Source organism: Saccharicrinis fermentans DSM 9555 = JCM 21142, from assembly GCF_000517085.1.
Lineage (GTDB): Bacteria > Bacteroidota > Bacteroidia > Bacteroidales > Marinilabiliaceae > Saccharicrinis > Saccharicrinis fermentans.
The window spans coordinates 2,531,322-2,646,664 of record NZ_KI912107.1 but is presented as its reverse complement, the minus strand read 5'-3'; the positions used below and the strand labels follow the sequence as shown (position 1 = coordinate 2,646,664).

Annotated in this window: 86 protein-coding genes and 1 pseudogene (1 of these 87 only partly in view); 52 read left to right on the top strand and 35 right to left on the bottom strand. The window is 38.1% G+C overall.

Annotation, left to right across the window (positions count from 1 at the left end; genetic code table 11):
• The 3 genes from CYTFE_RS26105 to CYTFE_RS28690 all read right to left on the bottom strand — a co-directional run.
• Positions 1 to 79, bottom strand: the start of a protein-coding gene (locus tag CYTFE_RS26105; protein ID WP_044214314.1) for an MATE family efflux transporter. 1,340 nt of this gene lie to the left of the window's left edge; only the first 79 of its 1,419 coding nucleotides appear in the window; it begins with the start codon at positions 77 to 79; the stop codon falls past the left edge of the window.
• Between the two features lie 139 nt (positions 80 to 218).
• Positions 219 to 947 carry a LytR/AlgR family response regulator transcription factor gene (locus CYTFE_RS0110515; protein ID WP_027471751.1) on the bottom strand — a complete coding sequence of 243 codons (729 nt, stop codon included), beginning with the start codon at positions 945 to 947 and terminating at the stop codon, positions 219 to 221.
• 271 nt (positions 948 to 1,218) lie between these two features.
• The gene (locus tag CYTFE_RS28690; protein ID WP_052343142.1) at positions 1,219 to 2,223 is read right to left on the bottom strand and encodes a sensor histidine kinase; all 1,005 of its coding nucleotides are present in this window, start codon (positions 2,221 to 2,223) and stop codon (positions 1,219 to 1,221) included.
• A gap of 503 nt (positions 2,224 to 2,726) precedes the next feature.
• Here CYTFE_RS28690 and CYTFE_RS0110505 point away from each other — a divergent pair.
• From CYTFE_RS0110505 to CYTFE_RS0110455, 9 genes are all read left to right on the top strand, one after another.
• The gene (locus CYTFE_RS0110505) at positions 2,727 to 3,833 is read left to right on the top strand and encodes an efflux RND transporter periplasmic adaptor subunit (protein WP_027471750.1); all 1,107 of its coding nucleotides are present in this window, start codon (positions 2,727 to 2,729) and stop codon (positions 3,831 to 3,833) included.
• Positions 3,834 to 3,925: 92 nt separating this feature from the next.
• Positions 3,926 to 5,902 carry an efflux RND transporter permease subunit gene (locus CYTFE_RS26095; RefSeq protein WP_052343141.1) on the top strand — a complete coding sequence of 659 codons (1,977 nt, stop codon included), beginning with the start codon at positions 3,926 to 3,928 and terminating at the stop codon, positions 5,900 to 5,902.
• 179 nt (positions 5,903 to 6,081) lie between these two features.
• Positions 6,082 to 7,389, top strand: a complete 1,308-nt coding sequence (locus CYTFE_RS0110495; RefSeq protein WP_027470370.1) for an IS701 family transposase — start codon at positions 6,082 to 6,084, stop codon at positions 7,387 to 7,389.
• Between the two features lie 24 nt (positions 7,390 to 7,413).
• On the top strand, positions 7,414 to 8,652 hold the full coding sequence (locus tag CYTFE_RS0110490) for an efflux RND transporter permease subunit (protein WP_081735966.1): 1,239 nt from the start codon (positions 7,414 to 7,416) through the stop codon (positions 8,650 to 8,652).
• A gap of 21 nt (positions 8,653 to 8,673) precedes the next feature.
• Positions 8,674 to 9,975: a TolC family protein gene (locus CYTFE_RS0110485; RefSeq protein ID WP_027471748.1), complete on the top strand. Its 1,302-nt coding sequence runs from the start codon at positions 8,674 to 8,676 to the stop codon at positions 9,973 to 9,975.
• A 4,148-nt stretch (positions 9,976 to 14,123) separates the two neighbouring features.
• Positions 14,124 to 15,602 (top strand): xylulokinase, encoded by a 1,479-nt coding sequence (locus CYTFE_RS0110470; RefSeq protein WP_027471747.1) that lies wholly within the window; start codon positions 14,124 to 14,126, stop codon positions 15,600 to 15,602.
• A 40-nt stretch (positions 15,603 to 15,642) separates the two neighbouring features.
• A complete protein-coding gene (gene xylA / locus CYTFE_RS0110465) occupies positions 15,643 to 16,968 on the top strand; it encodes a xylose isomerase (protein ID WP_027471746.1) in 1,326 nt (441 codons plus the stop codon).
• Between the two features lie 94 nt (positions 16,969 to 17,062).
• Positions 17,063 to 18,478, top strand: coding sequence for a D-xylose transporter XylE (gene xylE / locus CYTFE_RS0110460; RefSeq protein ID WP_027471745.1), 1,416 nt, complete (start codon positions 17,063 to 17,065; stop codon positions 18,476 to 18,478).
• A 109-nt stretch (positions 18,479 to 18,587) separates the two neighbouring features.
• A complete protein-coding gene (locus tag CYTFE_RS0110455; protein ID WP_027471744.1) occupies positions 18,588 to 19,400 on the top strand; it encodes an SDR family oxidoreductase in 813 nt (270 codons plus the stop codon).
• 94 nt (positions 19,401 to 19,494) lie between these two features.
• Here CYTFE_RS0110455 and CYTFE_RS0110450 read toward each other — a convergent pair whose 3' ends face one another.
• Positions 19,495 to 20,382 carry an alpha/beta hydrolase gene (locus tag CYTFE_RS0110450; protein WP_027471743.1) on the bottom strand — a complete coding sequence of 296 codons (888 nt, stop codon included), beginning with the start codon at positions 20,380 to 20,382 and terminating at the stop codon, positions 19,495 to 19,497.
• A 498-nt stretch (positions 20,383 to 20,880) separates the two neighbouring features.
• On the bottom strand, positions 20,881 to 21,930 hold the full coding sequence (locus tag CYTFE_RS0110445) for a DnaJ domain-containing protein (RefSeq protein WP_044213853.1): 1,050 nt from the start codon (positions 21,928 to 21,930) through the stop codon (positions 20,881 to 20,883).
• A gap of 369 nt (positions 21,931 to 22,299) precedes the next feature.
• Between CYTFE_RS0110445 and queC the strand changes: the two genes are divergently transcribed.
• From queC to CYTFE_RS0110410, 6 genes are all read left to right on the top strand, one after another.
• Positions 22,300 to 22,968 (top strand): 7-cyano-7-deazaguanine synthase QueC, encoded by a 669-nt coding sequence (queC, locus tag CYTFE_RS0110440; RefSeq protein ID WP_044213854.1) that lies wholly within the window; start codon positions 22,300 to 22,302, stop codon positions 22,966 to 22,968.
• A gap of 29 nt (positions 22,969 to 22,997) precedes the next feature.
• Positions 22,998 to 23,909 (top strand): 7-carboxy-7-deazaguanine synthase QueE, encoded by a 912-nt coding sequence (locus CYTFE_RS0110435; RefSeq protein WP_044262739.1) that lies wholly within the window; start codon positions 22,998 to 23,000, stop codon positions 23,907 to 23,909.
• A 153-nt stretch (positions 23,910 to 24,062) separates the two neighbouring features.
• On the top strand, positions 24,063 to 24,941 hold the full coding sequence (locus CYTFE_RS0110430; protein WP_027471739.1) for a 7-cyano-7-deazaguanine reductase: 879 nt from the start codon (positions 24,063 to 24,065) through the stop codon (positions 24,939 to 24,941).
• A 28-nt stretch (positions 24,942 to 24,969) separates the two neighbouring features.
• Positions 24,970 to 25,893, top strand: coding sequence for a 2-dehydropantoate 2-reductase (locus CYTFE_RS0110425; protein ID WP_027471738.1), 924 nt, complete (start codon positions 24,970 to 24,972; stop codon positions 25,891 to 25,893).
• A 287-nt stretch (positions 25,894 to 26,180) separates the two neighbouring features.
• Positions 26,181 to 27,437, top strand: a complete 1,257-nt coding sequence (locus CYTFE_RS0110415) for a DEAD/DEAH box helicase (RefSeq protein ID WP_027471737.1) — start codon at positions 26,181 to 26,183, stop codon at positions 27,435 to 27,437.
• Positions 27,438 to 27,513: 76 nt separating this feature from the next.
• The gene (locus tag CYTFE_RS0110410) at positions 27,514 to 28,095 is read left to right on the top strand and encodes a porin family protein (protein ID WP_044213855.1); all 582 of its coding nucleotides are present in this window, start codon (positions 27,514 to 27,516) and stop codon (positions 28,093 to 28,095) included.
• A gap of 123 nt (positions 28,096 to 28,218) precedes the next feature.
• Here the strand turns inward: CYTFE_RS0110410 and CYTFE_RS26090 are convergent, their stop codons facing one another.
• Positions 28,219 to 29,394 (bottom strand): phytase, encoded by a 1,176-nt coding sequence (locus CYTFE_RS26090; protein WP_052343140.1) that lies wholly within the window; start codon positions 29,392 to 29,394, stop codon positions 28,219 to 28,221.
• 119 nt (positions 29,395 to 29,513) lie between these two features.
• On the bottom strand, positions 29,514 to 32,261 hold the full coding sequence (locus CYTFE_RS0110400; RefSeq protein ID WP_027471735.1) for a TonB-dependent receptor: 2,748 nt from the start codon (positions 32,259 to 32,261) through the stop codon (positions 29,514 to 29,516).
• Positions 32,262 to 32,663: 402 nt separating this feature from the next.
• Between CYTFE_RS0110400 and CYTFE_RS0110395 the strand changes: the two genes are divergently transcribed.
• On the top strand, positions 32,664 to 33,299 hold the full coding sequence (locus tag CYTFE_RS0110395; protein ID WP_027471734.1) for a response regulator: 636 nt from the start codon (positions 32,664 to 32,666) through the stop codon (positions 33,297 to 33,299).
• 7 nt (positions 33,300 to 33,306) lie between these two features.
• On the opposite strand, the gene CYTFE_RS0110390 is transcribed toward CYTFE_RS0110395, so the two are convergent.
• Positions 33,307 to 34,263 (bottom strand): hypothetical protein, encoded by a 957-nt coding sequence (locus tag CYTFE_RS0110390; protein WP_027471733.1) that lies wholly within the window; start codon positions 34,261 to 34,263, stop codon positions 33,307 to 33,309.
• Between the two features lie 107 nt (positions 34,264 to 34,370).
• Here CYTFE_RS0110390 and CYTFE_RS0110385 point away from each other — a divergent pair, with 107 nt between their 5' ends.
• A complete protein-coding gene (locus CYTFE_RS0110385) occupies positions 34,371 to 35,039 on the top strand; it encodes an ERCC4 domain-containing protein (protein WP_027471732.1) in 669 nt (222 codons plus the stop codon).
• Between the two features lie 25 nt (positions 35,040 to 35,064).
• On the opposite strand, the gene CYTFE_RS0110380 is transcribed toward CYTFE_RS0110385, so the two are convergent.
• Both CYTFE_RS0110380 and CYTFE_RS0110375 read right to left on the bottom strand, forming a co-directional pair.
• A complete protein-coding gene (locus CYTFE_RS0110380; RefSeq protein WP_027471731.1) occupies positions 35,065 to 35,616 on the bottom strand; it encodes a WcaF family extracellular polysaccharide biosynthesis acetyltransferase in 552 nt (183 codons plus the stop codon).
• A 42-nt stretch (positions 35,617 to 35,658) separates the two neighbouring features.
• The gene (locus CYTFE_RS0110375) at positions 35,659 to 36,558 is read right to left on the bottom strand and encodes a DMT family transporter (protein ID WP_027471730.1); all 900 of its coding nucleotides are present in this window, start codon (positions 36,556 to 36,558) and stop codon (positions 35,659 to 35,661) included.
• A gap of 253 nt (positions 36,559 to 36,811) precedes the next feature.
• On the opposite strand from CYTFE_RS0110375, the gene CYTFE_RS0110370 reads away from it, so the two are divergent.
• Positions 36,812 to 38,158, top strand: a complete 1,347-nt coding sequence (locus CYTFE_RS0110370) for an amidohydrolase family protein (RefSeq protein WP_027471729.1) — start codon at positions 36,812 to 36,814, stop codon at positions 38,156 to 38,158.
• A 146-nt stretch (positions 38,159 to 38,304) separates the two neighbouring features.
• On the opposite strand, the gene CYTFE_RS0110365 is transcribed toward CYTFE_RS0110370, so the two are convergent.
• A complete protein-coding gene (locus tag CYTFE_RS0110365; RefSeq protein ID WP_200871398.1) occupies positions 38,305 to 39,009 on the bottom strand; it encodes a cell division ATP-binding protein FtsE in 705 nt (234 codons plus the stop codon).
• Positions 39,010 to 39,258: 249 nt separating this feature from the next.
• Here CYTFE_RS0110365 and CYTFE_RS26085 point away from each other — a divergent pair, with 249 nt between their 5' ends.
• The 3 genes from CYTFE_RS26085 (at position 39,259) to gyrB (ending at position 46,402) form a co-directional block, all read left to right on the top strand.
• The gene (locus CYTFE_RS26085) at positions 39,259 to 42,321 is read left to right on the top strand and encodes a tetratricopeptide repeat protein (protein WP_044262737.1); all 3,063 of its coding nucleotides are present in this window, start codon (positions 39,259 to 39,261) and stop codon (positions 42,319 to 42,321) included.
• 37 nt (positions 42,322 to 42,358) lie between these two features.
• Entirely contained in the window at positions 42,359 to 44,116 is a 1,758-nt protein-coding gene (locus CYTFE_RS0110355) for a TonB-dependent receptor (protein ID WP_027471727.1), read from the top strand.
• 315 nt (positions 44,117 to 44,431) lie between these two features.
• Positions 44,432 to 46,402, top strand: coding sequence for a DNA topoisomerase (ATP-hydrolyzing) subunit B (gene gyrB, locus CYTFE_RS0110350; RefSeq protein ID WP_027471726.1), 1,971 nt, complete (start codon positions 44,432 to 44,434; stop codon positions 46,400 to 46,402).
• 239 nt (positions 46,403 to 46,641) lie between these two features.
• On the opposite strand, the gene CYTFE_RS0110345 is transcribed toward gyrB, so the two are convergent.
• Together CYTFE_RS0110345 and CYTFE_RS0110340 are read right to left on the bottom strand one after the other, a co-directional pair.
• A complete protein-coding gene (locus tag CYTFE_RS0110345) occupies positions 46,642 to 47,349 on the bottom strand; it encodes a LytR/AlgR family response regulator transcription factor (protein WP_027471725.1) in 708 nt (235 codons plus the stop codon).
• Positions 47,350 to 47,385: 36 nt separating this feature from the next.
• On the bottom strand, positions 47,386 to 48,411 hold the full coding sequence (locus tag CYTFE_RS0110340; protein WP_027471724.1) for a sensor histidine kinase: 1,026 nt from the start codon (positions 48,409 to 48,411) through the stop codon (positions 47,386 to 47,388).
• A 290-nt stretch (positions 48,412 to 48,701) separates the two neighbouring features.
• Here CYTFE_RS0110340 and CYTFE_RS0110335 point away from each other — a divergent pair, with 290 nt between their 5' ends.
• Positions 48,702 to 51,071: an outer membrane beta-barrel family protein gene (locus tag CYTFE_RS0110335; protein WP_052343139.1), complete on the top strand. Its 2,370-nt coding sequence runs from the start codon at positions 48,702 to 48,704 to the stop codon at positions 51,069 to 51,071.
• A gap of 137 nt (positions 51,072 to 51,208) precedes the next feature.
• On the opposite strand, the pseudogene CYTFE_RS31130 reads toward CYTFE_RS0110335, so the two are convergent.
• The 3 genes and pseudogenes from CYTFE_RS31130 to CYTFE_RS0110325 all read right to left on the bottom strand — a co-directional run.
• Positions 51,209 to 51,325 (bottom strand): annotated as a pseudogene (locus CYTFE_RS31130) (hypothetical protein); the annotation flags it as partial.
• Positions 51,326 to 52,149: 824 nt separating this feature from the next.
• Positions 52,150 to 53,349 carry an FprA family A-type flavoprotein gene (locus tag CYTFE_RS0110330; protein WP_027471722.1) on the bottom strand — a complete coding sequence of 400 codons (1,200 nt, stop codon included), beginning with the start codon at positions 53,347 to 53,349 and terminating at the stop codon, positions 52,150 to 52,152.
• 100 nt (positions 53,350 to 53,449) lie between these two features.
• Positions 53,450 to 53,887 (bottom strand): SPOR domain-containing protein, encoded by a 438-nt coding sequence (locus CYTFE_RS0110325; RefSeq protein ID WP_027471721.1) that lies wholly within the window; start codon positions 53,885 to 53,887, stop codon positions 53,450 to 53,452.
• A gap of 160 nt (positions 53,888 to 54,047) precedes the next feature.
• On the opposite strand from CYTFE_RS0110325, the gene mltG reads away from it, so the two are divergent.
• Positions 54,048 to 55,121, top strand: coding sequence for an endolytic transglycosylase MltG (gene mltG / locus CYTFE_RS0110320; RefSeq protein ID WP_027471720.1), 1,074 nt, complete (start codon positions 54,048 to 54,050; stop codon positions 55,119 to 55,121).
• A gap of 66 nt (positions 55,122 to 55,187) precedes the next feature.
• Here the strand turns inward: mltG and dapF are convergent, their stop codons facing one another.
• Positions 55,188 to 55,979 (bottom strand): diaminopimelate epimerase, encoded by a 792-nt coding sequence (gene dapF, locus CYTFE_RS0110315; RefSeq protein ID WP_027471719.1) that lies wholly within the window; start codon positions 55,977 to 55,979, stop codon positions 55,188 to 55,190.
• 365 nt (positions 55,980 to 56,344) lie between these two features.
• Between dapF and CYTFE_RS0110310 the strand changes: the two genes are divergently transcribed.
• Together CYTFE_RS0110310 and CYTFE_RS0110305 are read left to right on the top strand one after the other, a co-directional pair.
• Positions 56,345 to 57,820, top strand: coding sequence for a Do family serine endopeptidase (locus CYTFE_RS0110310; RefSeq protein ID WP_027471718.1), 1,476 nt, complete (start codon positions 56,345 to 56,347; stop codon positions 57,818 to 57,820).
• A gap of 89 nt (positions 57,821 to 57,909) precedes the next feature.
• Positions 57,910 to 58,770, top strand: coding sequence for a sigma-70 family RNA polymerase sigma factor (locus tag CYTFE_RS0110305; protein ID WP_027471717.1), 861 nt, complete (start codon positions 57,910 to 57,912; stop codon positions 58,768 to 58,770).
• 380 nt (positions 58,771 to 59,150) lie between these two features.
• Here CYTFE_RS0110305 and CYTFE_RS0110300 read toward each other — a convergent pair whose 3' ends face one another.
• From CYTFE_RS0110300 to CYTFE_RS26080, 3 genes are all read right to left on the bottom strand, one after another.
• A complete protein-coding gene (locus CYTFE_RS0110300) occupies positions 59,151 to 59,552 on the bottom strand; it encodes a hypothetical protein (protein WP_044262735.1) in 402 nt (133 codons plus the stop codon).
• A gap of 515 nt (positions 59,553 to 60,067) precedes the next feature.
• Positions 60,068 to 62,539: a TonB-dependent receptor plug domain-containing protein gene (locus tag CYTFE_RS0110295; protein WP_044262734.1), complete on the bottom strand. Its 2,472-nt coding sequence runs from the start codon at positions 62,537 to 62,539 to the stop codon at positions 60,068 to 60,070.
• An 11-nt stretch (positions 62,540 to 62,550) separates the two neighbouring features.
• Positions 62,551 to 63,057 carry a YfiR family protein gene (locus tag CYTFE_RS26080; protein ID WP_052343138.1) on the bottom strand — a complete coding sequence of 169 codons (507 nt, stop codon included), beginning with the start codon at positions 63,055 to 63,057 and terminating at the stop codon, positions 62,551 to 62,553.
• Between the two features lie 802 nt (positions 63,058 to 63,859).
• On the opposite strand from CYTFE_RS26080, the gene CYTFE_RS26075 reads away from it, so the two are divergent.
• Both CYTFE_RS26075 and CYTFE_RS26070 read left to right on the top strand, forming a co-directional pair.
• Positions 63,860 to 65,275, top strand: a complete 1,416-nt coding sequence (locus CYTFE_RS26075) for a tryptophanase (protein WP_044213814.1) — start codon at positions 63,860 to 63,862, stop codon at positions 65,273 to 65,275.
• A gap of 370 nt (positions 65,276 to 65,645) precedes the next feature.
• Entirely contained in the window at positions 65,646 to 67,064 is a 1,419-nt protein-coding gene (locus tag CYTFE_RS26070) for a PQQ-dependent sugar dehydrogenase (protein ID WP_044213815.1), read from the top strand.
• A gap of 154 nt (positions 67,065 to 67,218) precedes the next feature.
• Here the strand turns inward: CYTFE_RS26070 and CYTFE_RS0110270 are convergent, their stop codons facing one another.
• Entirely contained in the window at positions 67,219 to 67,911 is a 693-nt protein-coding gene (locus CYTFE_RS0110270; protein WP_044213816.1) for a Crp/Fnr family transcriptional regulator, read from the bottom strand.
• Positions 67,912 to 68,307: 396 nt separating this feature from the next.
• Here CYTFE_RS0110270 and CYTFE_RS0110265 point away from each other — a divergent pair, with 396 nt between their 5' ends.
• The 7 genes from CYTFE_RS0110265 (at position 68,308) to CYTFE_RS0110230 (ending at position 81,711) form a co-directional block, all read left to right on the top strand.
• Positions 68,308 to 69,654 carry an FAD-dependent oxidoreductase gene (locus CYTFE_RS0110265; protein ID WP_027471713.1) on the top strand — a complete coding sequence of 449 codons (1,347 nt, stop codon included), beginning with the start codon at positions 68,308 to 68,310 and terminating at the stop codon, positions 69,652 to 69,654.
• An 11-nt stretch (positions 69,655 to 69,665) separates the two neighbouring features.
• Positions 69,666 to 70,139: a DUF1847 domain-containing protein gene (locus CYTFE_RS26065; protein ID WP_052343136.1), complete on the top strand. Its 474-nt coding sequence runs from the start codon at positions 69,666 to 69,668 to the stop codon at positions 70,137 to 70,139.
• A 225-nt stretch (positions 70,140 to 70,364) separates the two neighbouring features.
• On the top strand, positions 70,365 to 74,261 hold the full coding sequence (locus CYTFE_RS0110250) for a hybrid sensor histidine kinase/response regulator transcription factor (RefSeq protein WP_081735964.1): 3,897 nt from the start codon (positions 70,365 to 70,367) through the stop codon (positions 74,259 to 74,261).
• Between the two features lie 295 nt (positions 74,262 to 74,556).
• On the top strand, positions 74,557 to 77,607 hold the full coding sequence (locus CYTFE_RS0110245; RefSeq protein ID WP_027471711.1) for a SusC/RagA family TonB-linked outer membrane protein: 3,051 nt from the start codon (positions 74,557 to 74,559) through the stop codon (positions 77,605 to 77,607).
• Positions 77,608 to 77,643: 36 nt separating this feature from the next.
• Positions 77,644 to 79,197, top strand: a complete 1,554-nt coding sequence (locus tag CYTFE_RS0110240; RefSeq protein WP_027471710.1) for a RagB/SusD family nutrient uptake outer membrane protein — start codon at positions 77,644 to 77,646, stop codon at positions 79,195 to 79,197.
• A gap of 75 nt (positions 79,198 to 79,272) precedes the next feature.
• On the top strand, positions 79,273 to 80,052 hold the full coding sequence (locus CYTFE_RS26060) for a PI-PLC domain-containing protein (RefSeq protein WP_154665649.1): 780 nt from the start codon (positions 79,273 to 79,275) through the stop codon (positions 80,050 to 80,052).
• A gap of 123 nt (positions 80,053 to 80,175) precedes the next feature.
• Complete coding sequence (locus CYTFE_RS0110230) at positions 80,176 to 81,711, top strand: alkaline phosphatase (RefSeq protein ID WP_027471709.1); 1,536 nt, start codon at positions 80,176 to 80,178, stop codon at positions 81,709 to 81,711.
• A 377-nt stretch (positions 81,712 to 82,088) separates the two neighbouring features.
• On the opposite strand, the gene miaB is transcribed toward CYTFE_RS0110230, so the two are convergent.
• Both miaB and CYTFE_RS0110215 read right to left on the bottom strand, forming a co-directional pair.
• On the bottom strand, positions 82,089 to 83,429 hold the full coding sequence (gene miaB / locus CYTFE_RS0110220; protein ID WP_027471708.1) for a tRNA (N6-isopentenyl adenosine(37)-C2)-methylthiotransferase MiaB: 1,341 nt from the start codon (positions 83,427 to 83,429) through the stop codon (positions 82,089 to 82,091).
• Positions 83,430 to 83,514: 85 nt separating this feature from the next.
• Positions 83,515 to 84,180 carry a ferredoxin--NADP reductase gene (locus CYTFE_RS0110215; protein WP_027471707.1) on the bottom strand — a complete coding sequence of 222 codons (666 nt, stop codon included), beginning with the start codon at positions 84,178 to 84,180 and terminating at the stop codon, positions 83,515 to 83,517.
• A 193-nt stretch (positions 84,181 to 84,373) separates the two neighbouring features.
• On the opposite strand from CYTFE_RS0110215, the gene ppk1 reads away from it, so the two are divergent.
• Positions 84,374 to 86,416, top strand: a complete 2,043-nt coding sequence (ppk1, locus tag CYTFE_RS0110210) for a polyphosphate kinase 1 (RefSeq protein WP_027471706.1) — start codon at positions 84,374 to 84,376, stop codon at positions 86,414 to 86,416.
• Positions 86,417 to 86,566: 150 nt separating this feature from the next.
• Positions 86,567 to 87,601 carry an L-threonine 3-dehydrogenase gene (gene tdh / locus CYTFE_RS0110205; RefSeq protein WP_235208281.1) on the top strand — a complete coding sequence of 345 codons (1,035 nt, stop codon included), beginning with the start codon at positions 86,567 to 86,569 and terminating at the stop codon, positions 87,599 to 87,601.
• 172 nt (positions 87,602 to 87,773) lie between these two features.
• Here the strand turns inward: tdh and CYTFE_RS26055 are convergent, their stop codons facing one another.
• A complete protein-coding gene (locus tag CYTFE_RS26055) occupies positions 87,774 to 87,965 on the bottom strand; it encodes a DUF6132 family protein (RefSeq protein ID WP_044262731.1) in 192 nt (63 codons plus the stop codon).
• A gap of 97 nt (positions 87,966 to 88,062) precedes the next feature.
• On the opposite strand from CYTFE_RS26055, the gene CYTFE_RS0110200 reads away from it, so the two are divergent.
• The 5 genes from CYTFE_RS0110200 (at position 88,063) to CYTFE_RS26045 (ending at position 94,915) form a co-directional block, all read left to right on the top strand.
• Positions 88,063 to 89,310 (top strand): hypothetical protein, encoded by a 1,248-nt coding sequence (locus CYTFE_RS0110200; protein ID WP_027471704.1) that lies wholly within the window; start codon positions 88,063 to 88,065, stop codon positions 89,308 to 89,310.
• 86 nt (positions 89,311 to 89,396) lie between these two features.
• The gene (locus CYTFE_RS26050) at positions 89,397 to 91,346 is read left to right on the top strand and encodes a dipeptidyl-peptidase 3 family protein (RefSeq protein ID WP_200871397.1); all 1,950 of its coding nucleotides are present in this window, start codon (positions 89,397 to 89,399) and stop codon (positions 91,344 to 91,346) included.
• Positions 91,347 to 91,478: 132 nt separating this feature from the next.
• Positions 91,479 to 92,069, top strand: a complete 591-nt coding sequence (locus tag CYTFE_RS0110190; protein ID WP_027471703.1) for an FKBP-type peptidyl-prolyl cis-trans isomerase — start codon at positions 91,479 to 91,481, stop codon at positions 92,067 to 92,069.
• 324 nt (positions 92,070 to 92,393) lie between these two features.
• Complete coding sequence (aroC, locus tag CYTFE_RS0110185; protein WP_027471702.1) at positions 92,394 to 93,470, top strand: chorismate synthase; 1,077 nt, start codon at positions 92,394 to 92,396, stop codon at positions 93,468 to 93,470.
• A 56-nt stretch (positions 93,471 to 93,526) separates the two neighbouring features.
• The gene (locus CYTFE_RS26045) at positions 93,527 to 94,915 is read left to right on the top strand and encodes a dicarboxylate/amino acid:cation symporter (protein ID WP_044213820.1); all 1,389 of its coding nucleotides are present in this window, start codon (positions 93,527 to 93,529) and stop codon (positions 94,913 to 94,915) included.
• Positions 94,916 to 94,956: 41 nt separating this feature from the next.
• On the opposite strand, the gene CYTFE_RS0110175 is transcribed toward CYTFE_RS26045, so the two are convergent.
• The 4 genes from CYTFE_RS0110175 to CYTFE_RS0110160 all read right to left on the bottom strand — a co-directional run bounded on the left by CYTFE_RS0110175 (position 94,957) and on the right by CYTFE_RS0110160 (position 99,682).
• Positions 94,957 to 96,009: a T9SS type A sorting domain-containing protein gene (locus tag CYTFE_RS0110175; RefSeq protein ID WP_027471701.1), complete on the bottom strand. Its 1,053-nt coding sequence runs from the start codon at positions 96,007 to 96,009 to the stop codon at positions 94,957 to 94,959.
• 416 nt (positions 96,010 to 96,425) lie between these two features.
• On the bottom strand, positions 96,426 to 96,938 hold the full coding sequence (tpx, locus tag CYTFE_RS0110170) for a thiol peroxidase (protein ID WP_027471700.1): 513 nt from the start codon (positions 96,936 to 96,938) through the stop codon (positions 96,426 to 96,428).
• An 89-nt stretch (positions 96,939 to 97,027) separates the two neighbouring features.
• Entirely contained in the window at positions 97,028 to 98,617 is a 1,590-nt protein-coding gene (locus tag CYTFE_RS0110165; RefSeq protein ID WP_027471699.1) for a SulP family inorganic anion transporter, read from the bottom strand.
• Between the two features lie 291 nt (positions 98,618 to 98,908).
• The gene (locus tag CYTFE_RS0110160; RefSeq protein WP_027471698.1) at positions 98,909 to 99,682 is read right to left on the bottom strand and encodes an SDR family oxidoreductase; all 774 of its coding nucleotides are present in this window, start codon (positions 99,680 to 99,682) and stop codon (positions 98,909 to 98,911) included.
• A 149-nt stretch (positions 99,683 to 99,831) separates the two neighbouring features.
• Here CYTFE_RS0110160 and CYTFE_RS26040 point away from each other — a divergent pair, with 149 nt between their 5' ends.
• The gene (locus CYTFE_RS26040) at positions 99,832 to 100,158 is read left to right on the top strand and encodes a DUF134 domain-containing protein (protein ID WP_211238164.1); all 327 of its coding nucleotides are present in this window, start codon (positions 99,832 to 99,834) and stop codon (positions 100,156 to 100,158) included.
• A 39-nt stretch (positions 100,159 to 100,197) separates the two neighbouring features.
• Complete coding sequence (locus tag CYTFE_RS0110150; protein ID WP_027471697.1) at positions 100,198 to 100,590, top strand: NifB/NifX family molybdenum-iron cluster-binding protein; 393 nt, start codon at positions 100,198 to 100,200, stop codon at positions 100,588 to 100,590.
• A 105-nt stretch (positions 100,591 to 100,695) separates the two neighbouring features.
• On the opposite strand, the gene nadD is transcribed toward CYTFE_RS0110150, so the two are convergent.
• From nadD to CYTFE_RS0110135, 3 genes are all read right to left on the bottom strand, one after another.
• Complete coding sequence (gene nadD / locus CYTFE_RS0110145; RefSeq protein ID WP_027471696.1) at positions 100,696 to 101,274, bottom strand: nicotinate (nicotinamide) nucleotide adenylyltransferase; 579 nt, start codon at positions 101,272 to 101,274, stop codon at positions 100,696 to 100,698.
• Between the two features lies 1 nt (position 101,275).
• On the bottom strand, positions 101,276 to 101,845 hold the full coding sequence (gene gmk / locus CYTFE_RS0110140; RefSeq protein ID WP_044213827.1) for a guanylate kinase: 570 nt from the start codon (positions 101,843 to 101,845) through the stop codon (positions 101,276 to 101,278).
• Positions 101,846 to 101,918: 73 nt separating this feature from the next.
• On the bottom strand, positions 101,919 to 102,794 hold the full coding sequence (locus CYTFE_RS0110135; RefSeq protein WP_027471694.1) for a YicC/YloC family endoribonuclease: 876 nt from the start codon (positions 102,792 to 102,794) through the stop codon (positions 101,919 to 101,921).
• A gap of 254 nt (positions 102,795 to 103,048) precedes the next feature.
• Between CYTFE_RS0110135 and CYTFE_RS0110130 the strand changes: the two genes are divergently transcribed.
• From CYTFE_RS0110130 to CYTFE_RS31500, 5 genes are all read left to right on the top strand, one after another.
• Complete coding sequence (locus tag CYTFE_RS0110130; RefSeq protein ID WP_027471693.1) at positions 103,049 to 104,401, top strand: fasciclin domain-containing protein; 1,353 nt, start codon at positions 103,049 to 103,051, stop codon at positions 104,399 to 104,401.
• Positions 104,402 to 104,620: 219 nt separating this feature from the next.
• Positions 104,621 to 105,499, top strand: a complete 879-nt coding sequence (locus tag CYTFE_RS0110125) for a MerR family transcriptional regulator (protein WP_027471692.1) — start codon at positions 104,621 to 104,623, stop codon at positions 105,497 to 105,499.
• 419 nt (positions 105,500 to 105,918) lie between these two features.
• Positions 105,919 to 106,392, top strand: coding sequence for a hypothetical protein (locus tag CYTFE_RS0110120; protein ID WP_027471691.1), 474 nt, complete (start codon positions 105,919 to 105,921; stop codon positions 106,390 to 106,392).
• A 175-nt stretch (positions 106,393 to 106,567) separates the two neighbouring features.
• The gene (locus CYTFE_RS0110115; protein WP_027471690.1) at positions 106,568 to 106,966 is read left to right on the top strand and encodes an ISAon1 family transposase N-terminal region protein; all 399 of its coding nucleotides are present in this window, start codon (positions 106,568 to 106,570) and stop codon (positions 106,964 to 106,966) included.
• Complete coding sequence (locus CYTFE_RS31500; protein ID WP_081736110.1) at positions 106,963 to 107,169, top strand: transposase; 207 nt, start codon at positions 106,963 to 106,965, stop codon at positions 107,167 to 107,169. The genes CYTFE_RS0110115 and CYTFE_RS31500 overlap by 4 nt, the downstream gene beginning before the upstream one ends.
• A 197-nt stretch (positions 107,170 to 107,366) precedes the next feature.
• Here the strand turns inward: CYTFE_RS31500 and CYTFE_RS0110105 are convergent, their stop codons facing one another.
• A complete protein-coding gene (locus CYTFE_RS0110105; protein WP_027471688.1) occupies positions 107,367 to 107,816 on the bottom strand; it encodes a YhcH/YjgK/YiaL family protein in 450 nt (149 codons plus the stop codon).
• A 197-nt stretch (positions 107,817 to 108,013) separates the two neighbouring features.
• On the opposite strand from CYTFE_RS0110105, the gene CYTFE_RS0110100 reads away from it, so the two are divergent.
• A complete protein-coding gene (locus tag CYTFE_RS0110100) occupies positions 108,014 to 108,427 on the top strand; it encodes a hypothetical protein (RefSeq protein ID WP_027471687.1) in 414 nt (137 codons plus the stop codon).
• 143 nt (positions 108,428 to 108,570) lie between these two features.
• Here the strand turns inward: CYTFE_RS0110100 and CYTFE_RS0110095 are convergent, their stop codons facing one another.
• From CYTFE_RS0110095 to CYTFE_RS0110085, 3 genes are all read right to left on the bottom strand, one after another.
• The gene (locus CYTFE_RS0110095) at positions 108,571 to 110,685 is read right to left on the bottom strand and encodes an FUSC family membrane protein (protein ID WP_044212937.1); all 2,115 of its coding nucleotides are present in this window, start codon (positions 110,683 to 110,685) and stop codon (positions 108,571 to 108,573) included.
• 174 nt (positions 110,686 to 110,859) lie between these two features.
• Positions 110,860 to 112,143: an MFS transporter gene (locus CYTFE_RS0110090; RefSeq protein WP_027471685.1), complete on the bottom strand. Its 1,284-nt coding sequence runs from the start codon at positions 112,141 to 112,143 to the stop codon at positions 110,860 to 110,862.
• 139 nt (positions 112,144 to 112,282) lie between these two features.
• Positions 112,283 to 112,864, bottom strand: a complete 582-nt coding sequence (locus CYTFE_RS0110085; protein WP_044212939.1) for a fibronectin type III domain-containing protein — start codon at positions 112,862 to 112,864, stop codon at positions 112,283 to 112,285.
• Between the two features lie 166 nt (positions 112,865 to 113,030).
• Here CYTFE_RS0110085 and CYTFE_RS0110080 point away from each other — a divergent pair, with 166 nt between their 5' ends.
• The 3 genes from CYTFE_RS0110080 (at position 113,031) to CYTFE_RS0110070 (ending at position 115,251) form a co-directional block, all read left to right on the top strand.
• Positions 113,031 to 113,708: a rhomboid family intramembrane serine protease gene (locus tag CYTFE_RS0110080; protein WP_027471683.1), complete on the top strand. Its 678-nt coding sequence runs from the start codon at positions 113,031 to 113,033 to the stop codon at positions 113,706 to 113,708.
• A gap of 73 nt (positions 113,709 to 113,781) precedes the next feature.
• Positions 113,782 to 114,588 carry a M48 family metallopeptidase gene (locus CYTFE_RS0110075; RefSeq protein WP_235208150.1) on the top strand — a complete coding sequence of 269 codons (807 nt, stop codon included), beginning with the start codon at positions 113,782 to 113,784 and terminating at the stop codon, positions 114,586 to 114,588.
• 258 nt (positions 114,589 to 114,846) lie between these two features.
• Positions 114,847 to 115,251: a hypothetical protein gene (locus CYTFE_RS0110070; RefSeq protein WP_027471681.1), complete on the top strand. Its 405-nt coding sequence runs from the start codon at positions 114,847 to 114,849 to the stop codon at positions 115,249 to 115,251.
• The last annotated feature ends 92 nt before the right edge of the window (positions 115,252 to 115,343 follow it).

Below are 115,343 nucleotides of genomic sequence, written 5' to 3'. Positions count from 1 at the left end.
AGGTGCCGATGATGGGAAGTGCTAGTTTTAGTAACTGCTTAAATATGGGGCCTGTTGTTAAATCGATGGTCTTGTTCATTCGCTGCGAAAGTAATGAAAATATTCATGAAGACGACCTAATTTTGGTAGCAGGGGTATCAAGAGGATGGGCAGCTGTTTATGGCATTCGTAATTCGTATGTAATGGCTGGAGGTGCGGAGATATTGCCCCGTATGCCGTTATTCTACACCAAACACTTTTAGCACTGCTTCTTTGTATATTTTACCAACAGGTAGTTTTACCTCACCTACTTCCATCATATTTCCCTCCAAAGAAAGTATTTCGTGAATGGAAACAATGAAGGATTTATGTATGCGGATAAAATGATTGGAGGGCAAGGCTTCTTCTAATTCTTTTAATGAAGCCAGTGCTGTAATTCGTTTTTTATCGGTATGAAAAGTCACATAAGCTTTTTGTCCTTCGATGTATTTGATATCGCTGAAATTTATTTTGTATAATTTTCGGTCCGCACGTATGGTCAGATAGTCTTCGGCATAGGAAGTAAGTGATTGCTCAACTAAATGAGATTGTTCGTTTGTGTTTGACTGGTTTTCAAGTTTGTCAATGACTTTGTTGACCGCCTGAAAAAAACGATCGAAAGAAAAAGGTTTCAGTAAGTAATCGGTCACATTTAGATTAAATCCTTCCAATGCGTATTCCTGATAGGCTGTGGTGAAGATGATCTCTGGTTTGTTGGATAAACTACGTATAAAATCAATGCCAGTGATATCGGGCATTTGTATATCTATAAAAATCAAATCGACGTCACCTTTTTTAATTAGTTCCGTAGCTTTTAATGGTGAATTGAAATCGCCCAATAATTCCAATTCAGGAATTTTCCCGATGTAATTTTTTAAATATTCTCGCGCTAAGCGTTCATCATCTATTACCAGGCATTTTATTTTCATAAACTTTATTTTCTTTCAATGGTCATATGGAATTCGTCAATCGTGTTATCCTTGGGTTTGGGAATATTTGGCCTGTTTTGATTTATTGCATTGTCATTCAAAAGTACAAATATAATGATAGTTAGCTTTGGGTTTGTCTTTTCTTTGGTACAAAAGTGAGATACAATTCATCCGAAGGATTGCTTTATACTTTTTTTATTTGTACATATATTGCATGCTGTGCTGTCAATAGCAGTTTATCACCGATGGCTGAGCTGGACGGATTTATTGACTATACGTCCAGCTTTAAATCAACTTTGAATATGTTTTCACTCTCGTCAATAGACAGATCATACCTATTGGGATAAATGATATTCAGGCGATGTTTTACATTGTTAATTCCCATGCCACTGCCGGAGGTGGGTTTAATGTTAGATATATTGTTTGCAATGGAAAAGTGTAGTTTGTTTGCTTTGTTTTTGATGAAGATGTGGACGAATGCTTCTTCACTCTCTTCTATTCTGCTATACTTGAATGCATTTTCAATAAAAGGAATAAAAAGCATGGGCGCTATTTCAATATTGGAGTAATTGAGTGCAGTCTCCATTTTTATATGCTGTGTAAAGTCTGATTTCATCTGTTGAAATGCAGAAAAATTCTCAATGTATTGTATCTCTGCTGAGATAGGAACCCTGTCTTTGCTGCAATCATAAAAGACATAGCGTAACATATCTGATAGTTTTAAAACGCTTTCTGGTGCATTTTTAGACTGCATGTAGGTTAGTGAATAAATATTATTTAAGGCATTGAAAATGAAGTGGGGATTTATCTGAGCTTTTAAAAGTTTGAGCTCTGTTTCTAGTTTTTCTTTGGTAAGTATTTTGCCTGATTCTCTTAATTTATTGGTTTGCTCCATTAAACTTAAGGAAGTGGCTACAAAAAAAACAAAGCCAAGATTAAAGAAATAGCGCAAAAAATGAAATATTTCGGGAGGCCTATTGGTATTTGGTCTTTCAATATTCGGGATGGTGTAAATATCGATGAAGTAAAAAAGAAGGGACAAGGTTGCTACCGAAAATAGGGATATCCAAAAGAAAGCTCTCCCGCTTTTGTAATAGCGAGGAAAAAGATATAGGGCAGTAAAATAATAGGTAATGACGTTTACAATGGTTTCATAGGCAGCATTGATAGCCGCATATGCTGCACTCTGAAAGTAGTTGGCAATGTTAAAAGTAAATAGGAATAGAGACAGCCAGATGATAATAGGCAGCCACAATGTACGTTTTATTTTTATCATTTTAGTATCACCTTTAAGGGGTAAAAGAATGTGATGAAAAGGGTCATAAGTAAGTCTTTCTACATGCTCATGTTTGTGATTTGGATTGGTTATTGTGGTTTTGTGAACTTATAACATATGTGTAAATCATTTAATAGGATTGTTTACGATATAGTTTTCTGCAGCCAAAACTACGGTCTCTTTTTATTTACCGAGAAATATTATAAACGAAAGTGAGAATTTCATCTACCAACGTATATGATTTTCTATTGAACCCGGAAAATGCATTAATCAGGGTTGGGCGTATCTTAAATGAAAAACAACACCTTTCTAAAACTTTTTGTTCAAGAAATACGGACTTTGGTTTATAAAGTTTCCTGTTTGTTTTTATAAGGTACATTTTTGGCTTAGGATGATAGCATTCGTATGAAACGCACCTTGAGTCGGATATTCTTGAAAAAAAGAATGATAAGGATGGCGAGTTTCATAAGGCCTTTAAAATAAATATAAAACATACAATAAACATGAAGACAAAATTCTTTTACGGACTATTAAGTGTTCTGCTAATTGCCATTGCCATTGGGGTTTCTGGTTTTTTAATAAAAACGAAACCTGTGCCAAAAAAAGATGAAACAAAACACAATGAGATGTACGTTAAAACGGATCAGGTTAAATATGTAGATGTTAAAGCTGATATGACTTATAGAGGGCGTGTAACCGCTTATGATAATGTTTCCTTGGCAGCAGAGGTTAGCGGTAGAATTATGAAAGGTGATGTTCGTTTCAAAGCAGGTGAGCGCTTTAGAAAAGGTGATGTAATTGTACGCATCTATAGCGAGGATATTCAGGCCTCTTTAAAATCGGGTAAGAGTAGCTTTCTGCAAACACTTTCTACTATATTACCAGATTTGAAGGTTGATTACCCGCAGGAATTTGAAAAGTGGAACAATTTTTTTAAAGCAGTGGATCCAGCTAGGGGATTGCCCGATCTTCCGGAAGCAAATTCCGATAAAGAGAAGGTGTTTTTGGCTTCTACCGGTGTGCTGTCCGGTTATTACAGCTTGCAGCAGCAGGAAATACAACTGAAACGCTACACCATCAGAGCCCCTTTTAATGGTAGCTTTAAAACAGTAAGTAAGGAGATTGGGGCAGTTGCAAGTCCTGGTTCGGAGTTGGCAACAATTATTTGTTCCGACAAATTAGAGGTGGTAGTTCCTGTGTTTCCCAGCGATCTGAAATGGATGAAGAAGGGCGATGAAGTTAAAATAAGTAATATAGCAGGAATAGAAGAAAGTGCGATTATATCTCGCATTTCTGATTTTATTGTGGACCAATCAGTCAATGTATATCTTAGCTATGATGCTTCCGGTAAAAATAATATTATAGAAGGAGCCTATGTTGATGCGGTGTTTAGCGGAACAAAAGTGCCCGGCTTTGAAATACCTCGCGAAGCGATTGTGGATAAGTCTTTTGTGTATGAGTTGGTGGGTAATAAGTTACAGAAAACACCCATAGAGATTATTCGTCAATTGGAGGATATGACCATTATTTCCGGTGTTGAAGAATCAAAGCTGATTGTTACTGAATCACTGGCTTCTGTGAATCCTAATATGGAATATTTACCCAGATAAACGTTTTAATATCCCAGCGTCTGGTTCTCAGATAGATAAATAATTTAGTCTTCTTGTGAGACCCATATGCCCATTGAAAGAAAATAATACGCATGAAAAATATATTATCACAATTTGTAAAATATCCATTCTACGGAAAAATGGTGATTGTCATCTTTATACTCATTGGCGGTATATCGTTAATGAATATGCGCAAGGCGACATTTCCGTTGGTAGAATCAAAGACCATTACTGTTTCGGTTTCTTATCCTGGAGCTACTCCTAAAGAAATGGATGAGGGGGTGACCGCCTTGGTTGAAAATAGTATAAGGGGGATTTCTGGAATCAAAGAGTTTTCCTCAAAATCAAGGGAAGGTTCGGCTACGATTACGGTGACTGCTTTAACAGGTTACGACATGGATGAACTATTGTCGGATGTGAAAAATGCGGTGGATGGGATATCAAATTTCCCAGCTTCTGCAGAACGTCCTATCGTTTCAAAAGGGCGATCGAAGGATATGGCCATGTTCTTTTCTTTGACAGCAGAGTCAGGTAATGTACTCGACTTGAATGCTATGGCCAATAGGATTGAAGATGACTTGTTGGCCAGTGGAGAAATATCTCAGATCAGTATTTATGGAGTGCCCAGCAACTTAGAGCTAGCCATAGAACTGAATGAGACACAGATGCGCAGGTATAACCTTACTTTTACTGATATAAAAAACGCCATTGCTAATAATAATTTAGATTTGTCAGGTGGTACCATTCGTAACCCAAGAGAGCAGATCAAAGTGTTGAGTCGTCATCGTTCTGTTGATCCTGAAGAGATCAAACAGATTGTGCTGAAATCGAATACGGATGGTCAGCTGATTAAAATTGGTGATGTGGCTACGGTCAACTTACAGGTTCCTGAAGATCCCAGTAATGGTTATATCGACAAAAAGCCCAGTGTTACTTTTTTGATTCAGAAATTAATGACGGAAGACCTGGAGGCTATCTCCAATGTGTTACATGCCTATATCAAAAAATTTAATGCAGAAGACAATGGGTTTAAGTTAAGTGTGAAAATGGACTTTCTAACATTGATTGATGGTCAATTATCTATACTGATAGACAATGGTATTCTCGGGGTGATTCTGGTGATTCTTCTGCTGTCTTTATTATTGAATGTGCGGTTGTCGTTATGGGTGGCCTGGGGTATTCCTGCCTCGTTCTTGGGTATGTTTATCGTGGCCAACCTTATGGGGGTCACCATTAATCTTATCAGCTTATTTGGGATGATATTGATCATTGGTATTTTGGTGGATGATGGTGTGGTTATTGGTGAAAATATTTTTACGCATTTTGAGATGGGTAAATCGCCTCGGCGTGCTGCCATTGATGGTACCATGGAGGTATTACCTGCTGTATTTACATCTGTGGCGACAACCATTATTGCTTTTCTTCCTTTGTTTTTCATAGAAGGACAAATGGAAATGATGTTTGAGATGGCTTTTGTGGTGGTGGTTTGTTTAATTGTGTCTTTGCTCGAAGGTGTTTTTGTGTTGCCTGGACACTTGGCAAACCCTATGGTTCTTAAACCTCAAAACAATGAAACATTCTATGGTAAGGTTCGGGGCTTGGTTGATAAATATATATTCGGATTTAGGAATAAGGTCTATGCGCCTTTGTTAAATTGGGTACTTAAGCATAAAGGCTTGACAGTTGCTGGTGTATCATCCATGTTTATTCTCACTTTTGGATTAATTGGGGGCGGTATCATTTCCTTTACCTTTTTCCCACAAGGTCCTTCTGATATGTTTACCATTGATTTGGCTCTAAAGCCTGGAGTAAATGAAGAGATAACCAAAGAAAAGCTCTTTTATATTGAGGATAAGGTGTGGGAGGTGAATAAGGAATTGATGGAGGAGAATGGGGATACTATGTCCTATATCACATCGATGAGCACTAGTATGGGAAGTGCGTTCAGTGGAACGGAGTCTGGTACCAATGCTGGAATGATTCGTGTTTTCCTGAACTCGCTAGAAGGTACTCAGGTTTCGGATGAGTTACTTAAAAGAGAAATTTCTAATTCTACTTTAACAGATTAAAATGATCACTGAAAAAACGATAATTTAGTATTGTTTTTCTTTCGTAATAAACAGTAAATTAGTATATTGCAATTGAAACAAAGAACAAAACTCAAGTTTGCAATGGGTAACGGGCGAAAAACTTAAAAAAATATACGAATAATGGTAAAACACTGCTAGCGGTCAACAACCGACTTGAAGTGTATTTATCTGAATTTCAGCACCATTTTAAAAATAGAACAAAATCCAACTTCGACAAAGCTACTCAATACGTCGAAGGTCTAGCTTTAAGCGATTTGAAAAACATCGAACGCATCACTGAGACATTAAACGCAGACTACCATAAGATGCAGCATTTTATCACCGAATCCAATTGGGATGCAAGAGCTGTCATCGACCAAATAGCAAATCAGGTAGACCAATCACTCCCAAACCAAAAATTAAAAGGATTACTCATAGACGAAAGCGGATGGGTGAAAAAAGGTGACAAAAGCATTGGTGTTGATCACCAGTATTGCGGGAACGTTGGGAAGACTGCAAACTCGCAGGTTGCAGTTTTTGGTTGCTTGTGCACGGACAAATATGCAGCGTTGGTCGACACGAGACTGTACCTTCCAAGGTCATGGTGTACTAACAACGCCAGGTGTGAAACTGCTGGCATCCCCAAAGAGGACAGGGTTTTCAAGACAAAACCGGAGCTGGCTACAGATATTGTGAAGCACCAACTGGAAATGGGTATCGAGTTCGATTACGTTGGGGGGGATGGACTTTATGGCAATGACCTTGCGTTTACCCGTTCGGTTGAGGATATGGGTTTGGTGTACATGCTTGACATTCATAGCGATCAAAAAATCCACCTTGAAAAACCAGAACTACATATTCCAGAGCGAAAGAGCAATCGTGGGCGCCCACCCAAAAGGCCGAAGGCAAGCACCCCATCGGTAAACGCTAACGAATATATAGAAACGCTTACAAACAAGGACTGGAAAAAGCTTGACATTCGTGATTCTGCCAAGGGAAAGCTGAAGGGATTGTTCCATTTTAAGACAGTTTACATTTGGGATAAGGTTCAGAACATTGTTGAGAAACGGTTGCTGGTCATTTCGAAAAGAAAGACAAAGCAGGGAGTAGAAATAAAATATTCGTTCACTAACGCAGAACTTGCTCAATACACGCATCAGGCGCTGGCATACATGCAGGCACAACGCTTTTTCATTGAGCATAGCTTCAAAGAGCAAAAACAGATAGTAGGCTTGGATCAGTTCCAAACCCGCAAATGGCTGTCATGGCATCACCAAGTAGCCCTCAACTTAATGGTGGGCAGCTTTATGCTGAAAGAAAAACTATTGAATCAAGACGAAGTCCCATTGTTGTCGGCAAGAGACATTATGGATTTTATGGTATACAAATTTTATCGTGAAATGACCGATGAACGGATGCTGGAAAAACTGCAGCAGCGACATGAAAAGCGACAGCGTGACATAGACCTCTGTTATTCAAAGCAATAAATCTGTTAAAGTAGAACTAATAAGATAGGTAAGATTCCTGAAGCTTATAAGTTTGCGGTTGGGGCATCCAACCGTTTTGGAGCACCTGTATCTATTAGTTTATTGGGCTATGATCCGGATGAGCTGGAACAGGCTAAGGATGAGTTGGAAACAGAGCTTACGGAGATGCCTGCTTTGTTTAATATTACCAATAACAGCCAAATAGGGAGTCAGGAGTTGCGCTTGAAATTAAAACCGGAAGCTTATGCCTTAGGCTTAACCAATAAGTCATTGATGGCAGAGGTGCAACAAGGTTTCTACGGAGGTCTGGCACAGCGCATCCAAGAAGGAAAGGATGAAATATGGGTGTATGTGCGATATTCTCGTGATAACAGAGAAACTGTGGGGCAACTCGAGAATATGCTTATTCACACCAGCAAAGGTAATTATCCTTTAGGGCGTGTGGCCGAAATATCTTCTGCCCGTAGTTTGAGTACTATTAATCATTTTAATGGACGTCGTGAAATTAGGGTGGATGCTTATCAGAAGGATCAGAGCCAGTCTGTCCCTGATATATTGAGTTATATCGAAGAAAGTATTCTGCCTAAGATCATAGAAAAACACCCTGATGTAACTTATATGCACCAAGGACAACAAAAGGATACCAAAGAGCAGATGGGTAGCATGATGTTGTATTTTGGAGTGGCTTTTTTGGTGATTGTATTGGTCATTATGATTCATTTTAAATCTTTCCTTCAAGGGGTGTTGGTTATTGTTATGATTCCGCTCGGTTTTGTGGGCGCTATTTGGGGACATGGGTTTCATGATCAGCCCATCTCAATGATGAGTCTATGGGGGATGGTGGCGCTGTCTGGTGTTGTTATTAACGATGCCATTGTTTTTGTGTCTAAATATAACCAGAACTTGGAACATGGAATGAAGTTGATAGAAGCGATCAAGGACGCGGGTATGTCTCGCTTTAGAGCAATCTTTTTGACTACAGTGACTACAACAGCTGGTTTAATGCCTCTGATTTTGGAAAATAGTCCGGATGCAAGAATGTTGATTCCCATGGCCATCTCGCTGGCGTACGGAATTATGTTTGGGACTGTTTTTATTTTGATAGTATTACCGGTGTTGGTGGTGATTACAAATAAAGTTGTGTTGTTTATGTATAATGTTCGCTCCGAAGAGAAGTTGGCACCGGAGGATGTAGAAACAGCCGTTATTAACGCTAGGATTGAAGCAACTTTGCGCCGTAATATGGCCAAAGAATTTGATTAAAGTTTTATAAAAAATGAACATATGAGAATAATAAAGTATATCATTCTGTTACTTGTCTTATCAATTACTTGTGGCGGACAGGCACAAAAGAGTTTGTCGTTATCGGATGCGATAGCGTTGGGGCTTCAAAATAATTACGATCTTCAAATTACCAGGATGAGTGAAGAAGTGGCTTCCATTAATAATAGTTGGGGAAATACCGGAGCTTTGCCTTCTGTTAATTTTGATGTAACAGGACGTGAGAATTTTAATTATAACGATACGGAGGATTATCGCACACAAACGATTTCGCCGGATATGAGTTTGAATTGGCTTGTATTCAATGGTTTTTCGGCAAAAATAACCAAGCAAAAGTTAGAGGTGCTCGAGCAACAGTCGCAAGGAAATACCGCTGTTTTGGTAGAGAGTACTATTCAGAATATATTGGTAGCTTATAACAATTGCTTGTTGCAAAAGGAAATGGTGGGTGTTTATAAGCAGTTGAGTGATTTGTCAGAAGATCGCTATAAAAGGGCTGCCGATAGTAGAGATTTGGGTGCCAGCACAAGTTACGAAATGTTGCAGGCAAAAACTGCATGGCTCGAAGATCAGTCCAATTATTTGCAACAAAAGGTGAACTTTGAAAATGCGATACGTACGCTTAATTTCAATATGGCCGTGGAGGATGATGTAGTATGGGAGTTGACTTCGCCATTACAGATGGATATGCCGGATTATTTGATGGAGGATTTAAGCGCCAAATTATTGTCGAATAATAAGACCCTTAAGAATCAATATTTATACCAAAGCTTGCAGGCCAAGGAAATTGCTCTTGCTAAAAGCAATGTTTATCCTTCATTGAGTTTGAATACGGGTGTGGGTAAAACGTGGACGGATCATTATTATTCAGGAATTAGTCCTGATGTAAATCAAAACACAACTGATGCTTATGTGGGCTTAACGCTGTCCTTTAATATTTTTAATGGAGGTGTCACCCGTCGGAGTATTCAAATAGCAAAGATAAACGAGGAGGCGGCTCAGGTGGAAACCGGTCAGATGGAGCATAGCTTGAAGAATCAACTATTGCAGTTGTATAGTAATTATAATGTACAAAAAGCATTACTGAAGTTGGCCAATGAGAAAGAATCAACGGCCAAATTAAATCTTGATCTGTCAGAAGAGAAATTTAAAAATGGATCTATTAATTCGTTTAATTATCGGGATGTGCAAATTGTTTATATGAACGCTGCTATTGCTCGCTTTCAAGCAATATTTAACTTGATACAGTCTAACACAGAGTTGTTAAGATTAACGGGCGGTATTGTTGAGGAATTTGGTAATTGAAGCAATGTGAGTATCATCAACTCCCCCTCACAAAAAATAAAATACACTTCGGTGAGTTAGAGAGCCGCAGGCTTGAGACGAACTGAATGTTTTATTTCTACGTTTTTGCAACTTGTAAGGGCAATTTATCAGTTTGTGGTTGATAAGTTGCCCTTTTGTTTATGGTGTTCCATATGGTGTAACCCAAAACTGGATGGACGCCTCTACTTTTTTATCATCAATAAGGCATTAGAAAATCTATTACGAATTAAAATTGCTGCCAATCAAGTCGCCCGCTAACTTGTTTCAATTCACCATAGCTGGTGCTATGCCTCGTCTCAGAAAAGCCTTCTTTTATTGTCATTTCAACGCTCATAACATATATATAAATGTAGTTTTTGCACTAAGGAACCCCTTTTTAATTTAAACTTCTTCATTGTCTCTAGCCGACGGGCTTTTACTTTTAGTTCACGAAGGTTTATAATTTAAGGCGTTCATGATTTCCGCTTCGCTCCAATTTTTCTACATCAAAAAAAAGTAAACAAAAAATGCCGCCGCTGACCTGAAAAAGCTAAAAATGAGCGCACTCCGCTAAAAGGAACGCAAACTCGCTTCGCTCAGACAAGCATTCCTTTCTAAACGCTCCATTTGCCCATTTTTTTAACGCTTTTTCATGAAGGCGGAAGAACCTATTAAGTAAACGATTCCACGTTTTACATGTAGATATTAGTCACAAAAATCTTACTCAACATCTCTCATTCAATGAGCAATTCCCATTAAAAAAACATCTATCAGGGTAAAGACTGCAGGGTTGGCCAGAACAATAGCCCCGGGGCCGGCGCTGGCGAGAGGCTTGATGGTGGCGAGCTGGAAAAGATGTTAGCTTGTTAGGTCGTTAGGTTGGCGAGCTGGTAAAGTTGCGGAGTTGGTAAAGTCGTGGAGCAGTTGAAGTTGTTATAGTTGTATTTCTCATTTAATAAATATCTTCCATTAATGTACAAAGCTATCAATTAATGAACCGCAGGGCAGGCCAGAACAATTGCCGTGGCCGGAATTGGAGCTCGGTGCCGGGGAGGTAGTGATCTATTGTTCTAGACCTTTTTGGTCCTTTTTGTGGCAATGACAATAACGAAGTTATCATGAGGACCTTTAAAACAAACCTTCCCGAATAATTCGGCGAAGCCTGATCATGAGGGCCTTTAAAAATAAACCTCTCCGAATAAAAAGGACATATCGATAAGCAGCAAGAGCAAGGTATGCATTAAAAGAATTAATCTATCCTCTCCATACAGAAACAATATTTTCAATTTATGAACAATTTCAGGTAAAACATAGAAAGTTCTCAACTTATAAAAATCCATATTCAAGAACTCTCATCTAAAGAATATTTTCCATATAAATATCCAACTATCAGTTAATGAACCGCAGGGTTGGCCAGAACAATAGCCCCGGGGCCGGCGCTGGCGAGAGGCTTGATGGTGGCGAGCTGGAAAAGATGTTAGCTTGTTAGCTTATTAGCTTGTTAGCTTGTTAGGTTGGCGAGCTGGCAAAGTCGTGGAGTTGTTGAAGTTGTATTTCTCATTTAATAGATATCTTTCATTTGTATATGGAACTATCAGTAAAAGACCGCAGGGTTAGCCAGAACAATAGCCCCGGGGCCAGCGTTGGCGAGAAGTTTTCCTGGGCGCACTTGAGGTGGTAGTGCGGTTGGCCTAGCGCGAAAGAAGTGTGTGTCGGACGGAAAGGGAAGCTGATGCCGGGTCGGTAGTGATCTATTGTTCTAGACCTTTTTGGTTCTTTTTGTGGCAATGACAATAACGAAGTTATCATGAGGACCTTTAAAACAAACCTTCCCGAATAATTCGGCGAAGCCTGATCATGAGGGCCTTTGAAGATTAAACCTTCCCGAATAAAAAGAACATATCAATAAGCAGCTAGAGCAAGGTATGCATTAAAAGAATCAATCTATCCTCTCCATACAGAAACAATATTTTCAATTTATGAACAATTTCAGGTAAAACATAGAAAGTTCTCAATTATAAAAAAACATTTTCAATAAATGAGTAATCCCCATTTAAATACCCAACTACCAGCAAATCAACTGCAGGGTTGGCCAGAACAATAGCCCCGGGGCCGGCGCTGGAGAGAAGTTTTCCTGGGCGCACTTGAGGTGGTAGTGCGCCGGACGGAAAGGGAAGCTGATGCCGTGGAGGTAGTGATCTATTGTTCTAGACCTTTTTGGTCCTTTTTATGGCAATGACAATAACGAAGTTATCATGAGGACCTTTAAAACAAACCTTCCCGAATAATTCGGCGAAGCCTGATCATGAGGGCCTTTGAGGATTAAACCTTCCCGAGTAAAAAGAACGTATACATAAGCAGCAAGAGCAAGGTATGCATTAAAAGAATTAATCTATCCTCTCCATACAGAAACAATATTTTTCATTTTATGAACAATTTCAGGTAAAACATAGAAAGTTCTCAACTTATAAAAATCCATATTCAAGAACTCTGATCTAAAGGATATATTCCATTAATGTACAAAGCTATCAGTTAATGAACCGCAGGGCAGGCCAGAACAATAGCCCCGAGGTCGGCGTTGGCGAGAGGCTTGATGGTGGCGAGTTGTTAAGTTGTTGAAGTTGTTAAGTTGTTGAAGTTGGTGAGCTGGTAAAGTCGTGGAGTTGTTGAAGTTGTATTTCTCATTTAATAGATATCTTTCATTTGTATATGGAACTATCAGTAAAAGACCGCAGGGTTAGCCAGAACAATAGCCCCGGGGCCAGCGTTGGCGAGAAGTTATAACCCGGAAAATGCATTAGAAAATCTATTACGCCTTTAAATGGCTTCAAAAGAAGTCACTTCGTTACTTTTCTTCAACTCACCATAGCTGGTGCTATGCCTCATCTCAGAAAAGCCTTCTTTTATTGCCATTTCAACGCTCATGACGAAGTTCTAATACATCATCCGGGTTTCTGGGCGCACTTGAGGTGGTAGTGCGGTTGGCCTAGCGCGAAAGAAGTGTGTGCCGGACGGAAAGGGAAGCTGATGCTGGGTAGGTAGTGATCTATTGTTCTAGACCTTTTGGGTTCTTTTTATAGTAATGATAATGACACAGTTATCATGAGGGCCTTTGAAAAATATACCTTCCCGAGTAATGACGCAGTTATCATGAGGACCTTTAAAACAAACCTTCCCGAATAATTCGGCGAAGCCTGATCATGAGGGCCTTTGAAGATTAAACCTTCCCGAATAAAAAGAACATATCAATAAGCAGCAAGAGCAAGGTATGCATTAAAAGAATCAATCTATCCTCTCCATACAGAAACAATATTTTCAATTTATGAACAATTTCAAGTAAAACATAAAAGTTTTCAACTTATAAAAATCCATATTCAAGAACTCTGATCTAAAAGATATCTTTCATATAAATACCCAACTATCAGTTAATGAACGGCAGGGTTGGCCAAAAAAATAGCCGTGGCCTGCGTTGGCGAGAGGCTTGATGGTGGCGAGCTGGAAAAGATGTTAGCTTGTTAGCTTGTTAGCTTGTTAGGTTGGCGAGCAGGTAAAGTCGTGGAGTTGTTGAAGTTGTATTTCTCATTTAATAGATATCTTTCATTTGTATATGGAACTATCAGTAAAAGACCGCAGGGCAGGCCAGAACAATAGCCGTGGCCGGAATTGGAGCTCGGTGCCGGGGAGGTAGTGATCTATTGTTCTAGACCTTTTTGGTCCTTTTTATGGCAATGACAATTCGGCGAAGCCTGATCATGAGGGCCTTTTAAAATATACCTTCCCGAGTAATAACGAAGTTATCATGAGGACCTTTTAAAATATACCTTCCCGAATAAAAAGGACATTAACGGAAGTACCAATGCTGCAGCAGAATCTTTCAATACAAAAGTAAAGGATTTCAGAAGACAATTCAGAGGTGTTGTTGATGTAAAGTTCTTCTTGTTCAGATTAACGAAAATCTTTGCATGACAACTATAAACAAGATTTATGGCCAACTTCTGGCACTGACCCAATAATTAGATAGAGAGTTTTATATGATCTTTGAAAGAAAATGATAATCAGTTGAAAAAATAATGTTAAAATTCTTGTGTAATGTGCAAAAGAATGTAAATTTGCAAACAGAACAGACCAGAACAGATAAAATTTAAACCATGCAACTAATAGGATTTGATATAGGAAGTTCATCGGTGAAGGTATCGGTGTTAGATGTAGAAAGCGGAGAAACGATTTCTTCGGCACAATATCCCGAGCGGGAAATGGAGATTACAGCGTTAAAGCCTGGGTGGGCTGAGCAGGATCCCGAAATGTGGTATCAGAATTTGAAGAAAGCTTGCCAAAAAGCAATGGCCAAGGACGGTGTTAAAAAAGAGAAGATAAAAGCCATTGGTATTTCGTATCAAATGCATGGTTTGGTCATAGTGGATAAAAATGGTAAGGTGCTTCGTCCTTCTATTATTTGGTGTGATAGTCGTGCCGCTCAATATGGAGCAAAGGCTTTTGAGGAGTTAGGCGAGGAGTGGTGTTTGCAAAATTTATTGAATTCACCAGGTAATTTTACGGCATCAAAATTAAAGTGGGTCAAAGAGAATGAGCCTGCTTTATATGGTCAGATTGATAAAATCATGTTACCCGGCGATTATATTGCATTCCGTATGACCGGCGAAGCAGTCACCACGATGTCAGGTCTTTCGGAAGGTATGTTTTGGGAATTTCCTAAGGATGGTTTATCGGACACATTGATGGAATACTATGGATTCGATTCGTCTTTTATTCCAGAGGCAATGACTTCGTTCTCAGATCAAGGAACGGTAATGGATGCCATTGCAGAAGAATTTGGTTTGCCCAAGGGAATTAAAGTGAGCTATCGGGCCGGTGATCAACCTAATAATGCCTTTTCGTTGAATGTGTTAAACCCAGGAGAAGTGGCGGCAACAGGAGGTACTTCAGGTGTTGTATATGGGGTGACAGATAAGAATGTATATGATGAAGACTCACGTGTCAATGCTTTTGCACATGTAAATCATCATATGCCAACACCTAGTCTGGGTGTACTTTTGTGTATCAATGGGACTGGGATTTTGAATTCATGGATGAATAAAAATGTGGGTAGTGAAGTGAGTTATCCTGAGATGAATGACATGGCAGCCGGTGTTCCTATTGGGTCAGAAGGTTTGACTATTCTTCCCTTTGGAAATGGGGCTGAGCGCATCTTGAAAAATATAGATTATGGTTCCCAGATCAATCATTTAAACTTCAATGTACATACACCGGCACACATGTATCGTGCAGCCCAGGAAGGTATTGCATTCTCCTTTAAATACGGGATGGATATTATGAATGATATGGGTATCAAGAGTGAGTTGATTCGAGCCGGACAAGCAAATATGTTTTTGAGTCCTATTTTTCAGCGCACGGTATCTAACGTTTCAGGAGCTACCATTGAATTATATAATACGGATGGGGCGGCAGGAGCTGCCCGGGGAGCAGGAGTTGGAGCAGGTATTTATAAAACCTTTGAAGAAGCATTTGGCGGATTGAAAAAGGTTGAAACAATAGAACCAAACCCGCAAGAAAAGGATGCTACGATGGAAGCTTACCAAAAGTGGAAGTCTGCTTTGAATAAATTATAAAAAAAATAAGTTAAATTATTAATCTCTAAATTACAAAACGATGGACGTTTTAATTGGTAATAAGGAATATTTTAAAGGTATTGACAAAATTAAGTTTGAAGGACCGGAATCAAAAAATCCCTTGGCTTTTAAGTGGTATGATGAGAACCGTGTTGTTGCAGGGAAAACGATGAAAGAGCATTTACGTTTTGCCATTGCATATTGGCATACATTCTGTGGTGACGGAGGTGATCCTTTTGGTCCAGGAACCCAGGTTTTTGAGTGGGACAATGCTTCAAATCCAATGGATGCTGCGAAACAAAAAATGGATGCTGCCTTTGAATTTATTACTAAAATGGGAGTGCCTCATTACTGTTTTCATGATACGGATCTTGTCGGTGACGGTTCTGTATTAGAAATTGAAAAAAGATTAACGCAGATTGTTGATGTGGCAAAAGAAAAACAAGCTGCCTCCGGTGTAAAATTACTTTGGGGTACAGCCAATGTATTTTCAAATCCTCGTTACATGAACGGTGCAGCTACCAATCCTGACTTTAATGTGGTGGCCAATGCAAGTGTGCAAATTAAAAATGCCATTGACGCTACCATAGCTTTAGGTGGAACCGGTTATGTATTCTGGGGAGGACGTGAAGGGTATATGAGCTTGCACAATACCAATATGAAGCAAGAGTTGGATAACCTGGCTCGTATGTTGGGAATGGCACGTGATTATGCACGTAAGCAAGGATTTAAAGGTACTTTCTTTATTGAACCTAAGCCAATGGAGCCAACAAAGCACCAGTATGATCAGGATGCACATACAGTTATTGGATTTTTGAAAAACTATGGTTTGGATAAAGATTTTAAATTAAATATAGAGGTGAACCATGCCACATTGGCTGGACATACCATGGAGCATGAGTTGAGGGTGGCTGCTGATAATAATATGTTAGGCTCTATTGATGCCAATAAAGGTGATTATCAAAATGGATGGGATACAGATGAGTTTCCAACCAATATCACTGAGTCTACTTGTGCAATGCTTGAGGTATTACAAGGTGGTGGTTTGATCGATGGAGGTATCAACTTTGACGCGAAAGTGCGCCGTAATTCGACAGACTTAGAAGATATCTTTATTTCGCACATTGGGGGTATGGATGTGTATGCCAGGGCTTTGGTGATCGCTGATAGAATCATGAAAGAATCGGATTACCTAAAAATGAGAGCAGACCGTTATGCTTCGTTTAATGCAGGTAAAGGAGCAGACTTTGCTGCTGGAAAATTAACGCTTGAGGATCTTGCAAAAATAGGTAAAGAGGTGGGTGAGCCCGCTATGTTAAGCGGTAAACAAGAGCTTTACGAACAAATGTTAAATTGGTATATGTAGATTTAATAGCAAACTGAGACGGGTTGATCACCGTCTCGGTTTTTTGTCTTGGTCTATTGGAAAAAGTATTTACAATTATTTTACAAATCTACATATGGAAACAAAAAAAGATTCAAGGTATATCATCTTGTTAACCGCAGTGGCTACACTGGGAGGTTTGCTTTTTGGTTACGATACGGCTGTTATTTCAGGAACTACTTCTTCTTTGGGGAATTTTTTCGTTGATCCCTTGGGCCTGGAAGAAACAGCAGCGAACTCTCTGAAGGGCTTTATTATTTCAAGTGCTCTGATAGGATGTATTGTAGGCGGAATATTGGGAGGACTGTTGAGTTCTAAATATGGACGAAGGAATACGCTTATTGTAGCAGCAGTCTTATTTTTTATATCCGCTATGGGATCCGCATTCCCAGAGATAGGGCTCCGTCCATTTGGAGAGGCTGATCATACTTTTGTATGGCATTTTATTGTTTATCGAATAATAGGAGGTATTGGTGTAGGACTGGCTTCTATGATATCTCCAATGTACATATCTGAAATTGCTCCGGCAGATAAGAGAGGTACCCTGGTATCGTTTAACCAGTTTGCCATCATATTTGGTATGTTGGTTGTGTATTTTGTTAATTATGGAATTGCCAAGTCGGGCGATGATCAATGGCTGAACGAAATTGGCTGGAGATATATGTTCGCTTCTGAAATGATACCAGCTGGTTTGTTCTTGGTATGCTTGTTCTTTGTGCCTGAAACGCCCCGCTTTATGGCGCTTCGTGGTCAGGATCAAAATGCATTAAGAGTATTGAGTAAAATTAACGGAGCAGAAAAGGCAAAAGCTATTCTGTCGGAAATAAAAAATACGGTTGAGAGTCATTCGGGTAAGCTTTTGTCTTACGGAATTGGCATCATTGTGATAGGAATACTATTGTCTGCTTTTCAGCAGTTTGTAGGTATTAATGTGGTGTTGTATTATGCGCCGGAGATATTCAAGAAGATGGGATCAGGAACTGATGCTGCATTGATGCAGACCATTATTGTGGGAGCTATTAATCTTACTTTTACGGTGGTTGCTATTCTTACTGTGGACAGGTTTGGACGTAAGCCATTGATGATTATCGGTGCCATTGGTATGGCTTTGTCAATGGGAGTGCTTGGTACCATGTTTTTTTCACAAAATGTAGGTATTCCTGCTCTTATTTGTATGTTGGTTTATACTGCGTCTTTTGCTGTTAGTTGGGGGCCTGTTTGTTGGGTCTTGTTAGCCGAAATATTTCCTAATAAGATAAGAAGTCAGGCATTGGCTATTGCTGTGGCATGTCAGTGGGTGTCCAACTGGTTGGTGTCGTGGACTTTCCCTATGATGAATGACAGTACTTGGCTAAGCGATCGGTTTAATAATGGTTTTGCCTTTTGGATCTATGGAATAATGGGCGTGTTGGCGGCATTGTTTGTTTGGAAATGGGTGCCTGAAACCAAAGGAAAAACATTGGAAGAAATGGAAGGTATGTGGATGAAGTAATTTCATCAACGATATTAAAAATAGTTGTTTTTTACCCCTATAGGTAAGTTGGCCACTTCGTGCGGTTAGCTTACCTTTTTTTTTACTTTTGGGCACAAAATAATTTACCATGCATAATAAAGTTGTCGTTATTACCGGCGCCTCATCCGGAATAGGCTTGGCTTTGGCCAAAGAATTTTCTTCCCGTGGATTTAAAGTGGTGCTTGCTGCCAGGTCAGCGGATAAGTTGAAAGATGTGGAAGAGAATCTTAGATCGACAGGCACAGAGGTAATCAGTGTAAGAACTGATGTAAGTAAAGAAGAAGATTGTGAGAATCTGGTAAAAGAAACAGTGGCTCGTTTTGGACGAATTGATATATTGATCAATAACGCGGGCTTGTCAATGCGTGCACTTTTTAGAGATGTGGAGCTCTCGGTGCTGAAGCAATTAATGGATGTGAATTTTTGGGGTACCGTTTATTGTACCAAATACGCGCTTCCTTATTTGCTGGAAACAAAAGGTTCGGTGATAGGTATTTCTTCAATTGCCGGTTTTATTGGTTTGCCTGCCCGTACGGGTTATTCGGCTAGTAAATTTGCTATGCACGGTTTTTTAGAGACTTTACGGGTTGAGAATTTGAAGAATGGCCTGCACGTATTGATTGCAGCTCCAGGCTTTACTGCTTCTAATATACGAAAAACCGCTCTAACCAACGATGGCTCACAACAGGGAGAAACACCAAGAAAAGAGGACAAAATGATGTCTCCTGAGGAGGTGGCCAGACGTGTAGCCAATGCTATCAAAAAACGTAAGCCAACCCTTGTTTTAACTTTTGTAGAGGGGAAATTAACGGTTTGGTTAAAGAAATGGATGCCTCGAACCCTTGAAAAATTGACCTATCAGCATATGGCTAAAGAACCCGATTCGCCGCTGAATGACTAGTGGCGGTATGGCTTCGTAGGATGTGTTACTTCTTTGAGACCTGGTTCGATGGTGTTTTCGCCTGTAGGTGAAAAGAAAAATGCATTGAATGGGGTTAATGAGCGTGTTCTTTTTTGAGTAAAAACTCCAATGCAAAATGGAATCGTTTGGCCCAGCTTCTTTCATCATGGGCATGACCCATATACTCTTTACTGATCCAATCTTGTTCGGAGTACCCTTTTCTTAATAGAACGGTGTCAACCATCATCTGGTAGGGTTTATATAGGCTATCTAAGGTTTCTGATCCGTAATCGAAGTATATTTTATGGTTGTTGGACGAGGGAAGATTATCTTCTAAATAATTTTTTAAGGCCGAAGGTATCTCTATGTTGTGTTTGTTGATTCCCGGCCAGTGTGTGGATAGGCAAGCGGTACCACCGAATATTTCGGGATACTCACAAAGGGCATATAATGAGATTAATGCACCCATACTGGATCCTGCAATAAAAGTGTGCTGCATATCACCGTAGGTGCTGTATGTTTCGTCTATATATGGTTTTAATTCTTGTGTGATAAACTTTAAGTAATGGTCTGATTCTGGAGATGTTGGTAATAAATGGTTTTTAATACTGTCTGATAACAGAAGGTATGGCTTGTTCGGGAAATACTCGATGGTTCTAAGTTCCGTTATATTCCATATGGCAACAACGATGGTTGGACGTATTTTGTTTTCCTTTGTCAGTTTACTCATGGTATTGTCAACTATCCATGCCTGTTTGTTCCATGTGGAGGCACTGTCAAAAAGCATTTGTCCGTCGTGCATATATAAAACATCATACTTTTTATTGGGAGTATAATTTTCCGGAATCCAGATGTCAATATCTCTGGCTGGTACATATTTGGATGAAAATGAAGTAAGGTGAACTATTTTTGAATTTTCTCCATCTGGGTAGATGCAGGCAGTAAAGCAGATTGTTATCATTAATAGAGTAAAGTACTTCATTGTAATTTGTGTGTTTTGTTATAACAAATGATTTAAGCATCTTACTTATTATACATATTATCTCTTGATTCGTTTAGGGGTCATCATTTGATGACAAATAGGTGTATTCTGAATGACTTGTAATTCAAAATAAAGCCTGTGACTTCTGTTGATATATGATTGAGTTAAATGCATTGTTTATACATCTAAGCCGTCTTTATGGTTACAATTAAACGTGTTATCTTACTTAAAAATTGTTTAAGGGCGTAAAAATGAATGTGCTTTAAGTCAGAAAAGCCATTAGAAAATCTATTATGCATTAAAATTCCTGCCCCTTAAGTCGCCAGTTAACTTGTTTTATATGATTATAAAATTCTTTCAATGGCCGTAAGGAACTTACTGAATTTTGTTGTCTGCTGGTGTGTGGTTTTGTTCTTGTTTTTTATAGAGGTGTTATGCCTATTTAATTCTTATGACGAAGTGTACGGTATCATTTGGTTTGAATGAGATGCGAGGTGCTTAATAAACCAGATGTGTTTCTATCGATTTGACAATCTTTATTCCAAACAGCCCCTCTTCAAAATGGTAAGTGATAAGGTTGTTACCCTTTACCTTGTTATTACTTAAAAATAAACGGATGTTAGCATACTCCCTATGTGCATTGCCTTCAAGTTTTATGGTAGTGTATAGGGGTGATGATTGATAGGGTAGGGTGTATGGGTACGTTTCTGATTGGGGGTTGGAGGAGAAAAGAAAATTAAGAAGAAAGAAAAGACTGATCATTCCGGGGCTTAAGTCGAAATAAATTAGGTATTTATAATAGCTGTTTTTTATGAATAGAGATATGACCAGGCTTAAAATAATGACGGTTCCGTAAAGGCTCAAAATTGTATGGGCTTGTATGAGGGTGTTTAAAACGATGAAAATAAAGATGACAATATTGCCAACAAAACCCAGGAAAATATTGCGAACCCTGGAACGAATACTGGGTTTGTGTTTGAAGGATATGTGTTTTGTGTTCAGGCTGTTGATTAGTCGTACGATAAAACGAAACCACAAGGGAGATGAGGGTAATAGAATAAAGATCCAAAAGAGGATGGCTTTGGATCCATGTTCTCGGATGGTCAGGATGGGGAGTACCACTATTAACAGCAGAATAACGCCAGTAAGTAATATGTCAAATATCACATTAATAGCTTCGGTTGCTTTATATACGTCCGATTTAAGGAAAGCTTCGTATTTCATGCGGGCATGTTCTTGCGCTCTTTCTCTGGCTTTTTGTCTTTCCTGTTGCTCCCATTGTTGTTGATACTTGGCTTGTTTTTCAGCCTTTTCTTGGGCTCTTTTTATGCGGTTGGTGCTATTGCCTGTTGTGTTGAGTAAATACTCGTATGCTTCATTTAGTAAAATGAATTGCTCGTTGGCATCTTTGGCCTTGTTGATATCCGGATGATATTGTTTGGCTTTTGCTCGGTAAGCTTTTTTTATTTGTTGTACTGTGGCATTGGAGGTTATGCCTAATATGTGGTAATAGTTGTTCACAGTTAGGTTTTGTAATTTGTTCTGCAATATTTTATCAGCAGACTAAACTACAGAAATGATTTTAAATTATACTGCATTGGAAGCCATTAAGTTTTTATATACCTTTGTAGTGAATTTTTAAGACAGTTCGATTACGCCATCCTGTCTATAAATAAAACCAGGGTAGACTTAAGAGACTTTTCTTTGGCACAGTGTCTGTGCGTCTATGCTTTTGGTTGATTTGTGGTTATAACACGTTTTATAGACTGTTGGTTTTTAGCTGTTTGCTTCTGGTGTTGTGGGTTTTGTAATGAAAGATTCTAAAACTGTCAGCACCCGGGAGGAAACTAGGCTATTGTGAGAGAAGATGATCAAATAGCTGGAGGCAGATAGCCGATAGCCTAATGTATAGAAAGAATGAAAGCAGTTGTATTATTATCTGGAGGATTGGATTCCGCAGTGGCTTTGTATTTGGCTAAGAGCAAAGCCTATGATGAGGTGCATGCCTTGTCTTTTGACTATGGACAACGTCACCAAACGGAGCTAAATCATGCAAAAGCCATTGCCCGGAAAGCCGGTGTGACAGCCCATAAAATTGTCACCCTGAATTTGGGTGATTTTGGAGGCTCTTCGTTGACCGATAAAAGTATGGAGGTGGAAGATGGGGATGTGACACGAACCGATATCCCGGTTACTTATGTTCCGGCACGAAACATGGTGTTTCTTTCGATAGCGGCATCTTATGCAGAGAGTATTGAAGCACAAAATATTTTTATAGGTGTCAGTCAGGTAGATTATTCGGGGTATGTTGATTGTCGTCAGACATTTATTGATGCCATGGAAAAGGCCATTAACCAAGGTACTGTGATGGGAGCCGAAGGGGGAAAGCCGATTAAGATTCATGCTCCTTTTGTTAATAAAACCAAAGCACAAGAAATAAAGTTAGGCATGGAGCTAGGTGTGGATTTTGGTCTTACCTGGTCGTGCTATAGAGGAGGTGAGAAACCTTGTGGTACTTGTGATAGCTGTCTGCTTCGAGCCAAAGCATTTGAAGAGGCCGGCTTTGAAGATGCCGCGTTGAAATAGTTGCTAAGAGCCTAAAGAAAAATGAAAAGATGATAGTAGAGGAGAAAATTGAGAAAGAAGAAGTAGTATCCAACAATATACACAGTGCCCAATTGGTTTTGGTGGGTGAAGGGGTATTTCCAATTACCAGAGATGCTGATATGAAGGCTGTTGATTGTGTTCCTAATACGGGTTTGGCCATATCAGGTACCATACAAGGGGAAGGAAAACTGGCTGGTACTCCCTCGCTGTTTATACGACTGGCAAGCTGTAATTTACGTTGTATATGGCAGATGGAGGACGGTAGCCTTTGTAAATGTGATACATCCTATGCTTCATTTCATCCCGAGGATAAAAAGACTTGGAGTGTAGAGGAGGTGGTGAATACCCTGAAAAATAATATGGGGCAGATAAAGCATGTGGTGATTTCAGGAGGAGAGCCTTTGCTGCAAAAGAAGGGGGTGGCGGCACTCTGTAAGATGATCAAAGAAAAACTGCACCTGCATATCACCTTAGAGACAAATGGAACTATCTTTGATAAAGAGGTGGCTCAATATATCGACTTGTTTAGTATCTCGCCCAAGCTTAGTAATTCTGTTCCCTCAAAGGAGAAACTGCAATTCTATCGGGAGGATGAAACGGGAGCCTCCAAATATCATCATGAGGTGCGTCGTAACTTAAAAGTATTACAAAGCTATATATACTTCGCCAATGTAACTTCTAAGGATGTGCAATTGAAATTTGTAGTGGGTAAAGCCAGCGATGCGGATGAGATTAAAAAGGACTACCTGGATTTATTGCTGGGCTATAGCCAGGAAGATATTATGTTGATGCCACTGGGGGCAGAGCCAGCACAGATTGCTCAATCTAACCCCATCGTTCTTCAACAATGTATATTGAATGGGTGGAAATATACCCCCAGGATTCATATTGATATTTTTGGAAGTAAGCAGGGCGTATAGTTGTGCAATAATGCAGTTGGTTATTTGGAATGTAATTAATTCTATGTATTATACCGTTGACAATGTCATAAAAATATAATATAATGGCAGACGAAGTTTTTGACTATTATTGGTATTTATAATTTGACGAATGTATCACTTCAACATAAGATCATGAATCCAATTGAAGGAAAAGTATTGGGGAAACAGATGAGTCACCCGCGCAATTATGCACCCGAAATACTGGTGGCGGTTCCTCGTAGCTTAAATAGAGAACAGTATGGAATGAATGCCTGTGAGCTTCCGTTTGTTGGAGTGGACGCGTGGCATGCCTATGAATTAGGTTTCTTGACAGAAAAGGGCTTACCTGTGGTGGGCGTTCTTAAGTTGGTTTATGCTTGCGATAATGAATCGTTGGTTGAAAGTAAATCCTTGAAACTATACCTTAATTCTTTTAATATGGGAAGGTATGGCGAAAATAGGGAAGCGGGCATTGCTCAGGTGTTGAAAACAATTCGGAGAGACTTGTCAGAGCTATTAAAAACCACAGTTGAAGTTTCATTTCATAATGCGCATAATAGCGGAATATATGATTTTGATGGATTTGGCTTATTGGAGGAAATGCCAGAGGCAGATAGTGCTTTATTTGAAAAATTTAAGGAAGATGAAAGACTCTTGGAGGCTGTACCTACCCAACAATCATGTGAGTTAAAAGTGTCAACTCATCTTTTGCGCAGTAACTGTAAGATAACGCACCAGCCCGATTGGGGAAGTGCCTTTATTCATCTGAAAACAAAATATGAGATAGATAGGATATCTTTGTTGCGGTATTTGGTTTCCATAAGGGATGAGAATCATTTTCACGAAGAAATATGTGAAATGCTCTACAAAAGATTGGTAGATAAATTTGATCCGGAAATTTTAATGGTGGCATGTTTGTACACGCGCCGTGGAGGTATTGATATTTGTCCGGTGAGGGCCAATAAAAAAGAGTACCTGCCTCGTAATATCATCCAGTCAAAAATATTCACTTCGCCTGCTTTTAGACAGTGAATACGCATCAACCTAAAAAAATATAGTCATGAATATTGCAATTGTAGGAACTGGCGGTGTAGGAGGATACTTTGGAGCCCGATTGGCTCAGGCCGGGAATAATGTCACTTTTGTGGCTCGGGGAGCGCATGGGAACGCCATCGTTGAAAATGGTTTACAGTTGTTGAGCCCCAAGGGAGATTACTTACTCACCAAGGCGCAAGTGGTTGATTCACCCTTAAAATTACATTCGCCGGATCTGGTTTTGATAGGTACTAAAGCCTGGCAGGTAAAAGAAGTGGCTCGCTCCTTGAAAGAAATAATCGCAGAAAATACCCTCGTGATTCCGCTTCAAAATGGAGTGATGGCAGCTCAGGAGCTGACAGAAGAGCTGTCTATGCATCATGTGATGGGTGGACTGTGCAATATATTTAGTAAAATAAAAGAGCCAGGTGTAATTGAGCATATGAGCGCTGAACCTCATATTATATTTGGAGAGTTGGATCATCGTATATCTCAGCGCGCAAGTCACATAAGCGAGGTGTTCCAGCAAGCCGGCATTAAGCATCGGCTTTCTAGCTATATCCAAGGTGATACCTGGAAAAAGTTTTTGCTGATATGTTTGGGAGGATTGGGCGCTTTAACCCGGGCTAATTATGGTGTATTGTGTGAAACAACAGAGCTAAAAGAGATGATGCGGCAGATGCTGGATGAGATGTATCAGGTGGCCCTTGCAGAGGGTGTCGAGCTGCCAGAAGAAATAAAAGATAAGACCTTAAAAACTACCATGTCTTTTGCGCCTTCTGCCAACTCATCGATGGCAAGAGATATATGGGCTGGACGACCTTCGGAACTAAGCTATCAAAATGGAAGTGTGGTGGCATTGGCTCAGAAACATGGAATAAAAGTGCCCATTAATTATTTTATTTACCATACTTTATTACCGCAAGAACGGGAAGCAAGGAGGCAATAAAAAAGTCTCAAATTCTTTAAAAGTCAAGTTTTTTCAACAGGATGTGCCAATAATTAAAATGTTAGCGTATCTTTGAGCGCATTTTATATGGATAAACTTCTTTTAAGTTAGGTCTTTTAAAATGGTCTTTGCAAGAAATTACCAAATACTGCGTTATTCTCATTTTTGAAACATGCATCTGTAAGATTCATCTCATCTGTTTCAAATAATCGAAAACCTTGTCTTTGTCGCCTTCTTTTTAAAGACAAAAATATAGCTAGATAACTAGCGTATACAAAATTAAACATATGACATTTAAAGAATTAGGATTAACATCTGCTTTGTTAAAGGCAGTTGAAAAGAAAAAATATACAGAACCTTCAGTTATTCAGGAAAAAGCCATACCACCCGTTTTGGAAGGGAGAGATGTGTTGGCCTCAGCGCAAACGGGAACAGGTAAAACGGCTGGTTTTACTTTGCCTATGTTGCAAATCTTATCACAAGAGCCTCCGTTGAGACGTAGACCAGTGCGAGCACTGGTTCTGACACCAACACGAGAATTGGCTGCCCAAGTATTTGAGAACGTAAAGGAGTACAGTGAGTTTTTAAATTTAAGATCGGCTGTGGTGTTTGGTGGTGTTAACATTAAGCCGCAAATAGCTAAGTTGAGAAATGGTGTTGATATATTAGTAGCTACACCGGGTAGATTATTGGATCTGGAATCACAGAATGTTGTTTCGCTTTCTAAAGTGGAGATTTTTGTGTTGGATGAGGCCGATAGGATGTTGGACATGGGGTTTGCCAGGGATGTTAATCGTATACTTAAACTGATGCCCGACAAAAGACAAAATTTGCTTTTCTCGGCTACCTTTTCCAAAGAAATAAAAAAACTGGCAGACCGCTTTCTTAGTCGTCCGGTTACTGTTCATGCGGCTCCTGAAAATGCAACGGCTGATAAAATTATTCAAAAGGCTTATCATGTGGCTAAAGTTGATAAAACAGCGGTGTTGGTTCGTCTGATTCATGAGGGGGATTGGCAACAGGTTCTTATCTTTACCCGTACCAAGAGTGGTGCTAATCGTTTAGGTAAGAAATTGAATAAAAGAGGTGTCTTGTCTGCCGAAATTCATGGTGATAAAAGTCAGAATGCCCGTGTAAAAGCATTGGATTCCTTTAAAAAAGGAACCATAAAGGCATTGGTAGCTACCGATGTTGCAGCGCGTGGTTTGGATATTCCATTGTTGCCGCATGTGGTGAATTTTGAATTACCCAATGTGCCGGAAGATTATGTTCATCGCATAGGTCGTACAGGAAGGGCAGGCGCTAACGGAGAAGCTATTTCTTTGGTAGGTCATGAGGAGATGGATTACCTGAAGGGAATAGAAAAGTTATTGGGACATACCATCCCACTGGAAATAATGGAGGGTTTTGAACCGGGAGAAGCTCCTGTTGAAGAGAAAAAACCTGCTAAAAAAACTTTTCGCCGGAATAATAGTACTTCTAATAAAAATAGTAAACGAAGAGTGCCTGTTAAAAAAAGATCTAATAGTCAGGATTCAAAATAATTATAAGTGTATATTTGTTTTTAATTGTCATTTATAACAAATACAGCATTTTTTTTACTTAAAAAAACTATTTATTATGAAGAAGATTCTATTGGTATTTGCAATTATAGCATGGGTAAGTACAACGTCAGCACAGGATAGAATTGCCCTTGGTCTAAAAGCGGGTTTTAATAGTACAAATATTAATTTGTCGAATATTCCTTCTGGAACAGAAATCAAGAATGAAGCTAAATCGGGCTTTTTATTTGGTGCTTATGGACGCTTGAAGCTTATTGGAAAGCTATCGTTTCAACCTGAATTATATTATGCCAAAAAACAAACACAATATCAAATTACTGAAGGTGGCGAGTCGGTTGTCGTAAATAGCGATATTAAATCGTGGGATGTGCCTTTGTTGGCTAATCTTCAATTGATAGATTTAAAAGTGGCTAGTGTATATGGAGTAGCAGGTCCTGTTGCTTCATTTATATCAAAAGATGATTTAAAAAGTATGAAAGATGCCAACTGGACATTTCAGGCAGGTATTGGAGCTCAGGTATGGAAAATCTCAGCCGATGTGCGTTATGAGTGGGGTATGAAAGATATTTCAAAATTAGATTTCGGCCAAAAAACTGATGTGCTTACATTTACCATTGGGTATAGGTTATTTGGAATTTAAAGCGTTGGTAGTAAGGTCTCTTTTCTGGATAAGCCTTTTCTATTGATACTTATCGATAAAAAAAAGACGTGATGTTTTATAAAAAAACACACGTCTTTTTTTGTTAAATAAGGAAGTGTTTTGTTATTGTAAAAATTGCAGTATCCTTTCAAAGGATATTATTTTAAAATTTTGATTTTGATTTTCCTTTTTATCTTTATTGAATCCATCCTGAACAACTAGCATGCCTTTGGGAAATTTCGGACCCATAAGGCTGGCGTTTGCATCTATTCCGTCCGTTTCTTCAACACCATCAAACACTCCATCTTTGATGATAAAGCTGGTGATATAGTTGTTTTTTTCGCTTAGATCAAAAATAGCGTATGAGAAATTTCCTTGTATTGAAGCCAACAGATATCCTTTTGTGTCAGAAATTCGATAGATAGTCAAACCTTCGATGTCGTAACTGATATGAGCATTGTTTGCATTACAGGAGGCTGTGAGCCTAATGCTGGAGGTGTCAGCTTGTGCCTGTGCTTTGAACTTGTATATGGCATCCTCTTCCACACCAACAAATAAAGTGTTGGTTACATGATCAACGACCATACCTTCGGGTTGACTGCTTACCCAAAAGGAGCGGGCCAATTCACCCTTTATTGAATCATTGTCATTTTTTAATAGCCATTGTTCAATTTTACCATTTTTACCATTTACAAAAACGTAATGTTTGTTGGCTACCGCATCGAAATACATGCACAGACCATAGACATCATCCACTGAGGAAGGTATAGAGCACAATGGTTTTTCTATTATTTTTTGGTTTGCACCATCAATCAACAATACATCAATACTTTGGCTTGTGCGGTTACTTCCTGCTAGTAAATCTACTTGTTGACCTTTGTATGCAAAATTATAACTTACGTCTGCGTTGTTCATTTTGCCAATGGGTATAAACTGAAGTTCATTGCCCTGTAAATCATATACATTTAGTCCTGCTTTTTTGTTGGTGCCAATGATCATGCTCTTTTCTGGATGTATTTTGTTTATCCAAATGGCAGGGTCATCGGCTGCATCATCACCCAGGTTAGATTTTACCGGAGTGGTTTCGTAATCTGCACTTACGATATTTGAAAACTGTGCTTGTAAGGCATAGGCTTCGGTAAGTTTCAAGGAATCGTCTCTGGCTTCTTTGTTTTTTTCCAGAATAGCCGTATTGTCCCTTTCGGCTTCAGAATTGTTATTTTGGTTGCCTTTTGGCTGACAGCTGCTTAAGATGCTTGCGGCTGCAATAAAGAGTGTTGTTAAATTGATGAACTGCATGTGTTTAAGTATTATTATTAATGTTTATATGGGACTTGCCCTGATTGTTATTTGTGGAGGTTCATTTTGTGTTTTTAAGTGTGGAAAATGTATTAGAAAATTCTAATACATCCTCGGGGTTAAAAATTTAATTTAAGGCCTATTTTTGCCGTTGTTCCGTAATATTCCATTTGGTATGTTCTGTTACTTTTTCCTTGAAAGTATCTGAGGGGTTGATTGAGTAAGTTATTAAAGTCGGTATACACCATGTAGTTTTTATGAAAGGCATAGCTAAGATTTAAGTCGAGATAGGTTACTTCATCATAATATATATCTTTAAAGGCTTCATCATCAAATTCATCCATGAAACTGCTGGCATAGTTAAACGATAATCTGCCCGTAAATTTACTGGTCTCATAGGAAATGGATGCATTTAAGGTATGCTCAGGTGAGCCTGGCATAGAAAGGTTTTCGTCTTCACGATCTTCTATATTAAAATTAGTGATAGCTGAATGGGTATAGGTATAGTTGGTATACAAGCCTAATCTTTTCAAAAAGCCGGGTAGGAAATCTAGTTGCCGCTGAGCTGAGAATTCAAGTCCCCAAAGGGAAACATCACCTCCGTTGATGGGACGTTCAAATTTGTGCCATTCGGTACCCTCATAGGTATAATCGTTATGACGCTCATGTACAATAAAATCGTGTATGTCCTTGTAAAAGAAACCAGCAGAGACAATACCAATGGATTTAAAATAATGTTCTGCCATCAGGTCAAAGTTGGCCGATGTGGTTGGCTCCAGATCTGGGTTGCCCAATGATATTTCGTCTCCGTCCTCTATTTCTTGAAAAGGTACTAGTTTAAAATAATCAGGACGAGCAATGGTATTTGTATAAGCGAATCGTAATATACTATTTTTGTTTAATTTATATTTCAAGTGCAGGTTTGGTAACAGGTTGGTGTAATCATTCTTTTCTTCAGGAGTGTCCGATAATACTTCCGCATCATCATCCCATTTCTTGCCTTTGTTTTCGGTGGTTGTATGCTCAAGACGTAATCCAATAATAGCAGACCATTTGTTTCCTAGTTTCTGATCTAGCATTATATATCCGGCAGTGATGTTCTCTGATGCATTAAAGTTTCCGGCATATTCTGCGTAATTGGCTTCTTTTTCAAACATGTCGGCATCATTAAAATCTATGCTTCCTAAATATTCTTTCGTAACAAAAGTACCTACATTGTATTTGTCGCCCGGCATAAAATCGTCTTTTGATTGATTTTTTGTATTGCTTAGCGCATCGACTAAAAAAGCGTCTTCATCTTTTATTTGGATATCAAAGAAGTTATTGTCACGCTCTTTGTTTTTTGATTTGTATTTGGCACCTAATTTTAAAGCATTTTTAAAATCTCCGCTGGCCATCGGAATTTCTATGTTTAATTTGGCTACCATATCCACATCTTCTGTGTTCTGATTTTCTTCCGTTAATTCGTCCAGTTCCCAACTACTGTTTAGGTCTTGTAGTGATTCGTCCAGTAATGTCATAAATGGTTTTTTGGGGTCAGTAACATCTCCTTTTAAATCACTTTGTTCCATCGTAAAGTTGATATATCTTTCCAATGGTCTATCTTCTGATGCTTTGGAATAAGACAGTCCCCAGTCGGCTTTTATTTTGCCCATTAAGTGCTCTCCATTCAATGAGAATTGCATCATCTGTTGGTCTTCCAAGCGAGCATTCTTGTTATTGCCACCCGCTTTGGTTTCTCTTTCTGCCTTATCAATGGGGTAAATGCCGTTTGGGGCTGGTGCATCATCGGCAGCTAAGATATTACGGTAGCGGTTTTCCCAGTCTTTTCTTCTGTTGTACATTCCTTTTAAATAAAGATTGTGATTTTCGTTTAGTTTAAAATCAAATGAACCGGAATAACTTTGCCGCAGTCGTTGTAAATAATATTGTCGAACTTGTAGTTCTTTTAAGTAATAATTATTATCATCACCGTCCCATTCAGCTTCTACGTTGTCAGAACCCAGATTGTTGTTGTTTATTGAGGCCCCTATTGTCATGCCGATTTTATCTCTGACGAAGCGGTTGCCATATATGATGTTGGCCGTGTAGTTGGCCTGTTTGGCCAGACCGTTATAGCCTGCTGCTACTGAACCGGAAATGCGTTCGCCCGCAGGTTCGGAGAGGGTAACCAGGTTTACTGAAGCACCAATTGCATCGGCATCCATATTGGGGGTAACAGCTTTATTTACTTCAATGGTCTGAATCATATCAGAAGGAACCAGATCTAGTTGGATGGAGCGGATCTCGGCTTCTGCTGAAGGAATACGCTCTCCATTGATGGTAACCGAGTTGTATTGAGGTGCTGTGCCACGGATATTGCCAAAACGTGCCTCTCCCTGATCGTATTGAACATTGATGCCTGGAATGCGTTTGAGTGCATCGCCAATATTGGCATCCGGAAATTTACCTACTTGATCAGCTGCAATTACATTGGTGATGTTGCCATTACTTTTTTGTTGGTTTAGCGCTTTTGACTGACCTTGTAAGCCGCCTGTAATCGTTATTTCGTCAAGTCCCATGCCGGGGTCGAGTTTGAAGTCTACAATTGTTGTTTTTCCTGATTTAACAATCGCTTTTAATACCATTGGCTGAAAGCCAATGTAGGACACTTTTAATTGGTATTCACCGGCCTGTATACCACTAATTATATAATGACCGTTTACATCGGTAAAGGTCCCTATGTTAAAGTCTTCGGTGTAAATGCTGGCTCCGGGCAGAGATAGATTGTTTGCATCCAGTACTCTACCTCTTATGTTGCCAGTTTGTGCTTTTAGTCCGAAGACAGAAAGCATTAGTAAGGTAAGAAATAAAAAAAGTTTTTTCATGTTTAAATTTATTTTTCAATGGTCATATGGAACTCGTCGCCAAGGCATTTTCCTGTTTGTAATAATTTGCTTCGGTCAGGCAATGATTTGTTAATCTATTTGAATGCGCACTAAGTCTTCAAATTTTCGCTGCAAGTTTAGTGGGGAATGCATCCTTAGGCAATAGTTGTGTTGTTGATGCGGACGTAGTACTTTTTACTATGACGACTTTCTTTGGCGTGATTATGGATTGATAATGATGTGGTTATGTGTTTTGTAGTGCCAGAATGACATGTGTATGGAGGTGATAGAAGTAACGTTAACTTAATTGTAACCTAGATTATTAATGATATTTTAATATGTCGTACTTTCTCTTTAAGGTGCCCAGGTATACATTTGTACATTCATAAAACTAGGCTTGTTATGATATCTGTAATTATTGCCGATGACCATGCCGTTGTAAGGACGGGTTTGCATTTTATTTTTCAGGATTGTACTGGTATTGCAGTTAAAGCCGAAGCAGACAGTGGAGATAAGCTGTTGTCTATCCTTCAAAATAATACTTTTGATGCTGCTATTGTGGATATGAATATGCCTGGCATTAGTTCCTTGGATTTGATAGCCAGGTTAAGAGATGATTATCCTAAACTTCCAGTGGTGGTTTTTACTATGAACGCAGATGATAAGTGGGCTGTTCGTTCCTTTAAAAGTGGTGCCTTGGCATATATTAATAAGGAAGAGAATCCTGATGAATTGATTCGTGCCGTTAAAAGCGTGGTGAAATACAAGCGTTATCTAACCCCAAGGCAGGAATCTCTTTTTGCCAACCGCTTTATTGTGGGTGTAGATGGGGTTGTGGATCATGAGGGGCTTACGGATAGAGAATATCAGGTAATGTGCATGTTAGCAGATGGAATGACGAAAACAGATATTGCCCATAAACTTCAAATAAGTAAAAATACCATTAGTAATCATCGCAATAATATCCTAAAAAAACTCAATCTGGCTAATAATGTAGCGCTTACCAAATATGCTTTGAGTCACCAAATTATTTTATAGCTAAAAGTCAGGTTGTTTGTTTTTTGGGAGGGGAAAGATGGTTTAAAGTGTTTTTTTCCTGTACACCTGCTCCCCTAAGTTGAATCAGTTTGTTTAATAAATCAAACCAAAAGGGAGATCCAACCGATAATGCGATGGCTGTGAGAAAGCATCCAAAAATATAATTGAACCAACTGGGACTGTCTTTTTCTGTATCAGGATATTTAATATCTAATATGGAGACCACTGTCTTTGTATCCTTCAATAGATCGTCGATATGAGTGGTTAATGCGTCTATTTTTTCCAGTCTTTCAGTGGGTATTGCGTCCTGTGATCTATAGCTTTCGACATAGCTACTGGCTGCCTGAACCAGGGCAATACCTGATTGTTCATCTCTTCCCAGTCGTTTTGCTATCTCTATGGTGTTTAAGTTCAATGAAAAGGCGATCAACAGTCCTATAACAAAAGAAACAAGTTGAGCTTTCTTTTTGTACCAACCTGACACGCGCTCCATGGTTTCGCAATACCATTCTTCAATGGCTGTTTTAAATGCTTCTCTATTGTTTTCGGTTTCTTCAATTAGTCTTATCAAATATTGCTGACTTGGGCTATCTGAATTTAATTTGTTTTTTATAACTGACATATTTTTTTTGCTGTCAAAAAGTTCGTCGAGCATACTTAATAAAGTTTTGGCAAATGTTTTAGGTTTGAGGTAGGAGGGTAGTTTGCTCTTTCCTGTGAACATGCTTTTTTTGCCTAAGTATTTGTATTCCGGTCGGGCTAAAAATGTTTGGCTAAGTATTTCGCTGTTTACTGTTTTGTTCTCCTGGTCGTCCAACATCCGTTTTATTCCGGTACGTAAGACTTTACCTCGCAGATTTAACCAGGAATTAATGAGCTCGGTGAATGTGGTAGTTATAAGACTGTATAAGGCATATATAAATATTAGGCCGATGGCAATGTCTATGGCTGGATTATTGAACATATGGACGTTTTTTTAAGGATGAATAATTTTGTTTGATATTGACGATAATAAGATAATAATAAAATATTAACTTTGATAATGGGGTTGTAAAATATTCATTGTTAGTGATGTGTAAAAAAATATACCCCAGTATTACGGTTGATTATCGCGAAGTGCCTTCGGGGATTCCGGATATTTTGAAGGAAAAATATTGTTTCATAGAAATGAAGAGGATGAAAACAGGAGATTATGTGATTAACGAACAGGTGGTAGTAGAGCGCAAGACCAAAGATGATTTTGTGGTTTCTCTGATAGAAGGCAGACTCTTTAAACAATGTTATCATCTTAGAAAAAGTGCTTTTATTCCCACTTTAATTATTGAGGGTAATCCTTTTTGTACAGGACATGCGATTACGCGAGAAGCCATAAGGGGAGCTCTGCTATCTGTTTCTGTGGCTTGGCAGATTCCTATTAATTACACTTCGAGTGTTGAAGATACTGTTCAAATGTTATGGATGATCGCCCAGCAAAACCAGAATCAGCAGCAAGTACTATACAGGCGTGGATACAAACCGAAGACTTTATATAAACGACAACAGTATTTTTTGCAGGGATTGCCTATGGTAGGGCCTAAGATAGCTGCAGAACTGTTACAGCACTTTGGTACTATTGAAGGAATATTGAAGGCGGATGAAAAGTCCCTGCTGGCAGTTCCCGGCATGGGAAAGGAACGGATTCGGAAAATTAAAATGTTTATGGAAGGTAGCGCAAAAAAACTTGCATCAAGAGGACTATGAATAGGGATTTATTTTAGGTTGTCAGTTAATCTTCTATGACTCTGACTTTTATTTTTTTGGCAGGATTACCTTTATAAATCGTGTATGCTTCAAGAGTTCCCGAGGCTACCGATTGCACAGTAAGTACCGCGTGTGATTTACAAATGGTGTTGGGTGTAAGCGTTGCCCGGGCGCCAATCCATGTTCCATCTTCCAAAACAATACTACCTATCATTAAATCAAAAGCCTTACTTTTGAAATTATGGTTTCCGCAAAGTAACATAGCACCTTGAGAAAGGCAACAATGGTTGCCAATGGTTACCTCGTCCAGGTTGTCAATCCATACTTTTTCGCCAATCCAAGTATGGTTTCCTATGGACAATTTCCACGGGTATTTGATATTAACACCTGGTTTAATAACTACACCATCACCTACTTGCGCACCAAATATTTTTAATAATATTCTCTTTAAAGACGAAGAAGGGTTTAGTGGGTTCATGAAAAATAATACGTTCACAAAGTACCAAAGTAGTTTTTTTATTGCGCTACCCGGCTGATACCAGCTGTTGTTATAGGTTGATAGATCTGTTTGTTTCATAGAGGTAAAAGCTATTTTTGTTTTAATATTTAATGGCTCAGTCTAGTGACTTGTTCCAAATATTAATAAACCAATGCCCACTAATATACCCAGTAGATATAGAGCCTTGGTTTTTATGTTTTTTTCTTTAAACAAATATGCACCAAAAGCAAAAGCTACAATCACACTTGCTCTGCGTAATGCAGATACAATAGAAATCATGCTTTCAGGAATGTGTAAGGCATAAAAATAAAAGAAATCTGCGACAATTAGGAAAAAGCCAATCAAAGGAATGCTCCATCGCCAAATGAAAGGAGATGTTTTTTTTCTGGTGGGCCACCATATTACCATAACCAAAGGGACGAACAGGATAACTTGATAAAAGGTAAAGTAACACTGAACGGCCATTCTATTAATGTGTTGGAGGAGAAACTTATCGTACAGTCCGCTTACAGCCCCAAATAAAGTTCCCAAAATCAAAAATAAAATCCATTTGTTTCGTCTAAAAGAAATTCCTTCTGTTTTTCCTGCAATGGAAAATAAATAGAAAAAAGCCAAGGTAATTATGATTCCTATCCACTGATAGGTTGTTAGTCTCTCTGAAAAGATAATGATGGCGCCAATCAAAGTCCAGAGAGGTCCAGTTGCCCGCACAGGTGACACAATTGTCAGAGGCAAGTGTTTTAGTGCAAAAAAGGAAAATATCCAGGATGTGACCACTATCATTGATTTCAGCAAAAGCATGGCATGCTCTTTCAGCGTAATCGAAGGGATGAAGAATAGGTGATCGCTGGATATAAAATGGCTTTGCGAAGCAAGCCATAGTGGAACAAACAAAATGGCGCCACTCAATGAGCTAAATAGCAAAACCGGAAGAACAGCATTGTTGTTAAGGGATACTTTTTTTACCACATCGTAAATGCCTAAAAAAAGAGCAGACACTATTGCCAATAACCACCACATATAAAATTGTTTTTTAAACGAACAAAAGTAGGGATTTGTATGGATTAGGATTAAAATATTAACTTTTTGTTTTGTAGAATGAAGATATTTAACGTAAATTTAGATAAGAGAACACGTGCTTTGTTTCGGGGTATTTTCTGGTATTGATTTTGAATAGCTTTTTATATTTAGACAGGATAAAGCCAAGTTGAGGGTGTTAATGTTGGCTTGTTCAACCAGTGGAGGATCATTTTAAATCATTCAAACAGTTGTAATGAATTATCTAGTGATTAAAAACGGATTTGTGGTTAAGGAGTCGGCTATTGTTACCGAGGATATTCTGGTGGGTGGAAATAAGATACTTCAAATGGGGCAACATATAGAACGACCGACCAGTGAAACGCCGGTAATTGATGCATCTGGAAAATTTGTAATGCCCGGAGCTGTGGATATTAACCGACATTTTCTGCCCCGTAGTTCAGGAGAGGTTTCCCAGGAGGAACTAAGGAGGCTAAACCAAGCCGAGATATACAATGGCACTACCTCTATGATTGATGCAATCGGTGATTTTTACGATAAAAACTACCTGTATAATATTTATAAAGCAAAGCAGAGAGCCCAAAGCAATTTAATTGATTATAGCTTTCACTTGACTTTTTCTGAATTGAAAAGTGATGTTTCGAACGCCTTTGATTATAGTTATATTCATGAGGGTATCTCTACTTTTCTGCTTACCCTATCGTTGTTGGAAAAAGTGAATGTTAACATACTAGAATCCATTGTTAAAAGAGCCGCCAGTAGTCATCTTTTAATTATCTGCGATTTAATAATTCCCGAAGTGGAAAAAAGCGGAGCAGAGGATGTTAAGATGAGTCATCCGCTTGCACTGCAGCATCATTTTGAAGCCTTGTCGGTATTGGTTGAGATGGGGTTGAGATATAAATGTCCTCTTATGTTTTTGAATGTGAAGTTTAAGGAGGAGTTGGAAATGATCAGTGATGGGATGGAACATGGAGGTGATTTTTTTGTGAGTTTAAGTATGCCTTTTTCCATTGATTTGTCTGATCTTGGATCGGGACAAGGAGGAGGGAACTCCTTGTCGAAGGTAGCCTTAGCCAACAGCCTGCATCCCCTTAAAGAAGAAGAGATCTGGTCCTTGGTCAGAGGGAAGCGATTTATGGTGAATCCACCGTTGTTTAACCTGGCCATTGACGAAAGTCATGAGGAAGTACTGGTCTATAACAGGCCGGATAAATTCTTTTACATGCGGAATTTTTTAAGTATGCTTTATACTGTAGGTGTTAGCGAAGGAAATATAAATATAATGGATTTGGTAGATATTGTTTCTGCCCGTCCTGCAAAAATAATGGGGCTTTGGCCACAAAAGGGAATACTGCAACCGGGAGCGGATGCCGATTTTGTTATATGGAATCCTACCTTTGACAGGAATTTATATTGTTCAATGTCCAATGCCTATGCTACTTCTCAAAAGAAATATAAGCTGAAGGGAAGACCCGATTTTGTGTTTGTGAAAGGAAAGATGGTCTATAATGGAGAATCCTTTTACTCCAATCATTCCGATGGTGCGTTTGTATTCAGAACTGCACCTTTGATTGATTGATATGTAGATTGAAAAATAAAGCTCACACCCTAAGCCCTCATACTCTATACCCTCATACTCTATCCCCTCATACTCTATCCCCTTCAACTCGCCACTTTAACCACAAAAACAACTTTTTGCATATGACCGCTGTTTGTCTGAGGTAATCATGATTTTTCCTCTTTCAGGTGTGTATCTTCACATTTTAATATACGTCCTTTGTATTTGTCTATCATACCATAATTATGGGTTGCCATAATGACAGTTTTTCCCATCTCCGAAATTTTTAACAACAGCCTCATTAAGTCGTTGGTTGTTTCCGGATCCAGATTACCAGTGGGCTCATCGGCTAATATCAAGTCCGGTTCGTTTAACAAGGCACGGGCAATGCCAATGCGTTGTTGTTCACCACCAGATAATTGGTGTGGCATTTTGTATCCTTTGTGTACCATGTCAACCTGAGTGAGTACGTCGCGGATACGCACATCCATTTCTTTTTTGTTTTTCCAACCGGTGGCTTTAAGAACAAAATTTAAGTTTTCGTACACAGAACGATCACTGAGTAATTGAAAATCCTGAAAAATAATGCCCATTTTTCTTCTTAAAAAAGGAATCTGGCTTGATTTAATTTTTTTTAGGTTGTAACCCACAGAAAAAACGGATCCTTCTTTTACCAAAACTTCACCATACATCGCTTTTAATAGGCTTGATTTTCCGCTTCCAACCTTACCAATCAGATAAATAAACTCACCTTTTTTCACTTCCAGGTTAACATCTTTTAAAATAATATTCTCCTGGTGACGGATGACACTATTCTTAAACTCAACAATGTTGTTTTCTTTATTTTCTATGGGGAGGGATTGCTTGCTCATTTTATAAATGTACTGTTATTGAGTTGCCTAAAAATATTGCGTGAAATTAAAAAAATAAATTGTGTTTTTGTTACGTTTAACAAGTTAGATATTAAAATGGATCACTGTATTTTGAGGAATTCTTATTTTTTGGTGCTGAATGCTAATCAATAAGCATAAGATGAACCTGTAAAGGTTAAAATTTTTATCTTTATGCCCCGAAAGCAGAAATGATGGTTTACCAATAATCAGAAGTAAAAGTTTTGTTGAATGATATATACTAAATACCTTACCACAACAGTTATTGCTTTATTTTTAAGCATACATGTTTTTTCGCAACAATCCATTGGATTTCAACAACCGGAAAAAGATTTTGACAAAGCCCTGGAGCTTTATCGTCTCAATAAGTTTGGCTCTGCTCGTGAGCAGTTCGAAAAATTTATAGGTAATTCGGTTAAGGCAGGCTCTAATTTAATATCAGAAGCTTATTATTATAGGGCTATTTGTGCAAAGGAGCTGGAAAACGGTGATGCCCAATACCTGTTTGAACAGTTTATTATTGAACATCCAGAAAGTAATAGAAAAGCGTTTGCCTATTTTCATTTGGGCGATATTCAGATGAATCGTAAAAAGTTTAAACAAGCCTTGCGCCAGTTTGACGACGTGGATGAACGAAAGCTAGATGATGAAACACGTTATGCTTATTTCTTTAAAAGGGGATACTGTCATTTTATGGAGGAAGAATATGATGTGGCCAATAGGTATTTTTACGACTTAAAGGATGTTGATAGTAAGTACTATGATGCGGCCAATTATTATTATTCGCATATTCAATACCAAAAAGAAAATTATGAAACGGCACTTAAAGGCTTTCGACGACTGGAGAATGTGGAGGCTTTTAAAAAAGTAGTACCTTATTATATTGCTCAAATTCATTATTTAAAAGGTGATTACGATGCATCTATTGAATATGCCTTACCAATGATGGAAAAGGGTACCCAGAAACGTAAGGCCGATATGGCTCGTATTGTAGGAGAATCATATTTTGCCAAGAAAGAGTATGCAAAATCGACCGGGTATTTCCAGAAAACCATTGATTTATCAGAAAGTGCACGAAGAAAAGATTATTACCATTTGGGCTTTGCCTATTATTATCAAAAAGAGTATGACAAAGCAGCCGAATATCTGAGTATGGTTACCTCGGCTAATGATGAAATGGCACAGAATGCCTACTATCATTTAGCAGATTGTCATCTTAGATTAAATGATAAGAAAAGGGCTCGTGTTGCTTTTGAAGCCGCGGCAAAACTGGATTTTGATAAGGATATCCAGGAAGATGCTCTTTTTAATACTATCAAACTCAATTATGAGCTGTCGTACTCTCCATTTAATGAGATTATTAACTCTTTAATGGGTTTTATTGAGATGTTTCCAGAGAGCGATAAAATTGACCTGGCCTATGATTATCTTGGGAAAGTGTTTTTGACAACGAAAAATTATAAACAGGCCTTGGGTGCTTTGGAGCAAATAAAAATAAAGAATGCGGGTGTGTATAGAGCCATTCAGCGGGTAGCTTATTATCATGCCATTGATCTTTTTACAAATCTTAAATTCTCAGAAGCCATTGAAGTGTTCGACTATAGTCTACAGTATGAAAAGTATGACAATGACCTAAAGGTGAAGGCATATTACTGGAGAGGAGAAGCAAAATACCGCTTAAATAACTTTGAAGCAGCAGTAAAGGATTATAATCAATTTATTTTGATGCCGGGAAGTTACCAAACGCAATACTTTGATTTAGCACATTATAATATTGGTTATGCCGAATTCAAATCTAAGCATTACGAAAAAGCCAAATCGTGGTGGAGAAAATATATTAAGATGGAAATGGATAAGGATGCTCCCACTGTAGGAGATGCTTATAACCGTATTGGCGATTGTTGTTTTGTGCAGCGTGAGTTTCAACAAGCCATTAACTATTATGAGCAGGGAGAGGCTTATCTTGAAGGGGCTCCGGATTATTCCCTATACCAAAAAGGTATCTCTCTGGGGGTGTTGAGAAAGCATGATCAAAAGATATCGGAACTGAATGAATTGATTCAAAAATACCCCAATTCTAACTATGTGGATGATGCTCTGTACGAAATGGGTAAGTCGTATGTGGCACTCAATGATTTGGATAATGCCATAAAAAGATATAAGACTATTAAAGAAAAGTATCCTAGTAGTAGTTATTCTAAGAAGGCTATGTTGCAATTGGGCTTGGTTTATTATAATGCCAGTGATTATGATAATTCATTGGCTTTTTATAAGCGGGTTGTAAATGAGTTTCCTGGAACGCAAGAGGCATCCGAATCGCTGTTAGGCATACGTAATATTTATATGGACAGGAATGATTTGGATGGCTATGTGCGATACACTAAAAAGTTAGGAAGCTTTGCTCAGGTGGATGAACGAGAGCAAGACTCGTTAAGTTACGTGTCTGCAGAGCGCTATTATTTAGAAACCAAGTGTGATATCGCCATTAAAAACTTTCAACAATATCTGAAAAAATATCCTCAGGGTATGTTTGTGCTCAATGCCAATTACTATATGGCAGATTGTTTGTACAAGCAAGGAGATAAGAGTGATGCCCTAAAAGCATATCGCAATGTTACATCTAGCAGTAAAAATATTTTTACAGAAGAGGCATTGATTAGATCGGGAGAAATTAATTATGCCATGGAAAGTTATCAGGAGGCTTTGAATAATTTCCGTGAGTTGGAAAGAGTAGCCGAGAATCAAACTAACCAGGTGGAAGCACGGATTGGCTTGTTACGGTGTTATGCCAAACTGCAGGATGCTGACAATATCATTGAGGCTGCACAAATAGTATTGGATGATCCTAAGGTTGCTGCTGAGATTGTTCGGGAAGCTAGGTTTATAAAGGCAGGCGCTCATATGATGAAAGGAGATAGCGAACAAGGCATGGCAGAATATGGGTTGTTGGCCCAAAACCCCCAAAGTGCCGAAGGTGCAGAGTCTAAATATTTAATAGCCCAATATTATTTTGATATGGGAGAATATAAAAAAGCCGAGGATGAGGTGTTTGACTTTGCAAATAAAGGAACTTCGCATCAATATTGGCTGGCCAGAAGTTTTATTGTGTTGGCAGACATTTATGAGGCGGGTGAGGAGTATTTTCAGGCTAAACAATATTTGCAAAGTATCACAGAAAACTATAAAGGGAAGGATGATATCCTAGGGATAGTGGCAAAACGTTTGTCCAACCTGGAAAAGAAAATGGCAGTGTCCACCGCAGAGGAGTCTGCCGATTCGTTAAACATTCAATAAGCATTCCTCCATCTTGAATTTGAATAATATTTTAAAAATGAAACATATCAATAAAATACTTTTACTTGCAGTTTCCGTTCTTTGTTTTGTGTCTGTCAATGGGCAGGAGTTAAATAAGGATGTGAAAGTGGTAAGAGAATATAATCCCATCATATCAGATGCTTATAAAATAAATGAGATGCCCGTGGATGAGGTCGATCAGGCTAGTTTTAACCCTGACTTTTCATACGATATCCTGTCAAAGGCCATGTCTTCAGGGCTGGCTGTGGAGCCTATATCCGCCGCGCGCTTAACACCCGAACGAAAGACGATTTTAGATAAGTCATATGTAAAAGGCGGTTTGGGAAATTATGTGACTTTGTTCGGCGAGCTAAATTATAATGTCCTTCGTTCTGAGGAATATGCGGTAGGCTTAAATCTGGGGCATATTACCTCTGCAGGAGATGTTGAACTGGAAGATGATACAAAAGTGGATGCTCCTTTTCATGATACTTGGGCCTCTTTGTATTTTCGCCGCTTTTGGAAAGATTACACCCTTTCGATAGATGCTGACTTTTTGCATAATATATATCATTATTACGGATATCAAAATTTGGAAGAAACAGATTCTTACTATGGTTTGACCTATCCCTTGGAGCCTTTCTTGGGTGAGGATTTGATGGCGGACGAAAGACAGCGTTTGAGTTCTTTTGACTTGTCTGTAGGTTTGAATAATAAAGTGTTGGATGATTCCGGAACTCCTTTTGATGCTGAATTTGAGTTTGGAACCTTTGGTAATGTGACCGGTGTTCAGGAAAATCATTTTGGCTTAAATGGAACAGTGCGTAGCTATATGAATGATATGTTTGTTGATGTGGTGGGTGGTTTTGATTACTACGGTACTTCTATTCCTGATTCTATTTCTCCATTGTATCAATTTGTAGACCGTAGTATGACAGTGGTAAATTTATCGCCTGCTCTGGGTTTTCAGTTTGAAGGGGCTAATGTGAAAATAGGATTGGATATTTTTGCCCAATTAGGCGGGGAGGATGATGATTTTAATGTGTCACCCCATTTGGAAGCTGATTTGGAGATAGCAGAGGGTATCGTTACTGCTTTTGCCGGAGTAAAAGGGGATTATTATATAAATAATTACGAAAAGATACAGCGCGAAAATAGATTTGTTTCGGCTGATGTAAATGTAAATAATAGCTTTCACGGTATTCATCTTTTTGGTGGGCTACGTGGTAACTTTAGCTCGCAGACTAGCTTTACCGCCCGTTTAGACTATTCTACATTTGAGAATGAACACTTTTTTATAAATAGATCTTACGCAGATGTTAGCCCTCTATCTGCTGTATCGGGTCAGATATATCAGTCTAATATATTTGATGTTGAATATGATGATGGTAGTCTGTTGAGCATTTCTGGTGAGCTGAAATACGAGCCTTCTTCTAGTTTTAATATGCTGTTGAAGGGAAAATATAATGGTTGGAATATGGATCGACTGGCTCAGGCCTGGCATAAGCCTGAAATGGAATTGGGAGTATCTGCTAATTATGAGTTTGCTGATGATTTGTGGTTTAATCTCAGTATGTATTCTATTGGCAAACGATATGCTTGGGATGTGCTTGGTGAAGAGGAGAAGGAATTGAAGGGAGTGATTGACTTGAATATGGGACTTAACTATTATATGAGTTCAAAATGGACGCTTTTTGCAAATGTGAATAACCTTCTTATTGGTAAGTATTATCAGTATAATGGCTATCCTTTGCAAGGATTAAACCTAAGAGCGGGAGTAGGATATTCTTTTTAATGAGGTGAAGTAGGGCGTGCTGATGTTATCGTCTCTTATTGAGTATGTTGGTTTGTGAAAAGCAAATGAACGTACGAATGATTTTGTATGGAATTCTGTGTGATGGAGTTTCATATGTGTGGACTAAAAATGGGGTCCTGTTAAAATCATTATAACATGCAGTTTGTGAGTGTTTTATGGTGTTAATAAAAACCTACTTCAAGCGCTTTTTAAAGCCACTATTTTTGTTATCTTTGTAAGGCTTTACAAGTGGCATCGTACACTTTGTAAGAGCAGCATAAAACAAGAAGTTTTTATACGAGAAATCTATAATTGATGAGCGAAGAAATTATTGACGATAACAACCAGAATCAAGAAAACGGTTACTCAGCCAATAGTATTACCGTACTAGAAGGGTTAGAGGCAGTTCGTAAGCGACCTGCTATGTATATTGGAGATGTTGGCGTAAAAGGTTTACACCACTTGGTTTACGAGGTTGTAGATAACTCCATTGATGAGGCTTTGGCCGGTCATTGTGACACCATTTCGGTAATTATTAAAGAAGATAACTCCGTTTTAGTAAAAGATAACGGACGTGGTATTCCTGTGGATCTTCATGAAAAAGAAGGTAAATCCGCTCTAGAGGTAGTAATGACTGTGCTGCATGCCGGTGGTAAATTCGATAAAGATTCTTATAAGGTTTCGGGAGGTCTGCATGGTGTAGGTGTTTCCTGTGTAAATGCACTTTCTACCTATCTTAAAGCAGAGGTTCACCGGAATGGTAAGGCATACCAACAAGAATATGCCATAGGGGTACCTCAGGGTGAATTGCAAGAGTTGGGCGCTACCGATGATACCGGTACCATAATAACTTTTAAGCCTGATGATAGTATTTTTAACACTACGGAGTATAAATATTCTATTTTGGCCAACCGTTTGAGAGAGTTAGCTTTCTTAAACAGGGGAATTAGAATTACCTTGACAGACGAACGTGAGTTGGATGAGGAAGGAAATCAACGAACTGATGAATTTCATTCTGAACGAGGATTGGTAGAGTTTGTTGAGTTTATTGACGAGACCAGAGAGAAATTGACAGAGAATGTGATTCACATTACCACAGAAAAGAATGATGTACCTGTTGAATTGGCGATACAGTACAATACTTCTTTTGGTGAGAATGTGTATTCATATGTAAATAATATTAATACCATTGAGGGGGGGACTCACCTTACTGGTTTCCGAAGGGGGTTGACTCGTACATTAAAAACATGGGCTGATAAATCAGGTTTATTATCTAAGCTTAAGTTTGATATTGCAGGTGATGATTTTAGAGAGGGACTAACTGCTGTGATCTCTGTTAAAGTTCAGGAGCCTCAGTTTGAAGGTCAAACAAAAACGAAGCTGGGTAACTCAGAAGTTAGTTTGGCTGTTGATCAGGCAGTGAGTACGGCGTTGACACATTATCTGGAAGAAAATCCGAAGGATGCCAAGATAATTGTTAATAAGGTAATACTTGCCGCCACAGCACGTCATGCTGCTCGTAAAGCACGCGAAATGGTGCAGCGTAAAACAGTGATGTCCGGTGGTGGATTGCCCGGCAAGTTAGCTGACTGTTCAGATAAAGATCCAGCTATTTGCGAAGTATTTCTTGTGGAGGGTGACTCTGCAGGTGGAACCGCTAAGCAGGGGCGTAACAGGCGTTTTCAAGCCATTTTGCCTTTACGGGGTAAAATACTGAATGTAGAGAAAGCTCTTCAACATAAAGTGTTTGAAAATGAGGAGATAAAAAATATATTTACGGCCCTGGGTATTACTATAGGAACCGAGGAAGATAGTAAGGCATTGAACCTTGAGAAAATTAGATATCATAAAGTGGTGATTATGACAGATGCCGATGTGGATGGTAGCCATATTACTACGCTAATTATGACATTTTTCTTTCGTTATATGCGTGATTTGATAAAGAATGGGTATTTATATATTGCAACGCCTCCTTTGTACCTTTGTAGAAAAGGTAAAAATGTGGAGTATTGTTGGAATGAGCAACAAAGACAGGATTTTGTTGCCAAATACAGTGGAGGTAAAGAAGACTCTGTTCATATACAGCGCTACAAAGGTCTGGGAGAAATGAATGCTGAACAGTTGTGGGAAACAACCATGAATCCCGAACAAAGAACGCTTCGTCAGGTAAGTATAGAAAGCGCAGCAGAAGCTGATCGTGTTTTCTCTATGCTTATGGGGGATGACGTTCCTCCTCGTAAAGAGTTTATCGAGGAAAATGCTACTTATGCTAATATTGATGCCTAATATATTATTCAGGTTTAAAGAAACGTCCTTGCTTAAAGGGCGTTTTTTTTTGGAAATATTTAGTCTGGCACTTTAAAGTTAAGGGTTTGAAGTAAAGGATTTCAGAAGGCAATTCAGAGGTGTTGTTGATGTAAAGTTCTTTTTGATCAGGTTAATAAAAATATTTGCATGACAACTATAAATAACATTTATCCCCAACTTTTGGCACTGACCTTAAATCAGGTTAGCTTTGTCTGGTTTTATTCTACAAATCTTTTTATAAAATCTGTCTTATAGGATCTACCGATGGGTACCTTTGTGTGGTTGGTAAGATACACTTGGTTGCCTGAAATCTTCTCAATTTTAGCAGTGTTAATGATGAAGGATTTATGAATGCGGGCGAATTGATTCATGTTTAATTTTTCTTCCCAATGTCGCAAGGATTCTGTTGCTAAGTATTTTTTAGGGGTGGTTATGATCTCGGTATAATCAGCATCGGACTTTATCAGTATAATGTCGTCTGTGATGATTTTGTAGAGTTCGTGTCCTGATTTTATAAAAAGCTCTTTGCGGAATTCGGGGATTTGATTCTGAGTTTTTGTGTCAGAGGAAGGCTTGCTGGTAATGGGTATTTTATGGATGGCCTTTACAAAGCGTTGAAACGAAAAAGGTTTTAGCAAATAGTCCACAACGCTGTATTCGTAGCTTTGTAGTGCGTAATCGGGAAATGCAGTAGTGAGTATGATGTGTGTTTGTTGCGGTATCATTTTCAAGAAATCCATGCCTGAAATCTTAGGTAGGTGGATGTCCAGGAAAATCAAACCAACCTGCTCTGTTTTTAAAAAGGCCATAGCTTCTATTGCATTTGAAAAGCAGGCTTTTAGGTGTAGTATTTCTATGTCGGCGATATATTTTTTTAAAATTCTTTGCGCCGGTGGCTGGTCTTCTATAATGATGCAGTCCATCATAAATCCTTACTTTTTTGTTGGCCTCAAGGCTTTGTTTTATATAACTTCATGTAAATTGATAGACAAATATACTTCAAATGTTTCATCGCCTCGAATTATTTTTAATTCATGCGCATTGGGATATATTAATTGCAATCGTTTTTTTACATTTTCTAAGCCAATGCCACTTGATAAATCATTTGTATTGGATAGTTGTTGAAAAGAGTTTTTACAAATGAATTTTAATACACCGTTGGGGGTAAGCTCTACTTCTACATCGATTAAAATATCTTTTGTTTGACTGGCCGTACTATGCTTATAGGCATTTTCAATAAATACTATTAATATGATGGGTGCAATATAGAATGAGCCATCAATGTTGCGTTTGGTGAAGTGAATTTTTCCACGATCTTCAATTTGTAATTCGTTGAGTTGCATGTAGTGATGAATGAGTTCTATTTCTTTTTCCAACAAAACAAATTTCTCTTTACATTCATACAACATATATCTTAGTACTGCAGACAATTCCAAAATAATTTCGGGTGTCTTGGGCGATTTTTCAATGGCATAGGCGTATAGATTATTGAGGTTATTAAAAAGAAAATGGGGGTTGATCTGAGATTTTAGGAAACGTAGTTCGCTGTCCTTAATGGCAGCCTCTAACTTTTCAACCTCATGTTGCTTCATTAGTGCATCCCAGGCAAATTTAAATCCCGATAGCATGGTTATAACGGGCATTCCGTTTAATAAGGTATAAAACATACCTGCAAATTTTCGGCCTCTGGTATCGGGAAAGAATATTTGTTCCAAAACAAATTCCTCGATGATAATAGAAATGGAAGTTAATAGAATAATGATAAGGGAGAATTGTATGTATTTTTTTTGATAGAAAAATTTAGGTAAAAAGACGTAGTTAATCAGGAACGCGATGGTGGCATAGTTTATAAAAAATACGATTTGATGAAGCGCTATTTGGGGGTTGTGTTTGTCAAAAGAATAAAAAACAAAAGCCAAAATGTTTAAGATGAATTGGAATATTATTTCCTGAATGGATATGGATTTACGGGAAAGTTTATTGTTCATATGTTTAAATTTATCTTTCAATAGCCATATGGAACTCCTTATCTTCATCATTGGTTGGTGAGAGAAAGTTTTACTTATAGCTCTTCTTATCAAATTAAAAGTAATGGCTTTGTTTTAAATGAAGAAATTTAACCCCGCAACCGCTCGTTTGATACGTCCAACAACAGTGTATTACCTGTCAAATTGAATGGGTCATTGAGCGCTTCATTTGTGTCGTTCAAAGATCATTTTTTTTTAATTGCTGAATAGTCCTGTTTTTTGTGGTAATTAAGAATAAAATAAATGTAAAAATGCGAATAATTAATTTCATTGTATGGTTGATCTTGTTTTCTTTGCCCATGGGTGTTAACGCGCAAGGAAAAGAGGTCATAGTGAAGGGTGTTGTTGTTGATGGGGCTGTCAGACCTGTTGAGTTTGCCACCATTATTATCAAAGATAAGCTTACAAATACGAATGTTACCGGAACGACCTCTGGCGATGATGGCGCCTTTGAGCTTGCGACAGTGTCGGATAACTTTTATGTGGAAGTTAGCTTTTTAGGATATGAACCCGTGGTTTTAACAAATATAAAAGTTGTTAATGGAAGGGTTGATATGGGCACGATAACTTTAAACGAAAGTAATAATCAAGTGGGAGAAGTTGTGGTTAGGGCAGAGAAGTCTCAAACGGAATTTAAACTTGATAAACGTGTTTTTAATGTAGGTAAAGATATTAGCAGTACAGGAATGAGTGCCATGGAGGTTCTTAATAATGTGCCATCGGTAAATGTGGATATAGAAGGTGCTATCAGTCTACGTGGCAGCGAAGGCGTTCAGATTCTGATTAATGGCAAACCATCTGTTATAGCCAGCGATGAAAGCAATGCGCTGGGAACGATCACTGCTGAAATGATAGAGAGGATAGAAGTGATCACTAATCCTTCAGCCAAATATGATGCAGAAGGAACTTCTGGTATTATTAATATTGTGATTAAAAAGGATGAACGAAAAGGTCTCAATGGTTCTCTTTCCTTGAATACCGGTAGTCCTGCTAATCATAGTGTGGGCGTTAGTCTCAATAGACGAACAGAAAAGTTTAATTTGTTTAGTCAGCTTGGTGTTGGGCGACGAGAAATGCCAAGGGATAAAAAAAGTATTAATAGTGATTTGATCAATCATTCATCCATTGTTACCGAAGGAACCGAATATAGAAAAGAGACTTTCTACAATGTTATATTAGGAACCGATTATCACATCAATGATTATAACATATTGACCCTCTCAGGAAATGTAGCCTATGAAGTTGAAGATCAGCCTTCGTTGATTCGTTACAGTCAGTTGGTCAACGGAGTGGAAGAGGCTCGCTGGTTTAGGGACGAGACAACAGATGCCACAAACCCTAAATGGAGATATGAGCTGCAGTATGTGAAGAATTTTAAGGATGACAAAGAACATCAGTTATTATTTAGTGCTTTGGGTAATTTCTTCGGTAAAGATCAATCATCGGTGTTTACAAATACAGTTAATTTTGGCAATGTTGATGGAGCTGACCAAAAGACAGCAACCGACTTTCAGGAAGCTAAATATACTTTTAACCTGGACTATACGAATCCTTTAACAGAGGAGATTATGATTGAAGCCGGAGGACAGTATGTGTTGCAAGATGTAAATAATGATTATGAGGTGAGCAATTGGGACAATATGCAATGGCTAGCGGACGATGGCTTAACCAATGTGTTTGAATATGATCAGAAAGTATTGGGGCTCTATGGAACCGCATCTTATGAAGGGAAAAAAATGGGATTAAAGCTCGGCCTGCGGATAGAACAAACCGATTTGAAGACTTTGCTTATCAATACGCAAGAGTCTAATGATCAGAATTATTATAATTTTTTTCCATCCATCCATACCTCATTAAAACTGACCAGCCACTTTTCTCTTCAGGCAGGATATTCCAAAAGGATATACAGACCCAGATTGTGGGATCTAAACCCATTCTTTAATATTCGTAATACGTACAGCGTCAGAGCTGGCAATCCCGATTTGCAGCCTGAGTATACTGATTCTTATGAATTGACAAGTATTTATGTGCTCAGCAAGGCTTCATTGAACTTTGGTGTTTATTATCGATATACAACTGATGCCGTAGAAAATGTTTCGGTTTATGAGAACAATGTGAATACCTCTATGCCAATGAATATTGGTATTAATCATGCGGGTGGTATCGAGTTTAACGGAAAGTACAGTCCTAATAATTGGTTGTCGTTTAATGGCGACTTTAACTATAGCTATTTTAACAGGAAAGGAGAATATGATGCTTCATCCTTCGATTTTAATGCGGATCAATGGTCCTCGAAATTAGTGTCTAAACTTAAGTTTCCTGCTGATGTAGAAGTTGAGATAACCGGAAATTATCGGTCCAAGCGAAAAACGGTACAGTGGGAATATGAGGATAATTTATATGCCAGCTTAGGTCTCAGAAAAAAGATGATGAAAGGGAGGGTAGTTGTAAACTTGGGTGTAAGAGATGTTTTTGCCTCACGGAAATCGGAATATGAAAACCATGATAGTGATTATTATCTCTATGGTTTAACCGAAGGTCGTAGGTTTTTTACCTTTGGTATAAGTTATGGCTTTGGAGATGGTGAAGCGATGGAATACTCCGGGCGACGAAGACGTTAAACTTGCTTAATATAAAACCGATGAAATCACCTCATGAGAATGTGGTGGTTGTGTGTTTGTTTTTGAAAGAAGGGGTTATGTGTCGAATGGAATTAGGGTCAGTGCCAAAAGTTGGGTGTAAATGTTGTTTATAGTTGTCATGCAAATATTTTTGTTAATCTGAATAAGAAGAATTTTACATCAACAACACCTCGGAATTGCCTTTTGAAATCCTTTACTTTTGCATTGAAAGATTCTGCTGCAGCATTGGTACTTCCGTTATCTAATCGAGAACAATGTTTCTAACTTATATGATAATTTTCTTTGCTTTTGGAACTTGCGTTAATGTCCTTTTTATCATTGCCATAAAAAGGACCAAAAAGGTCTAGAACAATAGATCACTACCTGCCCTGCATCAACTTCCCTTTCCGTCCGGCGCACACTTCCTTCGCGCTAGGCCAACAGCACTACCACCTCAAGTGCGCCCAGGGAAGCTTCTCGCCAACGCCGGCCCCGGGGCTATTGTTCTGGCCAACCCTGCGGTTCATTAATTGATAGCTTTGTACATTAATAGGAGATATCCTTTAGATGAGAGTTCTTGAATATGGTTGGATAAATTGTAAAGACTTTCGTTATACTTGAAATTATTATTAAAATAGAATATCAACACCCTTAACTTCAAATCCTTAGTTTAAAATATGCTTTCCGCTTGAAGATTTCCGATAGGATACGATCTGGAAATAATCTAATATTCCTGCTGGTGAAAATAGAGCCACCGATGGCTCCAATGATAGTTCTTCTTTCACAATTTATTTTATCAGTTTCTATTTAATAGCTAAATAAATACTTATTTTTCAACAGACCCAACTTTTGTACGTGATCCTGGAATTAGCCCAAAGATGCATTAAAATTACATATAACTAAGATGTTAGCTAGTTTGTTTTATGGCAATAGGTTTTTGAATTACCGCATAGGTGGATAAGACGAATCGCTTTGGTGTGGAATTGTATGATATGTAGTTTGGGAGCTGTGTCAGGGAGATTTCATGGATGTCTCTCTGACACAGCTGTCCAATTGGTAATATTTTGTTTTGTGGATGCTATTTTCTGTCTTGTTTTAGTCTGTCAGCCATAGCAGTCCCTAGCTTTAAGCAAGCGTCGTATTTGTTTGACTTGAGCGCATGTTTTTCTTCAACACTTTCGCCAACAATTTCCCATTTAAGTTGCTCTCCGATGGCCGTGAGTTTTTTAACGGCAGCACCGGACCAAGAGAATGATCCTAGTATGCCCAGGTAGTGATTCTGAACGCCCATATGTACTAATTTGGAAGTCAACGCTTCCATATTTGGATGGAGTTCGTTACAGTAGGTAGGACTCGCTAAGATAACCCCTCTGTATTTAAAAATATCGGAAATAATAAACGAGGCGTGTGATTTAGATACATCGTGAACACGGATGTGTTTAATACCGTTTTCTGCTAGTTCACGGGCAACAGCTTCAGCCATTTCTTCAGTGTTTCCGTACATGGATGCGTAAGCAACCACAACACCTTCTTCGGTTTCGTACTTACTCCACTTATCATAGTAGTTAATGACTTCTTTGATGTATTTTCTCCAGATGGGGCCATGGGTGGAGGCAATCATCTTGATATCCAGGTTTGCCAGTTTGTCAAGTGCTTTTTGTACTGGGGAACCATATTTTCCAACAATATTTGAATAATATCTACGCATCTCATCTCGATAATACTCAAATTCAAATTCATCATCAAAGATAGCACCATCCAGTGTTCCAAAAGAACCAAAAGCGTCAGCTGAGAATAATATTTGTTCTTTAGATTCGTAGGTGACCATTGTTTCGGGCCAGTGTACCATAGGTACCAGGTAGAAGTTTAAGGTGTGCTTGCCCAAATGAAGGCAGTCTCCTTCTTTAATTTCTAATGTATTATCTGAAATGCCAAAATATCCTTCCAGCATGGGTAAGGTTTTTTTGTTGCCTACAATCTGTATTTCAGGATACATTTTTCGGATGATGTCTATAGAGCCGCCATGGTCTGGTTCCATATGGTTAACAACAAGGTAGTCTATGGGGCGATCTCCAATAATAGCTTTTATTTTCTTTAGGTATTTTTCAACTTGTCCTATTTCAACGGAGTCAATAAGAGCTACTTTTTCGTCCGCAATTACATATGAATTATATGCAACGCCACGCTCTATAGGCCATATGTTCTCAAAAAGATGTGTTCTTCTGTCATTAACACCAACATAAAAAACATCATCGGTTAGTTTTACCGGCTTGTACATATCTATATTTTATTTGTTATTTCGGTATTGATTTGCTACAAAAATATATAAAACATTTAGCCCATGAAATATTGGCGGGCGAAATGATTTGTATAATACTTTAACGTTTTCTTATTAAAAGCCAAGTGTCGTTGTATTTTTCGAATTCTGTTCTGATATAACCAACCTTGTTTCTTGCATCCGTTTCATTCTTATATGCAGATACGGAGACACGATAAAGCCCATTTTCGTTTTCCAGTATTACAGGAGTAAATCCCTCCTCTATTAAGGTGTTTTTGTAAGTTCGTGCATTATTCAGCACTTTAAAGGATCCAATAATCACATAATATTTGTATGCAATATCGTCTTCAGACTCAATTACTTTAAACTTTTCTTCTTTTACTACTATTGGTTTTGGTTTCACCTTTGGTTTTACCACTGGTTCTTCCTGAACATAGGGGGAGTCGCTGTCGCTAAAGCTAGAACTCCCGGAGTCTTTTAATGATCTGCAGCTAATTACACTTAGCGTGAGGGTAGTCAATAGAAATAATTTATACATTGTATTTAGTTTTATTGATTTCTGATTTTGATTCTTCAAAAATATAATATTCTTTGCAAAACTTTTTATTTATTTTTATTTCGCTAAGTTTAATGTATTGCAAGGTAATTGCAGAACGGAATATTCTGTTATATTTGAATGTTCACTCTAGATATTTTAAATGAAAAATAAAGTTAAGAAGACGAAGAGGAAAATGACCCGTAGAATTAAGAGAATGGGGTTGTTCTTCATTGTTTTGGTACTTATTGCTGTTTTATTTGGTGGTAGGTTTTATAGGTATATTAATGCGGCTAATGTAGATCTGTCTCATGTGGAAACACCCTATATTTATATTCCCAATGGTGCCAGTTTTAGTGAGCTTAAGGCCATATTAGAAGGTTCAGGAGTTATCAAGGATATGGTAAGTTTTGAATGGGTAGCCCAAAAAAAGGAATATCCTAACCGCATAAAAGGCGGTCGTTATAAGCTGGAAGATGGCATGTCTAATAATCGGTTGGTGAATATGTTACGAAGTGGCAAGCAGGAACCGGTGAATGTTACATTCAACAATATACGAGAACTGGAGCGTTTGGCTGAGATCGTGGGAGGGAAGTTGATGGTTGACTCTGCTGAGCTTATGAGTTTATTTGTTAATGATGAATATATCGGTACCTTGGGTTTTGATAGATATACTTTACCTGCATTGTTTTTACCCAACACCTATCAGCTATATTGGAATACTGATGCGCGTGGTTTTGTGAAAAGGATGAAACGGGAATATGATAGTTTCTGGACTTCGGAGAAGCAAAGTAAGGCAAGAGAAAAGGGGTTGACAATGATTGAGGTAGCTATTTTAGCTAGCATTGTGGATGAGGAAACGCAGATGGTTGATGAAAAACCGATGGTGGCTGGTTTGTATTTGAATCGACTCAAGAGAGGGATGCGTTTGCAGGCTGATCCTACTTTGAAATATGCTTTGGGTGATTTTTCCATTAAAAGGCTTTTGAATGCAGATAAGGAAGTGGATTCCCCGTATAATACTTATAAGTATGCCGGTTTGCCACCCGGACCTGTGAGAATTCCTTCTGTGGCTGGATTAAATGCAGTGTTAAATGCTAAGTCGCATAAATATTTGTATATGTGTGCTAAAGAAGATTTTTCTGGATACCATAATTTTGCCAAAACACTTTCGCAACATAATGCAAATGCTGCTAGATATCGCAGAGAACTCAATAGGAGAGGTATAAGGAGGTAAGATGGAAGCGGGCAGATAGTCATGCTTATATATATGAGACAGTGACCATCGGCTCGCAGGTTCTTGCTATACAGTGATATTGCCTTTATAGACAAAAGTGGCAGGGCCTGTAAGCCAGATGTTCTTAAATCCACCAGCTGTGTCACCTTCAAACCATACCTGTAGCCTTCCGCCTTTCACGTCTATATTGAAGTCGCGGCACTCATTGTTTTTTGTGAAAGTGCTGATTGCCGACGCAACCACTCCGGTTCCACACGAATAGGTTTCGTCCTCAACACCCCTTTCATAGGTTCTTACTTTTATGTGATCAGGTGCAATTTCTTCTACTATATTAACGTTGGTGCCAGCAGGTTTAAAAGTATCTGAATGCCTTATTTGTCTGCCTATCTTTACAATGTCAAGGGTGTCTATATTGGATTTGTGGGCCACGTAATGGGGAGAACCAGTATCTAAGAAGTAGTATCCATCATTGATGTCAATGGTTTTAACATCTGTCATTTGCAGACTAACAATGCCATTGTTGTATTTGGCAATGTGCATGCCATCAACGGCTTCAAAATAGAAGGGTTTTGACGGATCTGCAGCGCCTACTTTTACGGCGAAGGCCGCTATGCATCTTCCACCATTTCCACACATAGAAGCTTCCTTTCCATCGCTGTTGTAGTAACGCATGGTAAATGCGACTTCTTCTGCTTTGTGTTTTTCAAGTAGCATGAGTCCGTCGGCACCAATACCCATTCTTCGGTTGCATAAATAACTGACAAGATCAATGTTTTTGCTGTCAAAATTTCCATCTCTATTGTCGATAATCACAAAATCGTTGCCTGTGCCCTGGTATTTATAAAATTCAATTTGCATTATGTTTATATTCAAAGTATTTGATAATTAGATTCTTTTAAATGATACCTGTCTGAAAAAAGATGAACAAAGTTAACGAAAAATCAGTTAAAATTAGGTTAAGGTACTTATTCTGGCATAATAAGGGCATATAATTTGCCATTTTTGAACCGTGATTTTCATATGTTTAAAGTTTATCTATCAAGGGTCATTTGGAGCTCGCCAGAATTAATCACCCCTCTGTGTGTGAAATATTACTCATGGCTCGTCTGATATGGTTAAACTTTATCAATGGTCATAAAAAATGACAATCTGATCATGAATCGGATAAAAAGGTAAATAATAATAAGATGTCTTACGGACATGTAAATTTAAAATTATACGTTATGAATGTTAAAAGAATATTTTTTGTGTTCCTGACAGCTGTACTCGGTGGAATTGTTGGGGTGTATGCGTTTGTGTTATTTGTGAAACCTGATCAAGAGATCGTTGCTGTTGAGCGGCCTGTGGTACCGGCTGCCCGATATGCTTCCATGGGAGTTGCCGCGCCTGTGGGGGTGCCCGATTTTACGGTAGCTGCTGAGAAGTCTGTGGAAGCTGTGGTTCACGTGATGACCAAAGCGAATGTTTCCGGTAACGGATATTCACAAAATAATCCGTTTTATGATTTCTTTTTTGGACCAAGGGGTGGAACAATGCCGGATAGAAGTCCTGTTATGGGATCTGGTTCGGGTGTAATTATATCTGAAGATGGTTATATTATTACCAATAACCACGTGATAGATAATGCAGATGAAATAGAAGTGATACTTAATGACAGGCGCTCTTATACAGCTACCCTGGTGGGCACGGATCCAACGACCGATATTGCTCTTTTGAAAATTGAAGAAAAGGGACTTGTGTTTTTGACTTATGGAAGCTCAGATGATCTTAGGATTGGAGAATGGGTGTTAGCAGTTGGTAATCCATTTAACCTAACTTCTACAGTAACAGCTGGTATTGTGAGTGCTAAGTCCAGAAGCATCAATATTCTGGCCAACAGAAATCAACCAATGGGTATTGAGTCTTTTATTCAAACGGATGCGGCTGTAAATCCTGGAAATAGTGGAGGGGCTTTGGTTAATACACGCGGTGAGCTGATTGGTATTAATACCGCCATTGCTTCGCAAACGGGTTCTTATGCTGGTTATTCCTTTGCCGTTCCTGTGGGTATAGCTCAAAAAGTAGTGGCCGACCTTATGGAGTTTGGAGAAGTGCAACGTGCCTTTATTGGCGTGCAGATAGTAGGTGTTACTGCAGAGATTGCAGAACAATATGACCTGGACAAAGTGGAAGGTGTGTATGTGAGTGCTGTTACTGTGAATGGCGGTGCAGATGCCGCTGGTGTTAAGGAAGGAGATGTGATAATTAGTATAGATGATGTGAAAGTTAATACAAATTCTGAACTAATTGAGCAAGTGAGTCAGCACCGTCCTGGAGATAAAGTGCATTTAGTTGTAAAAAGGGGTGGAAAAAGAAAACAATTTACCGTAGTTTTACGTAATAGTTATGGTTCTACTGACTTAGTGAAAGAGAAAGAAGGAATATCCGATTTGTTAGGTGCGGAGTTGCGTAAATTAACAGATCAGGAAAAGGCAAAGTTAGGAATAGATTATGGTATGAAAATTGTTAAACTTAAAACCGGTAAATTAAAACAAAGTGGTGTAGGTGAAGAGTTTATCATTTTAAAGGCCAATCGAGAACCCATAAGCAGTGTGAAGGATTTGAAAAATGTGATTGCATCTACCGATGGAGGTTTGTTTATCACAGGAGTTTATCCAAACGGACAAGTTGCCTATTACGCTATTAATCTACAGGATTAGTATTCGTTTAATTTGTCTCACTCTTTTGTATAATAATTGGATATTAGATTAAAAAAGTATAATTTTGCGCCACATTTTGCATATAGGATATGAGACAACTTAAGATAACAAAATCAATTACTAACCGCGAGAGTGCTTCTTTAGATAAATATCTTCAGGAAATCGGTCGTGAGGAATTGATAACCGTAGAGGAAGAAGTAGAATTGGCTCAGCGAATTAAAAAAGGTGATCAAATAGCCTTGGAGAAGCTGACAAGGGCTAACTTGCGTTTTGTTGTTTCGGTTGCTAAGCAATATCAAAATCAAGGGTTGAGTCTTCCTGATTTGATCAATGAAGGTAATCTTGGTTTGATAAAAGCAGCTGAAAAATTTGATGAAACGCGTGGGTTTAAGTTTATTTCCTATGCGGTGTGGTGGATTCGTCAGTCCATACTACAGGCTTTGGCCGAACAGTCCCGGATTGTGCGTCTACCCTTGAATCAGGTTGGTTCTTTGAATAAAATCAATAAGGCCTATTCTAAATTCGAGCAGGAAAATGAACGTAAGCCATCTCCTGAGGAGTTGGCGGATAAGTTAGAGTTGCCCGTTGATAAGGTGGCAGATACCTTGCGAGTATCTGGTCGGCATATATCTGTGGATGCCCCATTTGTGGAAGGTGAGGATAATAGCTTGCTGGATGTTTTGGTGAACGGTGATTCTCCGAATGCTGATAAAACTTTGATTAATGAGTCCTTGGCACGTGAGATTGAAAGAGCTTTAGCTACTTTGACTGAGCGTGAATCGGATATTATTAAACTGTTCTTCGGTATTCAAACACAAGAAATGACCTTGGAAGAGATAGGTGAACGCTTCGGTTTAACACGTGAAAGGGTTCGACAAATAAAAGAAAAAGCGATTCGTAGATTGAGACATACTTCCAGAAGTAAATTGTTGAAATCGTATTTAGGTTAGTCCTAATAGCGTATAAAATATATAAAAGGCTGTCTCTGATGAGATGGCCTTTTTTTTATGGTGTCATTCGAGATCACTTCGTTACTTTTCTTTAATTCACCATAGCTGGTGCTATGCCTCATTTCAACAAGTTATTGATTGATTGTACTTTTAATTCTCATGACGGAGTTGTCATGAGGGCCTTTAAAAATAAACCTTCCCGAATAAAAAGAACATATGAGGACAGTTCAATCTTGAAAACATATTCATGTAAAAACATAGAGGGATGCAATTTTTCCATAACCATATTTCGTAATTCTCAATAAATGAGTAATCCGCATTTGAGTACCCAACCACCAATAAAAATTTATATTTGATCAGGAGTCCCTATGAATAATCAACTAATGACAGCTGTCTGATGAAGAACAGGAAGCGCAAGATTGAGAAGCGCAGTCTTTTTTGCTTTCAATCATAGTTTCGGTGAAATCCTGTAGTAAGCCTCTTTTGTAATGGTCAATATTTTCTTTTGTTACATTTCCAACAGCCTTGTATACTTCTATTTCATTTTCAAATAAAATTTTGGCAGCCATAGGTCGTAAGTTAGGGGTGATGATGATTTGAATGCCTTGTTTTTTTATTTCACTGAGGGACATGTATATGGTATTGGTATCCGACAAGGAATAGATGACGGAGGCGTCTGTGTCAAAATCATAAATGCAATAATGTTGTGCTTTGTAAAAATCGTTGGCAACGCGTTCCTTCTGAAGGGTATTGTTGCCCATAATTGGGATACATGCTTTCATTTGTAATTATTTTAATGGTCATTTGTGTGTCACAAGAGAATTCAATCATTGCCAAGTGTAATACTTTTTGCAAAGATTGGTTTCAGGTTCGTCATTTACTTCGGTATATGTTACCAATATGTAAATAAATTAGCCTATTTATTACCATTATGTAGGGTTCAAATAGGTTGTATTTATTGTATTATATTGATAGTTAGTGTTTAAAGTTATTTTTGATCCTGATGTATATATAAATATTACAAGTGTTAGGCCAAATCTTTAAAAAGCGAGTTAATGCATAAAGGCTGCCTCTTTAGTCTAGAGACAGCCCTTGTGGAGTAAAATTATGTAGATGTTTTTTTTTCTTTAAAACTCCAAGAGTTATTAAAAAATATATTACGCATTAAAATGGCTGCCCATCAAGTTGTGGACTAACGTGTTCCAATTTAATAAAGAGGTGTTATGCTTCATGCCAGCAAGTTCTGGCTTGTAGTCACTTTTGATCCTCATGACGAGGTTCTTATACGTCATTCAGGTTACAATTTGAACTGAATCCCTGCTAAAATCATCACAGGTATTTGGTCCATAAAGGCAAATTCTCTTGATTGTTGGCTTAATAAATTTTTTCCATTTATATAGAGAGTTAAATGATTTGAGGTTTTGTAAGACGCTTTTAGGTTTAGTAATATTTTACCATCAATTTCTTCGGCATAGTATTGGTTTTCGAACGTTTGTTTACCATAAAAATATGCCTGAGGAAAAAATTCTATTTTTTTAGTGGGGCGATATGTAATTGAAAATCCACCAAAATACGAAGGAGTGCCCTTGTACTGATAATTATTGATGTTATTTTCAGGTAATGAGGTAGAAGATGCTTTCACAAAGGTTGGAACCTGTTCTGGTGTGATTTCTCCTGACAATAGTTGACTACCAATTTCTTCCAGTGCAGTTTGTACCTTAGCTCCAGCTACCGTGGCTTGATGTAAAATAATATCGTCTCTGCTGGCAGGCTGATAATGGTCAAGGTGGGTTTGTTGAAGTGTTAAGTTAGCATTTACTACTAATTTCTCATTAATTACCCAATCCATATTTATACTGAGTCCTAGCTGCTTCGATTTTAGATCATAGTTTTGGTATTGAATATGTACTGAATCGGGACGTCCTATGGCTTCTTGCCCCATGATAGCCTGCAAAGGATTATATACGACGTAGTCGGTGTAATCGGGTGCTAAGGCACCGAAGTCTTTTGATACATGATAAAAGGCCTCGAAATCCAACAATATGTTTTTTACAGGCCTTAGTCTGTAACCCAATTCAAACATATCCATGGTTTTAAGGTCATAATCATTGATTTCTCCTCCAAATTGCATCACCCGGGGATAAGGGCGATTGACTATATTCCATGTGTAGTTTGAATAGGTGTTTACGATAAATGACGACTGGTTTGCCCTTGAATATACAGCTCTTAATAGGTTGTGATCGTTTATTTTGTAGGAAGCTACAAATTGCCAAGAAGCATAAATATCGTCAGGGTGGTTATATTTTTCGGCACGCAAGGCGGAAACAAAACGTAATTTGTCAGTTGGTTTGTAATCGAGTCGCATACTGCCAGCTAGAATATCGATGGTGCTTTCCCCATTTAAATAACCTTTTCCATTTTCTGAAATATGCGGAGAATCATCATAGGTCATGGCTTGATAGCTTACGCCAGGACGTATATCTAAACCGCCTATTTTAAAATTGTATTCAGCTTGAATATTGTATTGTTTGTTGTCAAGTTCAAATCCTTCATTTCCAGTCATGTAATCTATGGTTCCGGTGTTGAAATTGGCTTGTAATGAAAAGTTTTTTACAGTAGTATGTAAATTTATGTATTGGGTAGCTGCTTTTTTTGTGGAGTAGGGTGTAGGTACATCGCCCATTGTTGAGGACAATGCTTCTGACTCTTGTGAGCCTGCAGAAAGCTGTATTGTTGTGTATTTATTTGGTGCATAATGCAGATATCCATTTACCCCAATGCGTTCTTTTGATTGTTGAGGGTTAGGAAATGAGGTGTTTATGTCGTAGGTTTGCTTGCCCACCATATAAGGAGCCCATAGTTGGTATTGCCCTTTATACATTTTACTGATTTCATCTTTGGTATAGTAGCCGGATCCGGTGGGTTTACCATCTAAAGTATATAAAAGATTTCCGTTATCATCTTCTCCGTTATATATAAATAAATCGTCTCTTTCTCGTTTGCGTATTTCGTAATTGCCAGTGACTCCTATACTCCATTTTTTGTTTATTTTTTTTCTAAAGGCTATATCACCAATGTATGAGCTTAAAGAGCCACCTTGAAAGTTGCCTGAAATAAGCGGTGTTTCAGAAGTTATCATTTGTGTGATAATATTGATGACACCAGAAACAGCATTAGGACCATATAAAGCACTGGAAGGGCCGCGTATAACCTCTATTCGATCTATATCTTCAAAGCCTATTGGTAGAGTCTCCCATATTGTACCGCCATGTGAATAATTAAATACCGGGCGGCCATTTATCATAACCAAGGTATTCATATTTTCAGAATATAATAGCATGTTTTTAGAAGGAAGGTTGTCGTTACCTCGAATGTGAACGTCGTAGTTACCATTGGTTTTTTCTCGAACGATAACTCCAGGAACCAGGCGCAGCGCTTCTTCAATACAGGTGGCTCCGGATGCAATTATTTGGTCGTGACTTAAAACAGTGGTAGATAAGGGTGAATCAAATAGATTTTCTTCTGTTTTAGAAGCAGAGGTAACCTCTTTGTTTAATAGTAAGTCATATAATTCATCCAGACTGGAGGCTCCGACTATATCCATTAATTGGGAAAGTTCGTCTAAATCGTATAGCGCTAGTTCCTCTATTTTCATCTCTAGTACTTGTTCTCGGCTAATACTATGGATGTCTATTTTGTTTTCTTGTGCATATACGGAGATGGTAACGGCCATCCATAAAATGAGTGATATATATTTTCGTAGTAACATGTGTGTTTAATTTATTTTATTTCGATACCGAGCGCGATAAGTTTAGGATCTACATTCAGTTGGTGTGATTTGATGTTGGCTTGGTTTACTTCATATTTCAGCTTGCCATTACGGTTGACGTAGTTGATGCAAGCACCTTTTTTACATAAGTTATCTTTGTTGGTAATAATTAGCGTAGGCTTACCCGCGAAATAAGTCGTAACCTCAGATAATTTTCCTGAGTTAGAGGCGGGAATGTAATACATATTTGCATTGGGAGCTTCGGATGGTGATTTCACCTTTTTGATTACAATGGGCTTGCCATTAATTTTTCTGATTGCTGCTAGTTTGTTCAATTCCGAAATAATGGCATCGTTTCCGGATACACCGATAATAAACTCGTTTTGCTTTGCCTGGTCTGGCCATACGATGTATTTAGCAAAGTTAAACATAAACAGTGCCTTAAACATGGACTGTTGACCATGGATGGTTAGTGACATTATCATCATTATTCCTACCATCAACTGTCTTCTCTTCATAGTTCTTTGAGTAAGTTTTATACGAATTTTGTTAGGTATTTGAACATTGTATTCGAATAAATGAAACGAAGGTTGCAGTAAACATGTGTGTTTTTGAGGGAGTGAAAGAAGTGAGATATGGAAGTAGGGTGTTATGATTCATGATGTTTTGTAAAGAATAGATGATGTGTTTATTGTTGTATGTTGTTTATGTAGAGTAGTTTGGTGAGTTTGGAACCACCTGTTTAAATGGCTTATAAAAATAGTTTTGTTATATTGATGATATTTTTGTGGAATATGTTAGTGAATTAGTTTTGTTGATGAATGTATATTTTGTGTAGACGAGATTTTTATGAATTATTACAATGAGCATAGTAACATGACAAATAATAGGTGTAGTTTATGGTTAAATTTTTTAAATTTGGACTATTGCTTTTACTTTGAGTATGCATAAGAATCTCGATCTCATATCATTTCTATCCTTTCGTTTGTTCCTAAATGTTAAACGACGAGACGAATTCCAGGTCACTAAAGGTTAAAAATTAGGAGTCACCCGTACCAAGTCTTTTCACGGTTCACAATCATGTTTTCGGCATATGTTACGCAATAGATATTGCTGTGGCTCATAAATAGTGGCTGCAAGAAAACAACTGTTTTTTTTTGTCTTTGATAAAAAAGCTTCAAAGACAAGGCTTTCGATATTTTTGAAACCAAGGAGTTTACTGATTGTAAATGACTGTTTCAAAAATGAGAATAACGCAGTATTTGGAGTTTTCTTGCAAAGGCTAAATACCATTTTTTTTCATCATAAATAAAATTAGTCATGGAATTACCTTTTTCAGAATCTTATAAAATAAAGATGGTTGAACCCATCCGAAAAAGTACCAGAGAAGAAAGGGAACGTTGGATTAAAAACGCAGCTTATAATCTGTTTAATTTGAAGAGCAATCAGGTTTTTATTGACTTGTTAACTGATAGTGGAACGGGAGCCATGAGCGACCGTCAGTGGGCTTGTATGATGTTGGGCGATGAGAGTTATGCTGGTGCTACTTCTTATTATAATATGAAACAGGCCATAAAAAATATATTGGGGTTTGATTATTTTTTACCCACACATCAAGGACGCGCTGCCGAAAATGTTTTGTTTTCTGCGCTTATCTCAGAAGGTGACATCATACCAGGAAATACTCATTTTGATACCACAAAGGGGCACATTGAGTTTCGCAAAGCAAGGGCTGTTGATTGTTCCATTGACGAAGCATTTGATACTACACTTCAGCATCCTTTTAAAGGCAATGTGGACTTAAATAAGCTGGAGTCAATTTACCTGAAATATCCTGCGGAGCAAATACCATGCGTTATTGTTACGGTTACCTGTAATTCTTCAGGAGGACAACCTGTATCTATGCAAAACTTACGTGATGTTTATGAATTAAGTAAAAAGTATGGTGTTCGAGTGCTTTTTGATTCGGCTCGCTTTGCAGAGAATGCTTATTTTATTAAAACCCGTGAGAAGGGATATGTCCATAGAACCATCAAAGAGATTGTAGCAGAGATGTTTACCTATGCTGATGGAATGACTATGAGCAGTAAGAAGGATGCTATTGTGAATATGGGTGGATTTATTGCTTTACGGGAGGAAGAACTGTTCAAAAAAGCTGCACAGTTTAATATTATTTACGAAGGATACATTACCTATGGTGGCATGTCGGGGCGTGATATGAATGCTTTGGCTCAGGGGCTTGATGAGGGAACTGAATTTGACTACCTGGAGACCCGCATTAAACAGGTGGCCTATTTAGGTCAACGACTAAAAGAGTTTGGTGTGCCTGTACAGGAGCCATTTGGAGGTCATGCCATATTTGTGGATGCTAGACGATTTTTGCCGCAAATACCAGTGGATCAATTTGTAGCACAAACCTTAGCTGTAGAGTTATATAAAGAAGCCGGGGTGAGAGGTGTGGAGATAGGAACACTATTGGCAGACCGAGATCCTGTTACGCACGAAAATAGATATCCAAAACTGGAGCTCTTACGTTTGGCCATTCCCCGCAGGGTATATACCAATAATCATATGGATGTGATCGCAGTAGCTCTTAAAAATGTGTATGATAGGAGGAAAAAGATTAAATCTGGTTATCGAATTGTAAATGAAGCTCCTATATTAAGACATTTTACCGTTGAATTGGCGCCTTATGCAGGCAAGAATATGGAGACTAGTTTCGTAGAAATAAAGTAAAACTGTTTCGTTGGTTTCATATTGGTGTATGAGTATCTACATCATGACAAGAGTGATATTTATAATATCCAAATATGGTTCTTGTTGTGTTTACAAACAATTCGTGTTTTTGTGTGTTATATCTTTTAGGCTTTAATGATGTACTAGAACTTCGTTGTGAGGATTAAAAGTGCAAACAGTCAAGTACTTGTATAAAGAGGCATGGCATCGCTATGGTGAATAGAGGCGAGTCATGAGAATAATGGAACACACAGGAGAATGATTTAAATTTGTGGCTTAAAGCCATGGCGGAAGCAGAATTTGTGAGGGTGTTTTATACCCCCAACAGGCATGATGAGATCGTTTTATTGAGTAAATAGTATTCGTAAATATGAAGCATATATTTCTTTTTGTTATGGTGGTTGCTTTTCATTTGTGGGTGTCCTGCCAAACCCAGAATGATACTAAGCGTGGTTTTCAGTCAGGCACCAATGCCGAGTCTCATTTTCAAAACTTTTGTTTGGGATGTCATAATGATGGTAAATCTTCTTTTGTTGAGCGAACATGGCTTTGGGGGAAGGGAAGAGACGAGCTTTTTAAAAGTATAAAATATGGACGAGTAGCCTATGGAATGCCTGCCTTTGCTGAAGGATTGACAGATACAACTATATATGACCTAGTTGATTATATCTTAAAAATGGATATGAAGCCTCTAGTAAATACTGACCTTATTACGGTGCATGAGGAGGGAGTGGAGCAAAGTGAAGATATGAAGTTCAGGGTGGATACTGTTGTGGATGGATTAGATGTTCCTTGGGGACTTGAGTTTTTGCCCAATGGCGATTTGTTGATCACCGAAAGAAAAGGAGAATTATTACGTTTTACCACTCATGGTAAATTGCAGCAAATAACAGGTTTGCCTCCTATTATAGCAGAAGGACAAGGGGGCTTACTAGATATTGAACTTCATCCCGACTATGCAAAAAATGGTTGGTTGTATTTTTCATACTCCTCACCCAATGAGCAAAACAATAACCTGGCCAACACTGCAGTGATGCGGGCTCGGCTGAAGGGGAATGCATTGGTTGATAAACAACGTATTTTCAAAGCCATGCCTGAGACCAATAAGCGCCATCACTATGGTAGTAAGTTGGAATTTGATAGAGAGGGCTATTTGTACATTTCGGTGGGCGATCGTGGCAACCGGGATCGTAATCCCCAATCGCTGGATAATCATTGTGGAAAGATTCATCGTATAAATGATGACGGGAGTATACCTCCAGAAAATCCTTTTGTTGGTAAGAAAGGCGCTATGCCTTCTATTTATTCTTATGGTCATCGTAATCCGCAAGGTGTGTGCATGCATCCTGTAACCGGAGAAATGTGGTCAGATGAACACGGCCCCAAAGGAGGTGATGAGATAAATATTATTGAAGCGGCCAAGAATTACGGATGGCCGGTGATTTCGTTTGGTATCAATTATAATGGAACGACTTTTACCAAGGATACAGCCACGGTAGGTATGGAACAGCCCCTGTTGTATTGGGTTCCTTCCATTGCTCCCTGTGGTATGACCTTTGTGAAAGGGGATCGTTATCCCAATTGGAAAAATAATATATTAACAGGTTCCCTTCGTTTTGAGTATTTACATCGAGTTGTGTTACATGGTAAACAAGTAGTGAAGCAGGAAAAACTGCTGGAAGGAGTTGGCCGTGTGCGAAATGTAGAAATGAGCCCCGATGGCTATATTTATGTGGCGATTGAAAATCCAGGTAAAATATTGAAGATTATTCCCATCGTTTCCCATTAAAAGCTATATATCTTCATGGGGCATTCCAGACTTCTTTTATTAATGAAGGTATTGGTTGCTAATTTATTAGTTAATTAGTTTCAGTTTATCTTTGTGGTGCACTGCTTCTTCTTAATGATTTTTAAGCTATTATTTTTGTGAAAGGAGTTGCTTCTTAGCCTCTTAATTCAATGTTTTGTAATTTGTTGATGTTCGTTATTTGAATGTTTTTTCCTTCCAATTTTAACATGCCTTCTTTTTCAAACTCTTTGATGAACTTCACTGCACTTTCAACACTGATGGAAGCGAAGTCTGCAATGTTCTGGCGCGTTAAGTATTCAAAAACATTTTCATCCTTGAATTCGTTGGAAGATAGATATATTAAAGCGGAAGCTAATTTACCTCTCATTTGTTTGTGGGAAATATTATGGATGATGTTGAGGTAGCGATCTTCGTTATGGCAATTTTTGGAATTAATCTGCATGGCAAATCCCGGATTCTTTATTAATAATTTCTTTAAAGCTTCTTTGTCAATCATACATATGGTTGAATCTTTAAGAGAAATGGCAGAATATAAATATGTGTTTTTTCCAAAGACTGATGAAAATGCCAGAAAATCACCTTGTTTAGCCAAACGAATATTTACTTGTTTGTTCGTGTCTGTTTGAAGATAAATTCGAACCAAACCTTTATTTACAAACAGTACATGGGTAGCAAATGCTCCTTGTTTGAATATTGTTTCATCTTTGAAAAAAGATAATTGGGTTTTATTTTTATTGATAATTTGCAAATCTTCTGCTTCTAAAGATTGGAAACATGCAGATGTGTTTTCTAGGTCGACTGTATTGTTTTGATTATGTTTTTCCAAAGTGATACAACTTTATGGTAAATTATATACAAAGGTACAACAAAGCAACTTTGTATTGGCCAAATTTTAAAGATTACTATTCCGTAATAAAATAATTATCATATTTCAATCTTTTTTGCAAAATACTACCGTTATACTTTCTTGTGCTGAGCATCTTAAGGCTCTATTTTTGCCCTGTCGGTGATGGAACAATATTAACAGCATGTTTGATTGTATATCCCAAAAGGCAGATGTCCTGAAACGATATGGCGATCAGATATCAATGCTTGGTAGTACGCACTATTTGCGAAATATATAAATACATGGGATGAAATGACCCATGGGAATGGATTTACACACAGGAGAATGATTAATTCAGAGGATCTCCATAGAGCCATTGTAATTAAATTAGAGTATATGAAATACGACATTGTTATAATTGGGGGAAACCCAGCAGGAGGGGCAGCTGCCTCGTCCGCAAAAATGCTTCATAAAGATAAGACGGTATTGGTTATTAGAAAAGAAGAGCAGTCACTGATACCTTGTGGAATACCATATACTTTTGGGACCCTGCATTCTGTAGAAGACAATATTAAAAGTATTGAGCCTGCAAAAAATATGGGAATTGATTTTTTAATTGATGAGGTAAGTGCAATTGATAGTAATCAAAAGCGTTTGCATTTGAAAAGTAATCGTTTTGTAAGTTATGATAAGTTAATTATAGCAACGGGTTCAACACCATTTATACCACCTATTAAGGGGATCCATTTAGAAGGCGTGGTAACAATTCGAAAGGAATTGGAATATATTCAAGCGCTTCAATCAAAATTGAATAAAGGAAAGGAGATTGTTGTCATTGGTGCTGGATTTATTGGTGTGGAGATGAGTGATGAACTCGTGAAACTGGGGGCCAACATTACCTTGATTGAAGCCATGGATTCCATTTTACCTTTGGCTTTTGATAATGATATGATAAGTCCTGCCATAGATGTGTTAGCAAAGCATGGAGTTACCATACGCACCGATACAATGGTGGATAAAATACTTGGAAAAGAGGGCAAGTTATCAGGCGTTCAACTTCAGAGTGGGGAGGTTATAAAGGCTGATAATGTAATTCTGGCCATAGGATATCAGCCCAATGTTTCTTTGGCAAAAGAAGGAGGAATTCAAATTGGAATTTATGGTGGTATTGTCACCGATGAATACCTTAGAACATCTATAAAAGATATCTATGCCGTTGGTGATTGTGTGGAGCATCGAGATTTTTTTACACGGAAACAATCCAAGCTAATGCTTGCTTCTACCGGTGCTTCAGAAGCCAGAATTGCGGGTATGAATCTGTATAATTTAAGAGTGATTAGGCAAACAAAAGGCAGTATTGCCATTTTTTCAAGCTCGTTGGGTGATATTTCAATGGGGGCGGCCGGATTAACAGAAAAGCAAGCGAATGCCGAAGGTTTTCAGATAGTTGTAGGTCGAAATGAGGGCGTTGACCATCATCCTGCTAAACTGCCAGAGACTTCCAAACAAAAGGTGAAACTTATTTTTTCAAAAGGAAGCGGAGTTGTTTTAGGGGCACAGATTATAGGAGGACAGTCAACCGGTGAAATGATTAATATCCTAGGATTAGCCATACAGAAGCATATGACTGCTTCAGAATTGGCTATTATGCAATATGGCACGCAGCCAATGCTTACAGCCGGGCCGGGCAATTATCCTATTGTGTTAGCTGCTATGAGCGCAGTGCAACAAATGTACGTTTAAAATAGATGAATATGACGGAATTATATACAAAAGCATTTAGAGACATAATGCAAGTAAATTATGATACAACCAGCATGCGTTCTAATCGTGTGGAGGAGCTTATGAACTTTGCCAAAGGCGCCCATTTTAAACGTATTGGGATAGCGCATTGTATCACATTTGGCTACGAAGCTGAATTGTTAGAAAAGTATTTCTCTAAATGTTTTGACGTGTACACGGTGGATTGTAAATATGGGCGTCTACAAAAAAAAGATCTGTTGGGCGGATCTGGTAGTCGTATTTTATGTAATCCTGCCGGACAAGCGCATTTTTTGAACCAAAGAAATACTGACTTGAATATTTCAATGGGCTTGTGTGTTGGTCACGATATGATATTCAGTAAGGCATCCAATGCCTTTGTAAGTAATTTGTTTGATAAGGATTTTACAAATAACAATCACCCTGATCAGGCAATCACCGAAATTCAAATGAAGATGGGGTTGTAGACTTTTTAGTTTTAGTTAAAGTGCTATTATCAATTATATGCCAAGTTTCGTCCATTTATTTTTTGTAAAATTAATAGAATGAAGAAGTAATACTTAATGTTTATTTCATTTTCAGTTTAACTTTCGTGCAAGCAATATGATCATCTTTGTTGGGTAAAAAATACCTTGGTAAAACCAGAAAAAATATTTGCATTGCTTATCAGGGTTTTGCTAAGTTTTTGAAATATGAAGCACTGTACTATACTCCTTCTTTTGTTATTCGTTGTTTTATCGATTCGAGCCCATTCTAAATATAATTTTAAAACCATCACCATGGAGGATGGTTTGCCTAATAATTCTGTTTTATGCATAGCTCAGGATAGTATTGGGCGGATGTGGTTTGGTACTTATGACGGACTATGTATGTTTGATGGTATTCGTTATAAGTCATTTAATTATGATGCAAAGAAACCAGAAACCTCACTGCCGGACAACCAAGTATTGGCTTTAGATGTAGATAAAAGTGGAAATCTTTGGGTGCAACTTGGTAGAGGAATTATCAGCAGACTGGTAAATGTACAAAAGGGAATTTTTAAGACCTATCTAAACTTATCTAATGGTACATTAGAAGTGACAGGTGATGGAGATGTATGGGTGAATGTGAACGGAGACTATTATTGTTTTCTCAGTGAGCGGGATCAATTTGTTCGCGCTGAAAAGCCCCCCATGGAGAAAAAAGGTTCTTTACAGAGGGAATACTTAAGACAAAGGTATCCTCATGTTGCTTTTATGGGAGGTGTTGAGGTGGGTGATAATGAGTTTTGGTGTGGATCTAGGTATAAAGGCTTGTTTCATGTGGTAAAAAAGCATGATGCAGGTAATTTCTATGTAGAGCATATACGTCATCATAAAGATAATCCCTTTTCTATTGCCAGTGATGAGGCATATTGCTCTTTTGTGGATAATGTAGGTATATTATGGGTAGGAACGAAAGATCGGGGTCTCAGTAAACTTCTGCCTCAATTGTCATATATTCAAACGCTTTCTTTTAGGCAAGGAAATCGCCATCAACTGCCAGAATCTCCTATTAGAGCCATGGCAAATGATGATAAAAATAGTTTGTGGGTGGGTACATACGATAAAGGAGTATTTATTTACAATAAGGAGGAAGACTCATTTGAAAAAGTAGTTGTAAAAAGGCAATTCAATAATGATTGGGAAAGGATTCGTTGTATTTATAAATCCAAAGATGGTAGTATGTGGATTGGCAGTTATGCCGGTTTGTTGAAGGTCGATATCAATGGAAGGCAGTCATATTTCAATGCCGAAGCTTCTGGTCAGTATAAATTATCACGGATTTATAGCATGGTTGAAGATGAACAAGGTTTTCTTTGGTTGGGCGGTTGGGGAGGACTGGATAAAATTAATATCCGTACAGGTGCCATAACACATGTGCTAAGTACGGAGTTAAGTGATATACATATTCGAAATTTGTATTTGGATAATAAGAAAATATTGTGGATTGCTACTGAATTTGGAGGCATCAACAAATACAATCTGACAACAGGTCAGATAGAGATAATCAAGAATACAGATCAACAGTCTCCATTAAGTTGTAATAGTTTATTTCATATCATACAAAATAGAAAGGGGGATTATTGGATTTCTACATTTAGTGGAATTACCGTATATAAACCCGAAGAAAAAAGTTTTGAAAAATTACAGCTTAACCTTCCTTCTGATTTAATTTATGGGGTATTGCAGGATAAAGGTGGTAATTACTGGATTAATACTGGAAAAGGTGTGGTTAGATATAATGAAGCACTAACGCAATCTCGTGTTTTTGACAGTAGAGATGGCTGGGTAAGCCAACAAATGTGTGAGGGTGGTTTTTTTCAGAGTAGCCATGGAACATTGTTTTTTGGTGGTAATGAGGGTATTAATTTTTTTCAGCCCCACGATTTTGTGAACAATGAGATTGCTCCCAAAGCTTTCCTGGGATTTGATAATCAAAAGAATAATGCTAAATCAGCAGACGGCGATAAGCAAATAAACTTAGGCTATTTTAACGAAGGACTGCATTTAAACATACATGCCTTTCATAATTTGGAACCCTCTAAAAATAAAATTCAATACCGTTTGTGGCCCAGCGATTCTGCCTGGATATATGTGCAAGGGAGTCAGGCAAAGGTCCAAAGAGAGAGGCTAAAACCTGGCGAATATGAACTCCAATATAAAATGGCCAACGCCGATGGAAAATGGGGCTCTTTGTTGAAGAAAAAAATTGTAGTAAAGCCACCGATCTGGTTTAATGTATATTATCAATTGGCTTTTATGATTTTCTTTTTGTTAGGCTTGTCTATACTACTGCGTTTAAAAGTGCGTATGGAACGTTATAAGCGCAGAAAACTGGAGCAGCTCGTTAAACAACGTACGCAGCAATTGGAAGATAATCAGAAAGCTTTGCAAAAAATAAATCGAGAGTTAGCTGTTTCTAACCAGAGTGTACTGGAGCAAAAAAATAAAATATCAAAACAACACGGTGTTTTACTTCAAATGCACGAGCAGCTTAAAGAGGTCAATGAAATGAAGATGCAGTTTTTTTCCAATCTAGCACACGAATTTAGAACTCCTTTAACCCTGATTGCTGGTCCGGTGGAACAACTTCTGGCTGATGAGCATGGCACCGATCATCTTCTGAATGTACTTAGACTCATAAAAACACAGACGGATGTATTGATTCAATTGGTGAATCAGTTGTTGGATTTTAAAAAGCTGGAAGGTGGATATATGACATTGAGAAAAGAATCTGGAGGCTTAATATCTTTTTGTAATAATATAATGGGTGGATTTGAATTGGAGGCGGATAGCAAGCAAATCGCCCTGCGTTTTATTTCTACTCGTGAGGAGATCAACTGTTATTTTGATCATGAGAAGATACGGCAGATCTTGGTTAATCTGCTTTCGAATGCATTTAAATTTACACACAAAGGGGGGCATATTGTAGTTAGTCTGGAAGTTGATGATGAAGAGAATAAGGTGGTGATAAAGGTCGCTGATGATGGCATAGGTATACCTGAAGCTCATATTCAGAATATATTTCAACGTTTTTATCAGGCAGGTCAATCCTTAGATTTAACAAAGCCAGGTACGGGTTTAGGACTGTCTCTTTGTCAAAAAATGGTTGAGTTACATGGCGGAAATATAGGTGTAGAAAGTCGAGAGGGTGAGGGGTGCTGTTTTATAGTCAATTTTCCGTATGAGGCTTATGAAGAAGATAAAGGTGTTGCCTTAAATTCATCTGAATATAAAATGGATCAAAAACAAAAGCAAAGTGCTTTGGTAGAGGATGAAAACGATAACAAAAAGTGTGTGTTGGTGGTCGATGATCATCCGGATATTGTGTGGCATATAAAAGGTATTTTGGAGAATCAATACATGGTATTTACAGCCGGGAACGGTTTAGAGGCTTTAAAACTCATAAAGCATAGGAAGGTAGACCTTATATTATGCGATTGGTTGATGCCACAGATGGATGGTGTGATGTTATGCGAAAAAATAAAGGAAAACAAAAGGTGGCAACAAATACCGTTTATTTTGATTACCGCACTTAGTAATGAAAGTCATCAAATTAAAGCTTTACAAAAAGGGGCTGATGATTTTATCAGCAAACCTTTTTCAAACCGTTTGCTATTAACCAAAGTAAATAATTTGATTAGAAGAGAGAAGGCCTTGTTGGAGGCGTTTAATATTTCTAAGCATTTGCAAGCTGAAAGACAAAAAGTGCCCAGTCTGGAAGAACGTGTATCGCAAAAAATAGCTCTGGTAATCAATGATCATTTGTCAGATGCAAATTTCAGTCCTGACCTCTTAGGCGAAAAGATGGGGTGGAGTAAAATGCAGCTTTATCGAAAAGTAAAACAAGCAACAGGTATTACTCCCAATGAATTAATTCAGCAGTTTCGTTTGCAGCGAGGAAGGCAGTTGCTACAAGATGGAAATTATAGAATAAGTGAAGTTTGTTTTATGGTTGGTTTTAATGATCCCAAATACTTTAGTCGTTGTTTTCAAAAGGCTTTTAGATTAAGACCTAGTGAATTTCAGCTACAACATAAACAAGAAAAAGAACGAGCTACATGTTAAGCTAAAATCAAGCAAATATGGAGAGAATATTAATGCGATCATTGTCCTCCTTTTGAGTTAGTATTTTCGACACGTTGTTCAAATAGTCCACCTTAACGAATACGATTTTTCACCTCATTTTCTAGCTCCTTCTCTATGTTTGACAGTGTAAAATATCAAACAAATGAATCTAACGGATTCTATTCTCAACAATAAATCTGATGTACGTTCTTGAATTTTTAAATAGAGCGGATAAGATGATAACGCTAAGAGAAATGGTGTTCGTGTATTGTAACTGAAATTCAAACTGTAAAGAATGAAAAAGTTATTTTTACTTCTGTTGTCTATTGTGAGTATAACAGAAGTGTATTCCCAAGCTGTTTTATCGGGTAAGATTATTGAAAACTCCACCCATGAAGCTTTGGTTGGTGCCAGTGTGTATGTAAAAGGTACTACACAAGGTACAATCAGTGATATAGATGGAAATTTTCATCTAAACACAGATACCAATAGAGGAACGCTTGTTTTCTCATTTGTTAGTTTTCAGGATCAAGAAATCGCATTTGATGGGGATCAGAATTTTGAGATTATGATGGAATCGGCTATGATGGGGCTGGATGAATGGGTCGTGATAGGATATGGATCTGTTCAAAAGGACGATTTGTCAACAGCCGTTGGGTCACTGGAAGGTATTCAGGAATTGAAAAATCGCCCGGTATCTACTACTGGTTTATTACAAGGTACCATGGCTGGAGTCAATGTGATGAATCAAGGAGGTGATCCAGGGTCACCAGCGAATATCGTTATACGTGGTTTGGGTTCGCCCAGCGATCAGGTATTGTGGGTGGTGGATGGTGTTCCGGGAGCTCCTGTAAACGCCGAAGATATTGAGTCTGTTTCGGTGTTAAAGGATGCAGCTTCTGCTGCTATCTATGGTTCTAGTGTGGGCTCTGGCGGTGTAGTTGTAGTTAGTACCAAGCAGGCCCAGGCAGGGAAGACAAAGGTGGAGGCTAATTTGTATACCGGTATTCAAAAAGCCTATAATTTGCCTGAGGCATTGAATGCGGAAGAGTTTAATGCGGTTAAAAACCTTGCAGCTGATAATGCAGGACAAGGGAGAAGTGATGCCTTTAATGCAAATATCTATCCTGATGGAGCGGTTTCTAGAACCAACTGGATGGAAGAGATTTTTAGGATGGGAAAGGTCAAACGTCTGGCGCTTAGTCTTTCGGGTGGTTCGGAGTATATGAAGGCATTGGCTTCGATTCAAGTAGATGATGAACAGGGGGTGCTGCTTAATACCTTTAAAAAATCGGTAAAAGGTCGTGTGAATGTAGATTTTAAGCTGACTGATAAAATCAAATTTTCGGAATGGGTGCAGGCTGGAACATCAAGAGGATATTCCAATGATACCTATTCGGGTTATACAGGAGCTATCATAAGTGCTATTTATATGCCTCCTTCTGCCGCAGTCTATAATGAAGATGGTAGCTATGGAGGGGTCGTGTCTGCTAGTAATTTAGCTTATGCAGGAGCATATGGTGATATTGTAAACCCTGTAGCTACGTTAAAAAGAAAAGATCAATACAATCCTAGCTATTATTTACGTTCTACTTCTTCTTTGGAGGTGAAAATAACTTCCGGGTTGACCTATAAGAGCATGTTTACATTAGGTACAGACCAAAATTTAAATGAGGAGTTTAGTGTTAAACGTCCGGAACCCGGTAAGCCTTTGAATGAGAATAGTAAGTCGATGAGCACTGGATTTACCAATAAATGGCTGTCAGAGAATGTGATCACCTATAAGAAAATGATTAATAATCACCAATTGACTTTGATGGGAGGATACAGTGCTTCTTATCAGAAAACAAAAGGATTTGGCTTGACTGTCTATGGGTTTGATAGTGAGAATGAAACGGCACGTCATTTGGTGAATGCCTCCGACTGGAGTAAAAGTAAGCCCTATGAAAACATGAGCGAACTGTCGTCAACTTCTATGTTTTCACGCTTAAGTTATTCGTTTAACAATAGGTATTATTTTACGGGAAGCATTCGTAATGATGCTACTTCTAAATTGTATATGCATAATAATGATGGAACATTCATGGCCATGTCGGCTGCGTGGAAGATATCATCAGAGGACTTTTTTAATGTGGACTTTATTGATATGTTAAAATTACGTGGCAGTTGGGGGCAAATTGGAAATGTGAATTCGGTAGATAATTATGCCTATGTGTCTAACCTGGAAGCAACTAGAGGGACTGTGTTAGGAGAGGATCCGACGACCTTATCGGGACTTGGGATGCAGAAGATTCCTAACCTTGCCTTAACATGGGAAACATCGGAACAAACAGATATTGGTTTGGATATGAACATGTTCAATAATAAATTAAATGTTACAGCTGATTATTATCTAAAATATACCAAAGATTTTATTGATGATTTACCTAACCCGGCAAGTTTTGGCGCCAGCTTAGCTTCTAAAGGAAATATTGGGAAAGTGAAGAATCAGGGTTTTGAACTGTCCATGTCCTATGGCAATACCCATCGCGATTTTACCTATAGCTTAGGAGCTAATATTTCAACCAATGAAAATACGATTGAAGATCTCGGCAATCGTGAGAGTTATTTTTTGAGCTCCAACGTTCGTCAAGTGCTTCGTCCTATTAACAACTCTGTAGGCCAAGCATGGCATTCTTATTACTTGATAAAAACGGATGGTATTTTTCAGAGCGATGCTGAAGCAGCTGCCCATGTGGATAAGGACGGAAATAGAATTCAACCCGATGCCGTTGCTGGTGATTTGAAATTTATTGATAAAAATGAAGATGGCTTAATAAACGATGAAGATCGTGAATATATGGGTAGCGCGACCCCAAAAATAACCTATGGTTTCAATGCCTACTTCCAATATAAGGGCTTTGATTTGTCTATGTTGTGGCAAGGAGCGGCTGATCGGGATGTTTTTAATGCTTATAAGGGTGTTGCCTATACTGCTTCTGAGCAAGGATACAATATGGATAAAGAAATTTTAAATGCTTGGTCGGAGTCTAATGTAAATTCTGATATCCCACGTATTTCAGCCACCGACCCCAATAAAAATTTCCAGACCAATTCTGATTGGTTTTTGGAAAATGGTTCTTATGTAAGGTTGAAAAACCTGACTGTAGGTTATACCTTACCCGATGCTTTATCGGCAAAGATAAAGGCCCACCATCTTAAATTAAGGTTTTATGCCAGTGGAGAGAACCTATTTACCATTACAAATTATTCAGGGATGGATCCTGAAGTGGCTAACTATGGCATTGATGTGGCTAAATACCCTGTGGTACGTAAGTTTACTTTGGGTGTAAATGTCAATTTTTAACTTTTTATTTCAAATTAGATATTAAATAATAAAACAATGAAACAAACAATATATCAATTTGTGTTGGTGTTGATGCTGGCAGTAAGTTCTTTCGCATGTTCCGATGATTTTTTGCAAAACGACAAGTACGGGGCTGCTGCAACCGATAACTTCTGGAATACAGAAGGGGATGCCAAAGCAGCTGTGAATGCACTTTATACACACTTTACCGATGATGGTGTGGTAGGCCGAGGTTTTATGTGGTATATCTGCGCCAGTGACGATATGGTGGTAGGAAGGGATAAGGCCCAGTCGGTAAATATGAAAAACTTTATTGATGACGGTTCAAATAGTTATACTGCTAATAACTGGCGCTTGATGTATCGTGTTATTGCTAGAGCCAATGCTATTATGGAAAATGTTCCGGGTATGGATATAGATGCCGACTTGAAGGATTTTATAGTAGGACAGGCTTATTTTTTAAGAGGATGGGCATATATGTGGCTGGCTCCACGATATGGTGATGACAGAGCAGGTATACCTATTGTACCAGAGGGAACGCCAGTAACGGAATTGGATGTAGCTAGAGCGGCTCATGTGAGCGATAATTATATGCAGTGTGTTAGTGATTTTGATAAGGCGGCTGATTTATTACCCTATTTTGATGAGCTGAAGGCTGAAGATTATGGTCGACCTCATAAAACAGCGTGTTGGGCTTATGCTGCCAAAGCATATTTGTATAATGCAGAGTACGATGCTTCAAGTTATGAAAAAGTAGTGGAGTATGCCGATAAGGTAATCGGGACCAATCAACATGAATTACTGGATGATTATGCCGATGTGTTTAAGATAGAGAATAACTGGAGTAAGGAGTATATTTGGTCTTTTGTAAGTAGTGATGAAAGGGGGTGTATTACACCATCTGTATTTTTAGAGAACAAAGGTTGGGGTAAGTTCAATGGATGGGGATACTGGCATGCCACCAATGAATTGTACGAAGAGTACGAAGATGGCGATGAGCGACGCGAAGCTACGATTCTTAAGTTTGGTGATGATTTTCAGTATTTTGGAGAGAATATACGTTATTATTCCACCAATAACCGTACAGGTTTCCAATTTAATAAATTTATGGATCCTTATAGAACCGCAGATTGTGTAGGAACCACTGTGAATCCCAATGGAGATTACCCCACGACCGACCTTAATATGCCATTGATACGTTACGCTGAGGTATTGCTTTTTAAAGCGGAAGGCTTGTTGATGCAAGGAAAAAATGGCGATGCTCCTTTGAATGAAGTGCGTAAAAGAGCTGGTTTGGGACTTATTAGCGGTGCAACAATGGACGACTTAAAGCACGAACGAAGGGTTGAGTTGGCAGCCGAATGGTCTGACAGGCATCAAGACTTGGTACGCTGGCACGATGCTGAAGCTACTTATGCTAAGCCATTGCACGGACGTATTCATAGTAATTTATCGGATCCTGACTCACCATTTGAAGTGAAGGAGGTATGGTCTTCACGTAGTTATGATCCCGTTGTAAACCATGTGTGGCCCATTCCTCCTCAAGAGATTGAAGAAAGTAAAGTATTGTTGCAAAATGAGGGTTATTAATAACTTAATGGAATCAATAATATGCACGTTTCATCCAATTCCTAAAATATGGATTGGATGAAAAAATAAGTAACTATGGTTTTAAAAATGATCTTGTTATTACTATGCGTGGTGAGCATGTATGCTTGCCATCCAACTGAAGGATTAAAAATAAAAGGCGGACATTCTCATAACGACTACTACCATCCCAGACCCTTGTTTGATGCATTGCGATGGGGTATGGTATCGGTAGAGGCGGATGTGTTTCCTGTGGGCGATCGACTATTGGTAGGACATTCCTTAGGGGAGCTGAGTGAGTATAAAAGTCTGGAGGAGTTGTATCTGATGCCCCTTTATGAACTGTATCGAAATAAACAGTTGGATACGCTAATTTTAATGGTTGATATAAAGGAAAAAGGGGAAGAGAGTTATCGGATATTAGAAAGTAAACTGGATGATTACAGGCCTATGCTTAGCGTATTTGCTAAGCATAGATTGCAGAAAAATCATGTCACGATTATTCTGTCCGGTGATAGGCCGAGCACTATATTTGAGCAAACATTCAGGTATTGTGCGCTGGATGGACGAATTGACTCCATTAGTTTTGCTTATGATTATACCTTTTATCCTTTGGTGAGTGATAATTGGGAAAAGCATTTTAGCTGGGACGGAGAAGGAGCGATGACTCCCCATGAGTGCCAAAAATTAAGAGACATTGTAAATCAATGCCATGAGCAGCATAAATTGTTACGTTTTTGGAATACTCCGGGACGATTACCGCAAAGCCTAAGCTTTTGGCAATTGTTCCAAAATGAAAAGGTGGATTTGATGGGTGTTGATAAACCAGATGAGTTTAATGCCTTTCTTAATGATTGAATAAAGCTTCAAAAAGTTCTGTGCCCTTGTGGGTTGCAGAACTTTTACTATTCCAAATTTATATATTCGGGTTTTATGATGAATGTTTTATGCATTCATTAAGCCTTCTATAACAGACTTATTATGATGATTCGAAAAATATTAAGCATTACCTTGTTAGTGTTTAGCAGCTATGTCCCTGCTTTTTCGCAAAGCATTTTGGCAGATTCTTTGGCCATGTATTGCCCTGAGACTTCTATTTGGTATCCGCATTCGACGCCTTATTATTTATATAAAGGAGCTACTTTTTCACAAAGTCAGGTGGTGTGGTCGACGTCTTTTCATACGGCTACACCCATTCCCATAGGGAGTGTGGGGCCTAAAAAATATACCAAACAACTCAAAGGGATTATTTCCAATACCCAAATAGCTGAGGTTATGAAGCAGGCCGTTGAAAATAAGGTAAATGTTATTTTAGTGATTGGTGATGGTATGGGCCCCGTCCATATGACATTGCCGGTGTATATGCGCAAAGCTAATGGAGATCAACAAATAACCATGTTTGAGAAAATTATGAAGGAAGGCGATTGTGGATATGTGTTGACCAATCCGGCCGGAGGACTGGTAACCGGTTCGGCTGCTGCAGGAACAGCCATTGCTACGGGTACCAAAACACGTATGGATATGGTAGGTGTGGATACCATAGGAAAACCATTGGTAAGTGTTATGGATATAGCAGTGCGTAGAGGAATGAAGACTGCTTTGGTGACTGATGCTGCTATCACAGATGCTACACCAGCCGCTTTCTATGGTCATTCGATAGATCGTAATAACGAGACGGAAATAGCCAGGCAACTGGCGGAAGATAACCGTATCGATATTATATTTGGCGGAGGTGCAGAAAATTTTATCCCACACGATAGTCGATTCAAAGATATGGAAGGATTTGAAGATAGCCATTTTTCACAGTCCATGTCTGCTCGTAAAGATGATAAAAACCTGCTGGATATTTTTATGAAGAAGCAATATAAAATGGTTCATAATACGAGCCAAATGGAGCAGTTAAAGGTTGGATCACCGGTGGTAGGATTTTTTTCTGTCGGAGGACTTCCGGCACCCATCGATAGGAACCTGCAGAACAAGGAAATACCCACGGTGGCACAAATGAGTAAAAAAGCACTGGAACTAGTTTCTAACAACCATAAAAATGGATTTTTTACAATGATAGAATGTGCCCGTATAGATTGGGAAGCACATGCGAATGATGTAGGTGCAGTGTATAGGGCTGTGGTAGAAATGGATGAGGTGCTAAAAGATGCCTATGTGTTGTATCAACAACGACCTAAAAAGACTTTGCTTATTTTTTGTGCTGATCATGAAACAGGAGGTCTGGGTATTGCTTATCGCAAAGTAGATTCAGATGAAAAAGAATCATTTAAATGTGTAAATGGAGAAATGTGGGAAACCATTACCAAGGCGCTTTCTTTTGAAAATTTCAGAAAGATGGCAGCGCAAGATCGTTCCTTGTCGCAAATATTTGGGATGTCAGATTCTCCTCGTGCCTTAAAGGAAAATGTGGAAAAACATACCGGATATACCATCAGTGACTACCAAGCAGAAAAGATTTTTGAAGCTTCGCACAAAGGGGAGAAAATGCCCAAATATGCAATACCTCAATAATTACAGTAATGTAAAATTCTCAGATTATACAAGGAGATTATTTTGGGCTTATGATTTTGAAAAGAGCAAGGAGGTTGAACATGGTTTAACAATGGTGTATCCTTATTTTACGTATAGGGTGGAGTTTTAGTTTTTTTTCTACTGGCTATGTTGTATCAGGGCCAGCAGGCTTTACTCCGATGGTAATTCTTCTTTCACAATTTATTTTATTTGTTTCTATTTGACAGTTAAATAAATACTTTTTTTACAGACCCAACTTTTGTGCGTGATCCGTAAAAAGAGCTGTACGGAAAAAATCAAAGCCGATCAGAGGATGATCGGCTTTGTCTATGGTGTAAGTATCGTATTTTGTAAGCAATGCTTACTTATGAGCTAGTTTATTGTAAACTCTTTACAGCAATACGTTCCCCTTCCAAGGAAAATTTGGCAGCTTCAGTTACTTTGACCTCAATGATTTGGCCGATGAGGTTTTCGTCGCTAGATTTAAAGCGAATTACCAGTTTTCCTTCGGTGTGACCCGATAAGTAGCCGTCTTTTCGGTCGTGTTCACGCACCAATACCTTTAGTGTTTTACCAATTAAAGATTGATTGTATGCGTAGGTATGTTTGGCCAGTTCTTCACTTAAAACGGCGTATCTTCTTTTCTTTTCTTCCATAGCAATGCTGTCTTCCCAACTATAAGAAGCGGCTCCTGGACGAGGAGAGTACATGGCAATATATGCCATATTGTATTTAAACTCTTCCATAACTTTGCGTGTATTTTCAAACTGTTCTTCCGTTTCATCCGTAAAGCCAACAATGATATCGGTAAATACAGTTGCTTGCGGAAGAATTTCACGCAGGGCTACCATGCTTTCGCGATATTTGGCCAGAGAGTGCTTGCGGTTCATTTTAATCAGAACCTTCTCATCGCCACTTTGAAGGGGGAAGTGAATTTGTTTTCCTAAACAGCGGTATTTGGCAATGATATGGAATATATCGGTTGTCATGTCGCGCGGATGAGGAGAGGTGAAATATACCCAAAATTCATGGTCTGTTTCTTCACCTATTTGGCCAACTTTTTCCAGCAATTCTGGAAAACTCATTTCCTCACCATTTTTATCTAATCCATAGGAGTTCACATTTTGTCCAAGCAGGGTGATGGTTTTATACCCTTTATGCACCAGGATTCTTACTTCGTCTAATATTTCTTCAGAAGGTCTGGATATCTCTCTCCCACGGGTGTAAGGAACCGCACAATAGGTACAAAACTTATTGCAACCATTTTGAATAGGAACAAAGGCTTCAAATGTACTGTCGTACTTAGGTTTTACTTTCCAGAATAGTTTGATTTCGTCAACCGGCGATTGAGGTTGGGCTATCAGAGATAAAGGATTAGAGATGCCATACTCACCTAGCATACGAGGCAGCTGTGGTAGTTCGGGCATCGTAAAAACAATATCAAAGAGTTTCAAGAATTTTTCTTTGTCGTCGGGAAGCATACAGCCCGAAATAAAAGTAACCAAGTTTTTCTTGTTCTTCCACTTGTTCCATTTCGATATTCTGGAGTAGACTTTATCAATCGCTTTTTGTCGGACCGAACATGCAAGTATCCCTATGAAATTTGCTTCCTCCTCTGTATCTACTTTTTCGCATCCCGCTGCATCCAATACAGATGCCACGCGTTCCGAATCACTCATGTTCATTTGACAACCCAGTGTCATTAAAAAGTACTTCACAATTCTCTATTAGATAATTAAACTTTGAGATTAGAGATAGTGGAATTTAGTCTGATGTCTATTCTCCATTATTTCACCATCTGCTTTAAAAATAAACCTCAGCATGAATCTGCTCATTCGGTATTCCTTTGTTTTCTAGGATATCATAAGCATCGTGTATCATGTTGCAATTTCCGCACAAATATACTTCAGAATCTTTATCAATCTCTAATTCTTGCAAATAATTTGTCAAACGACCGATGTAATCACCACTGGTATCCCTTGAGGAGCATAGGGTGTAGCGCGATGCATCGTATTCATCTTTTTCATATCCTTCGCTGGCTGTTCTTACGCCATGAACTATTCTATAATCTAAGTCGGGGTTAGATTTCACCATGCAATGAAAGGGGGAGATGCCGGTGCCGGTAGCGATAAACAAATATTTTTTGTTGAATTTTTCTTTGTTATTTAAGCCAAAGTATCCAACGGGTTCCTCAACAACCACAGAATCGCCGACTTTTAATTTTTTTAATACAGGCGTAATTAATCCATTTTGAACTTCTTTTACCAAAATCTCAATAAAAGGAGCATCCTCTGCGCTGTAAATAGAGTATTCGCGGGTGTGAATACCATTGGGTGGACCCACACATACGTGTTGTCCAGCCGAAAAATTCATGTTGTTTTTTTCGAACCTAATCACAAACGTTGAGTCTGTTAAGTGTCTTATCTCTAATATTTCATGTAGGTTTAACCTCTTTCTACTTGTATTCATTTTTATAATTCTTATATTTTGATCGTTTATATCCTTGTGGTGGAATCTGTATTACAACCGATAGTTTAATCATTTGTTCATCTTTTTTGTGGATAAACAACAGCAATGTTCACAAGATATTTTCTATTTTTAAGGGCTCGTTTGTGAGTCGTATGTTTTTTTATCATAATCTGTCATTCAATCCAATTTAAGTATGAGCGTACTAAACTTTAGAAGTAAGGAAATTAGCTGGTTGTCTTTTAATGAAAGGGTGTTGCAGGAGGCTTCCCGCGATAATGTTCCGCTAATTGAACGGATAAAGTTTCTGGGAATTTATTCCAACAATATGGATGAATTTTTCCGTGTACGTGTTGCCATATTAAAAAGGATTGTACAGCTGGATAAAACAACCGTATTTGAAGGAGGTTCACCTCAGGAAATACTGAAGGAGATCCATAAGATCGTGATTAAGCAGGGAAAGATGTTTGGTGAAACATACGACAAAATAATTGCTGATCTTGCCAAAGAAGATATCTATTTGATTAATGAAAAAGACCTTACCCATGATCAAGGGGAGTTTGTGAATCGCTATTTCGAAAAAAAGGTTCGTGGTAACTTAATGCCCATTATTATTAATAAAAGAAGACCTCTGCCTGATTTGGCCGATGACGGTATTTATTTGGCCGTGTATTTAAAAGATACGGAACAAAACAAGGTTAATTATGCTTTGGTGGAAATTCCGTCGGGCTTGGATCGTTTTGTTTTGTTGCCATCCAACGATGGAAAAAAGTATGTGATGCTTTTGGATGATGTGATTCGCTACGAATTGTATGATATGTTCTATATGTTCAAGTTCGACGAGATTAGTGCTTTTACCTTTAAGCTAACAAGGGATGCAGAACTGGATATCAATGATGATATTTCTGAAAGCTATGTGAAGAAAATTTCGAAGGGATTGGAACGTAGGAAGGAAGCTCACCCTGTCCGTTTTGTATACGATAAGTTAATGCCCGAAGATATGTTGAATATGCTTCTGAAAAAGCTGCGCTACACAACTGATGATTCGGTTATCAAGGGGGGGAGGTATCATAATTTTAAAGATTTTATCGGATTCCCTAAATTTGGTAATAAAAAGATGACCTATCCGTCATTGGCTCCCATTGCCCATAAAGACATTAAACCGCAAACATCATTTTTTTCGGTTGTTACCAGAAAAGATATTTTGCTTCATTTCCCATACCATTCGTTTCATCATTTTATTGACTATTTGCGTGAAGCCTCCATTGACCCTTTTGTGAGGGAGATAAAAATTACTATTTATCGTGTAGGACGTAATTCGGGTGTGATGAAAGCACTTAAAAACGCTGCGCGTAATGGTAAAAAAGTGACTGCGGTAATGGAGTTGCAGGCACGCTTCGATGAAAAGGCAAATATTAAGTGGGCCAATAGTCTAGAAGATGCTGGTGTGAAAGTTGTTTTTGGTGTGCCAGGCTTAAAAGTGCACGCCAAATTGTGTTTGGTGGTGCGAAAAGAAAGAAGTCGATTGGCAAACTATGTATGTGTGGGTACGGGTAATTTTAATGAGGACTCGGCCAGTATTTTTGCCGACCACCTTTTGTTTACCAAGCATATTGGCATAGCCAACGAAATAGCCTCTATCTTTGAGTTTTTTAATAAGAATTATAATATACCCTTCTTTAATCATCTATTGGTATCTCCTTTTTATTTGCGGAATTCCCTGGAGAATAATATTGAGCGGGAAATTGTAAATGCGAGTCAGGGGAAAAAGGCATTCATATATATTAAGGTGAATAACTTGGTCGATTTTGAACTGATTCAAATGCTTTATAAAGCCCAAAAGGCTGGTGTTGTAGTGCGTTTAAATGTACGGGGTATGTTTTCTGTATTCTCAGAATTTGATAAACCCGAAAATGCCATTGAATCTATTGGTATCATCGATAGATTTCTGGAGCACTCACGTATTTTTGTTTTCCATAATAATGGAAACGAGAAAATGTATATCTCGTCGGCCGACCTGATGACTCGAAATCTGGATCGCCGTATTGAGGTGGCATGTCCTATCTACGATAAAAAATTGAAACGGGAAATTATGATGCAACTGGATATGCAAATGAAAGATAATTGTTCTGCCAGAGATTTAAATAATGATTTGGAGAATAAAATTAGAAATGCAGACAAAGATGCACCGGCGTTCAGAGCCCAAATGGAGTTTTATAAATGGTTGCGTGATAGTTAGTGTAATATATATGCGTAAATTTTTGATATGTACTTGATAATAATACAAAGCTTTTGAAATTATTGAGATTTGTCATTGAACAAGAGTAACTATATCCACAACTTTGAAATCTTCATGTTAATCATATAATCATTTCTTAATTAGCTATAGATGATGGAAAAGATGAAAGCATTGGTAAAAGCAAAACCAGAGAAAGGTATCTGGATGCAGGAAGTGGATGTGCCACAAATAGGCGTGAATGAGGTGTTGATAAAAGTTGTAAAATCAGCTATTTGCGGTACTGATTTGCATATTTATTTGTGGGATGAATGGGCGCGTAAAACCATTCAAACTCCTATGACTATTGGTCATGAGTATGTGGGATATATAGCTAAAGTGGGCTCTGAAGTAAAGGAGCTAAAGGAAGGAGATCGGGTTACTGGTGAAGGTCACATTGCTTGTGGACATTGTAGAAATTGCCGAAGAGGACGTCAGCATATTTGTGAAAATACTATTGGTATTGGTGTAAATATTGATGGAGCGTTTGCCGAATATGTAAAAGTGCCTTCACATAATATAGTCAAGGTACATCCCCAAATACCTGATGAAATTGCCTCCATCATGGATCCCTTTGGAAATGCTACCCATACTACCTTAAGTTTTCCTATTATTGGCGAAGATGTGATTGTCACCGGAAGTGGCCTGATTGGAAGTATGTGTGTGGCCATTGCTAAATTTGCAGGCGCACGTTTTGTGGTGGCTACAGAAACCAATGATTACCGAGCTGAGCTGGCTCGAAAAATGGGTGCCACGCGTGTGGTGAATCCTTTGAAAGAAGACCTGAAGGATGTGGTGAAAGAATTAAATATGAAGGGTTTTGATATCGGTTTGGAGTGCTCGGGTAACCCTGTAGCTTTTAATTCCATGTTAGATAATATGTATAATTCGGGAAAAATATCTCTACTGGGAATTCAACCGTCTAATACTCAAATTGATTGGAGTAAGGTGATATTTAAAGGACTTACCCTGAAAGGAATTTACGGACGAGAAATGTTTGAGACCTGGTATCATATGGAACAGATGTTACTTTCGGGTATCAATCTGGCGCCTATGATAACCCATCGATATTCAATTGATGATTTTCAAAAAGGATTTGATGTGATGGAAACAGGTAATAGTGGAAAAGTAATTTTAAATTGGGAATAGGTTTGTGAATGCAGGATAAGCTAAATGTTGACCACTCAGAGCTGCTTTAAAAGTCCTTGGTAGCCTCTTGTTAAAGCCGAAACGGTCTGTTGTTCGGTCAGATAGGCGATGGCTTATTGGTGCACTTTTTTTGAAGGGGGTGGTTGTAGACCGTTGACCTTGTATAGATTCATTACTGAATACTTACAACCAATCCGGCAAATCCGCCATATAAGATGCTGTTTATAGGATTCGATGTGATGGGACAGCTTCCTGTACTGCACCCAATGAAATAATAATAAGCATACCCCAATACTGCACCAATTGTTATAGCTAAAACAATTCGCTGTGGTCTTTGTTTTTTTATTTTCTCCCAAATCTTCATAATTTCGAACAGAATTTGTGATTGTGTTTATGTGGAATTTTTAATCCAACGATGATTTGATATGGTTTAGGGTATAAAAGTATTAAAATATTTATAAATGTATATATGTAGAGTAGTATTTTTTTTGATATTTCTTTTTTCGCTGAGTGTTTCAGGACAGGAGAGCTTTCAAAAATATGATATGCGCGCAAGGTCTATCTCAGAAAAGGTGGATATGAATGAGAAAAAATACCAATTGGCTGAGTTTGCTAAGGATTTTAGTGAATTTTTGACCTATGCTTCTTCATCCAGTCATATAAATGATTCAACCTATATCAAGTATACGAAATCAAGTGACTCGAAATATGAAATATTTTATTTCAATACCTTTAAGGAGGAGGTCATATATCGAGTTGATTGGTTTGTTTTGTATGGAGAAACGGGCGAAAAAAAGTGTATACATGGTTATCAGGATAAAATAAGACATCATTCCAGAAAAGGCAATGGAGCGCTTCGTTTAAGTCTGTCCAGATTAAACGAAGAAGGTATGACCTTTTATCCTCTTACATTTTCTTTTGTTTCGGAAGGGAAGATTTATTTGGAATTTTGCGACGTGGCTACCATGTGTTTATTCGAAGAGATATTAAAATTGAACACCTCCGGAAAGAGGGTGGAACTTAATGATGAAATAGAAAAAAGGATGACTATTCTATGGAATAATCCAGAGAATTTTTCAAACGATTTTAAAGGTTTAAAACGTATTTCGAGTTTGTTTTCAGATGATAAAAAAGTAAAAGTATGTACTTGGAACTTGCCTTTGCCCAATGCATCCAATAACTTTTATGGGGCTGTTATTGTTAAAACAGATCGAGGTATTAAGGTATCTAAGTTGGTGGACAATACGCAGCTGATTCGATCGCCTGAGCGTTCTTCGTTGAGTGCAAAAAAATGGTATGGAGCTATTTATTATGACCTGATAAGTACACAGGATAGTAAAAAGAGAAAATACTATGTGTTATTGGGGTATAAGCCCAACAATGAGATGACCAAGAAAAAGGTGATTGAAACGATGCAAGTAGTGGGTAATGGACAAGTACGTTTTGGTCATTCTGTTTTTCAAAAGGACAGGTATGTGATGAAACGGCTGGTTTTTGAATATACTGCTGCTAGCAATATGTTGTTACGGTACGACAAAGATGAGAAACGAATTATTTTGGATCATCTGGCACCATCGAGCCCTCTTTATCAGGATAACTTTAGGTTTTATGGTCCTGATTTTTCATATGATGCCTATGTTTACGAAAAAGGGAAATGGGTACTATATAAAAATGTGGATGTTAGAAATCCTAAAGTAGAAGAGAAGTAAGTTTGTTAAAATAATTGAGATGTGCACATTCTCTGGTAGAAGGGTATTGGGAGAATTTATGTGCATCTTTTACATAAGATATAAATATGAAAGTTTTTGCAGAAAAATTTGATGATATAAAGATATTGCGTTTTGAAGTTCCTGGCTTTGAGGATCTTTCTTTGAATAAAAAATTATTGATTTATTACCTTTCGCAAGCCACGTTGGCGGGAAGAGACATTCTGTGGGATCAACATGGTAAGTATAACTTGTTATTGCGGGATGTTTTGGAAGCTATTTATCTTAAAAATAAAGATGCCAAAGGGAAGGAATGGGATCGTTTTGTGGTTTACCTGAAAAAAGTGTGGTTTGCTAGTGGTCCGCATCATCATTATAGCTCAGATAAGTTTGAGCCAGAATTTTCAAGAGAATCGTTTAACTCGTGGTTGGCAGAATTAAGTCCTGGTGTGGGAAAAATAACGGAACGTCACTTGGAAGCTGATCATTTATCTCTTATTAAAAAAATAATTTTCCATAAGGATTTTTTGCCCAAAAGGGTGGATACCAGTTCATGTGTTGATTTGATAAAAGCTTCAGGCAATAATTTTTATGAGAATGTTTCACAGGCAGAGGTAGAGGATTATTACCAGAAGCAAAAAGCGAATCATCTAAATGAAAACTTGTCATTGGGTTTGAATACTAAACTAGTAAAAACGGAAGGGAAAATCGTTGAACAAGTATATAAAATAGGAGGTAAATATAGTGCTGCCCTGGAGGGTATTTGTTTGAATCTGAATAGGGCGCTGGATTACGCTGAAAATGAAACACAGGCCTCCATCATACGTTTATTGATCGAATTTTACGAAAGTGGTGATCTGAAATCTTTTGATGATTTTTCCATTAAATGGGTTGGCGCTTTGAGTGGAGATGTGGATTTTATCAACGGTTTTATTGAAACATATGGAGACCCCATGGGTATGAAAGCCACATGGGAAGGACTTGTGCAATTGGTGGATCAGGAAGAAACGCGTAAGGCCATGATAATTGCCCAAAATGCACAGTGGTTCGAAAGGGAATCACCCACTGAGCAACGTTTTAAAAAAGAGGAAATAAAGGGTGTTTCTTTAAAGGCTATTAGTGCTGTTATGCTGGGTGGAGATTGTTATCCTGCAAGTCCCTTGGGTATTAACCTGCCTAATGCGGAATGGATTCGAGAAAAACATGGCTCCAAATCAGTTACGCTTACTAATATTTCAAATGCCCACCATAAAGCATCGCTTAGTTCTGGGTTTATAGAGGAATTTGCAGGGAGCGCCCGGGAGGTGGAGCTGGAAAAAAAATATGGTGCCATTGCTGATAACTTGCATACTCATCTGCACGAATGTATTGGCCACGGTTCAGGGAAAATGTTGCCAGGGGTGACTTCAGAAGCACTAAAAAATTATGGTTCGGTTATTGAGGAAGCAAGGGCTGATTTGTGCGGACTGTATTTTATGTACGATGCTAAAATGGTTGAGCTGGGTTTATTGCCCAGTCTGGATGCCGCTCAGTCGCATTATAACGCCTATATCCGCAACGGTTTGTTGACTCAGATGACGCGTATTAAATTGGGCGAAGATATTCAACAGGCGCATATGCGTAATCGACAACTTATTGCTGCCTGGGTGTTTGAAAAAGGTGAGGGTAAAGTGATTGAAAAGTTTATTGAAAACGGTAAAACGTACTTTAAAATCAATGACTTTGATAGGTTGAGAGATTTATTTGGCCACATGCTGAGAGAAATTCAACGAATAAAATCAGAAGGTGATTTTGAAGCTGCACAGAACATTGTGGAGGCTTACGGTGTTAAATTAGATCAAGGGCTTCATCGTGAGGTGTTGGATAGGTTTAAAAAGTTAGATCTTCCACCTTTTACTGGATTTTTAAATCCTAATTTGAGCTTACGTAAAGAAGGGGGAGTTATTCAGGATGTGATTGTTGATTATAATACAGATTATTCGGAACAAATGCTCACCTATTCCCATCATTTTGGAATGTTAAATTCATTCAACAATTAAATACATTGTTTATGAATAGATTTAATAATTCAGATAAGAATGTCTGTTTTTTTGGAGTGCTTTTTGCATATTCTAAAAAACTCGCTTTCTTTGCATTATAATTAGAATTAAAAAAAATAAAAGTTTATACATATGGAAATTACTAGAAACAAGTTCGTAACATTATCTTACGTACTAAGATTACAAGGGTTTGAGGGAGAGATTGTAGAGGAAACTACCGAAGATAAACCACTAGAGTTTATTTTTGGAACAGGACGTATGCTACAGATGTTCGAAGAAAAGTTGGACGGATTGAAAGCTGGAGATGATTTTAGTTTTAAATTAAGCGCTGACGAAGCCTACGGTCAGGTGAATGAAGAGGCTAAAGTGGATATTCCAAAGAATATCTTTGAGGTGGATGGTAAAATAGATGAAGACTTGATTAAAGTTGGAAATATGGTGCCAATGCAAGATGCCCAAGGAAATCGTTTAAATGGTATTGTGTTGGATATTACAGATGATACTGTAAAAATGGATTTCAACCATCCTTTAGCTGGTGACGATCTTTATTTTTCAGGTGCCGTTAAGGAGGTACGTGAAGCTACAGATGAAGAAATGATGGCTGCTGTTGGCGGTGGCGGTTGTGGATCTGGCTGTGGTTGTGGAAGTGGAGAACAAGCTGGTTGTGATAGCGGATCTTGTGGTTCAGATGGATCAGGTTCAGGAGGTTGTGGATGTTCATAATTCCGGTGAAGCTAAATCGGATAATAAATAAAGACATGAGTGATATGAAAGCTTGTTTTCAATTGAAAACAAGCTTTTTTTTGGGATAAAGTCATTGTGTTGGTTGGTATTATAATGGCTATCTGTCTGGCTTTATACCTGAGGTGTCTCTCTTCTGAAAAAAAACATAGTGAACTTTATGGGAAACCTTATCGTAAAGCCAATCAATTTTCTATTTTTGTGACTTAGATCATGTTATTTTATAGCATTGGGTAATGATTTTTGATTAATTCTCTGTTTTACCTGATGTTTTATGTCAAAAAAATCACTTAATCGAATAAACATATGGCCGGAAATTCATTTGGTAATTTTTATAAATTGACTTCTTTTGGGGAGTCACATGGAAAAGCAGTAGGTGGTGTTATAGAGGGAGTGATGCCAGGGGTTGTATTGGATATGGATTTTATTCAAGGTGAGTTAAATCGCCGTCGTCCTGGACAAAGTACGATCACAACACCGCGTGACGAGAAAGATAGGGTGGAGATTTTATCTGGTGTTCTGGACGGAAAAGCCACGGGTACACCGATTGGTTTTTTAATCTGGAATGCAGATCAACGTTCTAAGGATTATGGTAACATAAAGGATGTATACCGTCCTTCGCATGCAGATTATACTTATCAGCAAAAATATGGTATCCGCGATCATAGGGGAGGCGGTCGTTCTTCGGCGCGTGAGACGATAGCCAGGGTAGTTGCCGGAGCTATAGCCAAGCTTATTTTGAAACAGTATGGTGTTCAAATCAATGCCTATACTTCGCAAGTAGGTTCCATTAAGTTAGAAAAATCATATGCCGAAATGGATTTGTCAAAAGCAGAGGAAAACATAGTGCGTTGTCCGGATGCTGAGGTAGCCGGGAAGATGATTCAATATATTGATCAGGTTCGTCAGGATAAGGATTCTGTGGGTGGTGTAATCACCTGTGTGGTGAAGAATGCTCCCGTTGGATTAGGAGAGCCTGTCTTTGATAAGTTTCATGCACAAATGGGTAAGGCCATGTTGGGTATCAATGCTGTTAAAGGCTTTGAATACGGTATGGGCTTTAAGGCCACAGAGATGAAGGGAACACAGCACAACGATGAGTTTTATATGGACGGTGATAAAGTGAGAACTCGAACAAATCGCTCTGGAGGTGTTCAGGGAGGGATTACCAATGGAGAAGATATTTATATGAATGTGGCTTTTAAACCTATTGCGACTATATTGAAAGAACAGAACACGGTGAATAAACAAGGGGAGCAAGTGGCTACTACCGTTAAGGGACGTCACGATCCATGCGTGTTGCCACGTGCAGTGCCTATTGTTGAAGCAATGGCCGCGATGGTCATGGTAGATATGATTTATCTGAATAAAATGTATTCATAAACCTAAGAATTTTCTTGCGAGTTCCATATGGCAACTGAAAAACAAATTATAATCATATGAAAAATGTACCTCTTTATTTACAAATAATAGCAGGTATTGTTCTGGGGGCTATTTGGGCAATATTGTCCGGTTATTTGGGTTGGCAGGGCTTTACGAGCGACTGGATTGATCCCTTTGGTAAAATATTTATCAAACTGCTTAAGTTGATTGCGATTCCGCTGATTTTGTTTTCTATTATTAGTGGGATTGTGAGCTTGGGTAACCCCAAAGATTTGGGACGATTAGGAGTGAGAACCCTTGGTTTATATTTGCTTACCACCGTGGTAGCTGTGTCATTGGGTTTAGTGCTGGTAAATACTTTTAAGCCAGGTAAGGCATTGTCTGATGAGGTGAGATTGGAAAATAGAATTGCTTATGAATTGTGGGCTGATAACAACCAGATAGAGATAAAAGATGGTCTGCGATTTTCTGATAGCCCCGAAAATAAAGATATTGTTAAGGTGAAGGAGGCGCTGTTACAAATAGAGCGTGAAAATGAAATAGTGGACAAATTGAAGCCTAAAAAAAAACAAGGGCCGTTGCAGGCATTGGTTGATTTGGTGCCAGAGAATGCTTTTAATGCAATAGCAGGTAACGGTTCTATGCTTCAGATCATCTTTTTTGCAATATTCTTTGGAATAGCCTTATTGTATATTCCTGCAGATAAATCCCGCACCATCATTCAGTTTGTGGATGGCGCTTCGGAAGTTTTTATCAAAATGGTTGATATTATCATGAAAGGAGCTCCCTTTTTTGTTTTTGCTTTGATGGCAGGCGTAGTGAATGATATTGCAGGAGATAATCCTGCTAAAATTGTAGAGATCTTTAAGGGGCTGGGATGGTATTCGTTGACCGTTCTAATTGGCTTGCTCTTAATGGCCTTTGCTATTTATCCGGGTGTTTTAAAGTTATTGGTGCCTAAACGAAAGTTCTTTGAGTTCTTACGTGGTATCAGTCCTGCACAGGCCTTGGCTTTTTCTACCAGTTCCAGTGCTGCTACCTTACCTGTGACATTTGAATGTGTTGAGGAGAATTTGGGTGTAGATAAAAAAACAGCCGGATTTGTATTGCCTATAGGCGCTACGGTTAATATGGATGGAACCAGTCTGTATCAGGCTGTTGCTGTCTTGTTTTTGGCGCAATTGCATATGATCGATCTTACCTTGGGGCAGCAAATTACAGTGGTGTTAACAGCTACACTGGCCAGTATCGGCTCCGCTGCAATTCCTAGTGCGGGCATTGTGATGCTGATGGTGGTGTTGCAGTCGGTAGGATTGAATCCTGCATGGATTGCCATTATTTTACCTGTAGATCGTATCTTGGATATGGTGAGGACAACGGTGAATGTGACTGGAGATGCCTCAGTTTCTGTTATTATTGACCAGTATGTCAGTGAAGAATCATAGCTAAATGTCATTAAAGAAAGTAAAGAACTTTCTTGTTGTTGCTAAGGGTTTACTATTATTTTTCGTGAGTAGATATCCTTATGGGTGCTTAATTTTATGATATAAACGCCAGGTGGTAGTTTGTTCAACTCCAGCGTATTTTGCGTTAGTTTGTTTTTAGTATATATAATTTCACCGTTTGAAGAACTTATAAGTATATCTTTGCCTAGTGTATTTGACAAGGTGAAGTGACCCTTGCACGGATTTGGATAGATGATAATTTCTTCATGATTATATAGATTCGTTACCGGGGTACCTCCCGATTCTATGATGCGGAAGTCTGCAAAATGTATGATCTCGTCTCTTAGATTATCAGAATCGTTTAAGCTTCTGTAAATACCCCATTTAGGACGAATAAAGCTGGCATCTGTTTTCCAAGTGCGAATAGCCTTGGAACTGTATTCGAAAAGTATTTCTTCGTTGTTTAAAGTTTTGATGATTATGCTGTATGCTCCATCTTCATCGTAAGTTATTACTTCTGTGGCTTCCACCCAAGCGCCTTTAAAGGGCTCTAGACTTGTTTTGTAAATTGAGGTTTGTGATAATGCTTCTGCATAACGAAGCTCCAGTTGATCAGGTGTTCCCTTCCTTGCTGTTAGTGTTATTAAGGGCATGCTTTCTTCGCTGCCACCAACGGCTTTTAATTGATGAAGGTGCGTAAAGCTGCTGCTTGCTGCAAATGCATCTTCCAATTTAAAGAGCCATTTGTATGTAACTGTTTCTCCCAATGTACCTTTTAGATGATCAGGCGATTGGTCGTAGGTCTTTATTTCACATCTTTGTCTATCGTAGTTTATACACCTGTCTGAGTCGTAAGCAGTATGGATATGAAAGCGAAAAACATATTTTTTTAGATCGTCATCATATACCTGATCTATGTGTGGTCCAAACGCTATGTGGCCGCAATCGGGAACCTCTATTACATTGTAATTCGGAGCCAAAACTGAGTTAATAAGTTGATAGGTGTCGGTAGTACCGTCTGCAGAAAGTGTGACTTGTGAAATGGCGTTGATGACCATACAATTAAGTGCTGTAAGAAGTATAAGTCTATACATGGCATATGCTGTTAGTTTTTGCTTGGCAGAGTTTTATACGCACATTTTTATGCTCGCACCGGATTATAACAAATATAGTATTTTTATTTAACTAGAAATTGTAGAGATGAGCCTTTATTGAAAAGAGCTATCTATCGATAAGTTAATTTAATGTTGAAATGAGTAATGGGGTTGCTATGGTGATTGAATGGTGCCGTGATAAAGTATTTCACACGGAGAAGTGTGAATAATTTTAGCGAGTTACAGATGGCCGTTGAAAAATAAGTGTACTTATGGCTCTATTGGCAGTCATTTTAAATCGTAGTGCATTCTATATGCGTTTGGGGAATTAAAAGTAAGAAAGTAGGATATACAAGGCAAAAAAAAACCGCTTGCGATATTTCGTAAGCGGTTTTTATAAGCAAGGTGTATGTTTTTTAAATTAAGCTTTTGGCTACTTCCAATGCTTTTTCGTAATCAGGATCGTTGGTGATTTCTGGAACATGTTCTATGTATTTTACTATTCCATCTTTGTCTATAATTACAGTACCACGGGTTAATAATCGTAATTCTTCAATCACAAAACCATATTTTTCGCCAAAATCTAACTCTTTATGATCAGATAAGGTGATGATACTATCCAATCCTTCTGCACCACAAAAACGCGATTGGGCAAAGGGTAAATCAACAGAGACAGAAAGAACAACCACATCTTTTAAGTTGTTGGCTTCTACATTAAAACGTCTGTTTTGGGCAGCACATACACCCGTATCAATAGATGGATAAACCACTATTATTTTTACTTTTCCATCAAAGTCGGATAGTTTTACGGGTTCTAATTTATTATTGAGAGCGGTGAAATCCGGAGCTTTGTCACCTGCTTTTATTTCGTTTCCTAAAATAGTTACCGGGTTACCAGCGAAGGTTACTTTTACATCTAATTTGTTCATTGTTTAATTATTTTGTTTAGAATGTAAACATAGTAAAAAGAAAAAAGTTTAAAGCCAATTTGTATTTTATTATAGGTTGTGGGTATGTTTTAGTCTTTTAAGAGTTCTACTTTCTTTCGATAGTCGTTGATGGCCACATGATAATCCGGGTCTTTGAGTATGTTGACATCACATATTTTTTCTGCTCGTTTAATTAATTTCACACAATCATGGCTTAAATAGCGTAAATGAACATTGGTTCCAATTAACTGATATTTTTCTGCCAGTTTATTAATGGCCTCGATGGCTGATTGATCCATAATTCTGGAGTCTTCAAAACTGATTACTACTTCTTTGGGGTCATTTTTTACATCGAATTTAGAGATGAAAGAAGTAGTAGCAGCAAAAAATAAGGGGCCGTGTACAATATAATGTTTCACACCTTTATCGTCGGTTACATTTGTGACACGTATTTTTACGGCATTTTCCCATGCAAAAACCAGAGCTGCTACAATAACTCCTGCAGCTACAGCAAGCGCCAAATCGAATATTACGGTTAGAATGGTTACTAAAGCAATCACAATTACGTCAGCCACGGGTACTTTGTTGATAATTTTAAAGGTACTCCAGGCAAAGGTTCCAATCACGACCATGAACATAACACCAACAAGTGCCGCAATGGGAACCATCTCAATGTACGTGGATGCGAAAAGAATAAAGGCTAAAAGAGACAGCGAGGCAACTATACCTGACAAACGGCCTCTACCACCCGACTTAATGTTAATGATGCTTTGACCTATCATAGCACAACCACCCATGCCGCCAAAAAATCCGTTGGTAATATTAGCTATTCCCTGGGCAACACATTCGCGATTGCCACTACCTCGTGTTTCGGTTAGTTCGTCAACCAAAGTTAGGGTCATCAATGATTCAATGAGCCCAATCATAGCCAGTATCAATGCATAGGGAGTTATAAAACGCAGGGTTTCCATATTGAAGGGTATCATTGGTATATTGAAATCAGGTAATCCGGCTTTGATCCCGGTTCCTCCTTTGGATACAACAAAGGAACGTACGGTTTCGGTTTCTATTCCTCCTAGTATTACGATGAGGGAAACAACAACGATGCCGACCAAGGCAGCCGGAATTTTTTTGCTGAATTTAGGCAGTAGGTACATGATGGCCATGGTTAAGCCGACCAAGCCTAGCATGACCCACAAGGGAGAGCCAGATAGGTATTCTCCATCTACTTTAAACATACCTAGTTGTGAGGTGAATATGACGATTGCTAAGCCATTTACAAAACCCATCATTACCGACTGTGGTACCATGCGGATAAATTTACCCAGTTTAAGAAGGCCTGCGAGCATCTGAAAAACTCCGGCTAAGATGATGGTAGCAAACAGGTATTGTACACCAGCAGATTCTCCACCCATGTCAACACCTTCTTTTATTAGACTTACCATTACTACAGCCAAGGCTCCTGTTGCACCCGATATCATGCCTGGACGACCGCCTAATATGGATGTTACTAAGCCCATCATAAAAGCACCGTAAAGACCTATTACGGGGGATACGCCAGCCACAAAGGCAAACGCCACTGCTTCGGGTACTAGTGCTAAAGCAACGGTTATTCCTGAAAGTATATCATCTTTGACGGATCCTTGTCGCTTGTCAATAAAAGAGAAAGTAGATTTCATTATATAAGGTTTTTCGTTTACTTTTTTACTGGGATTGAAGAATACTGTTCTTAACAAAACCAGCCCGCAAAATTAGTAAAAAGACGTTATGTTGGACGATTGGATGTGAGTGTAAGTACTTATAACAAACTAATTAATGTTAAAAAATACTAACGGGGTTGTTTGGGCAAGGACTTGTATATGCTATTATATGGATCAGTTTTTTGTATTTTTCTTCGTAGTCATAGTAAAACTATAACCAACGTGGTGTTGTCATTTGAGATGATTTTCTTTTCGCTGGTATATTTGAATTTATAGTGTTCCTTTCAGTGTTCCACCTTCGATGGCGTATATCTGACCATTTACAAATTCAGATAGAGGAGAAAGTAACCAAGCAGCAAGTGAAGCCAGGTTTTCTGGGTTTCCTATGCTTTGTGTTGGTTGTTGGTTTATCAGATTTTTTTGAGCGCTTTCAAAACTTATTTTTTGTTGGTCGGCAGATTTTTGTATTAAGCGCTCAATGGCTGGGGTGGCATGGTAACCAGGGGCAAGCATATTAAAAGTGATACCATTTCCTGCCATTTCTTGTGACAAGGTTTTCATCATACCTACTACCGATAAGCGAAGTGAAGTGCTGAGTATGAGATAATCAATGGGTTGTTTGACGGAAGCACTTTCTAGGTATACAATTTTGCCGTATTGCTTTTCTTTAAAATGAGGTAGTAAAGCCTGCGTAAGCGCTACCTTCCAGCGTAATAGTTGATGGTATGCTTTATCCCAGTCTTTCAGTTCAGTTTCTTCAAATAGCATGGCAGGAGGTCCTCCTGCATTGATGAATACACCCGATATATTGCTGGATGCGGCTATTTTAGCTATTTTTATAACTGTGTCGGTATCTGTTAGGTCGCCACAATAAGGGATGAGTTTTTCCTTGTGTTCTTTACTTAGTTTATTGAGTGCAGACTCCGTGCGTGCCACCCCAATTACCTTTGCACCTTCTGCTATTAAATGTGCTGCGGTAGCTTTTCCAAAACCACTGGTCACTCCACATACCAAAAAAGTTTGGTTTTTTATATTCAAATTCATTTGAAATAATTTTAATAGTTATGATCAATTTTTATTTGTTCTAATATACAAATAGATTAGTTGATAAGTTCAGTTAATTCTGAGCTTTTTGAGCATTGTATGAGGGAATGCTTCTGCAGGATGGAATCTTTCTGAATAAAAACATGCTATTGCAATACAGTGGTCATATGCCTATTTTCGTGCAAAAATTGATTGTTATGTCACGTACCAAAGGATGCCGAAAGATCGGACAATTTCCGAATGCTTATGTATTTAAACCGGCGGGTATTCAGGCTTGTAAGTTGCGGCAAGTAAGCGTTGCATTAGATGAGTATGAAGCCATCCGTTTAGCGGATGAGCAGGGCCTGTATCATGCAGAAGCCGCGGAAAAGATGGGTGTTTCACGTCAGACTTTTGGACGTATATTAGAAAAAGCGCGGGAAAAAGTGGCAACTGCATTGGTTAATGGGTATGTGTTAGTCATTGAGGAAAGGTAGGTAAGGATATATAAAATTAATACAATAAAGGTGTGAGTTATGCTAGATTTGAAGTTACGTACTAAAAAAGTCGCATTGCCTTTTAAGGGAGAACAGGTAGATAAACATTTTGGGCATTGTGAAAAGTTTGTCATTTATACATTGTCAGCACAGAATAAAATATTAAATACTTCTTTTTATGAGGGGGCAGAGGATTGTGGATGTAAGTCCAATCTTGCAGAGGAGCTGGCTAAAGAGGGTGTTGAGGTTTTGTTAGCCGGAGGAATAGGGCAGGGAGCTATTGTTAAGTTGAAGGCAGCCAATGTTGAAGTATTTATGGGGTTTAGTGGTGCCACAGATCAAGTGCTTGCGCAATGGCTAAGTGGTAATAAGGGTAATTCAGAAGTGTGTCCTCCGCATGATGAAGAGGGGCATCAATGTGGAAATCACTAGATATGAGGCCATTTAATATAGCTGCTCAGGGGGTATGGATAACAGATTGCTTACCTTGGAATCTTGTATTGTCTCTGAAATAATTGTACTGTTGTGTAGGGTAGTTTATAAAAATAGATGATTATCAGTTATATACTGAAATACCTCTTGGGGAACTAGAAAACGGTAGTCTTTGCCATTACGAATTCCTTTTCGAATGCTTGTGGAGTCAATGTCAAAAACAGGTGCCTTAAATACCTGAATTTGATCTGATAGATCTTGTGGGTTTATGGGATGAAGAGGACGAGGATATACGATAAATGAGTGGTGGGTTATGATTTCTTCTGCATTTTTCCATCTTCTGAGGTGGGGCAGGTTATCACTGCCTATTATGATTGTAAAACGATGCTCAGGGTGTGTTTTTCTTAGTTCCCGCATAGTCGCATATGTGTATGAAGGGGTGGCCAGTTTTAATTCGATATCGCAGACTTTGAATTTGGTGTATTGGCTGATGGATAACCTTAGCATATTGACCCTATGGCTGGCATTGCATAGTTCAGTAGCATTTTTATAGGGGTTTTGTGGACTGACAATAAACCAAATTTCATCCAGGCTGGTATTTTCCACTATGAAATTTGCCAGCGCTAGATGGCCTACGTGAACCGGATTAAAGGAGCCGAAATACAGGCCTATATTTTTATCCATATTAGGCATTCAAGAAACAATTCAGTAGTTTTTCTGTTTGTTCAATGGCCTTATTCAGGTTGTTATTAACAACGATCTGGTCGAAATCCTGGGCGTAGGTCAATTCTTTTTCGGCTTTGTTGACTCTTTGTTCAATAACTTCCTTTGAATCTGTTCCGCGCATCTCCAACCTGTTTTTTAACTCGCCTATTGAAGGAGGTTGGATGAAAATGGCAATAGCTCTATTGCCATACATTTTTTTTATATTTAGTCCACCCACCACATCTACGTCAAACACTACATTATTACCTTTTGAGGTAATGCGTTCTACTTCGCTCTTCAAAGTGCCATAGTATTTGTCATTATATACTTCTTCCCATTCAAGTAATTCGCCCTTGTTTATTTTTGTCCGGAACTCTTCCGGACTTAAAAAGTAGTAATCTACGCCATGTTTTTCATTGCCACGCGGAGCTCTTGTGGTTGCAGATATAGAAAACTCCATTTTGAGATCCTTTTCAAGCAGCTTTCGGACAATAGTAGTCTTGCCCGAACCGGAGGGGGCTGAAAAAATAATCAATTTGCCATTTTTCATGGTGTTGGTCATTTGTCTCTGGATTTTTTTAAGAAAGAAATTATGGTGTTTATAAATATATCTTGCAAATAAGTTAAAGCACGTTTAAGTTTTGCTCTTTTATTTTTTCCAGTTCGTCTTTCATTTGAATGACTAACTTTTGTATTTCGGAGTGATTGGCCTTAGACCCCATGGTATTAATTTCACGACCAATTTCCTGGGTGATAAAACCTAATTTTTTACCTACCAATTCTTCGTTTTCAATGGTTTCAATAAAGTAATTTAAGTGATTTTTTAGTCTCACTTTTTCCTCCGTAATATCCAGTTTTTCCAGATAAAAGATCATTTCCTGCTCAAACCGGTTCTTGTCAAGGTTAATTTTTTCTTTGAGCTCATTTAATTGGTCTAGAATGCGCTCTCTTACCTTTTCTATTCTTTCCGACTCATAGGGTTCTACAGCCTTCTGGTAATTTTTGATATTAGCGATACGTTCTACAATGTCTTTTTGAAGTACCTTGCCTTCTTGCGCCCTAAAGCTATTTAGTTTATCTAAGGCCGACTTAAAAGTGTCGAAAATGGTAGCCCATTCGCTTTCGTCTAATTCGGCTTGCTCAATCTTAACCGTGTCTGGTAAGGGCATAATGGCTCTTAATATGTCGGTGTTTCCTGATAAACCTAGCTTGTCGGCAATGGGGGATAGTTGATTATAATAAGTTTCAATGACCTGGGAGTTGATAGATGCATTTTTTTCAGCTCCGAGATAGTCAACGTAAAATCCAACATCAACCTTTCCTCTTCCTAATTGGTTGGCAAGTTCGTTTCTAAGAATCAAATCTTTTTCCCTGTAAATGTTAGGGAGGCGCATGTTTACGTCCAGCTGCTTGCTGTTGAGCGACTTAATTTCAATGCTTATTTTTTTGTCGGAAAGTTCGCAAGTTGCCTTGCCAAATCCGGTCATTGATTTAATCATTTGTATATACATTTTATTGAAGGCACAAAGTTAATCTTTTATATTAAACTCTCATTATATATAGTGTAGGGGTGATGATGTTATCAGTTGTGTTTAATAAAAATGAAAAATAATTGAACAAAAACACAGTCGTTGTGTTTAATAAATAGTTGTGATGATTAAACAATATACAAATCAACACAACGGATCTGGTTATAATTAATTGATGCGCAGATTAATTAAAAAAAAGTTTAATCAACATTAAAACAAAAATCATGAAAGTTCTTAAAATCAACTGGTATTTTTTAGTAGTCATTATTTTAACTTTAAACTTGGGTTTAACAAGCTGTGATGATGACGATGATACAGGGAAAGAAGACCCTAAGGAGGAAACAAATACAATTGTAGACATTGCATCATCAGATGCTACATTTTCAATTTTAGTAGAGGCGCTTACAAAGGCCGATTTGGTTTCAGCCTTAAGTGGGAGTACTGAGTATACTGTTTTTGCGCCAACCAATACTGCCTTTGAGGCTTTGTTAAGTGAACTTGGAGCATCCTCTTTGGACGATATTTCGAAGGATGAGTTGACTAAAATATTGCTTTATCATGTGGTTGCAGGAGCTAATTCATCTACAGTATTATCTACAGGTTATTATCCTTCTATCAGTGAAAAGGAAGGTGGTTATTACTATTCCATATATTTTAACAAGGAAGACTTGATGCTCAACGGTGCTGCGAGCATCACACAGGCCGATGTGATGGCCGACAATGGTTATATTCACATAATAGATGCTGTAATGTTGCCACCGTCTATTACAGATCATGCCATTGCCAATCCTGCCTTGTCCAGTTTAACGGCAGCCGTTGTAAAAGCAGAGTTGGCTACAACCTTAGATGACGATGAAAACAATTTCACTGTTTTTGCCCCCACAGATGATGCCTTTGAAATGTTATTTGAAGATCTAGATGTCACCTTGGATGATCTTAGTAAGGAGGCTCTTACACCTATTCTGTTATATCATGTGGTTAATGCTTTTGTTCCAGCTGCTCAGGTTACTTCTGGGTATGTGAGTGCTTTGGCCATGGGGCAAGATAATTATTTGAGTGCTAATATTGATGTTAGCAACTCAACGGTGATGCTGAATAAGGCAACTGTAGTTTTGACGGATGTGGTGGCCACCAATGGAATTGTCCATGTAATTGATCAGGTACTTATGCCCAATACCGTGGTTGACCTGGCCATGAATAACACTGCTTTTTCAATATTAGTTGAAGCTGTAGTTAAAGCAGAATTAGCAGAAACGCTTTCTGGCGAAGGTCCTTTTACCGTATTTGCTCCTACTAATGCAGCTTTTGAAGCTTTGTTTGCTACTCTTAATGTAAATGGAATTGAAGATTTGAGTAAAGAAACTTTGACACCTATATTATTAGCACATGTGGTAAGTGGTAATGTGAGATCGTCGGATTTGAGTAATGGTAGTGTGCCTACTTTGAACACAGAAAAAGATCTGACCATCGATATTAGCAGTAAAGTTATGATTGATGGTGATATCAGTGTCATAATAGCAGATGTGCAAGGAACCAATGGCGTAGTTCATGCAATTGATAAAGTAATTGTTCCTTAACCGGGTTCAGTTGTTGATAGAAAGGTTGGTTTGTTTTACAAGCCAACCTTTCGCTGTATATATGTATTCTGTTTTGCTAAATAAATGTGTAAATTTGATGAACAAAACCAAAACATCATTCGTTAGGGAAAAGTAATTCATTATATTCAACATCCTTTAGGGATTTGAGTAAACAGGAGCATTGGAATTAAGCTAACAAAAAATACAGGACTGGAGATAATGGCCATATATTCGATCAAAGATTTAGAGAAAATTTCAGGTATAAAAGCGCATACTATTCGTATTTGGGAAAGAAGGTATGGGGTGATCGAGCCTATGCGTAGCAATACCAATATAAGAAAATACTCCGATGATGATTTAAAGCGTATATTAAATATTTCTATACTCAATCAAAATGGTTTTAAGATTTCTAAAATTGCCAACCTAGACAATCATCAGTTAAAAGAAAAGGTTATTGACCTGTGCTTGGATCATGGAAATACAAATATACAAATAGAAAGTCTGGTGGTGTCGATGTTGGAACTTAATGAATATAAGTTCAACAATGTATTAACGACTTCTATCATAAAAAGGGGGTTTGAAAATACAGTGGAAGAAATACTGTTTCCTTTTTTAGACAGGATTGGTGTGTTGTGGCAAGCAGGTACAATTAATCCGGCACAGGAACATTTTATTAGTAATCTGATACGTCAAAAGTTAATTGTTGCCATCGATAATGAAATGGTGAAGGAAAAAAATGCAAAGCAAATAACCTTCTTTTTGGCAGAAGATGAATTACATGAAATAGGACTGTTGTTTTATAGTCTACTAGCCCGTAAGGCAGGATTTCGCGTTATATATTTAGGTGTATCGGTTCCCTTTGAGGATTTAAAGGCAATTAATCAAATACAAAAAGCTGATGCATTTTTTACATCCTTTATTAATCCCTCATCAGAAGGGGATTTGGAAGCACTATTAAAATCATATAAAGAAGGCTTACAAGATACACCTTTTCTAATTACGGGACTGCAGGTCAAAAATCATGGACATATGATTCCGGATGGTTTTCATTTGATATCTAGTGCCAGCGATTTTAGGGCGGTATTGCATACCTTGTAGTTTTGCAGTGATATTACTGTTTGCATTCGTTTACTTCAGCGTATGAATGTGTCCCCCGTTGTGTTGCTTAAAAGTGAAGTGAATTTTAATTGTGAATTTTGTGTAAAATTTGCATCGTGATTATAGGTTTCAATAATTATTGACTTATATTGTGCACGCTAAAAAAGTAAAAGAAGGACTAAGTAATAAAGAGATGTTGTTTCTTTGCAGACTATTTTTATTTTTTTAGCTGGAAAATATATGCAAGGAGCCATGAGAGACTTGTTCTCACTAAGGTAGATGATTCTATTGGTGAGTTTAGTATGGTTATTGGAAATAAAATGTAAGTATATGCAATGAGCCATGAGTAAGCTCTTATCACATAGGAAAATGACTAAGGTGGCGAGTTTCATATGGCCGTTAAAAGCAAATTTAGACGTATGAAAGAGATTTTAATTGGTAAGGGGTTTGATGAGATTCGTTTCGGTATGACCCGCGAAGAAGTGAAAGCAATTTTAGGTGAGCCTGATGAAATTGACGCTTATGCCAGTAGCGAAGAGGCAGAGGATAATACGGAAGCCTATCATTATGATGAGCTGGAGCTTTCAGTTTCTTTTGATGAGCTGGATGACTGGCGATTGGGGTCTATTGCTGTGAGCACCTCGGATGCTGTTTTAGAAGGGCTGAAGTTAGTTGGTAATACCGATGATGACCTACTGGCTAAGGTATCGGTCTTGGACTTGGGAGAGTATGATAGAGAAGATGTTTCCTCTCCGGAGAGTCCCGATCATGAAGTCATTTCCTTTTATGAAGCCAGTGTTAATTTCTGGCTTGAGAATGGAGCTGTTACTGAGATACAGTATGGTCCTATTTGGGATGATGAAAAAGAAGAGTATATCTGGCCGGAAGACTAATCTGTTATACAATATTGAAAATAAAACCCCATTTTGTCCAAACAAAACGGGGTTTCTTGTTTTAAGATATGTATTAGAAATACTATGCCTCGTTTCATAAAAGGGATCACGCAAAAAAGTTGGGTCTGTTAAAAAAAGTATTTGTTTAGCTGTTAAATGGAAACGGATTTAATAAATTGAGAAAAAAGAACTATCATCGGAGCTACTGGCTCTATTCTTACCAGAAGGGATATTAGATTATTTCCAGATCGTATCCTATAGAAAATCTTCAAGCGGAAAGCATATTTACGATAAACAGTTGGAATTAACACTTGAAGAAAAAGACATTATACCATCAGAATACCAATCTTATCCCTATAGGTCGAGTGGTTTTATGGAAGCTCGTTATATTGATAATTACCCTATTCGTAATATGCTAGTAAAGCTAAAGGTTAGGCGACGACGTTGGGAGATTACGATTAATAGTAAAAAGAAACAAGTAAGCCGTAATTGGGAAGTAATAGCGCAGGGTAAGGGTACTCGAATGAGCGAAGAGTATGCTTTTTTAAATGTTTTTCAAAGACTACCAGGATAATCGACCGTTTTCATGTTCAGAACATCATTAATTTCTTCGATAACAGAAGTACCAATGCTGCAGCAGAATCTTTCAATGCAAAAGTAAAGGATTTCAGAAGGCAATTCAGAGGTGTTGTTGATGTAAAATTCTTCTTCTTCAGATTAACAAAAATATTTGCATGGCAACTACAAACAACATTTACACCCAACTTTTGGCACTGACCCGAAACTTGTTCATGGGCTTTTTGAAAAATAAACTCCTCCGAATAATTCAACGAAGTTTGATTGTGAGGGTCTTTAAAAATAGATCTCTCAGAATAAAAAAAACATATGGATCATTTTGATCTTAAAAACAAATTCAAGTAAAACCTAGAAGCCATGAATTATAAAATGATAATATTTTTCAGATAGTAGATTAACTATACAGCTACTTTAACCACTACTTTTTTTACGGGTTTTGAAGTTTCTATTTTCATGCTAGGAGCATGGATGTCACCAGGATAAAATAAGGCAAACATACCTTCGCTAATTTTTACTGGACTTACCTCGGCATGATAAAAAATCACGTCTTTTTCGACATTATAAGGTGTCATTACTTCCTGATCTTCCAAAGGTACATAGCCCATAAATTCCTCACCTTTCACAATATATTGTATGTCTAAATAGCGTTCGTGGGCTTCGGGACGCGCATCCTCATGTTCTTTGGTGTTGTATTCGCTCACGATTGCAAATATCAGGTCTCCATCTACATTGTATTTTCCAGGTTCAATGCTTTCAAAATCTATTTCTTCAAGGAATTCGAAGGCCTTTTTTATTCTTTCATTTAAATTTCTGTAATGCTTTACGTTTTCTAAGCTATCAACAATCATAATTTTTTATTTAATCGGTTTAATATGTTTGTTATTTTTTTAACAAATGATGGAACTCAACACCATATTTATTTTTCTGTGTGAGAAAAGTTTGTGCATGTTACAAATATATATATATTATTTGCTAAGGTATGAGGTTTAAAGCCTATTGCATAAAAAAATACTATATTTAACACATTAAATAAGGATTTATTCAAATGATAAAACGTGATTATATTTTAAGGATGATTGAAGAAATTGGAAAAATGATAGCTGTCATCCTGGGTTTATTGAAGAATGGAGAAATTAAACAGGCACAAAAACTTTATGGAGAGGGATTGAAACGTGCATTGGATTTAGATGAAGATACTATCTTATCCTTAGGTGTTGATCAGTTAAAATCTATTTTTGAAGAAAAATTTGGTGAGAGCTATCAGGGATTAGAGATGGTTGCTGGTCTTTTGGTAAATGGAGGTGATATTCATATCAGAAATAAGGATGAGGTACTGGCCAAAAAATGTTATATTAAAGCACAGCAGCTTTATGGGTTGGTAGAGAGGGAGTCGGGCATCTTTTCATTGGATCGACAAGCGAATATAAGTAAAGTTAATCAATTAATAGATACATTGTAAGTACCATATTGTAAGTTGGCAAGTTGTTCATCATATCTAATTAAGGAGATAATCTTACATAAGTCGAAACATTCCGCTCCATTTGTAAATCATCATTTTCAATAATTAGTCTTTGCAAGAAAACTCCAAATACTGCGTTATTCTCATTTTTGAAAGGATGCCGATTCTTTCAATAGTTTATTACTTACTGCGGCAATATTGTATATTAAACGTAGATGTTGTCTTTCTTTCCCTTGAGAATAATCATTAATCATATCTCTTAAGTTCATTAATACTGGTTTTAACGAATCTATGTGGGTAGATTCATCTTTGCTTAAGCGTGTTGCGGTTCTATTTAAGGTTAGTGTTATGGCAGTGTTGATTTCTTGGGCTAGGGCTAGTTTTGTATGGTCTTGGTATAGAGCTCCTAGCGCAGATAGGTATGAGAGTAAGGCATGGTTAAGGTAGGTTAGTTTAAATGCTTGCTCTATCAAATGCCTTCTTTTTTTGGGTTCCACTTGCATGCTTTGCCAGGCCAATGTTAATGCATTGTCTGCTTTGTGAGCAAGTCTGCGAGCCAAACGGTAATCGTAATCGTCCTTTTGGAGATTGGTTCTGTTGATAATGGCATTGAAATATAAGCTGTTATTTTGTAGTGCCTTGCTCAATAACTTGGGTATTTGTTTATGTTGCCAGTTGGGCCATAAAAAGCGTATGGTCAGAAAAGACAATAATGATCCAATCAGTGTGTCTATTACTCTTGGTATAAGCACATATCCGCCCGACTCTGTGGTGAGCTGGTTATTGGCCAGTACATATATGCTGATAAAAATGACCGCATAAGAATAGTTCGAAAACCGCCAGTAAAAGAAGCTAAAACCACTGGCCAGTAAAAGTATAAACTGACCACTTTGTGTAGGTAGGAGTTGTAGCATTAATATCCCAATGCTTACACCCGTTAAAGTCCCCACGATTCTTTCCAGTAATTTTCTTCTTGTTTCACTGTAGGTGGGCTGACTAACAAATAGGGAGGTGAGTAATATCCATTCTCCGTTTTCAAGTTTATAGTGTTGAATGATTAAATATCCAATTAAGAAACAGGCGCTTAGTCTGATGGCATATCTTAGTCTGGGGTGGCTCCAGTTTAACTGCTCTTTGATGCGTTGTAGGATCGTTCTTTCATCTTGTCCTAGTCGAGGAACAGAGGTACTCTTATCAGGGAGATCAATATTTTTTAAAGACTGATGCGAACGATTCAGGTTATGCAATAGGAGTTCCAGTAATTGCTTATGATGCTGTGGAACTTTTTCGATTTCAAATTCCAAGGCATTTACAATCCAACCTATGGAAACAGGGTGTGAATATGGTTCCCCGGTTAGCATGTTTTCGGCTACTAACTTGGACGCATGAGAAAGTTGATGGAGTAATTCAGCAAAGCCTTCCAATAGTTCTTTATACTCTTCTTTGTCGGCCAATTTTTCATAATTCTCGTGGCCTGAAGCTGCTCGTTCATGCAAACTCTGCAAGAGCATGAAGCGTTGTAGGTATGGTATAAGTTGTTTTTGTGATTTCACTTCCTGGCCATACACATTAATAACCTCTTTACATTTCTCCAAAGCATTTACCACCTTAATATTTAAAATGGCTTGGTGATTGGTTTGTTCAGACTTTTCTGAGGGGAAATTTTTCGCTTTTTCTTTTAAATATTCCGACAAAGCCATAAAGCCGGTAGCCAACTGTTCTTCCAATAAACGCCATGGTTTTCGATATAATAGATAGAGGGAGAGTAGTCCGTAAAAAAGGGCTCCCGCACATAAAAACAGAGCTTGTTCGTACCATAGGTATTCCTCTCTATATCCTATCATGGCATAAATGCCAATCAATATGGCGCCATAGGAAATGCCCCGGTATCTTTCGCTAATACCTCCAATAAGCACGAATACGATTGTTGATGCTATAAAACCTGTGCCAAATAAAATGGGATAAGGTTTCAATAGTGAGACAGATAATGTGGTGATGGCAAAGCTGATAATTGTAATGGCCAGAGCTTTTATTCTTCCTCTGGGATGGTCATCTCTTTCAGACAATGCAGCAGCTACAGTACCAAGAGATAAGGTGACCACCAGAAATGGATTTCCTAAGATGATAAAAGGAATGGCTTGAACTGCCATTGTTATCATTACCTTGGTTGCAGTGAGGCGGTTGGGGTGTCGCCAAAATTCCTTTACTAAGCGTTGAAACCATGCCTGATGCTTGATGTGTATATGCAATTTTACCATTCAAAAGAAATATTTGCGCAAAGAAATTGTTTTTTTTGTGAATATATCCCTGCCATTGTACAATCTATAAATGTAAAAAGAAGGTTTTATTTTACTATACAATACCTGAAGAATTGTATTTATTAAAGAATGTTTAACTTATTAAAATATTTTTGTAATGTGTGATTTAACTATTTATGTGTTTTTGGGGAATCTTTTTTCGGAATAGATCATTAGAAAAATAGCGAGAACTAAAAAGGCTATTCCTGCCAGATAGGTGATACTAAAGCCAAAATACTCATATAACTGTATGCCTATGATAGGTGCAAAAAGAGCCCTTGCACCAGTTAAAAATAGATGGACCGATTGATAATCGGCGGCTTCGTGTGGCTCACAGAAGTAACTACTCCCAATTCCCCAAAGAATAGGCATGCTACCCATAAATAGGCCGTTGAAAATTACAGCAATTAATAACATATGATATAATTTCAAGCCCCATATTTCATTGTAACTTGTAAAATATTCCGATAGACCTGTGAAAAAAATAAACATCATCAAGGAACTGAATGTGATGATTCCAAATCGTCGAGGATCGTTTTTTCCTATTAGCTTTCCAAATAAAGGTAATACGCATATGGCTACTAAGTTATAGGCGTTGTTGTAAAAGGATACCGACGAATAGTTTAGATCCAGCGCTTCTTTGTAGAAAATGGTAACAACGGCATGTGTACTCATCCATGCAAAACCATAAAGTATAAATCCTATCTCGAGGTGACGAAAAGGAGTGTTGTTTTTTAAGATGGAGAAGATGCGTTTAAAAGAATTTCCTAGCGCCTTTGTTATGGGTGTTGTAGTTGGTTCCAGCTTCTGTTTAAAATCTATACGGGTGAGTTGGAATATAGAGATAACCCCTAAAATTCCTACCAAAGGATAGAATATACGATAGGAATTGGCATCATGATCCAGCAGTAAGCCAACGGTAAAGATCGATACCATCATTAATATTTTGTTTACCGTAGTGGAATAACTGAAAAGTTTTCCAAAGTTATTGTGCCTGTAATTTCCTTTTAAATATTGATTGATAGAGGGGATTACAGCTATCTGAGAGGTATAGAAAAGTAGGAATACGCCCAAAAATAGGAAGAGGAAGTTGGGTGATAGTCCTGTTTCGGCATTGACGGCCGGAAATATAGAGAAGATAACCAGTGGTAGTCTGGTTAAAATACCAACTGTTCTTAATAATGTTTTTCGGTTGGGATAACGTCGCATCACCTCATTGGCCAACATAGCAAATAAAAATACCACCATGCTAAACTGAAACAAAAATGCTAGCTGTACATTGGATCCTTTGAGTGATTTAATAAAAATAAACTCGTTTAATACCAGAGCACCACGAGCAACACCGTCAATGCTGCTGTAAAATAAATGAAGCTTAAAGGCTTTTTTTTCAGTGCTATTTAATTGTTGAAGTATTTGCATGGTCAATTATATGGAGCATGTATGTGTTATTTGTATTGGTGCTAAAAACGGATAAGGTTGTGAATTGTTTCGTGTTTAGTAAATAAAAAAAGCCACCTCAGTGGAGGCAGCTTGATTGTAATATCTTGCAAAGATAGACTTATTCCATAAAAAAGTATGTAGTATCATCTATTTTTACCATGCCATTTTCTGGATATACGATGTAACTTACCTCTTCTGTTGATGAGATTCCCCCAACCTGGCTTGTGTAGGTGGTAATGGTTAATTGATCATCAGAAGCCGACCACATAATGATTTGCTCGTCATTGGTAAAATACTTGTAGGTTCCAAATCCATCTTCATCGAAATGGTAGATGATTGTTTTCTCTTCATCGTCATTATAGGTATATTTCCATTCGCCCACAAGTGTTGACAATACATCTTTTGTTGTTATGTCAATTGTTCCTTCGCCAATTTCTTTGCCATTGGAGTTTATGGCAGTTATCTTAATTGTATAGTCTGTGCCAGCTTTTAGCTCATCAAAGTCAAAACTTAAAATTGTGGACGATTCTACATATTCAAGTGTCTCTCCTTTTTTTCCAAATTCGATATCGTAAAAAAGAGCATCAGCTACTTCGTTAAATGTTACCTTAATAGTATGTTCTGTTGTTTCTGTAGCTTCAATTGTGATGCCGGCAGGTTTGGCGTCATCATCATCACTACAAGATGTCATTAAGCCCATAACTACTATACAAGCGCTTAAGAAATAAAATTATAATACGATTTTAATTATGTAAGATTCTATATATTGTTCTGAGGATCAGTGTTGAGTTAAGAAAGAGGAATTATTAGAATAATCTTAATACTTTTGTAGGGATGCCAGTATGAAAAAATGATTGAATGGAACAATGAAAGGATTAGGCCCCAATACCCCCATAGAGAAGAGAAGATTTTTGCATAGTATTCTGTTTCCAACTTTTTTTTCGTTGCTTATATTCACCATTAGGCTGGTGGAGGAATTGGAAGGAGTGTCTTTTTCTCATTATGGTGTTCGACCATTAACAAAAGAAGGTTTATGGGGTATCTTATTTGCTCCGCTTATTCATGGTGATTGGGATCATTTATATTCTAACTTAGTTTCTATGTTTGTGCTAGGGCTTGCTTTGTTTTATTTTTATAATAAAATAGCCTATAAAGTATTTTTTCTCATATACCTTCTCAGTGGTATGGGGTTGTGGTTGGCAGCCCGTGATTCGTGGCATATTGGAGCGAGTGGGATGATATATGGGTTGGCCGGTTTTTTGTCGCTGAGTGGAATCATACGAAAGCACATTGGTTTAATTGCTATCTCGTTTTTGGTTATTTTTTTCTACGGTAGCCTAGTGTGGGGAGCCTTTCCTTTAAAGGTAAATTTGCCTTATTCGTGGGAGGGACATTTTTGGGGTGGTTTGGCCGGAATATTGTTAGCCGTTTTATTTAAAAACGAAGGTCCTCAACGACCTCATTCACCGCTTGAGGATGAGGAAGATGAGGTGGATAATGAGGGGGCAGATGCCTATTGGTTAAAAAATGATATTGAACCATAAAGTATATGCAGGGTTATTGATTTTGTAACAAAACTTTTAGTTTTGTATTTTACAATCTAAAACAAACTTAAATATGATGAAGAACTATTGGAAACAGCTAGGGACACTCGCTATTATTGCGATTGTGGCAGTGTCTTGTTCAACTGTACCTATTACAGGACGTTCACAGTTGAACTTGTTGCCTGAGTCGCAAATGGCTGAAATGGGATTGACTAACTATAGTGAGTTTTTAAAAGAAGCCAAGCTATCTACGGATCAAGAACAAGCTGCATTGGTGAAAAAAGTTGGACAAAAGATTGCTGCTGCGGTAGAAGAATATTTGAATAGCAACGGACTAAGTAGTTATGTGGAAAACTTTAATTGGGAGTTTAACCTAGTTGAGGATGATACGCCTAATGCTTGGTGCATGCCTGGAGGAAAGGTGGTGTTTTATACCGGAATTCTTCCATATACCAAAGATGAAGCTGGTTTGGCTGTGGTGATGGGGCATGAAATAGCACATGCTGTGGCACGGCATGGTAATGAGCGTATGAGTCAGCAGATGGGAGTGCAGGCGGTTGCAGCAGGTTTACAAGTTGCTTTGAAGGAAAAACCAGAACAAACGCAGCAAATTTATATGGGTGCTTTTGGATTGGGAGCGCAGTATGGTATGACTTTGCCTTTCTCCAGAAAACATGAGACAGAGGCCGATAAGATGGGACTCGTATTTATGGCAATGGCGGGTTATGACCCAGCAGTGGCAGCTGAATTTTGGACTCGCATGTCGCAAAGTGGAGGGCAAAAACCGCCTGAATTTATGAGTACGCACCCCGCGGATGATACTCGTATCAAGGATATCAAGGCCTATTTGCCAGAGGCTTATAAGTACATGAAAAAATAATTTTTATTATCTGAGATTTTTTATTCCGCCCATTTTGCCTTTGTTGGAGTGGGAGATGGGCGGATTACTTAGGTGAAAGGAAGTGTCTATTTTATAAAAATAGCTCAACTATTCTTGTTCTTATGGGACTGAAGCAAGAAAGATATTTGGGGATGAGATGATGTGTTTAATAAATAAATCAATGATCTCTTATCTATTATCTCTCATGTAAAAGTCTTTTTTATTACATTTGTCGTCGTTAGAATTTCGGTATAGCAAATGAAGAAAGATTTTTCACGATTTAAGGTTTTGGGTATCACTCTGTTAGTGACGGTGTCGTCATGTGTGGGGGGTACGTTAGATCTGAATGCCGAAACTCTACGCAGCTATGGGTTTGAGTTTGATATTTCTTCTGCCGATAAGATAAAAGGTGTAGGTAAGTATAAAAGAGTAAGAAGTTTTTCGGGCTCAAAATCAAAAATCACCCGTCTAATTGAATCTGGAAGAACGCACATGGCCGTCCCTGGTCTGTCGGTTGATTATTGTCCTATTGTATTTTATTTGAGGTTTGAACACTATTTGATACCTCTTATTCATAAAAAAATTATTGTTGGAATACTATTCTATTCCGATTCTTTTCATGGAGTTCATTTTCATAATCGGGCAGGACCTCTTTCTTGTTGATTCTTAAAAGAATCGTTAACGATTGGTTTTTTCTATAAAACATTACAAAGTACCTAATTTTTGAGATAGATACCTGCGTGTTCTATTTCTGT

Bases quoted from the DNA above. Each gene is read 5' to 3' on its own strand.
- CYTFE_RS0110515 (WP_027471751.1), bottom strand. From the start codon at position 947: ATGAAAATAAAATGCCTGGTAATAGATGATGAACGCTTAGCGCGAGAA.
- CYTFE_RS28690 (WP_052343142.1), bottom strand. From the start codon at position 2,223: ATGATAAAAATAAAACGTACATTGTGGCTGCCTATTATCATCTGGCTG.
- CYTFE_RS0110505 (WP_027471750.1), top strand. From the start codon at position 2,727: ATGAAGACAAAATTCTTTTACGGACTATTAAGTGTTCTGCTAATTGCC.
- CYTFE_RS26095 (WP_052343141.1), top strand. From the start codon at position 3,926: ATGAAAAATATATTATCACAATTTGTAAAATATCCATTCTACGGAAAA.
- CYTFE_RS0110485 (WP_027471748.1), top strand. From the start codon at position 8,674: ATGAGAATAATAAAGTATATCATTCTGTTACTTGTCTTATCAATTACT.
- CYTFE_RS0110470 (WP_027471747.1), top strand. From the start codon at position 14,124: ATGCAACTAATAGGATTTGATATAGGAAGTTCATCGGTGAAGGTATCG.
- xylA (WP_027471746.1), top strand. From the start codon at position 15,643: ATGGACGTTTTAATTGGTAATAAGGAATATTTTAAAGGTATTGACAAA.
- xylE (WP_027471745.1), top strand. From the start codon at position 17,063: ATGGAAACAAAAAAAGATTCAAGGTATATCATCTTGTTAACCGCAGTG.
- CYTFE_RS0110455 (WP_027471744.1), top strand. From the start codon at position 18,588: ATGCATAATAAAGTTGTCGTTATTACCGGCGCCTCATCCGGAATAGGC.
- CYTFE_RS0110450 (WP_027471743.1), bottom strand. From the start codon at position 20,382: ATGAAGTACTTTACTCTATTAATGATAACAATCTGCTTTACTGCCTGC.
- queC (WP_044213854.1), top strand. From the start codon at position 22,300: ATGAAAGCAGTTGTATTATTATCTGGAGGATTGGATTCCGCAGTGGCT.
- CYTFE_RS0110435 (WP_044262739.1), top strand. From the start codon at position 22,998: ATGATAGTAGAGGAGAAAATTGAGAAAGAAGAAGTAGTATCCAACAAT.
- CYTFE_RS0110430 (WP_027471739.1), top strand. From the start codon at position 24,063: ATGAATCCAATTGAAGGAAAAGTATTGGGGAAACAGATGAGTCACCCG.
- CYTFE_RS0110425 (WP_027471738.1), top strand. From the start codon at position 24,970: ATGAATATTGCAATTGTAGGAACTGGCGGTGTAGGAGGATACTTTGGA.
- CYTFE_RS0110415 (WP_027471737.1), top strand. From the start codon at position 26,181: ATGACATTTAAAGAATTAGGATTAACATCTGCTTTGTTAAAGGCAGTT.
- CYTFE_RS0110410 (WP_044213855.1), top strand. From the start codon at position 27,514: ATGAAGAAGATTCTATTGGTATTTGCAATTATAGCATGGGTAAGTACA.
- CYTFE_RS26090 (WP_052343140.1), bottom strand. From the start codon at position 29,394: ATGCAGTTCATCAATTTAACAACACTCTTTATTGCAGCCGCAAGCATC.
- CYTFE_RS0110400 (WP_027471735.1), bottom strand. From the start codon at position 32,261: ATGAAAAAACTTTTTTTATTTCTTACCTTACTAATGCTTTCTGTCTTC.
- CYTFE_RS0110395 (WP_027471734.1), top strand. From the start codon at position 32,664: ATGATATCTGTAATTATTGCCGATGACCATGCCGTTGTAAGGACGGGT.
- CYTFE_RS0110390 (WP_027471733.1), bottom strand. From the start codon at position 34,263: ATGTTCAATAATCCAGCCATAGACATTGCCATCGGCCTAATATTTATA.
- CYTFE_RS0110385 (WP_027471732.1), top strand. From the start codon at position 34,371: ATGTGTAAAAAAATATACCCCAGTATTACGGTTGATTATCGCGAAGTG.
- CYTFE_RS0110380 (WP_027471731.1), bottom strand. From the start codon at position 35,616: ATGAAACAAACAGATCTATCAACCTATAACAACAGCTGGTATCAGCCG.
- CYTFE_RS0110375 (WP_027471730.1), bottom strand. From the start codon at position 36,558: ATGTGGTGGTTATTGGCAATAGTGTCTGCTCTTTTTTTAGGCATTTAC.
- CYTFE_RS0110370 (WP_027471729.1), top strand. From the start codon at position 36,812: ATGAATTATCTAGTGATTAAAAACGGATTTGTGGTTAAGGAGTCGGCT.
- CYTFE_RS0110365 (WP_200871398.1), bottom strand. From the start codon at position 39,009: ATGAGCAAGCAATCCCTCCCCATAGAAAATAAAGAAAACAACATTGTT.
- CYTFE_RS26085 (WP_044262737.1), top strand. From the start codon at position 39,259: ATGATATATACTAAATACCTTACCACAACAGTTATTGCTTTATTTTTA.
- CYTFE_RS0110355 (WP_027471727.1), top strand. From the start codon at position 42,359: ATGAAACATATCAATAAAATACTTTTACTTGCAGTTTCCGTTCTTTGT.
- gyrB (WP_027471726.1), top strand. From the start codon at position 44,432: ATGAGCGAAGAAATTATTGACGATAACAACCAGAATCAAGAAAACGGT.
- CYTFE_RS0110345 (WP_027471725.1), bottom strand. From the start codon at position 47,349: ATGATGGACTGCATCATTATAGAAGACCAGCCACCGGCGCAAAGAATT.
- CYTFE_RS0110340 (WP_027471724.1), bottom strand. From the start codon at position 48,411: ATGAACAATAAACTTTCCCGTAAATCCATATCCATTCAGGAAATAATA.
- CYTFE_RS0110335 (WP_052343139.1), top strand. From the start codon at position 48,702: ATGCGAATAATTAATTTCATTGTATGGTTGATCTTGTTTTCTTTGCCC.
- CYTFE_RS0110330 (WP_027471722.1), bottom strand. From the start codon at position 53,349: ATGTACAAGCCGGTAAAACTAACCGATGATGTTTTTTATGTTGGTGTT.
- CYTFE_RS0110325 (WP_027471721.1), bottom strand. From the start codon at position 53,887: ATGTATAAATTATTTCTATTGACTACCCTCACGCTAAGTGTAATTAGC.
- mltG (WP_027471720.1), top strand. From the start codon at position 54,048: ATGAAAAATAAAGTTAAGAAGACGAAGAGGAAAATGACCCGTAGAATT.
- dapF (WP_027471719.1), bottom strand. From the start codon at position 55,979: ATGCAAATTGAATTTTATAAATACCAGGGCACAGGCAACGATTTTGTG.
- CYTFE_RS0110310 (WP_027471718.1), top strand. From the start codon at position 56,345: ATGAATGTTAAAAGAATATTTTTTGTGTTCCTGACAGCTGTACTCGGT.
- CYTFE_RS0110305 (WP_027471717.1), top strand. From the start codon at position 57,910: ATGAGACAACTTAAGATAACAAAATCAATTACTAACCGCGAGAGTGCT.
- CYTFE_RS0110300 (WP_044262735.1), bottom strand. From the start codon at position 59,552: ATGAAAGCATGTATCCCAATTATGGGCAACAATACCCTTCAGAAGGAA.
- CYTFE_RS0110295 (WP_044262734.1), bottom strand. From the start codon at position 62,539: ATGTTACTACGAAAATATATATCACTCATTTTATGGATGGCCGTTACC.
- CYTFE_RS26080 (WP_052343138.1), bottom strand. From the start codon at position 63,057: ATGAAGAGAAGACAGTTGATGGTAGGAATAATGATGATAATGTCACTA.
- CYTFE_RS26075 (WP_044213814.1), top strand. From the start codon at position 63,860: ATGGAATTACCTTTTTCAGAATCTTATAAAATAAAGATGGTTGAACCC.
- CYTFE_RS26070 (WP_044213815.1), top strand. From the start codon at position 65,646: ATGAAGCATATATTTCTTTTTGTTATGGTGGTTGCTTTTCATTTGTGG.
- CYTFE_RS0110265 (WP_027471713.1), top strand. From the start codon at position 68,308: ATGAAATACGACATTGTTATAATTGGGGGAAACCCAGCAGGAGGGGCA.
- CYTFE_RS26065 (WP_052343136.1), top strand. From the start codon at position 69,666: ATGACGGAATTATATACAAAAGCATTTAGAGACATAATGCAAGTAAAT.
- CYTFE_RS0110250 (WP_081735964.1), top strand. From the start codon at position 70,365: ATGAAGCACTGTACTATACTCCTTCTTTTGTTATTCGTTGTTTTATCG.
- CYTFE_RS0110245 (WP_027471711.1), top strand. From the start codon at position 74,557: ATGAAAAAGTTATTTTTACTTCTGTTGTCTATTGTGAGTATAACAGAA.
- CYTFE_RS0110240 (WP_027471710.1), top strand. From the start codon at position 77,644: ATGAAACAAACAATATATCAATTTGTGTTGGTGTTGATGCTGGCAGTA.
- CYTFE_RS26060 (WP_154665649.1), top strand. From the start codon at position 79,273: ATGGTTTTAAAAATGATCTTGTTATTACTATGCGTGGTGAGCATGTAT.
- CYTFE_RS0110230 (WP_027471709.1), top strand. From the start codon at position 80,176: ATGATGATTCGAAAAATATTAAGCATTACCTTGTTAGTGTTTAGCAGC.
- CYTFE_RS0110215 (WP_027471707.1), bottom strand. From the start codon at position 84,180: ATGAATACAAGTAGAAAGAGGTTAAACCTACATGAAATATTAGAGATA.
- ppk1 (WP_027471706.1), top strand. From the start codon at position 84,374: ATGAGCGTACTAAACTTTAGAAGTAAGGAAATTAGCTGGTTGTCTTTT.
- tdh (WP_235208281.1), top strand. From the start codon at position 86,567: ATGATGGAAAAGATGAAAGCATTGGTAAAAGCAAAACCAGAGAAAGGT.
- CYTFE_RS26055 (WP_044262731.1), bottom strand. From the start codon at position 87,965: ATGAAGATTTGGGAGAAAATAAAAAAACAAAGACCACAGCGAATTGTT.
- CYTFE_RS0110200 (WP_027471704.1), top strand. From the start codon at position 88,063: ATGTATATATGTAGAGTAGTATTTTTTTTGATATTTCTTTTTTCGCTG.
- CYTFE_RS26050 (WP_200871397.1), top strand. From the start codon at position 89,397: ATGAAAGTTTTTGCAGAAAAATTTGATGATATAAAGATATTGCGTTTT.
- CYTFE_RS0110190 (WP_027471703.1), top strand. From the start codon at position 91,479: ATGGAAATTACTAGAAACAAGTTCGTAACATTATCTTACGTACTAAGA.
- aroC (WP_027471702.1), top strand. From the start codon at position 92,394: ATGGCCGGAAATTCATTTGGTAATTTTTATAAATTGACTTCTTTTGGG.
- CYTFE_RS26045 (WP_044213820.1), top strand. From the start codon at position 93,527: ATGAAAAATGTACCTCTTTATTTACAAATAATAGCAGGTATTGTTCTG.
- CYTFE_RS0110175 (WP_027471701.1), bottom strand. From the start codon at position 96,009: ATGTATAGACTTATACTTCTTACAGCACTTAATTGTATGGTCATCAAC.
- tpx (WP_027471700.1), bottom strand. From the start codon at position 96,938: ATGAACAAATTAGATGTAAAAGTAACCTTCGCTGGTAACCCGGTAACT.
- CYTFE_RS0110165 (WP_027471699.1), bottom strand. From the start codon at position 98,617: ATGAAATCTACTTTCTCTTTTATTGACAAGCGACAAGGATCCGTCAAA.
- CYTFE_RS0110160 (WP_027471698.1), bottom strand. From the start codon at position 99,682: ATGAATTTGAATATAAAAAACCAAACTTTTTTGGTATGTGGAGTGACC.
- CYTFE_RS0110150 (WP_027471697.1), top strand. From the start codon at position 100,198: ATGCTAGATTTGAAGTTACGTACTAAAAAAGTCGCATTGCCTTTTAAG.
- nadD (WP_027471696.1), bottom strand. From the start codon at position 101,274: ATGGATAAAAATATAGGCCTGTATTTCGGCTCCTTTAATCCGGTTCAC.
- gmk (WP_044213827.1), bottom strand. From the start codon at position 101,845: ATGAAAAATGGCAAATTGATTATTTTTTCAGCCCCCTCCGGTTCGGGC.
- CYTFE_RS0110135 (WP_027471694.1), bottom strand. From the start codon at position 102,794: ATGATTAAATCAATGACCGGATTTGGCAAGGCAACTTGCGAACTTTCC.
- CYTFE_RS0110130 (WP_027471693.1), top strand. From the start codon at position 103,049: ATGAAAGTTCTTAAAATCAACTGGTATTTTTTAGTAGTCATTATTTTA.
- CYTFE_RS0110125 (WP_027471692.1), top strand. From the start codon at position 104,621: ATGGCCATATATTCGATCAAAGATTTAGAGAAAATTTCAGGTATAAAA.
- CYTFE_RS0110120 (WP_027471691.1), top strand. From the start codon at position 105,919: ATGAAAGAGATTTTAATTGGTAAGGGGTTTGATGAGATTCGTTTCGGT.
- CYTFE_RS0110105 (WP_027471688.1), bottom strand. From the start codon at position 107,816: ATGATTGTTGATAGCTTAGAAAACGTAAAGCATTACAGAAATTTAAAT.
- CYTFE_RS0110100 (WP_027471687.1), top strand. From the start codon at position 108,014: ATGATAAAACGTGATTATATTTTAAGGATGATTGAAGAAATTGGAAAA.
- CYTFE_RS0110095 (WP_044212937.1), bottom strand. From the start codon at position 110,685: ATGGTAAAATTGCATATACACATCAAGCATCAGGCATGGTTTCAACGC.
- CYTFE_RS0110090 (WP_027471685.1), bottom strand. From the start codon at position 112,143: ATGCAAATACTTCAACAATTAAATAGCACTGAAAAAAAAGCCTTTAAG.
- CYTFE_RS0110085 (WP_044212939.1), bottom strand. From the start codon at position 112,864: ATGGGCTTAATGACATCTTGTAGTGATGATGATGACGCCAAACCTGCC.
- CYTFE_RS0110080 (WP_027471683.1), top strand. From the start codon at position 113,031: ATGAAAGGATTAGGCCCCAATACCCCCATAGAGAAGAGAAGATTTTTG.
- CYTFE_RS0110075 (WP_235208150.1), top strand. From the start codon at position 113,782: ATGATGAAGAACTATTGGAAACAGCTAGGGACACTCGCTATTATTGCG.
- CYTFE_RS0110070 (WP_027471681.1), top strand. From the start codon at position 114,847: ATGAAGAAAGATTTTTCACGATTTAAGGTTTTGGGTATCACTCTGTTA.